At 72.2% G+C, this 113,853-nt stretch carries 95 protein-coding genes, 1 tRNA gene, 2 pseudogenes and 1 riboswitch (1 of these 99 cut by a window edge); of the genes and pseudogenes, 35 read left to right on the forward strand and 63 right to left on the reverse strand.

The window, feature by feature from the left end; genetic code table 11:
- Positions 1 to 14: 14 nt before the first annotated feature.
- From J4G33_RS09885 to J4G33_RS09905, 5 genes are all read right to left on the reverse strand, one after another.
- Positions 15 to 1,658, reverse strand: coding sequence for a CYTH and CHAD domain-containing protein (locus tag J4G33_RS09885; protein WP_208055797.1), 1,644 nt, complete (start codon positions 1,656 to 1,658; stop codon positions 15 to 17).
- 52 nt (positions 1,659 to 1,710) lie between these two features.
- Entirely contained in the window at positions 1,711 to 2,646 is a 936-nt protein-coding gene (locus tag J4G33_RS09890; protein WP_208055798.1) for a carbohydrate ABC transporter permease, read from the reverse strand.
- Entirely contained in the window at positions 2,643 to 3,716 is a 1,074-nt protein-coding gene (locus tag J4G33_RS09895; protein ID WP_243758903.1) for a carbohydrate ABC transporter permease, read from the reverse strand. The genes J4G33_RS09890 and J4G33_RS09895 overlap by 4 nt, the downstream gene beginning before the upstream one ends.
- Before the next feature lie 61 nt (positions 3,717 to 3,777).
- Positions 3,778 to 5,052: an ABC transporter substrate-binding protein gene (locus J4G33_RS09900; RefSeq protein ID WP_208055799.1), complete on the reverse strand. Its 1,275-nt coding sequence runs from the start codon at positions 5,050 to 5,052 to the stop codon at positions 3,778 to 3,780.
- Between the two features lie 137 nt (positions 5,053 to 5,189).
- Complete coding sequence (locus J4G33_RS09905; RefSeq protein ID WP_208055800.1) at positions 5,190 to 6,827, reverse strand: GH39 family glycosyl hydrolase; 1,638 nt, start codon at positions 6,825 to 6,827, stop codon at positions 5,190 to 5,192.
- Positions 6,828 to 7,019: 192 nt separating this feature from the next.
- On the opposite strand from J4G33_RS09905, the gene J4G33_RS09910 reads away from it, so the two are divergent.
- Positions 7,020 to 8,075: a LacI family DNA-binding transcriptional regulator gene (locus tag J4G33_RS09910; protein WP_208055801.1), complete on the forward strand. Its 1,056-nt coding sequence runs from the start codon at positions 7,020 to 7,022 to the stop codon at positions 8,073 to 8,075.
- A gap of 91 nt (positions 8,076 to 8,166) precedes the next feature.
- Here the strand turns inward: J4G33_RS09910 and J4G33_RS09915 are convergent, their stop codons facing one another.
- The 6 genes from J4G33_RS09915 to J4G33_RS09940 all read right to left on the reverse strand — a co-directional run bounded on the left by J4G33_RS09915 (position 8,167) and on the right by J4G33_RS09940 (position 16,444).
- Positions 8,167 to 10,215 carry a glycoside hydrolase family 31 protein gene (locus J4G33_RS09915; RefSeq protein ID WP_208055802.1) on the reverse strand — a complete coding sequence of 683 codons (2,049 nt, stop codon included), beginning with the start codon at positions 10,213 to 10,215 and terminating at the stop codon, positions 8,167 to 8,169.
- Positions 10,212 to 12,209 (reverse strand): glycoside hydrolase family 127 protein, encoded by a 1,998-nt coding sequence (locus J4G33_RS09920; protein ID WP_208055803.1) that lies wholly within the window; start codon positions 12,207 to 12,209, stop codon positions 10,212 to 10,214. Before J4G33_RS09920 ends, J4G33_RS09915 begins: the two co-directional genes overlap by 4 nt.
- Positions 12,210 to 12,212: 3 nt before the next feature.
- A complete protein-coding gene (locus J4G33_RS09925) occupies positions 12,213 to 13,031 on the reverse strand; it encodes a carbohydrate ABC transporter permease (RefSeq protein WP_208055804.1) in 819 nt (272 codons plus the stop codon).
- Positions 13,028 to 14,011 carry a carbohydrate ABC transporter permease gene (locus J4G33_RS09930; protein ID WP_208055805.1) on the reverse strand — a complete coding sequence of 328 codons (984 nt, stop codon included), beginning with the start codon at positions 14,009 to 14,011 and terminating at the stop codon, positions 13,028 to 13,030. Before J4G33_RS09930 ends, J4G33_RS09925 begins: the two co-directional genes overlap by 4 nt.
- Positions 14,012 to 14,052: 41 nt before the next feature.
- Entirely contained in the window at positions 14,053 to 15,330 is a 1,278-nt protein-coding gene (locus J4G33_RS09935) for a sugar ABC transporter substrate-binding protein (RefSeq protein WP_208055806.1), read from the reverse strand.
- A gap of 67 nt (positions 15,331 to 15,397) precedes the next feature.
- Entirely contained in the window at positions 15,398 to 16,444 is a 1,047-nt protein-coding gene (locus J4G33_RS09940) for a LacI family DNA-binding transcriptional regulator (RefSeq protein WP_208055807.1), read from the reverse strand.
- Between the two features lie 539 nt (positions 16,445 to 16,983).
- Here J4G33_RS09940 and J4G33_RS09945 point away from each other — a divergent pair.
- Together J4G33_RS09945 and J4G33_RS09950 are read left to right on the forward strand one after the other, a co-directional pair.
- On the forward strand, positions 16,984 to 18,012 hold the full coding sequence (locus tag J4G33_RS09945) for an arabinan endo-1,5-alpha-L-arabinosidase (RefSeq protein WP_208055808.1): 1,029 nt from the start codon (positions 16,984 to 16,986) through the stop codon (positions 18,010 to 18,012).
- A gap of 34 nt (positions 18,013 to 18,046) precedes the next feature.
- Positions 18,047 to 18,922: a class I SAM-dependent methyltransferase gene (locus tag J4G33_RS09950; protein ID WP_208055809.1), complete on the forward strand. Its 876-nt coding sequence runs from the start codon at positions 18,047 to 18,049 to the stop codon at positions 18,920 to 18,922.
- Positions 18,923 to 18,942: 20 nt separating this feature from the next.
- On the opposite strand, the gene J4G33_RS09955 is transcribed toward J4G33_RS09950, so the two are convergent.
- Entirely contained in the window at positions 18,943 to 19,842 is a 900-nt protein-coding gene (locus J4G33_RS09955) for an AraC family transcriptional regulator (protein WP_208055810.1), read from the reverse strand.
- A gap of 257 nt (positions 19,843 to 20,099) precedes the next feature.
- Here J4G33_RS09955 and J4G33_RS09960 point away from each other — a divergent pair, with 257 nt between their 5' ends.
- Positions 20,100 to 20,480 carry a DsbA family protein gene (locus J4G33_RS09960; protein WP_208055811.1) on the forward strand — a complete coding sequence of 127 codons (381 nt, stop codon included), beginning with the start codon at positions 20,100 to 20,102 and terminating at the stop codon, positions 20,478 to 20,480.
- A 62-nt stretch (positions 20,481 to 20,542) separates the two neighbouring features.
- On the opposite strand, the gene J4G33_RS09965 is transcribed toward J4G33_RS09960, so the two are convergent.
- The 4 genes from J4G33_RS09965 to J4G33_RS09980 form a co-directional block, all read right to left on the reverse strand.
- A complete protein-coding gene (locus tag J4G33_RS09965; RefSeq protein ID WP_208055812.1) occupies positions 20,543 to 21,892 on the reverse strand; it encodes an ABC transporter substrate-binding protein in 1,350 nt (449 codons plus the stop codon).
- Between the two features lie 90 nt (positions 21,893 to 21,982).
- Positions 21,983 to 22,864 (reverse strand): carbohydrate ABC transporter permease, encoded by an 882-nt coding sequence (locus tag J4G33_RS09970; RefSeq protein WP_208055813.1) that lies wholly within the window; start codon positions 22,862 to 22,864, stop codon positions 21,983 to 21,985.
- 4 nt (positions 22,865 to 22,868) lie between these two features.
- Positions 22,869 to 23,828, reverse strand: coding sequence for a carbohydrate ABC transporter permease (locus J4G33_RS09975; RefSeq protein ID WP_208055814.1), 960 nt, complete (start codon positions 23,826 to 23,828; stop codon positions 22,869 to 22,871).
- Positions 23,825 to 25,630, reverse strand: a complete 1,806-nt coding sequence (locus J4G33_RS09980; protein WP_208055815.1) for a DUF4185 domain-containing protein — start codon at positions 25,628 to 25,630, stop codon at positions 23,825 to 23,827. The genes J4G33_RS09975 and J4G33_RS09980 overlap by 4 nt, the downstream gene beginning before the upstream one ends.
- A gap of 129 nt (positions 25,631 to 25,759) precedes the next feature.
- Between J4G33_RS09980 and J4G33_RS09985 the strand changes: the two genes are divergently transcribed.
- Positions 25,760 to 26,875: a glycoside hydrolase family 172 protein gene (locus J4G33_RS09985; RefSeq protein WP_208055816.1), complete on the forward strand. Its 1,116-nt coding sequence runs from the start codon at positions 25,760 to 25,762 to the stop codon at positions 26,873 to 26,875.
- 66 nt (positions 26,876 to 26,941) lie between these two features.
- Here J4G33_RS09985 and J4G33_RS09990 read toward each other — a convergent pair whose 3' ends face one another.
- From J4G33_RS09990 to J4G33_RS10000, 3 genes are all read right to left on the reverse strand, one after another.
- On the reverse strand, positions 26,942 to 28,579 hold the full coding sequence (locus tag J4G33_RS09990; protein ID WP_208055817.1) for a fucose isomerase: 1,638 nt from the start codon (positions 28,577 to 28,579) through the stop codon (positions 26,942 to 26,944).
- A 34-nt stretch (positions 28,580 to 28,613) separates the two neighbouring features.
- Positions 28,614 to 30,089, reverse strand: coding sequence for an FGGY-family carbohydrate kinase (locus J4G33_RS09995; RefSeq protein ID WP_208055818.1), 1,476 nt, complete (start codon positions 30,087 to 30,089; stop codon positions 28,614 to 28,616).
- Positions 30,090 to 30,191: 102 nt separating this feature from the next.
- The gene (locus J4G33_RS10000; RefSeq protein WP_208055819.1) at positions 30,192 to 31,154 is read right to left on the reverse strand and encodes a LacI family DNA-binding transcriptional regulator; all 963 of its coding nucleotides are present in this window, start codon (positions 31,152 to 31,154) and stop codon (positions 30,192 to 30,194) included.
- Positions 31,155 to 31,386: 232 nt separating this feature from the next.
- Here J4G33_RS10000 and J4G33_RS10005 point away from each other — a divergent pair, with 232 nt between their 5' ends.
- Positions 31,387 to 33,471, forward strand: a complete 2,085-nt coding sequence (locus tag J4G33_RS10005) for a glycoside hydrolase family 183 protein (RefSeq protein ID WP_208055820.1) — start codon at positions 31,387 to 31,389, stop codon at positions 33,469 to 33,471.
- A gap of 247 nt (positions 33,472 to 33,718) precedes the next feature.
- On the opposite strand, the gene J4G33_RS10010 is transcribed toward J4G33_RS10005, so the two are convergent.
- From J4G33_RS10010 to J4G33_RS10025, 4 genes are all read right to left on the reverse strand, one after another.
- Positions 33,719 to 36,025, reverse strand: coding sequence for an ABC transporter permease (locus tag J4G33_RS10010; RefSeq protein ID WP_208055821.1), 2,307 nt, complete (start codon positions 36,023 to 36,025; stop codon positions 33,719 to 33,721).
- Entirely contained in the window at positions 36,022 to 36,765 is a 744-nt protein-coding gene (locus J4G33_RS10015; protein WP_208055822.1) for an ABC transporter ATP-binding protein, read from the reverse strand. Before J4G33_RS10015 ends, J4G33_RS10010 begins: the two co-directional genes overlap by 4 nt.
- Before the next feature lie 57 nt (positions 36,766 to 36,822).
- Complete coding sequence (locus tag J4G33_RS10020; protein ID WP_208055823.1) at positions 36,823 to 37,344, reverse strand: PadR family transcriptional regulator; 522 nt, start codon at positions 37,342 to 37,344, stop codon at positions 36,823 to 36,825.
- Positions 37,345 to 37,540: 196 nt separating this feature from the next.
- On the reverse strand, positions 37,541 to 37,963 hold the full coding sequence (locus J4G33_RS10025; RefSeq protein WP_208055824.1) for a winged helix-turn-helix transcriptional regulator: 423 nt from the start codon (positions 37,961 to 37,963) through the stop codon (positions 37,541 to 37,543).
- Positions 37,964 to 38,080: 117 nt separating this feature from the next.
- Here J4G33_RS10025 and J4G33_RS10030 point away from each other — a divergent pair, with 117 nt between their 5' ends.
- The 5 genes from J4G33_RS10030 to J4G33_RS10050 all read left to right on the forward strand — a co-directional run bounded on the left by J4G33_RS10030 (position 38,081) and on the right by J4G33_RS10050 (position 42,595).
- Positions 38,081 to 38,977 (forward strand): aldo/keto reductase family oxidoreductase, encoded by an 897-nt coding sequence (locus J4G33_RS10030; protein WP_208055825.1) that lies wholly within the window; start codon positions 38,081 to 38,083, stop codon positions 38,975 to 38,977.
- 88 nt (positions 38,978 to 39,065) lie between these two features.
- Positions 39,066 to 39,971, forward strand: coding sequence for an ABC transporter ATP-binding protein (locus tag J4G33_RS10035; protein ID WP_208055826.1), 906 nt, complete (start codon positions 39,066 to 39,068; stop codon positions 39,969 to 39,971).
- Complete coding sequence (locus J4G33_RS10040) at positions 39,971 to 40,732, forward strand: ABC transporter permease (protein WP_208055827.1); 762 nt, start codon at positions 39,971 to 39,973, stop codon at positions 40,730 to 40,732. The genes J4G33_RS10035 and J4G33_RS10040 overlap by 1 nt, the downstream gene beginning before the upstream one ends.
- A 19-nt stretch (positions 40,733 to 40,751) precedes the next feature.
- Entirely contained in the window at positions 40,752 to 41,978 is a 1,227-nt protein-coding gene (locus J4G33_RS10045) for a sensor histidine kinase (RefSeq protein ID WP_208055828.1), read from the forward strand.
- The gene (locus J4G33_RS10050) at positions 41,975 to 42,595 is read left to right on the forward strand and encodes a response regulator (protein ID WP_208055829.1); all 621 of its coding nucleotides are present in this window, start codon (positions 41,975 to 41,977) and stop codon (positions 42,593 to 42,595) included. The genes J4G33_RS10045 and J4G33_RS10050 overlap by 4 nt, the downstream gene beginning before the upstream one ends.
- A 72-nt stretch (positions 42,596 to 42,667) precedes the next feature.
- Here the strand turns inward: J4G33_RS10050 and J4G33_RS10055 are convergent, their stop codons facing one another.
- The 7 genes from J4G33_RS10055 to J4G33_RS10085 all read right to left on the reverse strand — a co-directional run bounded on the left by J4G33_RS10055 (position 42,668) and on the right by J4G33_RS10085 (position 51,660).
- A complete protein-coding gene (locus J4G33_RS10055; protein WP_208055830.1) occupies positions 42,668 to 43,699 on the reverse strand; it encodes an aldo/keto reductase in 1,032 nt (343 codons plus the stop codon).
- Between the two features lie 129 nt (positions 43,700 to 43,828).
- Positions 43,829 to 46,120 (reverse strand): exo-beta-d-1,3/1,6-glucosidase, encoded by a 2,292-nt coding sequence (locus tag J4G33_RS10060; protein ID WP_208055831.1) that lies wholly within the window; start codon positions 46,118 to 46,120, stop codon positions 43,829 to 43,831.
- Positions 46,117 to 47,190 carry an ABC transporter permease gene (locus tag J4G33_RS10065; RefSeq protein ID WP_208055832.1) on the reverse strand — a complete coding sequence of 358 codons (1,074 nt, stop codon included), beginning with the start codon at positions 47,188 to 47,190 and terminating at the stop codon, positions 46,117 to 46,119. Before J4G33_RS10065 ends, J4G33_RS10060 begins: the two co-directional genes overlap by 4 nt.
- A gap of 3 nt (positions 47,191 to 47,193) precedes the next feature.
- Positions 47,194 to 48,279, reverse strand: coding sequence for an ABC transporter permease (locus tag J4G33_RS10070; protein WP_208055833.1), 1,086 nt, complete (start codon positions 48,277 to 48,279; stop codon positions 47,194 to 47,196).
- Positions 48,276 to 49,085 carry an ABC transporter ATP-binding protein gene (locus J4G33_RS10075; protein WP_208055834.1) on the reverse strand — a complete coding sequence of 270 codons (810 nt, stop codon included), beginning with the start codon at positions 49,083 to 49,085 and terminating at the stop codon, positions 48,276 to 48,278. Before J4G33_RS10075 ends, J4G33_RS10070 begins: the two co-directional genes overlap by 4 nt.
- Positions 49,082 to 49,906: an ABC transporter ATP-binding protein gene (locus J4G33_RS10080; protein WP_208055835.1), complete on the reverse strand. Its 825-nt coding sequence runs from the start codon at positions 49,904 to 49,906 to the stop codon at positions 49,082 to 49,084. The genes J4G33_RS10075 and J4G33_RS10080 overlap by 4 nt, the downstream gene beginning before the upstream one ends.
- Before the next feature lie 86 nt (positions 49,907 to 49,992).
- Positions 49,993 to 51,660 (reverse strand): ABC transporter substrate-binding protein, encoded by a 1,668-nt coding sequence (locus J4G33_RS10085; RefSeq protein WP_208055836.1) that lies wholly within the window; start codon positions 51,658 to 51,660, stop codon positions 49,993 to 49,995.
- A gap of 247 nt (positions 51,661 to 51,907) precedes the next feature.
- Between J4G33_RS10085 and J4G33_RS10090 the strand changes: the two genes are divergently transcribed.
- Complete coding sequence (locus tag J4G33_RS10090; protein ID WP_208055837.1) at positions 51,908 to 52,573, forward strand: TetR/AcrR family transcriptional regulator; 666 nt, start codon at positions 51,908 to 51,910, stop codon at positions 52,571 to 52,573.
- A gap of 30 nt (positions 52,574 to 52,603) precedes the next feature.
- On the opposite strand, the gene J4G33_RS10095 is transcribed toward J4G33_RS10090, so the two are convergent.
- Both J4G33_RS10095 and J4G33_RS10100 read right to left on the reverse strand, forming a co-directional pair.
- Positions 52,604 to 53,080: a DinB family protein gene (locus J4G33_RS10095; protein ID WP_208055838.1), complete on the reverse strand. Its 477-nt coding sequence runs from the start codon at positions 53,078 to 53,080 to the stop codon at positions 52,604 to 52,606.
- 284 nt (positions 53,081 to 53,364) lie between these two features.
- Positions 53,365 to 53,862: a hypothetical protein gene (locus tag J4G33_RS10100; protein WP_208055839.1), complete on the reverse strand. Its 498-nt coding sequence runs from the start codon at positions 53,860 to 53,862 to the stop codon at positions 53,365 to 53,367.
- 732 nt (positions 53,863 to 54,594) lie between these two features.
- Here J4G33_RS10100 and J4G33_RS10105 point away from each other — a divergent pair.
- Positions 54,595 to 56,109, forward strand: a complete 1,515-nt coding sequence (locus J4G33_RS10105) for a hypothetical protein (RefSeq protein WP_208055840.1) — start codon at positions 54,595 to 54,597, stop codon at positions 56,107 to 56,109.
- Complete coding sequence (locus J4G33_RS10110; RefSeq protein WP_208055841.1) at positions 56,106 to 56,981, forward strand: DNA adenine methylase; 876 nt, start codon at positions 56,106 to 56,108, stop codon at positions 56,979 to 56,981. The genes J4G33_RS10105 and J4G33_RS10110 overlap by 4 nt, the downstream gene beginning before the upstream one ends.
- 155 nt (positions 56,982 to 57,136) lie before the next feature.
- Here J4G33_RS10110 and J4G33_RS10115 read toward each other — a convergent pair whose 3' ends face one another.
- Complete coding sequence (locus J4G33_RS10115; RefSeq protein WP_208055842.1) at positions 57,137 to 58,384, reverse strand: ImmA/IrrE family metallo-endopeptidase; 1,248 nt, start codon at positions 58,382 to 58,384, stop codon at positions 57,137 to 57,139.
- Positions 58,385 to 59,218: 834 nt separating this feature from the next.
- Between J4G33_RS10115 and J4G33_RS10120 the strand changes: the two are divergent.
- The 3 genes and pseudogenes from J4G33_RS10120 (at position 59,219) to J4G33_RS10135 (ending at position 62,401) form a co-directional block, all read left to right on the forward strand.
- Positions 59,219 to 60,411: pseudogene (locus J4G33_RS10120) on the forward strand (IS3 family transposase).
- A gap of 422 nt (positions 60,412 to 60,833) precedes the next feature.
- A complete protein-coding gene (locus J4G33_RS17940) occupies positions 60,834 to 61,847 on the forward strand; it encodes a tyrosine-type recombinase/integrase (RefSeq protein ID WP_504740311.1) in 1,014 nt (337 codons plus the stop codon).
- Positions 61,844 to 62,401, forward strand: a complete 558-nt coding sequence (locus tag J4G33_RS10135; RefSeq protein WP_208055843.1) for a hypothetical protein — start codon at positions 61,844 to 61,846, stop codon at positions 62,399 to 62,401. The genes J4G33_RS17940 and J4G33_RS10135 overlap by 4 nt, the downstream gene beginning before the upstream one ends.
- 183 nt (positions 62,402 to 62,584) lie before the next feature.
- Here J4G33_RS10135 and J4G33_RS10140 read toward each other — a convergent pair whose 3' ends face one another.
- The 7 genes and pseudogenes from J4G33_RS10140 to J4G33_RS10170 form a co-directional block, all read right to left on the reverse strand.
- Complete coding sequence (locus J4G33_RS10140) at positions 62,585 to 63,127, reverse strand: hypothetical protein (RefSeq protein ID WP_208055844.1); 543 nt, start codon at positions 63,125 to 63,127, stop codon at positions 62,585 to 62,587.
- 429 nt (positions 63,128 to 63,556) lie between these two features.
- Positions 63,557 to 64,517, reverse strand: a pseudogene (locus J4G33_RS17150) (integrase core domain-containing protein); the annotation flags it as partial.
- Between the two features lie 87 nt (positions 64,518 to 64,604).
- Positions 64,605 to 64,677 (reverse strand) — tRNA-Arg (locus J4G33_RS10150).
- A gap of 10 nt (positions 64,678 to 64,687) precedes the next feature.
- The gene (locus tag J4G33_RS10155) at positions 64,688 to 65,161 is read right to left on the reverse strand and encodes a twin-arginine translocase TatA/TatE family subunit (RefSeq protein WP_208055846.1); all 474 of its coding nucleotides are present in this window, start codon (positions 65,159 to 65,161) and stop codon (positions 64,688 to 64,690) included.
- Positions 65,149 to 65,949, reverse strand: coding sequence for a twin-arginine translocase subunit TatC (tatC, locus tag J4G33_RS10160; protein WP_307793843.1), 801 nt, complete (start codon positions 65,947 to 65,949; stop codon positions 65,149 to 65,151). Before tatC ends, J4G33_RS10155 begins: the two co-directional genes overlap by 13 nt.
- Positions 65,946 to 66,140, reverse strand: a complete 195-nt coding sequence (gene tatA, locus J4G33_RS10165; RefSeq protein WP_208055847.1) for a twin-arginine translocase TatA/TatE family subunit — start codon at positions 66,138 to 66,140, stop codon at positions 65,946 to 65,948. Before tatA ends, tatC begins: the two co-directional genes overlap by 4 nt.
- A 38-nt stretch (positions 66,141 to 66,178) precedes the next feature.
- Entirely contained in the window at positions 66,179 to 67,228 is a 1,050-nt protein-coding gene (locus J4G33_RS10170; RefSeq protein WP_208055848.1) for an intradiol ring-cleavage dioxygenase, read from the reverse strand.
- 174 nt (positions 67,229 to 67,402) lie between these two features.
- Here J4G33_RS10170 and J4G33_RS10175 point away from each other — a divergent pair, with 174 nt between their 5' ends.
- Positions 67,403 to 70,492, forward strand: a complete 3,090-nt coding sequence (locus tag J4G33_RS10175) for a choice-of-anchor M domain-containing protein (RefSeq protein ID WP_208055849.1) — start codon at positions 67,403 to 67,405, stop codon at positions 70,490 to 70,492.
- A gap of 124 nt (positions 70,493 to 70,616) precedes the next feature.
- Here the strand turns inward: J4G33_RS10175 and J4G33_RS10180 are convergent, their stop codons facing one another.
- Complete coding sequence (locus J4G33_RS10180) at positions 70,617 to 71,078, reverse strand: GatB/YqeY domain-containing protein (RefSeq protein ID WP_208055850.1); 462 nt, start codon at positions 71,076 to 71,078, stop codon at positions 70,617 to 70,619.
- A gap of 43 nt (positions 71,079 to 71,121) precedes the next feature.
- Positions 71,122 to 71,739 (reverse strand): TetR/AcrR family transcriptional regulator, encoded by a 618-nt coding sequence (locus tag J4G33_RS10185; RefSeq protein ID WP_208055851.1) that lies wholly within the window; start codon positions 71,737 to 71,739, stop codon positions 71,122 to 71,124.
- A 75-nt stretch (positions 71,740 to 71,814) separates the two neighbouring features.
- On the opposite strand from J4G33_RS10185, the gene J4G33_RS10190 reads away from it, so the two are divergent.
- Entirely contained in the window at positions 71,815 to 73,644 is a 1,830-nt protein-coding gene (locus J4G33_RS10190) for an ABC transporter ATP-binding protein (RefSeq protein ID WP_208055852.1), read from the forward strand.
- Between the two features lie 58 nt (positions 73,645 to 73,702).
- Here J4G33_RS10190 and J4G33_RS10195 read toward each other — a convergent pair whose 3' ends face one another.
- Positions 73,703 to 74,008: a helix-turn-helix domain-containing protein gene (locus J4G33_RS10195; RefSeq protein ID WP_208055853.1), complete on the reverse strand. Its 306-nt coding sequence runs from the start codon at positions 74,006 to 74,008 to the stop codon at positions 73,703 to 73,705.
- 67 nt (positions 74,009 to 74,075) lie between these two features.
- On the opposite strand from J4G33_RS10195, the gene map reads away from it, so the two are divergent.
- Positions 74,076 to 74,852, forward strand: coding sequence for a type I methionyl aminopeptidase (gene map / locus J4G33_RS10200; protein ID WP_208055854.1), 777 nt, complete (start codon positions 74,076 to 74,078; stop codon positions 74,850 to 74,852).
- Complete coding sequence (locus J4G33_RS10205) at positions 74,849 to 75,097, forward strand: hypothetical protein (protein ID WP_208055855.1); 249 nt, start codon at positions 74,849 to 74,851, stop codon at positions 75,095 to 75,097. The genes map and J4G33_RS10205 overlap by 4 nt, the downstream gene beginning before the upstream one ends.
- A 357-nt stretch (positions 75,098 to 75,454) precedes the next feature.
- Here J4G33_RS10205 and J4G33_RS10210 read toward each other — a convergent pair whose 3' ends face one another.
- Positions 75,455 to 76,231 carry an LLM class F420-dependent oxidoreductase gene (locus J4G33_RS10210; RefSeq protein ID WP_208055856.1) on the reverse strand — a complete coding sequence of 259 codons (777 nt, stop codon included), beginning with the start codon at positions 76,229 to 76,231 and terminating at the stop codon, positions 75,455 to 75,457.
- 44 nt (positions 76,232 to 76,275) lie between these two features.
- Between J4G33_RS10210 and J4G33_RS10215 the strand changes: the two genes are divergently transcribed.
- Positions 76,276 to 77,487 (forward strand): MFS transporter, encoded by a 1,212-nt coding sequence (locus tag J4G33_RS10215; RefSeq protein ID WP_208055857.1) that lies wholly within the window; start codon positions 76,276 to 76,278, stop codon positions 77,485 to 77,487.
- Between the two features lie 76 nt (positions 77,488 to 77,563).
- Entirely contained in the window at positions 77,564 to 78,736 is a 1,173-nt protein-coding gene (locus tag J4G33_RS17615; protein ID WP_305852923.1) for a glycoside hydrolase family 26 protein, read from the forward strand.
- Here the strand turns inward: J4G33_RS17615 and J4G33_RS10225 are convergent.
- Entirely contained in the window at positions 78,701 to 79,438 is a 738-nt protein-coding gene (locus J4G33_RS10225; protein WP_208055858.1) for a hypothetical protein, read from the reverse strand. The genes J4G33_RS17615 and J4G33_RS10225 overlap by 36 nt on opposite strands.
- A 217-nt stretch (positions 79,439 to 79,655) precedes the next feature.
- Between J4G33_RS10225 and J4G33_RS10230 the strand changes: the two genes are divergently transcribed.
- Positions 79,656 to 81,278: a PP2C family protein-serine/threonine phosphatase gene (locus J4G33_RS10230; RefSeq protein WP_208055859.1), complete on the forward strand. Its 1,623-nt coding sequence runs from the start codon at positions 79,656 to 79,658 to the stop codon at positions 81,276 to 81,278.
- Between the two features lie 84 nt (positions 81,279 to 81,362).
- Here J4G33_RS10230 and J4G33_RS10235 read toward each other — a convergent pair whose 3' ends face one another.
- Positions 81,363 to 82,877: an HNH endonuclease signature motif containing protein gene (locus J4G33_RS10235; protein ID WP_208055860.1), complete on the reverse strand. Its 1,515-nt coding sequence runs from the start codon at positions 82,875 to 82,877 to the stop codon at positions 81,363 to 81,365.
- Positions 82,878 to 83,404: 527 nt separating this feature from the next.
- Here J4G33_RS10235 and J4G33_RS10240 point away from each other — a divergent pair.
- Positions 83,405 to 84,307 (forward strand): hypothetical protein, encoded by a 903-nt coding sequence (locus tag J4G33_RS10240; RefSeq protein ID WP_208055861.1) that lies wholly within the window; start codon positions 83,405 to 83,407, stop codon positions 84,305 to 84,307.
- 111 nt (positions 84,308 to 84,418) lie between these two features.
- On the opposite strand, the gene J4G33_RS10245 is transcribed toward J4G33_RS10240, so the two are convergent.
- Positions 84,419 to 85,405 carry an aldo/keto reductase gene (locus tag J4G33_RS10245; protein WP_208055862.1) on the reverse strand — a complete coding sequence of 329 codons (987 nt, stop codon included), beginning with the start codon at positions 85,403 to 85,405 and terminating at the stop codon, positions 84,419 to 84,421.
- Between the two features lie 77 nt (positions 85,406 to 85,482).
- Positions 85,483 to 86,541: an aminotransferase class V-fold PLP-dependent enzyme gene (locus tag J4G33_RS10250; RefSeq protein WP_208055863.1), complete on the reverse strand. Its 1,059-nt coding sequence runs from the start codon at positions 86,539 to 86,541 to the stop codon at positions 85,483 to 85,485.
- 41 nt (positions 86,542 to 86,582) lie between these two features.
- On the opposite strand from J4G33_RS10250, the gene J4G33_RS10255 reads away from it, so the two are divergent.
- The 4 genes from J4G33_RS10255 (at position 86,583) to J4G33_RS10270 (ending at position 90,156) form a co-directional block, all read left to right on the forward strand.
- A complete protein-coding gene (locus J4G33_RS10255) occupies positions 86,583 to 87,191 on the forward strand; it encodes a hypothetical protein (RefSeq protein WP_208055864.1) in 609 nt (202 codons plus the stop codon).
- A gap of 175 nt (positions 87,192 to 87,366) precedes the next feature.
- Positions 87,367 to 88,191: a dimethylargininase gene (ddaH, locus tag J4G33_RS10260; RefSeq protein WP_208055865.1), complete on the forward strand. Its 825-nt coding sequence runs from the start codon at positions 87,367 to 87,369 to the stop codon at positions 88,189 to 88,191.
- An 8-nt stretch (positions 88,192 to 88,199) separates the two neighbouring features.
- A complete protein-coding gene (gene rocD / locus J4G33_RS10265) occupies positions 88,200 to 89,396 on the forward strand; it encodes an ornithine--oxo-acid transaminase (RefSeq protein WP_208055866.1) in 1,197 nt (398 codons plus the stop codon).
- A gap of 163 nt (positions 89,397 to 89,559) precedes the next feature.
- Positions 89,560 to 90,156 carry an Lrp/AsnC family transcriptional regulator gene (locus tag J4G33_RS10270; protein WP_208055867.1) on the forward strand — a complete coding sequence of 199 codons (597 nt, stop codon included), beginning with the start codon at positions 89,560 to 89,562 and terminating at the stop codon, positions 90,154 to 90,156.
- Here the strand turns inward: J4G33_RS10270 and J4G33_RS10275 are convergent.
- The 4 genes from J4G33_RS10275 to J4G33_RS10290 form a co-directional block, all read right to left on the reverse strand.
- Positions 90,107 to 91,048, reverse strand: a complete 942-nt coding sequence (locus J4G33_RS10275; protein ID WP_208055868.1) for a universal stress protein — start codon at positions 91,046 to 91,048, stop codon at positions 90,107 to 90,109. The two genes, J4G33_RS10270 and J4G33_RS10275, sit on opposite strands and share 50 nt — an antisense overlap.
- Positions 91,049 to 91,140: 92 nt before the next feature.
- A complete protein-coding gene (locus J4G33_RS10280; protein ID WP_208055869.1) occupies positions 91,141 to 91,704 on the reverse strand; it encodes an HNH endonuclease in 564 nt (187 codons plus the stop codon).
- Positions 91,705 to 91,948: 244 nt separating this feature from the next.
- A complete protein-coding gene (locus J4G33_RS10285) occupies positions 91,949 to 92,767 on the reverse strand; it encodes a C40 family peptidase (protein ID WP_208055870.1) in 819 nt (272 codons plus the stop codon).
- 2 nt (positions 92,768 to 92,769) lie between these two features.
- Positions 92,770 to 92,963, reverse strand: a riboswitch (cyclic di-AMP (ydaO/yuaA leader).
- 437 nt (positions 92,964 to 93,400) lie between these two features.
- Entirely contained in the window at positions 93,401 to 94,126 is a 726-nt protein-coding gene (locus J4G33_RS10290; RefSeq protein ID WP_208055871.1) for an iron-dependent transcriptional repressor DtxR, read from the reverse strand.
- A gap of 112 nt (positions 94,127 to 94,238) precedes the next feature.
- Between J4G33_RS10290 and serC the strand changes: the two genes are divergently transcribed.
- A complete protein-coding gene (gene serC, locus J4G33_RS10295) occupies positions 94,239 to 95,369 on the forward strand; it encodes a phosphoserine transaminase (protein ID WP_307793844.1) in 1,131 nt (376 codons plus the stop codon).
- Positions 95,366 to 96,676, forward strand: coding sequence for an MFS transporter (locus J4G33_RS10300; RefSeq protein ID WP_208055873.1), 1,311 nt, complete (start codon positions 95,366 to 95,368; stop codon positions 96,674 to 96,676). The genes serC and J4G33_RS10300 overlap by 4 nt, the downstream gene beginning before the upstream one ends.
- A 6-nt stretch (positions 96,677 to 96,682) precedes the next feature.
- On the opposite strand, the gene J4G33_RS10305 is transcribed toward J4G33_RS10300, so the two are convergent.
- From J4G33_RS10305 to J4G33_RS10320, 4 genes are all read right to left on the reverse strand, one after another.
- Positions 96,683 to 97,372: a peptidase gene (locus J4G33_RS10305; RefSeq protein ID WP_208055874.1), complete on the reverse strand. Its 690-nt coding sequence runs from the start codon at positions 97,370 to 97,372 to the stop codon at positions 96,683 to 96,685.
- Between the two features lie 367 nt (positions 97,373 to 97,739).
- Complete coding sequence (locus J4G33_RS10310; RefSeq protein ID WP_208055875.1) at positions 97,740 to 99,563, reverse strand: DUF4012 domain-containing protein; 1,824 nt, start codon at positions 99,561 to 99,563, stop codon at positions 97,740 to 97,742.
- A 117-nt stretch (positions 99,564 to 99,680) separates the two neighbouring features.
- Complete coding sequence (locus tag J4G33_RS10315; protein ID WP_208055876.1) at positions 99,681 to 101,024, reverse strand: MFS transporter; 1,344 nt, start codon at positions 101,022 to 101,024, stop codon at positions 99,681 to 99,683.
- Complete coding sequence (locus J4G33_RS10320) at positions 101,021 to 101,464, reverse strand: MarR family winged helix-turn-helix transcriptional regulator (RefSeq protein ID WP_208055877.1); 444 nt, start codon at positions 101,462 to 101,464, stop codon at positions 101,021 to 101,023. Before J4G33_RS10320 ends, J4G33_RS10315 begins: the two co-directional genes overlap by 4 nt.
- 79 nt (positions 101,465 to 101,543) lie before the next feature.
- On the opposite strand from J4G33_RS10320, the gene J4G33_RS10325 reads away from it, so the two are divergent.
- Positions 101,544 to 101,936: a hypothetical protein gene (locus J4G33_RS10325; protein ID WP_208055878.1), complete on the forward strand. Its 393-nt coding sequence runs from the start codon at positions 101,544 to 101,546 to the stop codon at positions 101,934 to 101,936.
- Between the two features lie 25 nt (positions 101,937 to 101,961).
- Here J4G33_RS10325 and J4G33_RS10330 read toward each other — a convergent pair whose 3' ends face one another.
- Entirely contained in the window at positions 101,962 to 103,275 is a 1,314-nt protein-coding gene (locus J4G33_RS10330) for a UDP-glucose dehydrogenase family protein (RefSeq protein WP_208055879.1), read from the reverse strand.
- A gap of 157 nt (positions 103,276 to 103,432) precedes the next feature.
- Complete coding sequence (locus J4G33_RS10335; RefSeq protein WP_208055880.1) at positions 103,433 to 104,938, reverse strand: NCS2 family permease; 1,506 nt, start codon at positions 104,936 to 104,938, stop codon at positions 103,433 to 103,435.
- Positions 104,939 to 105,028: 90 nt separating this feature from the next.
- On the opposite strand from J4G33_RS10335, the gene J4G33_RS10340 reads away from it, so the two are divergent.
- Positions 105,029 to 105,286: a DUF2530 domain-containing protein gene (locus J4G33_RS10340; protein WP_307793845.1), complete on the forward strand. Its 258-nt coding sequence runs from the start codon at positions 105,029 to 105,031 to the stop codon at positions 105,284 to 105,286.
- Here J4G33_RS10340 and J4G33_RS10345 read toward each other — a convergent pair.
- From J4G33_RS10345 to J4G33_RS10365, 5 genes are all read right to left on the reverse strand, one after another.
- Positions 105,283 to 106,515: an MFS transporter gene (locus J4G33_RS10345; protein ID WP_208055881.1), complete on the reverse strand. Its 1,233-nt coding sequence runs from the start codon at positions 106,513 to 106,515 to the stop codon at positions 105,283 to 105,285. The genes J4G33_RS10340 and J4G33_RS10345 overlap by 4 nt on opposite strands.
- Complete coding sequence (locus J4G33_RS10350) at positions 106,512 to 109,592, reverse strand: sacsin N-terminal ATP-binding-like domain-containing protein (protein ID WP_208055882.1); 3,081 nt, start codon at positions 109,590 to 109,592, stop codon at positions 106,512 to 106,514. The genes J4G33_RS10345 and J4G33_RS10350 overlap by 4 nt, the downstream gene beginning before the upstream one ends.
- Positions 109,589 to 110,539: a DUF3027 domain-containing protein gene (locus J4G33_RS10355; RefSeq protein WP_208055883.1), complete on the reverse strand. Its 951-nt coding sequence runs from the start codon at positions 110,537 to 110,539 to the stop codon at positions 109,589 to 109,591. The genes J4G33_RS10350 and J4G33_RS10355 overlap by 4 nt, the downstream gene beginning before the upstream one ends.
- Entirely contained in the window at positions 110,539 to 110,922 is a 384-nt protein-coding gene (locus J4G33_RS17620; protein WP_208055884.1) for a cold-shock protein, read from the reverse strand. The genes J4G33_RS10355 and J4G33_RS17620 overlap by 1 nt, the downstream gene beginning before the upstream one ends.
- Positions 110,923 to 110,989: 67 nt before the next feature.
- Positions 110,990 to 111,331: a hypothetical protein gene (locus tag J4G33_RS10365; protein ID WP_208055885.1), complete on the reverse strand. Its 342-nt coding sequence runs from the start codon at positions 111,329 to 111,331 to the stop codon at positions 110,990 to 110,992.
- Between the two features lie 116 nt (positions 111,332 to 111,447).
- Between J4G33_RS10365 and J4G33_RS10370 the strand changes: the two genes are divergently transcribed.
- Together J4G33_RS10370 and J4G33_RS10375 are read left to right on the forward strand one after the other, a co-directional pair.
- Positions 111,448 to 112,035 carry a TetR/AcrR family transcriptional regulator gene (locus J4G33_RS10370; RefSeq protein ID WP_208055886.1) on the forward strand — a complete coding sequence of 196 codons (588 nt, stop codon included), beginning with the start codon at positions 111,448 to 111,450 and terminating at the stop codon, positions 112,033 to 112,035.
- Positions 112,036 to 112,059: 24 nt separating this feature from the next.
- Positions 112,060 to 113,853: the 5' portion of a helicase-associated domain-containing protein gene (locus J4G33_RS10375; RefSeq protein ID WP_208055887.1), read on the forward strand. 678 nt of this gene lie beyond the right edge of the window; only the first 1,794 of its 2,472 coding nucleotides appear in the window; its start codon is at positions 112,060 to 112,062; the stop codon falls past the right edge of the window.

Genomic DNA, 113,853 nt, shown 5'->3' on the forward strand with positions numbered 1-113,853 from the left:
GCGGCGGTGCAGGCTCAGCGCAGCCAGGCGCGCAGCTTCTTCTTGCGCGCCGCGGCCCAGGCCTCGCCGACGAGCTCGCCCGAGCGCTGCGCCCTCGCCTCCTCGAGCGCGTGGAGACGCCCGTAGGTGAAGGCCGTGCCGGGCTGCTCGGTACCGGAGGCGAGCTCGCGGAGCCGGGCACGGGTGGCCACCGCATCCAGGTGGTCGCCGAGCGCCTCCTGGACCTCCTCCATGGCTGCCGCGAACCGTCGCGCGTCCTTGCCGAACACCGACGCCACCGACTCGGCCGAGTAGCGCGCCTTCTTGGCCGCCTTGCGGGCGCGGTGGAGCTGCGTCTCGCGCTCGGCCTCGTCACGCGCCGTGTGCGCGGCTCGCATGGCGGCGCCGACCCTCGCGTCGCTCTTCGCGACGAGTCCCGGCAGGACCTTCTGCGCCGAGCGCCCGGCACGGTCCGTGAGCGGCGGGTGCTCGACGAGGGCTCGGAGCGCGTCGAGCAGGGCCCGGTACCGGTCGCTGCTCAGCTGGGCCACCACGTCGTCGTGCGCTGCCCGGTAGGCGCTGTCGAGCTCACCGTCCACGCCCTCGGCGACGGCGGGGTCGAGGCGCGCGTCGGGACGTTCCTCGTCGACGGCCGCGCCGATGCGGGCTCGCATCACCTCGGCGTCGCGGGCCTCCCCGAGGACGCGGGCCAGCCACCTCAGCTCCGTGCCCAGCGGCTTCGTGACCTTCCGGTCGAGGAGGGGCCCTAACGTGGTGAGGGCGCTGCGCAGCCTTCTGGTGGCGACGCGCATCGCGTGCACGGAGCCCTCGGCATCCAGGCGCACGGGCATGTCCTGCGCGCGGATCGTGTCGACCTGGGCACCGATGTAGGCGAGCGCGACCTCCCCCGCCCGGGCCTTCTCGCCCGAGGCTGCCTTCTTGCCCGAGGCTGCCTTCGTGCGCGCTGCCACCTTCGTCGTCGAGGCCTTGCGCGCCGTGGTGCCGCCCGCAGCGCGTAGCGACCCGCGGCCGAGCGCCCGGGCCAGCTTCGAGGTGGTCCTGGCCGGGACCAGGCCGCTCGCCCGGAGCACGGGGTCGAGGGAGTCCAGCAGGCTGGTCGGGCCGTCGACGAGCTCGACCTCGATCTCGCGCCAGGACGTCGCGGGCGGGCTCTCTCCCGAGCCCGACGACGGCACGGGGCGGGTGGTGACCAGGTCGTCAGCGACCTCGACGGCGAGATTCCTGGCCTCGTCGACCAGGTGCCGCACCGTCCGGTCGGTGTCGATCTTCACGACGGGGACCAGCTCTCGCCCGTCGGTCACCGCGTAGAGCATCGCGACGAGGCGAGCCGGGACGGTGGTGGCGCCGCGTCCCAGCGGGAGCCGGATCTCGGAGCGCGAGCCGTCGGCCATCGGGACCTTGAGGTGCCAGCCCGCATCCGAGCCACCGGTGCGCCGCCGCAGGGTCAGCCCGGCCGCGGCGAGGTGGAAGTCCGCGGTGTCGAAGTAGGTGGCGCGGAGGCGCTGCCGTTCCACGCCCTCCTCGGCCCAGGACGACTCCTCCGAGCTCGGCGCCTTCGTGCCGCGGGGCACGGACCCGAACAGCTCGACCAGGTCCGGCAGCTGGAGCTCCGCGACCACCTCGTACTTGGTCTCGACCTCACGATGCACCTCTGCCATCAGCGCATCCTATGGCGTGAGGTGATCATCGGCTCTGTCCCTCTCCTCGCCGTCACCCCTTCACGGCCCCGGCCATCACCCCCGAGACCAGCTGCTTCCCGACGACGACGAAGACGACCAGCAGCGGCAGGGCGATGAGGAGCACGCCGGACATGACGAGCGCGTGGTCGGCGGTGAACGCGCCGCGCAGCTGCGGGATGACGAGCGGCAGGGTCATCTGGGAGCGCAGCACCACCGACGGCCAGAAGAAGTTGTTCCACGACCCGACGAAGGTGAACAGGGCCAGCGTCGCCGCGGCGGGCCGGGCTGCGGGCATCGCGATGGACCAGAACGTGCGGAACATCGAGGCACCGTCCACGCGCGCTGCCTCGATGAGCTCGTAGGGCAGCGCCTCGGAGAGGTACTGGGTCATCCAGAACACACCGAAGGCGACCACGAGGTTCGGCACGACCAGGGCGGTCAGCGAGTCGATCCAGCCGAAGGTGTTCATCATGATGAACATCGGGATGGTGCCCAGCTGCATCGGGATCGCCATGGTCGCGATGATGAAGACGTACAGCGCGGTGCGGCCCCGGAAGTTCAGCTTCGCGAACGAGAACCCGGCCAGGGTCGAGAAGAACACCGTCGACGCGGAGACGAGCACCGCGACGAGCAGCGAGTTCCCGAAGGACATCCAGAACTCGATCTGGTGGTGGCTGACGATGTCGCCCAGGTTGTGCAGGAGCTGCACGCCAGGCACCAGCCGTGGGATGGGCGACTGCGCGATCTCCAGCCGGGTCGAGGAGCCCAGCAGCGCCGTGTAGTAGAGCGGGAACACGGACACCATGACGACGATGCTCAGGAACACGTAGGTCGGCCACGCGGGACGTCGGTTGGCCGGGTTGTGCGACTGGGTGCCGAGCTTGATGGGCCTGCCCTGGGCCGCCCTCTTCTGGGCGTACTTCTTGGCGCCCTTGCCGGAGATGTTCTCGATCAGTGCGGTGCTCATCGCTCGGTGTCTTCCTGTGCGGAGGAGAGGGCGTCCGGGTGACCGCTGCGGCTGGTCGTGCCGACCAGGGTCGGCACCCCGGCGTCCCGTGCGGCGCGCGAGGAGGCCTCGGCCCTGGCCCTGGCCTCGGCGATCAGGCGACGCGTGGTGGCGGGCGGGACCTTCGAGCGCGTCGACCTGCTCGAGGCGATCGATCTGGTGAGGGCGAAGTTGATGAGCGTGAACGCGATGATCACGAGCGCGAAGAGCCAGGCGACAGCCGCGGCCTGCCCCAGGCGGTCGGCCCAGTCACCGAACCCCAGGTTGAACAGGTACAGCACCGTGGTGAGCCACTCGTTGTTCGACCCACCGGTGCCGGTGCCGTCGTACATGCGCGCCTCGTCGAAGATCTGCAGGCCACCGATGGTCATGGTGAGCACCACGAAGATCATGGTCGCGCGGATGTTCGGGATGGTGATCGAGAAGAACTGCCGCAGGCGCCCCCCGCCGTCGATCGTGGCGGCCTCGTAGAGCTCCCGGGGCACGGCTTGCATCGCCGCGAGGAAGATCAGCGCGTTGTAGCCGGTCCAGCGGAAGTTCACCATGGTGGCGATCGCGACGTGGGAGAGCAGCCGATCCTGGTAGAACGGCGAGCTCACGTCGGTGAACAGCCCGAGCTCCTGGATCACCGGCGTCACCAGGCCGAACTGGCCGAAGATCTGCGCGAAGATCAACGCCGTCGCCACAGGCATGACGACGAAGGGCACCAGCACGCTCATCCGCCAGAACGTCTTGGTGCGGAGGTTCTGGTCGAGGAACGCCGCGATCGCGAGGGCGAAGACCAGCTGCGGGCCGATCGACAGCAGGAAGATCGAGAAGGTGTTCTGCAGCGAGGTCCAGAAGGCCGGCTGCTCGAGCACCCACCGGAAGTTGTCCAGGCCCACGTACTCGCCCTGACCGAGCCGGCGGTGCCAGGAGTGCATCGCGACGACGACGTTGAAGGCGATCGGGAAGATGCCGAAGATCGCGAAGCTGATGAAGAAGGGAGAGATGTAGAGGTAGGGCGAGACCTTGACGTCCCACCTCGACATCCTGCTCCTGAACCCGATGCGGCGAGGAGCCGCGGCGGCAGTGGCCACGAGGGTGCCTCTCTCAGTCGGTCGTCAGGCCGAGCCCGTCGAACTCGGCGACGACCGAGTCCCAGGCCTGCTCCGGGGTCTGGCTGCCGTCCTCGACGCGGCGGATCCCGTCCATGACGAGCGTCTGGATGCCGGCGAAGCTGACTCCGCGGTACCCGCCCGCGGCGGCGTCACCGGCCTCCGCGGCGAGCTGGCCGTAGATCCCGCCGACGTCCTGGCCGCCGAAGAACTCGTTCGCCGACTCGGCGACCACCGGGTCCTCGATGGCATCGAGCTGGGAGGGGAACTGGCCGTTCTCGAGGAACATCGCCACGGCCGCCTCGGGGCTGGTGAGGTAGTCGGCGAGGGTGGTCGCCCACTCGACGTTCTCGCCCGAGGCAGGCACCGAGAAGAAGGACCCTCCCCAGTTGCCACCGCCCTCGGGGAAGGCGTCCGGCGCGATCATCCAGCCGTCGATCCCTGCCGCGTTCTCCTCGATGATCCCGGTCATCCACGCGGGGGTGATCACGGTGGCCCACTGCTGCGCCTGGAAGCCGGCGCCCCAGTCCGCGTGCCCGATCGCGATACCCGCCGAGACCCCCTCGTCAGCAGCGGTCGCGAACTCCATGAAGGTGTCGCGGATCGCGTCGTTCTCGGCCAGCGGGAGGGCGTTCCCCGAGTCGGGGTCCTCGAACGCGGCGGGCAGCAGGTTGATGGCGGCCTGCATGGGGGTGGTCATGGAGTCGACCCAGCCGGCGTCGGAGGCCGTGGTGAACTCACGCCCGGCCTCGACGAAGGTCTCCCAGGTGGCGTCGTCACCTCCGATGAACTCGGCGAACTCCTCGGGCTCGGAGGGGAGCCCGGCCTCGGCCAGCAGCTCGGAGTCGTAGGCGATGGCCAGGGGGCCGATGTCGGTGCCGTACCCCTTGATCTCGCCCTCGACCGAGCCCTGCTCGGTCTTCCAGTCGACCCAGCGTCCCTCGACGGCCGGCAGGGTGGCCCAGTCCTCGGGGACGGCCATCATCTCGGTCCACCAGTCGAGCTCGACGAGGTGGACGTCGGACAGGCCCGCCCCGCCGGAGCCGAGGCCGTTGCGCAGCACGGTCTGCGCCGAGGCGCCGTCGGGGAAGGACTCGATCTCGACGGTGATGCCGTGCTCCTCCTCGAAGCCGTCGAGCAGCTCCTGGGGGAAGTCCATCCACGCAGCCACGGTCAGGACGTCCGGGGCGTCGCCGCTGCCCCCTCCGTCGGTGGCGCCCCCGTCGGTGCTGCCGCCGCTGCATGCGGTGGCGACGAGGGCGGTGGTCATCGCCAGCGCTGCGATCGAACCCGTTGTGCGCGTGATCCTCATCGTTGAGGCCCTTCTTCTGTGTGGTGGGGTGGAGAGTCGTGAAGGTGGGTCGTGAAGCTCGGTCGTGATGGAGCGGTCGTTCAGGGGGCGGTCGTTCAGGACGTGGTGGTCGGCTCGGTCTGCTCCACGAGGGACATCACCGCCCACGGGGCCAGCTCGACGTCGATCTCGAGGACCCCGTCCGCGGAGGCGGTGAGGACGGTGCGGTCCAGACGGTCAGCGACCTCGCGGAGCTCGGCGGTCTGCGTGCGGGAGAGGTTGAGCGGGGACCCCATGGCGTGCCAGGCCTCGGCGACGTTCCCGTGCTCCCAGTCGAGGACCTCGACGGCGACCCGGGCCCCCGCAGGGAGCCCTTCGACGGTGTGCTGCACGCGGAGGGCGGGGCCCACCTCGGCCAGGTGACGCGTCTCGGCGTAGCTGCGTTGCGACCCGACGCCCCGGGTGCCCATGCCCTGCGGGTAGTTGAAGAACAGGGCGGTCAGCCGGCCGTCGGACGAGGAGCGGGTGATCGCACCGTGCGGGGCCTGCAGCAGCAGACGGTCACCGAGGCGGGCGAGCATGGCCATGGCGTGGAAGGTCGGCTTGTGGATCCCCTGCTCGTTGACCAGCCCGAACCCGCCGTGGAAGGGGCCGATCCCGCCGCCGCCCTCCTCGAAGACGTCGGTGAACGTCCAGTAGGCCACCGAGTCCGCGAGGGCAGCGGCGTTGAGGAAGGCCCGGGCGATGTAGCTCGCGGCGAAGAGGGTGTCGTGGATCGCGTCGCGGCTCGAGGGCGAGCTCGACCACTCGGTGATGTGGAGCTCGGCCTCGGGGAAGGGGCTCGCGGCGATGATCTTGCGCATCGCGACGAGGTCGTCGTGGGTGGCGTCGACGTGCCGTTGGATCGGCCGCCCCTTGCCCTGGGCGTCGAAGGCGAAGTCCGTGGGGTAGAGGTGGGTGGTCAGGAAGTCGACCGGGACGTCCCGGGAGGCGCACCACTCGATGAACTCGTGGATCCAGACCGGCTTCCAGTCCAGCGCGTCGGGGTCGGGGGCCGCGGCCGTGGGGGCCTCAGCCGCCTTGTCCTGCGTCTCGCCCGCGTACCGGTCGTCGGGGACGAACACGCTCGTGGAGGGGCCACCGACCTTCAGCTCCGGGTCGACAGCCTTGATCGCCCGCGCGGTGGCCTCGTAGAGCTCGAAGTACTCCGTGCGCGTCCCGGTCCAGAAGTGCGGGACGAGGTTGGGCTCGTTCCACACCTCGAAGGGCCACCGGCGGACCTCCTCGAGCCCGTAGCGCTCGATCCAGTGCTCGACGGTGGTCCTCACCAGCTCCGTCCACCGCGCCATGTCCTGCGGGGGGCTGCAGTGGGCCTTCCACCAGAAGAGCGTCTCGGTCTGGGTGGCGAGGGCGCGGGGCATGAAGCCGAGCTCGACGAAGGGCCGGGCCCCGGCGTCCAGGATCGCGTCGAAGACCTTGTCCACGTACGCGAAGGTGTAGACCGGCTCGGGCAGCTGGCTCGGGGGGCCGAAGCCGCCGCCGTCCTCGACGCGGTACACGAACATGTCGTCGTGGAAGACCCCGTGGAAGCGCACGTACCGCGCCCCGAGCACCTCGACCGCCTCACGGAAGTGGGCCTGCCAGTCGGCACGCAGGGCCTCGTTCGCCCGACCGGCCCCGAGGCACCGGTTCCAGACGTGACGGAGCTCTTGGTCGGCAGGGGACCTCCCGTCGATGATCAGGGGGGTCGGCACGACGTGATGAGACACAGAGAGCTCCTTTGGTCCGCTGCTTGCACGTGATAGGCTCGAAATAGTTTCGCAGTGCCGTATCGCTCGCACACGGTACGACAAGCAGGCGCGCCAGGGGAAGAGGCTGGACCGGACGAGTTGTGCCCCGACCGCTTCTCGTTGAGACCGAAATTATTTCGAGGCAGTGAGGGCCCCATGACCAGCCGTTCGCCCCGCCGGAGAACCACGCTCAGCGACGTCGCCGAGGCCGCCGGCGTCTCCAAGGCCACCGTCTCCAAGGCCCTCAACGGGCGCGACGACGTGTCGGGGAGCACCCGCGAGCGCGTCCTCGCCGCGGTCAGCGAGCTGGGCTACCGGTCCAGCACCCACCCCGGCCCCGCCGACCGCACCGGCGCGCTGGCCGTCGTCTTCGACATCCCCGCCTCGCCGTACATCCTCAACGTGCTGCAGGGGGTGCTGGCCGCGACCACCGACGCGCAGCTGAACCTGCTCACACGGCTGGCCCCCGACCGCGCCGCCCGCACGCAGCGCGCCGCAGCCCGGGCCTGGGTCGCCGAGCAGCAGTCCGCCGGGGTGATCGGCATCGTGGGGCTGACCCTCTCCGAGCCCGATGCCCTGCTGGACGCGGCGGCGGAGGCAGACCTTCCGTTCGTCATGGTCGACCCGGTGGACACCCAGCACCACCGGATGGTCAGCGTCGGCTCGAGCAACTGGGCCGGTGCGCGCTCCGCGGTCGAGCACATGATCGGCCTCGGCCACCGGCGCATCGCCTGGATCGGCGGACCGGTGGCCTCGAGCGCGGCCCGCGACCGCTTCCACGGCTACCGCGCAGCCCTCGACTCTGCCGGCATCGAGCTGGACCGTGACCTGGTCCGCGCCGGCCAGTTCGACGTCAAGGCCGGAGCCCAGCACGCGCGTGACCTGCTGACCCTGCCCTCTCCCCCGACAGCCATCATGGCCGCCGACGACGAGCTCGCCGTAGGTGCGCTGGCCACCGCGCACGAGCTCGGCGTCCAGGTCCCCCAGCAGCTGAGCGTCATGGGCTTCGACGACACCCCGCAGGCCGCCTGGACCACGCCTCCGCTCACGAGCGTGCACCAGCACCTCGACGGCATGGGACGGGTGGCCGTCCAGACGGTCGTCGCGATGACGGCCGGCACGCGCCCGGCGTCACGGCACGTCGAGCTGGCCACCTCGCTGACGATCCGGGCGACGACGGGGCCCGGGCCGGCGGAGCTCTCGGGGGACTGAGGGGGCGCCCGACGGCGCTGACGACCAACCAGCGGGCCGTGGTTGAGGCCTCACCGAGGGAACCGAGCAGCTCGACCACGAGGCCGTGCGTTCACGTCAGGAAGGCCGCCACGACGTCGTCTGCGCACCCGTCGCGCAGGAACACGGGGATCCTCTCGAGCGACGTCGGGACGGACACCCGCCGGCCGCCGTCGTGCTGCGCGCCGGTGTGCACGTCGAGCCATCGGCTCCCCCGCGGCAGGTACACCTCACGGCTGGTCGCACCCGGCTCGAGCACCGGCGCGACGAGGACGTCGCCGCCGTACATGTACTGGTCGTCGAGGTCCCACGCGACGGGGTCCCCGGGGAACTCGTGGAACATGCCACGCATCACCGGCTGACCGGCGGTGTGGGCCTCGGCCATGAGCCGGCGGGTGTACGGCCGCAGGCGCTCGCGCAGGTGGACGTGCGCAGCGAGGATCTCGTAGATCTCCTCGCCGAAGCTCCAGAGCTCGTTGGGCCCGCCGGAGCGCAGGCGGCGGGAGCCGTCCGGCCCGGTGATCAGCTGGTAGGGCTTGCGGTCTCCGTGCAGGCGCATGACGGGGCTGAACGTGCCGAACTGGAACCAGCGCACCAGGAGCTCGTGGAAGGCGGGATCCTCGCCGTCGCCGCCGTGGAACCCGCCGATGTCGGTGGTGAACCAGGGGATGCCCGCGACGCCCATGTGGATGCCGGCGGTGATCTGGCGGCGCAGGTCCTCGAAGGTCGAGTGGATGTCACCGGACCAGACCAGGGCCCCGTAGCGCTGGCTGCCTGCCCAGGCGCAGCGGACGAGGTTGACGACGTCGTCCTGGCCGCTGGCCTGCTGCCCGTCGAAGAAGGCGCGGGCGAACATCTGGGGGTAGATGTTGCCGACCTTGCTGCCGGAGCCGAGGTGGTAGCGGTAGTTGTCGTAGTCGTAGACCCCGTACTCGGGCTCGGCCTCGTCCAGCCAGAAGGTCCGGACCCCGAGGTCGTGGTAGTTGCGACGGCAGACGTCCCACAGCCATCGCCGGGCGGCCGGGTCGGTCACGTCGAGGAAGGCGCTCGGCCCCTCGAAGGACATGTGGACGTCCATCCCCCGTTCGGCGCGGACCAGCATGTTCTGCCGGGCGAGGTCGGCGTAGTTCTCCGAGGCGTAGGCGATCTGCGGCCAGACGGACACCATGAGGTCGGTGCCACGGTCGGCCAGCTCGGCGACCATGGCGCGCGGCTCGGGCCAGAAGTCCGGGTCGAAGCGGAAGTCGCCCATCTGCGGCCAGTGGAAGAAGTCCGCGACGATCACGTCGAGCGGCAGGCCGCGCCCGGTGTGCGCGGCGGCGACGTCGAGCAGCTCCTGCTGGGAGGCGTAGCGGAGCTTGCACTGCCAGAACCCCAGCCCGCGCTCGGGCATGACCGGCGCGTGGCCGGTCGCGTCGGCGTAGGCGGCACAGATCGCGGCCGGTGTGCCCCCCGCGGTCACCCAGTAGTCGAGCTGGTCCGACGTGCTGGCGAACCACTCGGTGCGGTTCGCGGCGAAGGTCGCCCGGCCGACGGCGGGGTTGTGCCAGAGGAACCCGTAGCCGGCGCTGGACATGACGAAGGGCACGGTGGCCTGCGAGTTGCGGTGCGCGAGCTCCAGGGTGGAGCCCTTGAGGTCCAGGACGTGCTGCTGGTACATCCCCATGCCGTAGAGCTTCTCGTCGCGGTCGGCCTCGAAGGCGGCGGTCACCTCGAGGTCACCGCCCAGGTGCCCCCGGAGCCGGCGTGCCTGGAGCGCCAGGGAGCCCCCGGGGTCGAGCTCCCGGAACAGGAGCGTGCCGTCGGGCTTGTGGAAGCTGACCGCGCACCGGAAGCGGTGGTGGCCGAGGACCTCCGCCACCTCCTCGGAGTGCCGGAGGACCACGTGGAGGTCGCCGTTGACCAGCGTCGCGACCGTCCCGTCGACCGTGACCTCACCAAGGACCGGCTCCGGGGGCAGCAGCGCCCACTCGGTGTCGAGGATCTCGCCCTTGAGGGTCGCGCGGACCCGCACGCTGCTCGGACCCCAGGCCTCGACGACCAGGGTCTCCCCACCGCCGCGCCACACGACGCGCTGCCCGTCGACCTCGAAGGGGGACGTCGACTGCTCCGGTCCGGTCATGCTCGCTCCTCTGACGTCGGCAGGAAGACCCTCATGGTGCTGGGGGCACGCTGGGCCCACTGGTGGTAGGGCACCAGGGGCAGCTCCAGCGACTCGGTCGCGATCTCCGGTGGCGGCTCGCTCCGGTAGGTGCCCGTGAACCCGGAGGCCGCCGCGGGCGCTGCGCCGGGCACGACGACGGCGTCGATGCGCGCCCCGGGTGCGTCGTCCCGCACTCCCCCGGCTGTCCGCACGCGGACGTCCTCGACGGCCACCCCCTGGGGCAGGTCCACCGACTCCAGGCACAGCACGACCGGCCCTCGCTCGACCGCCACGCAGCTGCGGACCGCGTCGATCCGTGGGTCCGGCCACGTCAGTCGCGGGAGCACGGGCAGGGTCAGGTCGATGCCGTCGCCGGGACGGAAGACGGCTGCCACCACAGCCCACCCCGGTCCGACGGGGCGGGGACCGGGGTCGGAGTCGGACTTAGAGTCGGAGTCGGAGTCGAGCGTCGCCCCCGTCGCCCACTGCGGGACGCGGAGGCGCAGGGTCACGGGGCGTTCCGGCGCCTCGAGCACCTCGACGTGCACCTCGCCGTCGACCGGGTACCCGGTCACCACGCGTAGCGCGAGCGTCCCTCCCCCGCCGAGCTCGACCCGCACCTGGCCTGCCGCGTACTGCAGCAGGTCCACCGTGTCGCCGTCGACCGCGACCGCGTACGTGTTCCAGCTCGCGAGGGTGCGGGCCACGTTGGTGGGGCAGCAGGAGACGTCGAACCACGGGGCCCTCGTGCCGCCCTCCGCGCGCGGGTTCTCCACCCCCGGGAGCACGTCCACGCCGGCCACACGCTGGTGGAGCGGGTTGGCGTAGAAGAAGGCGGTGCCGGCCTCGTCGGGGGAGGTGGCGAGCACGTTGACGAAGGTCCGCTCCATGAGGTCGACGTACCTGGGGTCCCCGGTGGCGAGGTACAGGCGCCAGCTGACCATCGCCGACGCGATCCCGGCGCAGGTCTCGCAGTAGGCGCGGTCCGCCGGCAGCTCCCAGTCCTCGCCGAAGCCCTCGTCCTGGTGACGCGACCCCATGCCGCCGGTGATGTAGGTGCGGCGCTCGACGGAGCGGCCCCACTGCCGTCGGATCGCCTCGAGGAGGTCCTGGTCGTCCAGGTCGACTGCGACGTCCACGGCGGCCGCGCTGAGGTACAGGGCGCGCACGGCGTGCCCACGCCACGCGTCGGCCTCCCGCACGGGCACGTCGTCCTGGAAGTAGGAGGGGCCCAGCAGCGGGATCCGGCCGAGCAGCCCACGCCCGCGACGCTCGACGAACAGCCGTGCCTGCTCGACGTACCGGGGCTCGTCGAGGGCCCGGCCGAGCTCGACCAGTCCGAGCTCGATCTCCGGGTGGCCGCAGATGCCCTCGCGGCCGCCCGCGCCGAAGGTGTCGCAGACCTCGTCCGCTGCTCGCCGCGCCACGTCGACCAGGCGGTCGGGGCCGTGCGTGCGCAGCCGGGCGACGGCGGCCTGCAGCAGGTGGCCGGTGCAGTAGAGCTCGTGCCCCATCTCGAGGTCGCTGTACCTGTCGGCCTGGCCGGGATGACCGAAGCAGGTGTTGAGGTACCCGTCGGAGTCCTGCGCGGCGGCGATGCGCTCGGTCAGCTGCTCGAGCATGGTCGCCGCCCGAGGGTCGCCGGTACGACCGATCTCCCAGGCCAGCCCCTCCATGAGCTTGTAGACCTCGGAGTCGGAGAACTGCCAGCCGGGGCGCTCGTGGCCGGTCGACCCCTCGGCCACGCGGTCGAAGTTCGCCAGCCACCCCAGGCGCTCCATCCAGTCCAGGCAGTGCTGGAACGTGGCGGCGGCGTTGGTGGCCTGGCGACGGCCCCAGAAGCCGGCCGGGTCGAGGTGGACCTCGGCGATGCCGGATCCGCGTCGGGAGGAGCGGGCGGGCACCACCGGGCGGGCGCGGGTGGTGGACTCCGCAGCGCTGGGGGGTGCCTGCGAGAGGAGGTGTTCGGTCACGGGTCAGTCCTTCACGGCGCCGGCGGTCACGCCGGCGGCCACGTAGCGCTGGGCGACGACGAGCAGCACCGCAGCCGGGATGGAGGCGACCACCGCGGTGGCCATGATCGAGTTCCACTGGGTGGTGTTGTTCCCGATGTACGCGTAGATGCTCAGCGTGATGGGGATGAGGTCACCGTTGCGGTTCAAGGTCGACGCGAAGATGAAGTCCGACCACGCCCACAGGAACGCGAACAACGACACGGTGAGGATGGAGTTGCGGCTCAGCGGCAGCACGATCGACCGGAAGGTGCGCCAGGCGCCGGCCCCGTCGATCCGCGCGGCCTGGAGCATCTCCTTGGGGATGCCGGACATGAACGCCGTGAACAGGAGCACCCCGAACGGGACGGCGATCGTCGAGTCCGCGACGATCAGGCCCCAGACGGTGTTGAGCAGGTCCAGCCGGACGTACACGGCGTAGAAGCCCATGGCCATCACGACGGCCGGGATCATCTGCGCGACGAGCAGCACGAAGTTCAGCGTCCCGCCGCCCCGCAGGTGGAGCAGCGCCAGGGCGTAGCCCGCGGGGGCGGAGACCAGCAGCGTGAGGAGCACGCAGCCCCCGCCGATCAGCAGGCTGGTGCCCAGGGCGGGCAGCTGCTGGTCGAAGACCGCGGCGTAGCCCTCGAACGTCGGGTCCCACGGGAACCAGTGCGGTGGGTTGCGGCGCAGGTCGCTGGTCCGCGTCAGCGAGACGTTGATCATCCAGTAGACGGGGAACAGCATCAGTGCGGTGAACACGAGGCCCAGGGCGGTCCGCCACCAGCTGCGGGTCGGGGTCATGACTCCTCCTGACGTCGCTGGAGGTAGAGGTAGACGAAGCCGAAGACCAAGGCGATGAGGATGAGCAGGTTGCCCACCGCGGCTGCTGGCGAGAAGGCCGGCTGACCGGTGCCGAAGGCCTCGCGGTAGGACCACACCGCCAGGGTCGTCGAGACGTTGCCCGGTCCGCCTGTCGTCATGATCCAGATGACGTCGACGACCTTGAGCGTGTAGATGAGCCCGAGCAGGATCGTGATCGCCGAGACCGGCCGCAGCAGGGGGAAGGTGATCCGCCAGAACTGCTGCCAGCCGGTGGCGCCGTCGAGGGACGCCGCCTCGTACAGCTCCCCGGGGATGTTCTGCAGCCCGGAGTACAGGATCACCAGGTTGAACGGGATCCCGAGCCAGATGTTCGCGATGATCACCGAGGTCAGTGCGAAGTCCGGCGAGGTCAGCCAGTTGATCTGGCCGATGCCGAAGGACTGCAGGACCGAGTTGATGATCCCGCTGTCACTGTTGAGCATCCACGACCACGTCGAGGCCGAGACGATCAGCGGCAGCAACCACGGGACGAGGAACATCCCGCGCAGCACCCCGGAGAGCCGGAAGCTCTTCTGGAAGAAGACCGCGAGCGCCAGGCCGATCGTGTACTGGAAGGCGATCGACACGAATGTGAAGAGCGCGGTGTTGACCAGCGCCGTCGGGAACGCCGAGGAGGCGAAGACGTCGGCGTACTTCTCGAAGCCGATGAACTCCGCGTCCCCCTGGACGAAGGCGCGGATGGTGTAGTCGTGGACGCTGAGCTCGATGTTGCGGAACAGCGGGTAGGCGTAGAACACCACCAGGTAGACGATCAGCGGTGCCGCGAACGCCACCGCCGCCCACTGGGTGCTCGGCGTGCTCCGCCGCGGGGGCCGGGGCCCCGCGGGGGCAGCCGACCGTCGGGCGGCCACCCCCGCTGCGCTGCTCGCAGTCCCGACGGCTGCCGGGCTGGATGTCATGACGTGATCCCTTCAGGGCTCGGCGGGCAGGTCCGCTCGGCTCAGCTCGTGGCGGCCTCGGCGTTCTGCTGCGCCTGCTCGAGCGCCTCCTGCGGGGTCATCGCCCCGGACAGCGCGTTCTGGACGGCGGTCCAGAGCTGCTCGGAGATGACCGGGTAGTCGGTCCCGAGGTCGTCGCTGGTACGACCGCGGGCGTCACCGACCGCCTCGACCCACGGCTCGAGCTCCGGGCTCGCCTCGAGCAGCGCCTCCTGGCCCTCCTCGGTGGGCGGGATGTAGTACGCGAAGGTGGTCGCCGTCTCGACGAGGCCATCGGGCGTCGTCATGCACTCGACGATCTGCGAGGTCACGTCGTAGCGGGCCTCGTCGCCCTGGACGGGAGCCACGATGAACTCGCCGCCCGTGGGGGCTGGTGCGCCCCCGCCGTCCTGCGCGGGGATCTGGACGATCCCGACCTCGAAGTCTGCCTCGGCCGCGCTGTTGACCTGCCAGGTGCCGTTCTCGACGAAGGCGAACTCACCGGTGAGGAACTCCTCCCAGGTGGTGTTCTGGGAGTTGTTGATCACCGAGTTGGGTGCGTAGCCCTCGTCGAGCCAGCCCTTCCACAGCTCGACGGCAGCCAGGGCCTCGGGCGAGTCGAGCTCGCGCAGGTCAGCCCCGGCGCCCCAGAACCAGGGCAGGAACTGGAAGGAGCCCTCCTCGGTGCCGATGCCGGCGAAGGTGATGCCCCGGCTGCCTGCCGCGTCGACCTGCTCGAGCGCTCCGGTCAGCGAGGCCCAGTCGGTGATGGACGCCGGGTCCACGCCGGCCTCGTCGAGGATCGCCTGGTTGTAGTAGAGCGCGAGCGTGTTCGCCCCGATCGGGATGCCGTAGGCGGCGCCGTCCATGACCCCTGCGGCGAGGAGGTTCTCGTCGAAGGCCGCGGTGTCGAAGCCGAGCTCGTCCATCGTGGTGAGCATCCCGGTCTCGGCGAGGGTCGAGACGGCCGGGTTGTCGAGCAGGATGATGTCCGGGGAGGTGCCCTCCTGCGCCGACAGGAGCGCCTGGTTGGTCAGCGCGGTCGTGTCGTACGCGGTGCGCTCGATGGTGACGCCGGCCTCCTCGCCGCACACGGCGACGCGGTCGGCCCAGTCGGAGCCGTCGGTGTGCTGGGGGTACGGGTCCCACCAGGTGTAGGTGCCCGAGGCGCCGGCGTCCGAGCCGGTCCCGTCGCCCGAGGGCTCGGTGCTGCCGGACGAGCCGCAGGCGGCCGTTCCGACGAGCACTGCGGCGGTCAGGCCGAGCACTCCGGCACGGCGTGAGGTGAGGTGTCGCGTCATTGCAGGTCCTCTCTGGTGTGACCGACGACTTAGGGGGTGTCGTCGGGCGGGTGCTGCAGCACGGGGGTCAGGGACGACCTCCGTGCCGTGGTGACGTGGGGCGGGGAGAGGCGACGCTCCCCCGGTCCACGAACTCAGGGGACACGAACCGCACCACGTGCGGTTCGGTGGCGGCGCCGGAGTGCTCGATCCGGCGTACGAGCTGGCGGACGGCCATGCGTCCGAGTCGGTCGGGCGCGCTCTCCACCGAGGAGAACGGCAGCGAGAAGGTCCGCGCGAACTCGTCCGAGTACCGCCCGATGACCGACAGGTCCTCCGGGGCGGTCAGTCCGCGGGAGTGCAGCACCGTGGGCAGCGCGGCGGCGGCGGCCTCGTTGTTGATGAGCAGGCCGGTGGCCTCCGGGTGGGCGTCCAGCATCGCGTGCAGCTGCTGACCGACCTCCGGCTGGCCGGAGGAGCCGAAGACGGCGTGCAGCGTGATCCCGCGGTTCTGCGCCTGCTCGACGGCGGCGTTCTGCAGCCGCCAGACGTAGGCGCCGCCGCGCTCGACCACGTGCTCGGGCTGGGAGACCAGGATGAGCTCACGGTGGCCGAGTCGGTGCAGGCGCTCGACCATGAGTCGCCCGGCCTCCTCGAAGTCGAGGTCGAAGACGTCCACACCCGTGCAGTCGGCGGGGAGCCCGACGAGCGCCCCGGGCTGGGAGGCAGCGCGCAGGATCGGCAGCCGGTCGTCGTCCTCGGCGACGTTGAGCAGCACGATCCCGTCGACCATGCGGGAGTCGGTGATGCGGCGCAGCGCGCGGGTCCCGTCCTCCTCGGTCACCAGGAGGATGTCGTAGCCCAGCTCCCGGGCGGTGTTCGAGACGCCGAGGATGTACTGCAGCATCGCCGGGGCGAACTCGTCCTCCATGAACTGCGCGAGGAGCCCGATCACCATCGTCTGCGACGTGGCGAGCGCCCGGGCACCGGCGTTGGGGGTGTACCCCAGCTCGCGGACGGCGGCCGCGACCCGCTCGCGGACCTCCTCGGAGATGGCGCGCTTGCCCGACAGGGCGTAGGACGCCGTGCTGCGTGACACGCCCGCGATGCGGGCGACATCTCCGATGGTGGCCACTCTGCCTCCCGTGTCGTGCGAACCGGTTCGACGCTAGCGCACGGAATCCTGCGAGATCAAGAGGTGTGGGCGGGTGTGCCCCTCCGTCGACCCATCGAACCGATTCGCACGCCGTACGCTCGCATCGCGGCGGCCGGCAGCGCTATTAGGGGGCGCTACCGGCCGTCGCCCTCGTTCGACGGCGTCGCGCCGCGGGCTGTCGATCAGGGCGGGCGCCGCGCCCCCCACGGGCAGCGAGCTCCAGGGCGATCTGACGACGAAGGCCCCCACGACCGCGGTGAGGCCTCGCTGCACCGACGGTCACGAGACCGTTGACCGAAGCCAAGACCCCACGTAGACTCCTCTCTACATCGATGTAGACGCAGGAGACCTCCGATCGACAACGCCGTCGACGTGACCGGGAACGGGCTCGGCCGAGGGCAGACAGACAGCAACGGGGCTGATCCGTCCAGATGATCGCCCCCCGATGCACAGATGGGGACACACTCATGCCGATCACGACCCATGACCACGCCCGCTGGACGCTCAGAGGAGCGTTCATGCTGGTGCTCGCCCTGGCCGTCAGCATGGTCGCCGGGATCTCCGGTGCGCAGGCCTCCGCTCACCAGCAGGGTCCGCCCCCGTCGGGCTGCCTCGCCCTGACCGGAGACACCGGCTCCACCACACCGGTGGACGACCCGGTGCACGACCCCGCGATCTTCAAGGACCCGTCCACGCAGACGTACTACGTCGCCTCGACGGGCATCCTGCAGTCGCCCGAGGACCCGGGCGGCATCTACCTGCGCCGTTCCGTGGGCTCCTTGGTGGGCCCCTGGGAGTCGCTGGGTGCGCTGCCGGTGCCCGAGTGGGCGCTCGAGTACGACTCGAACCACCTCTGGGCGCCGGACATCGTGCGCACCGGCGACACGTTCTGGATGTACTACGCGGTCTCCCAGCTCGGGACGCAGAACTCGGCCATCGGCGTGATGTCGACCACGACGCCCGCCGACCTCGCCAGCTGGCAGGACCACGGCCCGGTGTTCACCTCGGAGCCCGGGGACCCCTACAACGCGATCGACCCGCAGGTGCTCAAGGACCGGGGCACCTGGTACCTGGCCTTCGGGTCGTGGTGGGAGGGCATCCACCTCGTCGAGCTGACGGACATGACGTCGGTCACCGGTGAGCCGGTGCAGCTGGCGGAGGTGACCGGGGCCCCGTCGCTCGAGGCGCCCACGATCGTCGTCCGGCAGGGCAGCTACTACCTGTTCACCTCGCGCGGCTTCATCGTCAGCGACAGCTACCACGTCCAGGTGGGTCGCTCCACGAGCCTCACGGGCCCGTACGTCGACCGTGACGGCGTGCCGCTCCTCGAGGGCGGCGGGACCGTCGTGCTCGAGACCGAGGGTGGGGCCGGCGGCCAGGACGTCATCAAGGACCGGGGCCGCTACTACATGGTCAACCACGTCTACGAGTGGGAGCCGGACCTCCAGATCCGCCTGCAGATCTGCGAGCTGCAGTGGGACGAGGGCTGGCCGCAGATCCCCGAGGACGACGGACCGACGACACCTGGACGGAAGGGACCGCGCTGACCCGGTGAGCACGGGCGCTGCTAGCGTCCGGCAGGTGTCCGCCGACGAGTACCTCGAGCTGAACCGCACCAACTGGGACGCCCGCGCGCAGGTCCATGCGCAGGGCTACGGGATCGACCGGCTCCTGGCCGACCCGGAGGCTCTCTCGTCCGTCGTCGCGTTCGACCTCCCGCGCCTGGGGGACATCGCAGGCCTCGACGTCGTCCACCTGCAGTGCCACCTCGGGACCGACACCCTGAGCCTGGCCCGCCTGGGCGCACAGGTGACGGGCGTCGACCTGTCAGGCACCTCCCTCGACGAGGCGCGGAGCCTGGCGCAGCGCGCCGGTGCGGAGATCGAGTACGTCCAGTCCGACGTCTATGCGGCACCCGAGGCGCTCGGCGGCCGACGCTTCGACCTCGTCTACACCGGCATCGGCGCGCTGTGCTGGCTGCCGAGCATCGGTCGCTGGGCGCAGACGGTCGCCGAGCTGCTGCGCCCGGGCGGCCGGCTGGTCGTCCGGGACGGCCACCCCGTGCTGCTCTCGGCCGTGGCCCTCGAGGTGGGCGCGGAGCACCCTGACCGCGAGCAGCAGCCGTGGATCACCGGGCCGGGCAGGGTGACGCCTGCGCTCGAGCTCCCCTACTTCGAGCAGCCCGTCCCCCTCGTGTGGACCGACGAGTACAGCTACGCAGGTGCGGACGCGGTCGCGCAGCCGCGCTCGATGGAGTGGAACCACGGCCTGGGCGAGATCGTGACCGCGGTGCTCGACGCCGGCCTGGAGCTGACCTCGCTCACCGAGCACGACAGCGCCCCGTGGGAGGCTCTGCCCGGCCTGATGGTGCTCGACGAGCAGATCGACGAGTACCGCCTGCGCGACCGCCCCGAGCGCTTTCCGGCGACCTTCACCCTGACGGCCCGGCGGCGCTGACCGCTCAGGCCCTGACCTGCTCAGCCCTCGCGCGAGACGGCGTCCCGGAGGGCGGCGACGTCCTGGCTGGGCGGTGCCCCGAAGTAGCGGCGGTACTCGCGGCTGAACTGCGACGGGCTCTCGTAGCCGACCGCGTAGGCCACCCCCGCGACGTGCCCCGGCTGGGCGAGCAGCTGCAGGCGGGCCTCCTGCAGGCGGATCTGCTTCTGGTACTGGATGGGGCTCATCGACATCACCGCCTGGAAGGAGCGGTGGAAGGTCGACGGGCTCATGCTCGCCTGCCGGGCCAGGTCCTCGACGCGGACGGGCTCGGCGTACCGCTCGCGCATCCACCGGACCACGTGGCTCACCCGGTTCAGGCTGCTGTCGGCCAGGCCCACCTGGCGCACGGTGGCCCCCTGGTCGCCCGACATGATCAGCCACAGGGTCTCGCGCTCGATCAGCGGCGCCAGCACCGGGATGTCCCGCGGGTGGTCGAGGAGCCGGAGCATCCTCGCCGCGGCGTCGATCAGGCGGTCCGAGGCGCTCCCCACGGCGACGGCCGGGGCCGTGCCCTCTCCGCTCGACGACGGGCGAAGGCTGGCGGCAGCCGGGGTCAGCATCAGCTCCGCCACGGTCTCGGCCCGCAGCTCGAGCCCGAATCCGAGGGCAGGCTCGTCCGCCGTCGCGTCGAGGAACTGCCCCGAGACGGGCAGGTCGACCGACACGACCAGGTACTGCCCTGCCCCGTAGTCGTGCACCGTTCCACCGACCGAGAGCCGCTTGGCGCCCTGGGCCACGAGGGCGAGCACGGTCCCGGTGGTCGACGCCTCGCGGCCGCTGCCGGTCATGCGCGAGACGAGGACGCCGGGGATCGCCGTCCGGGCCGTGCCGGCGCGCACGTGCCGGCCGATCAGGGCCCGCAGCTCCACCAGAGACATGCCTCGAGTGAACCAGCACGACCACGGATCGGCGTCCTCACCGCGACAGGGGTGGCGGCCGTGCTGGGCGCCACGACGTTCGCTGTGCTGGGCGTTCGTGAGAGGAGCCGCGCACCCCGGCGGGGCCCGCTGCTCCGACCGCTCGACGTCTCGCGGGACCCGGTCCTCGGCGATCCCACGGTCGCCGTCGTGAGCGTGGTCGAGTACGGCGGGTCACGAGCCCGTACGCCCCGGCCGCCGCCGAGATGCGCGGCGAGATGGCTCACCGGTTCGGGGACGAGATCGTCTACACGTTCCGGCACCTGCTCCTCGACGGCCCGCTGGACCGCTCGGCCGCGCTCGCCACCGAGGCGGCCGGGGCCCAGGGACGCTTCTGGGAGATGCGTGACGCGCTGCTCCTCGAGGCACCCCTCACGACCGAGCGGCAGGTGATGCGCGCGGCCGTCGCCGCCGGGCTGGGCCTGCACAGCGCCCCGAGCTATGTCATCGCCAACGAGCTCTACGAGGGTCCGATCGACGCGAGGTCCGTCATCGCCGCGGTGACGGCTGCGCGAGACGCGGCACGGGGGGTGGCGGGGACGGCCCCATCGCGCACCCCGTGGCTCGGCTCGCCCCCTCGGCGACCCGCGCCTCGGTGAGGAGCCCGACTGCGGACGGGGGCCGACCCGCAGGTCGCCCCCCGTCCGCACCTCGAGGGTGGTCAGCCGCCGAGGACGGCCTCGATCTGCTGGTCGATGCGCTCCCCGGCCTCTGCGGCGGTGCTCTCGCCCCGCCACACGGCGTCGAGCTCACGGACGGCGATCTCGTCGACGGTCTCGGACCACTGCGGGTGGAACGGCAGCGGCTCGACCCGGTTCGTCAACGAGTCGAGGTAGACCGCCGCGTTGTCCTCCGACTCCCCCTCGAGCAGCCAGGACGGCCCGTCCTCGACGAGGGACTCGAGCACCGGCAGGCCGAGGCCCGTCGGCGAGTTGATCCGCTGGCCTTCCTCGCTCACCACGAACTTCACGAACTCCCAGGCGGCGTCCTTGTTCTGGGAGTTCTCGGGGACGGCGAGCGTGACGAAGAGGCTGGTGGTCTTGCCCTCCTCGAGCGAAGGCATCGGCGCCACGCCCCACTCGTCCTCGAGGTCCCGGATGAAGAAGGCGTTCCAGCGCCCGTTGAGCTGCATGGCCAGCCGACCGCTCAGGAACAGGTCGGTGCCGTTGAGGCCCATCTCGGCGAACGCGTCGGGGCTCGGCGCGACGGCGGGCTCGGTGAGCCACAGGTCGGCGATGGCCTGGACCGCCTCAGCCGTGGCCGGGTCGGCGTACGTCGATGCGGTGCGGTCCTCGTTGAAGAGCGTGCCGCCGTTGGAGTAGACGGTCGGCATGTACGTCGTCCAGCCGGCGCCGTAGTCGATGCCGTACTGACGGACCTGGTTGCCCTCACGGACCGTCAGCTGCTCGGCCGCGGTCCGCATCTCCTCCCACGTCCAGTCGTCGGACGGGTACTCCACCCCGGCCTCGTCGAAGAGGCGCTTGTTGTAGTAGACCATCATCGGCGTGTTGTCCTTGGGGAAGGCGAACATCTCGTTCTCGGGCGTCACCAACGGCTGGACGGTCCCGTCGATGTAGGCCTCGAGGTCGACACCGTCCCGCTCGATGTACGGCATGAGGTCCTCGAGCACCCCGCGCTGACCGAAGCTTGACACCAGTGCCTCCCCGACGTAGAAGACGTCGGGAGCGTTGCCCCCGGCGATCTGCGTCAGCATGTTGGCGCCGAAGGCGCCCGCGTCCGAGACGTGGTCGAGCTCGACGGTGATCTCGGGATGCTCCGCCTCGAACGCTGCCTTGAGCTGCTCCTGGACCTCGACCTCCTCGGGCACCCCCCAGAAGGCGTAGCGGATCGTGGTCTCCCCACCGGCGGCGGCGCCGTCACCCGTGCCACTCGGCTCGTCGTCACCGCCTGAGCAGGCGGCGAGGACGGTGACTGCCAGGACGGCGCCGACGGTGCCTGCGGCGATGCGCCGCGTGAAGGGGGTGCGAGGGCGTGCTCTGTAGATGCTCATGATCTCCTCATCGAGATGTCCGCTCGGGTTGATGGCTGGAGGGCGCGGGGTCGGCGGGCCGCCGGGGAGGCCCGGGTGGGTGGGGGAGGCTCAGGCCTTCATGCCTGAGAGTGCGATGCCCTCGACGAAGTACTTCTGGGCGAAGAGGAACGCGATGAGCATCGGGATCAGCGAGACCACGGCACCGGCCATGAGCAGGCTGTGGTCGGTGGCGTAGAGGCCCTGGAAGGTCGCCAGACCGATCGGCAACGTCTTGAGGTCGTTGTCCTGGATGACCAGCAACGGCCACAGGAAGTCGTTCCAGACCCCCAGGATGTTGAAGACCGCCAGGGTGGCGACAGCCGGCTTGGTGAGCGGCAGGAAGATCTTCCAGAAGATGCGCAGGGGCCCGCAGCCGTCGATCGTCGCGGCGTCCTCGAGCTCCTGCGGCAAGGTCATGAAGAACTGCCGCATGAGGAACGTCCCGTAGGCGCTGCCGAAGAACTGCGGCACGATCAGCGCCCAGTAGGTGTTGATCCAGCCGAGCTCACGGATGATCGCGTACGCCGGGACGAGCGTGACCATGAACGGGACCATCATGGTGCCGAGGTACAGGACGAACAGCTTGTCCCTGCCCGGGAACTTGAGCCGGGCGAACGCGTACCCGGCGGTGCAGCAGAAGGTGACCTGCCCGAGCGTGACCGTCAGGGTCACGAACACCGAGTTGAGCAGCATCCGCGCCATGGGCAGCGCCTCGAAGAGGCGCACGTAGTTCTCCCAGCGCAGCGCTTCGGGCAGCAAGGACGGCTCGAACGAGAAGATCTCCGTCGAGCTCTTGAGCGAGGTCGAGAGCATCCACAGGAACGGGAGCAGGCAGGCCAGGGCGCCCAGGCTGAGCAGCACGTAGGCGATCACCCGGGAGACGGTCGAGCGGCGCGGGCGACGCGGCGGGGCCGCGGGGTCCATGGTGTCAGGGCGTACAGAGATCGTCATCGCGTCATCCCATCTCGTACTGGACGCGTCGGCCGATGAACCGCATCTGGATCAACGTGGCGACGAAGAGGATCACGAACAGGAGCCACGCCATGGCAGACGCGTAGCCCATGCGGAAGAACTCGAAGGCGTTCTGCCAGAGCCAGTAGTAGTAGACGCGGCTCGCGTCACCGGGCCCGCCGCCCGTCATGATGTAGACGACGTCGAACACCTGGAACGAGCCGATGATCGACATGACGGTGACGAAGAACATCGTCGGGGTGAGCAGGGGCAGCGTGACGTTCCGGAACTGCTGCCAGGCGTTCGCGCCGTCCAGCTCGGCCGCCTCGTAGAGGTGCCGGGGGATCGCACGAAGACCCGCCAGGAAGAGCACCATGTTGTAGCCCATGGACTTCCAGACCATGACCAGCACGAGTGACGGGAGCACGAGGTCGGGGTCGGTCAGCCAGTTCTGCCCCGGGATGCCGATGCTCTCGAGGAACTGGTTCAGGAGGCCGAACTCGGAGTTGTAGACCCACCGCCAGACCATCGCCACGGCGACCATGGAGGCGATGACCGGCAGGAAGAACGCCGCCCGGAAGATGTTGATGCCGCGCAGCTTGCGGTTCAGCGCGAGGGCCAGGCCCAGGGAGGCGGCGATGCCGAGGGGGATGCTCATCAGGGCCAGTGCGGCGGTGTTGCGCAGCGAGACCCACAGCTGCGCGTCGCCGGCCATGCGCTGGTAGTTGTCCAGCCCGACGAACTCGGGGTCGCTGACCATGTCCCAGCTCGTGAAGCTGAGCCCCAGCGAGATGACGATCGGCAGCAGCAGGAAGGCCGCGATGCCCAGGAAGTTCGGCGCGATGAACGCGTACCCCCAGAACGCCTGACGGCGCCGTCCGCGGTGCCGCCAGGTGCCGCGGATGGCCTTGGCCGGTGCCGGCGCGCTGGGCGCGACGGACGGCGGCTCGGTGACCTGTGTCATCGGAGATGCACCTCGAGCTCGGCGACGGTGGTGAAGGACTGGGCTCCGCCCGGCTCGCCGACGAGGCGGATCCCGTCCCCGACGACGTCGGGGAAGCTGAACGTGTAGCGGTCGCCCGCCGTGGCCGGGCCGGAGCCGTACCCGGGGCTGACGGAGACTTCGTCGACCGGCTGCCACCGTCCGTCGCGGCGGACCTCGACGGTCGGCTCGGCGACGAACCGGCCCCCGCGCGAGTCCGCCTCGCCGTGCACGAGCGTGACCTCGTTGACCCGGTGGGCGGAGGGCCAGGTGAGGCCCCAGACGTCCGTCGTCTTCGGCGTGCGGTTGTTGCTGTCTGCCACGGTCGTGAGCTCGCCGTCGTGGATGGCCCCGGCGAGCCCGAGGCGCGCGTGGGTCACGAGAGGCACGGCGCCGTCCTCCAGCGCCAGGTTGCGGGTCGCGTCGGGCGCGTTCTGGGCGGGGGCGTCACCACGCGGCTCGATCACCAGCCGGCGCAGAGCCAGGCGGTAGGTGTTCTCCGGCACGCTCGGGGCACCGACGAACCAGTTGCTCTGCGCCCACATGGTCCGTCCGTCAGCGCTGATGAACTTGGAGGGGACGACGACGCCGTACCCGCCGTGCACCCCGCCGTCCTGACCGGTGCCGGTCCAGGGGTAGGGCCCGAAGTCCTCTTGCGCGAGGTGCTCCCACGGCCCCCACGCGTTCGGTGCCTCGTAGATCTCCCAGGTGTACTCGGTCCACGAGGTGTAGAGGTACCGGTCGAGGCCCGGGTTGTACACCACGCTGCCCTGCGAGAGCACGCTCATGTCCGCGGCCCCGCTCACGGCCAGGCCCTCGTAGACCCGTCGGCTGTCGCTCAGCACCGGGGTGCGGTCCTCGATCGATGTGCTCCAGCGCGGGCCGTCGTCCCCCGCCCCGGCGAAGAACTCCCACGTGGCACGGTCCTGGACCGAGGCGGCCGGGACGCGGGCCAGAAAGAGGTCCGTGGGATCCGTGACGGTGTCGCTGAAGGAGTCTCGCCAGTTGTGGTCGAGCCCGTAGGCGTAGACGTATCCCTCGCCGCCCGCCTCCACCAGCGAGGCGTGCGCGTTGCTCTGGCCGAGGTCGAGGAACATGATCGTGGTGAACACGTGCCCGTCGAACATGGGGGCCTCGCGGTCCCAGTGCCACGTCCTGCCGTAGTCGTCGGACCGGACGATCGTCGCGGCCGGCGCCTCGTCGAAGGCCTGGGTGTCGGGCTTCTTCCGCAGGTCCTGCACCGCGAGGTACAGCTCGTCCCGCCCGTCCCCGTCTCCGTCGACCGCGACGATGCCGGTGGGCTTCCGGTTGAACAGCACCGTGTCGGACCAGATCGGCCCGACGACGGCCCCCTCGGCGAGCCTCTCGCCGGTCAGGCCCGTCTCGGGGTCACCGTCGACCCGGTTGACCACGATGTCGGACCAGGGCAGGTCAGAGAACCCGGTTCCGTCACCGTTCGCGGTGTACAGCGCGCCGTCGTCGGCCCACGTCATGGGCCACAGGTCGCCGTCGCTCTCGGTGAGCACGGTCGTCCTGGGCTCGACGCGGACGGTCGCGGCGAAGGTGCTGCCGAAGGCCTCCACGGTCTGGGCTCCTTCCGTCGTGGGGGCGGCGCCGTCCTGGGGGGCCCCCGCGTCGCACGCGGCGAGGAGCGCGACGGTCGTGGCCGCGGCCAGCGAGGCGACGGCGCCTCGCGGTGCGCGTCGGACGCCGGTGGCGGTGGCGGTCTCACGCCGGTCCGGGAAGGCCTGCGATGCGCCGTCCACCACGGTGTGCCCGGGCATGACCACCCTCCTCTCAGCGTCGAGAAATCGATTGCAGTAAGGTAGGTACTGCCGCGCGGGTCTGTCAACAGGTCCGGCGCGGTCGACCTCGTCGGGGGGTCGTACGACGACACGAAGGAGTTTCGTTCCATGGACCACGGACTCAGCTCGACGGCGCTGTCGGCGCTCCGACGCGTGCGGACCCGGTCGATCAGCCCCGAGAACTTCGACGGCTCGGTCGGCGGTGGCGGCAGGGCCACCGAGGGGACCGGCGCGGAGTCAGCACGCGATCTCGGACCGGGGTGGAAGATCTCCCCCAGCGTCGACGTCGCACCGGGCGAGACCTTCGACCTGGCCCGCATCGACGAGCCGGGGAAGATCACGCACATCTGGATCACCACGCACACCGACCACTGGCGCACCCTGGTGCTGCGGGCGTACTGGGACGGGTCCGCCGAGCCGGCGATCGAGGCTCCGTACGGCGACGTCTTCTGCAGCGGGTGGGGCAGGTTCGCGCAGGTGAGCTCTCAGCTCGTCGCAGCGAACCCGCAGGGCGGCTTCAACTCGTACTGGCCCATGCCGTTCCGCCGCAGTGCGCACCTGACGATCGAGAACACCTCGACCGTGACCGTGCGGGTCTACTACCAGATCACCTACGAGGTGGGCGGGGACTACTCCGACGAGGGCTACCTGCACGCCCAGTGGCGTCGCAGCAACCCGCTCGAGGACCGCACGCCGCACACCATCCTCGAGGGCGTCGAAGGCGCCGGGCACTACGTCGGCACGTACATCGCGTGGGGCGTGAACTCCCCCGGCTGGTGGGGCGAGGGCGAGATCAAGTTCTTCATGGACGACGACGAGGAGTTCCCCACGATCTGCGGCACGGGCACCGAGGACTACTTCGGCGGGGCCTGGAACTTCGACGTGCCCGGGGCGGGCTACACCGAGTTCACGACGCCCTACCTGGGGATGCCTCAGGTGATCCAGCCCGACGGGCTCTACGACAGCCAGCAGCGCTTCGGCATGTACCGCTGGCACGTGGCGGACCCGATCGTCTTCGGCGAACGGCTGCGGGTGACCATCCAGGCCCTGGGGTGGCGCAGCGGGTGGCGCTACCTCCCGCTGCGGGACGACATCGCGTCGACCGCGTGGTTCTACCTCGACCGGCCCGCCACGCAGCGCCCGCCCGCGCCCACCTTCGACGCCATGGAGGTGCACATCGGCACGGCACCGGTGCCCGACCTCGGCGCGAGCCCGCCGCGCTGACCCGGCGGCGCCGCCCGCAGAGGATGCGGGCGGCGCCGTGCAGGCCGGCTCAGGCCGGCACGGGCCTCACAGCTGCACGTCACCGCACAGGTGCACCCGGACGCCGAGCCCGTGGAACATCGCCGCCTTCGCCGCGAGCGCACGGTCGGCCGTCTCGGCGTCGGGCGCGTACGCCACCTGGACGTGGTTGGCCTTGTGCCGGGCCATGAACTGGTCCCGGGTGACGCCGTGGAGCACCGTGTGCATGATCGGCCACTCGGGGTTGGTGGCCTGCCAGCGCCGCTCGGTCTCCTCCTCGGGCAGCTCGACCGCGCTCGCACGGCCGAGGTCGAGGTGCAGCGTGCCTGCCTCGACGAACACCCGGCTCCAGACCAGCTCCCCGGGCTTCGACACCCCGCGGATCGTGCTGCCGCCGAGCGGGAAGTACATCGGGTTCTGCCGCCAGCCCTCAGCGCCCGCGTAGCCCCCCACGAGGTGGGACGGCGGCACGGAGCCCGAGATCTCGTAGACCCAGACGAACCGTCCCTCGTACTCCTCGCCCCACCGCACGTCGTGCAGGGTCGTCGCGGGGTCCAGGCCCATGCTCGTCCACACACGGTTGGTCACGAGCGCGTCGACCGCGACCCCCTCGTCGACCTCGTTGAAGTGCGGGAGCGCCTGGCCCTCCCACAGCACCCGGGTCCCGTCGGCGCTGCGCACCGGCGGCCGCTCCACGTTGTTCAGCAGGCCCTCGGCCAGGTCGCTCGCGGGCGAGAGGTCCTTGAGGCCCTGCTGGTACTGGATCCCCACGGCATCGAGGCCGAAGGCGTCGGAGATCCGCAGGGCGGCGACGTACATCTTGTACTGCCACCGCAGCTGGTCCTCGGTGAGCTCGCTGGCCTCGTCCGTGCCGGTGCGGAAGCGCATGCCCCGCGCGCGCAGCCACTCCCCGACCGCGTCGGCCTCGCCGTCCGGCACGCGCTGCATCTCGGCCCAGAGCGCGCTCTGCGAGAGGCGCTCCTTGAAGATGCCGATCGGGTTGAGGAGCTCGTCGTCGATGATGGCGTTGTACATCCCCATGCAGCCCTCGTCGAAGACCCCGATGATCGCCTTGTCCGTGATCATCTGGTGGGCGAGCGCCCGGCCCAGCTCGGTCTCGGCGCCCGCCGGGAGCTCGCCCAGCTCACGCACGTGCGACGCGTCGTGCTCAATGCGCCCGGTGCGCACCCAGGCGGCGAGCCGCTCGCGGAACCAGGCGTCGGTGAAGTCCACGCTCCACAGGGTCGAGTACGGCACCCCCATCTTGGTGAGGCCGGCGTTGAGGTTCAGCAGCCCCACCAGGCCCGGCGCCTCGCCGACGAAGTTCGCCACGGTGAGGATCGGCCCGCGGTGGGTGCGCAGGCCCGCGAGGACGTGATGGCTGTACTGCCAGACCGCCTCCGCCACGACCAGCGGCGCCTCGGGCGGGATCGACCTGAAGGTCTCCAGGCCCATGCGCTGGCTCGAGATGAAGCCGTGCCCCGTGCTGGGGTCCACCGGGTTGGCCCGTTCGACCTGCCAGCCGAGGTCCGCGAAGGCGGCCGAGAGGTCGGCCTCGAGCCGCTCCTGGATCGGCCACCCGACGGCGTTCGCGGACTCGCGCAGGTCGCCGCTCGCGATGAGATACGCGGTGTCCGGCGCTGCCGTCGGGCGCTCCGTGACGTGGGGAAGGGTGTATGTGGTCATGCGGGTGTCCTCGTCCTTCGGTCTCGCGGTCGGATCAGGGGGCCGTCAGCTGGAGCCGCGCCAGGCGGTGGCTGATGTCTCGGGTGGCCGGGTACAGGTCCCGGTACATCTGGTAGAGCTCGTCGTACCGAGCGGCGGCTGAGAGGTCGGGTGCGCGCACCTCGGCCGGGGGGTTCCACGCGGCGATGTCACCGACCCCCTGGCTCCGCGCGGCGAGGTGGGCCATGCCGTAGGCGGCGCCGGTCGTGGTCCGCGGCACCACCTGGGGCAGCCCGGTGACGTCCGAGACGATCTGCGTCCACAGCCCGCCCCGGGTCCCGCCACCGACGGCGACGACCCGCTCGACCTGGCCGCCCGCAGCGCGGATGGTCTCGACGTTGTGGCGCACCCCGAAGGCCGTCGCCTCGAGGGCCGCGCGGTAGAGGTCGCCTCGCGTGTGGTCGAGGGTCAGCCCCGCCAGGAGGCCGCGCGCGTGGGGGTCCATCACCGGTGTCCGCTCCCCGGCGAAGTACGGCAGCATGAGCAGACCGCGCGCCCCGAGCCCAGACTGCGCGGCCTCGGCGACCAGCGTCCCGTGGTCCGCACCACCGGTCAGGTGCCGCAGCCACGCCGCGATCGCCCCGGAGGTGGCCATGCCCCCGGCCAGGCTCTGCGTCCCGGGGAGCGCGCCGGCCGTGGTCCACAGCGACGGGCTCCTGAGGGGCTCGAGGACCGTGTGGACGAGGAACATGGTGGTCCCGTACATGAGCATGAGGTCGCCGGGGTTGTGGGCGTCCACGCTGATCGCCTCGGCCCACGCATCGATCGTCCCGGTCACTACCGGCGTCCCTGCGTGGATGCCGGCCACCGCCTCGTGGGTGGTCCCCGCGACCTCCCCGGCCCACGCGAGCGGCGGGAGCTCGAGGCCAGGGGCGACCCGTTCCGCCCAGGGCCGGTACCACTCCCCGGCCGCGGCGTCGTACATCGGGGTGCACTGGCTCGCGGAGTGCCGGTCCAGGACGTACGCCCCGGTGAGCCTGCGGACGAGCCAGGAGGCCGGCATGAAGAGGCGTCGCGCGCGGCGGTAGCTCTCGGGCTCGGCCTCCCGGACCCACAGGATCTTCGGACCGGCGGCCTGGCTCGACAGCTGCGAGCCGCAGCGCTCGTGGACCTGGTCGCCGCCGAGGGCCTCCTCGAGGCGGGCGATCTGGTCCGTGGCGCGCGTGTCGACCCCGTAGAGGACCGCCGGCCGCACCGGCACGTCGTCCTCGTCGGCGAGGAGCACGCACGGCCCCATGCCGCTCACCCCGACCGCCTCGATGCTCACGTCCCGCGGTGCGGTGAGCTCGGCCGCGATGGCCTGGAACTCGCTCCACCAGACGTCGGGGTCCATCTCGACGTGGCCCGGTCGGGGCCGGTCCACGTCGTGCTCACGCTGGGCGGCCCGCAGCACACGGCCCTCGGCGTCGACGACCACACCCTTGGTGCTGGACGTCCCCACGTCCACGCCCATCCAGGCAGCTTCCGCCATCGATCCTCCTCGATCGCCATGAGACGACGAGAATACAGTAATCGATTTCAGTGACAACCGGCCGAAGCCGTCGGGCTGCGCTCGAGGGTCTGGCCGGGCGCCTCAGGCGCGAATCTTGGTCTCCACGACGACCGTGCGGGACGCACCCTCGGCACCCTTGATGCGGGCCAGGAGGAGCGAGGCCGCGGCCGAGCCGAGCTCGCGCGCCGGCGTCTCGATGATGACGATCCCCGCCGGCACGATAGGCGCGAAGGCGAGGTCGCCGAAGACCGCCATCCCGAAGTCCGGGGGCGTCATGCCCCGGCTGGCCATGGCCTGGAGGGCACCGACGGCCATGAGGCTGTTGCCGACGACGACCGCGTCGGGCGGGTCGGCGCCGTCAAGCTGTGCCCGCATCGCCTCGCGGCCCGAGTCCATCCGGAAGTCCCCGTGCTCGAGCAGCCCGGCGGGGTCGCGCCCCGCAGTCAGGGTTGCTGCGCGCCAGCCGTCGGCGCGCTGGCTCGCGGTCTCGACGTCCTCGGGGCCGGTGATGCAGGCGATGCGCCGGAACCCGCGTTCGACGAGCACCGTGGTCGCGTCGAGCGCGGCCCGGTGGTTGTCCATGATGACGGTGTCGAGGTCCTGGTCGACGTGACGGTCGATCGCGACGACGGCGCGTCCGGCCTTGAGCAGCGGGCTGACGTCGCTCGTCGAGGAGGCCGGCGCGAGCAGGGCGCCGGCCATGTGCTCCGCGACCGCGAGGTCGAAGTACTCGCGCTCGCGCACCGGGTCGTCGTCGGTGTTGCACAGCACCACGGCGTAGCCGTCCTCGCGCGCTCGGTCCTGGACCCCGCGCGCGAGGGAGGTGAAGAACGGGTTCTCGATGTCGGGGATGATCAGGGCGATCACGTCGGCGTGCTGCAGGCGCAGGGAGCGCGCGGTACGGCTCGGCTGGTAGCCGAGCTCCTCAGCCGCGGCGCGGACGAGCTCGCCGTAGGGCTCGCGGACCTTCTTGCCGTTGAGCACGCGCGAGACGGTGGCGGCGGAGACGCCCGCGCGGGACGCCACGTCGTAGATGGTCACCATCGAATCTCTCCCGTACGTTGCGCCGCGAGCTGCTGCGACGCGCTCCGTGCGGGCAGCGTAGCCCCCGCCGTGCCGCCCCCGAGCCGCGGCCCGTGCGTCGACGTCGGCGGCGTGACGGCCCGGCGCCACAGCGCTCAGCAGTGGTCGACCCGAGGCTCTTGACCTGGTTGGTCCGGACAGCCTAGCGTCCCAGCAATCGATTTCACGACGGGAGACAACGATGTCCGCAGTCATGAGAGCAGTGCGAGGATCCACGATCGCCGGCCTGGTGCTCGCGCTCGGCACGACCCTGGGCGGGGCCGCCCCCGGCGCTCCCCAGGGCGCGGGCACACCGGAGGGGCACCCGGCCCCGAGCACCTGGGGCGGAACGGTCGAGATGGACCCGGACGTTCGCCACACCTCGGCGAGCGACGGCGACCTCTGGCCCTCGTGCTGGGCCGACGACGGAAACCTCTACAGCGCCTGGGGCGACGGGAAGGGGTTCGACCTCGCGGGCCCGTTCACCGACATCGGCGTCGCGCGGCTGAGCGGCCCGGCCGACGACATCCAGGGCGTCAACCTCGCGGTGGGCGACGAGGTCGGCCAGGTCTGGAGCGGCCCGGGCCACACCCGCAAGCCCACCGGCATGGTGTGCGTCGAGGACACGATCCACCTCGCCGTGCAGGACCTCGCCTGGAACTTCGACGCCGCACCGGCCGCGACGATCGCGACCTCGACGGATGGCGGGGAGACGTGGACCTGGGACACCTCGGGCCCGATGTTCGACGACGGCGTGTTCACGACGATGTGGTTCGCCGACCACGGCCAGGGCGGTGAGTGGTCCGAGGACGGCTACGTCTACGTCTACGGGATCGACCAGAACTGGCGCGACTCGTTCTCCGGGCGGGTCGAGGACCCGACGAGCGTCTACCTCGCCCGCGTGCCGCAGGACAAGGTCGGCGACCGCTCCAGGTGGCGCTTCTACGCCGGGACCGCGGGCACCAAGGGCAAGCCCAAGTGGTCCAAGAAGGTCGGTGACCGCGAGCCGGTCCTGCACGACGAGCGACGGGTCTACCCCGACGTGTTCGAGCCGTGGATGGCGCACGACATGACCACCCTGTCCCAGGGGCACGTGCTCTACAACGAACCGCTCGACCGATACCTGTACTCGTCCTGGACCGAGTTCACCCTGCACCTGTACGACTCCCCCACCCCCTGGGGGCCGTGGACGCGGCTGTCGGACCACGACTTCGGTGCCTACCCGTGGACGGGCGAGCAGTACGCAGGCTACGGCGCGACCCTGCCGTCGAAGTTCCTCTCCGAGGACGGCCGTACGATGATGCTCCAGGCCAACGTGTGCCCCTGCGCACCCACCGGTGGGGTCTCGGTCTACAACTACGCCGTGCGTCAGCTGACCCTCGCCCCGTCCACCGACACCCCCGCGGCCAACGCCCTCGGGGACGAGAACCTCGCGATGGGCCACGGGGCGGTCGCGATCTCGAAGTCCGTCAACCAGGGCAGCCTCGATGCCCTCAACGACGGCGCGACCGACGTCAGCCTCGACGACTCCGACGAGGAGCTCAAGCGTGACTCGTGGTGGGGGTACACCTGGCCGCAGGACATGAACCTCAACCGGGTCCAGTACACGACCGGTGAGGTCGGCGACCTGGGTGGCTGGTTCCTCAACGAGCCCCGTGTGCAGGTGCGCCGGGACGGCACGTGGACGGAGGTCGCGGGGCAGAAGATCAGCCCGCGCTTCGTCAACGGCAAGGCAGGCGGCTCTTTCCAGACGTACACCGTGAGCTTCCCCCCGGTGGTCGCGGACGGGGTGCGCGTCATCGGCACGCCCGGCGGGGACCGCACCTTCTCGTCGATGGCTGAGATGTCCGCCCACTACGACCTCCAGGTGGTCGACGGCGGCTTCGAGGAGACATGGAGCCTCGAGGTCTCACCGTGGGACTTCGAGGGTGACTCCCCGCGCGGGCTCGACGACGGCGGCGCGTTCGCCCGCACCGGCGAGAAGAACGCCTGGGTCCGCACCTTCGACCCGATCGGGGCCCAGGCGATCACCCAGCGCGTCGCAGTCACTCCCGGGTCGACGGTGACGATCTCCTCGTGGTCCCGCACCTCCCCTGCGGTGAGCACGGTGCGCGTCGGGGCACGGTGGGAGGGCGGCGAGCAGATCGAGACCTTCGCGGGCTCTGCCGACTACGCCGAGCGCGCCGTGACGGTGACCGTGCCGGCAGGGGTCTCCGAGCTCACCCTGCTCGTCGGCTACGAGGCCGAGGGCGGCGACGCCGTCCTCCAGGTCGACGACATCTCACTCACCGCCGAATGAGCCAGCGGTGGCGGGTCGAGCGTGGCGGGCGCTCGTGTCGCGCTCGTGGACCCGCTATGTCTCGAGGCCTCGGCGGTAGGCGTAGACGACGGGCTGCGCCACCCCGGCCCCGGCGAGCGCCCGAGTCGCCTCGATGCCGCCGAGCACGGGCCTCCGGACGTCCTTGTGCGGTCACGCGGCACCGCCCACGGGGATGCGCGCCCGCACGACGAACGCCTCCACGTGAAGGGCCGCTACCGGACCGGGCTCACTCCGACTGCAGCCCCTGCGACCGGGTGAGCCCGGCGAGCAGCGGCAGGCTCGCGGCGGTGACGAGCAGGACGACGAGGGCCGCCCCGCCCGAGATCAGGCCGATGGCCCACCAGTCGATGCCGATCGGCGCCGAGAGGCCCCCTTGCAGCACCACCGAGAGCGCGGTCCCGGTGACGATGGCGAGCGTGATCCCGACGGCCACGGGGATGGCCACCTGCCAGAGCACCGACAGCCCGAGGGTGCGCCGACGCGTCCCGAACGCCAGGAGCACCGCGAACGGCCTGCGCCGTTCGCGCAGCTGCTCGGCGACGTTGACCAGCAGGCTCGCGCCGACGACGACCAGGAGCGCGATCGTGCCCGCGAGCAGTGCCTGCCGCGCGGTACCGAGGACACCGGTGAGGCTCCCCTGCTCGGCGTCGGCCACGTAGGCGAGCATCTCGACGTCCGCCGCGGTCGTGCGGAGGCGGTCGACGGCGTCGGGCACGTCGGGATCGAGCGCGACCAGGACCGACTCGTACCCTTCCGCGACGTCGGCACCTCCGAGGGCTGTCGGGGTCACGTAGATCGTGGACGGCAGGCCCGAGAGGTAGAGGTGGAACTCTCCGAGGGTCGCGCTGCGGGCGTCCCCCGGCAGCTCCCAGGTGCCCCCGCCCGACCCTGGTTCGCCCAGGACGTAGGTCGTCCCGGGGGTGGGCAGCTCCGCACCCTCGGTGGCGACGACGATCACATCACCCTCCGCGCAGTCGGTGATGCCAGTCTCGTGCGTGAGCACCGAGCAGGGGCCCACCTCGACACCGATCAGCTGGTCGGGGTCGGTCTCGACGTGCGCCAACGTGAACGTCGAGGTCACGACGTCGCGCACCCCGGGGGTCCCGGTGAGGCCGTCCACCCATTCCTGGCCGACCGCCCCGCTGCGGGTGTCGATGACCTTCGCCTGGAAGACGCTCCCTTGCAGCTCACCGTCGCCCTCGGCCTCTGCCTGGATCGCGCCGAAGGTGCCCTGGATCGCGATGAGTCCTGCGACGGACACGACGATGGCCGTGATCGCACGAACGGCGGCCCCGCTCTCCAGCTGCAGGCGCCGCACAGCGAGCTCCCACGCCACCCCGCCGCGGCCGAGACGGCCCACGACGGCGTCGACGGCCCACGGCAGCAGCAGGGCGACGCCCACCAGCAGCAGGACGACACCGGCGGTGACCATGGCCTGGTCCCCGGAGCTGTCGTCGTCCATCCCACCGATCAGGGGATGGAGCAACGCCGCCCCGGCGACCGGCAGCAGGATGCGCCACCACAGACGGCGCCGGGTGACCTCCGAGCGGCGCACCACACCGAGCGGTTCGACGACGACGCGGCGCATCGCGGACAGCGTGACGAGCACCGAGGCGACGGGCACGCCGATGACCACCAGGGCTGCGAGCACCGGCGCGGGGCGCAGGTCCTCGGGGTAGAAGGTCAGCGCGGGCGGGACCAGCGGTGGGAGGACGTGCTGGGCGACGAGCAGCAGCAGCCCGCCCACGGCGATCCCGGCGGCCGCTCCGACCAGGGTCTCCCCCGCGGCGATGCGCCGGGTCGTCCCGACGTCGGCCCCCACCAGCCGCAGCGCGGCCAGACGGCGGTCGCGCGCCTCACCGCCGAAGCGGACGGCCGTCGCGATGAAGCTCGCGAGCGGCACGATCATCACGGCGAGGCCGACGAGGCCGAGCAGCAGCAGCTCGGGCCCGAGGCCACCACCCTGCTCGTCCGGGTTGCCGAAGGCGTTGATGCGGGTCGCGGTCTCCTCGTCGAGGTCGTCGGTGCCGAGGTAGAACGTCAGCTCCCCGGGGCCCGCGAGCCCTTCGGGGCCGATGGTCCCCACCACGGTGTCCCCCCACCGTCCGCGGATCGCCTCGCCGTCGGGCGAGTCCATCAACCTCTGCAGGGCGGGCGAGAGGACGATCTCGCCCGGGGCGAGGGCCCGGTCGACGCCGGGGGGCAGCGGGACCCGCACGCCCTCGGCCTGCAGGAGCCTGCCCTCGACCCCCAGGTCACGGAACCCGGACCGGACGATCTGGGTGAGGAGGGTGTTGTCCCCCTGCTCCTCGACCACGCCGCTGCCGATCGAGCGGGCGTCGGTGCGCTCGGTGCGCGCGTCGACCACCGACGGCAGGCTCGCGACGATGAGGAGCATCGCCACGCCCACCCCCACGCCGATCGCGATGAGGGCGAGCCGGGCCCACCCGCTGCGGCCCCCGCCGACGCTCATGCGGGCGCCGAGCGCGAGGTCTGCGGCCCAGCTGCTGCGCGGGGGCGTGCTGGCGCTCACGCGCGCACCTGCTCACGGACGCGCCCGTCACGGACGACGGCCTCGCGGTCGGAGTACGCCGCGACCCGCGCCTCGTGCGTGACCAGGACGACGGCGGCCCCCGTGTCCCGAGCGGCGGCGACGAACATCTGCATCACGCGCTCGCCGTTGAGGCTGTCGAGGGCGCCGGTCGGCTCGTCGGCGAAGACCACCCGCGGGCGGGTCACGAGAGCCCGGGCGACGGCGACGCGCTGCCCCTGCCCGCCGGAGGTCTGGCCCGGGCGCTTGTCCGCGACGTCGGGGACCTCGAGCCGCGTGAGCCACTCGCGCGCGGTGCCGAGGGCGTCGCGTCGACCCACGCCGGCCAGGCGCAGCGGCAGGGCGACGTTCTCGGCGCAGGTGAGCTCGGGCACCAGCTGGCCGAACTGGAACACGAACCCGAACTCGGAGCGGCGCAGCGCGCTGCGCTCGACGTCGGACATCGCGGTGAGGTCCCGCCCGCCGTAGGTGACCCGCCCCGAGTCGGGCCGCAGGATGCCGGCCAGGCAGTGCAGCAGCGTGGACTTGCCCGAGCCGGAGGGCCCCATGAGCGCGAGCACCTCACCGGGGTGGACCTCGAGGGAGGCCGAGGCGAGGGCCGTCGTCGGGCCGAAGGCGAGGTGCAGGTCGTGGGCGGCGAGCAGGGCGCCGCCGGGGGTCGTGCCCGGGTCGGCGGGCGCGGGGTGGGTGGACGCTGAGGCGGCCGGCGGTGAGGTGGTCATGAGGTTCCCCTGGTCTGAGGCGGAATGGTGGCGGGTTGCGTCGGGCGAGCCGGGTGGCTACCCGCGCACCGAGGTGGCGAGGTCGTCGAGCCGGGCGGCGGTGAGCTCGAGCCAGCGCAGGTCGGCCTCGAGGTGGAACAGGGCGTGGTCGCACACGAGCTGGTCGGCGAGGTCGCCCTCGCTCTTGCGCCGGGTGAGCTCGCGCATCAGGCGCAGGTGCTCGGTGCGCTGGGCGTCGAGGACGTCGGCCGCGTCACGGCCGGTGAGGAGCGCGAGGACGACCTTGGTGTACATGGCGCTCTGCAGGTAGGGCTCGGGCTTCTCGGGCGTGGCGAGCCACACGGCGACGTCGCTGACGCCTGCCTCGGTGATCGCGTACCGCTTGCGGTCCGGCCCGTCGCCGGGCTCGTGCTCGACCTCGACCAGGCCGTTCTTCAGCAGGCGGGCGAGGGTCGAGTACACCTGCCCGTAGGCCAGGGGCTTGTCCTGGCCGAAGCGCTCGTCGAAGGCGCGCTTGAGGTCGTACCCGTGGCGAGGGCCGGACTGGAGGAGCCCGAGGAGGGCGGGGGCGACGGTCATACGAGTGACTATACACACGAGGTATACACGCCGTACATACTGCTCTGGCACGGGGCATGCCGGCGTGCGGCACGCTCACCACGACGCTCCTGGCCCTGCCGACCGCCGTCAGCGCGGGCGCAGCGGTGCCCCTCCTCGGGTCGGTCGACACCCCGGTGCGCGACGGGTGGCCAGGGCGCCGAGGACCGCCGCTGCGTCAGCCGACCTCGCCGTTCTCCGCCCGGTGCGCGAGCACGTCGTCCATGTGGACCTCGGCCCAGGCCTTGAGAGGCCGGACAGCCTGCTGCAGCGATACCCCGAGGTCGGTGAGCGCATAGCTCACGGTCACCGGCACGGTCGGGGTGACCGTGCGGGTGACCAGCCCGTCGCGCTCGAGGCTGCGCAAGGTCTGCGTGAGCATCTTCTGACTCACCCCCGCGAGGTGCCGCTGCAGCTCGGAGTAGCGCAACGGACGGGGCCCGCCGTCCTCGGGCGTCCCCGCCCCGCCGAGCGCGCACAGCACGAGGGTCACCCACTTGTCGGTGATGCGGGCGAGCAGCTGTCTGCTCGGGCACACCGCGAGGAACGCGTCGTACTCGACCTTCGCCTGCGACCGGCGCTGCGCCGCGGTCGTCGTCATCGCCTACCTCCCGGTGCCTTACGCACTTCTAGGTGCCTACTTCCCGATGGAGCGTGCCCGTCTCATCCTGGTTCGGCGCCGGTCCCGGCGCAACCAGCCCGACACGAAGGCGGCACCATGACTACGTTCTCCACCACGCTCCCCGGCGGCACCTGGACCCTGGGCGACCTCACCGTCACCCGGGTCGGGTACGGCGCCATGCAGCTCGCCGGCCCCGGCGTCATGGGACCGCCGGCCGATCGCGACGGGGCCCTGGCAGTCCTGCGCGAGGCCGTCGAGCTGGGCATCACCCACGTCGACACCGCCGAGGCCTACGGGCCGCACGTGACCAACCAGCTCATCCGCGAGGCCCTGCACCCCTACCCGAGCTCGCTGCACGTCGTCACCAAGGTCGGCGCCACGCGCGACGCCGCCGGCGGGTGGCCACCGGCCCGGAGCCGCGACGACCTGCGACGTGCGGTCGACGAGAACCTCGACTCCCTCGGCCTGGACGTGCTCGACGTCGTCAACCTGCGGATGGGGGACGCCACCGGACCGCAGCCAGGCTCGCTCGCGACCGAGCTCGAGACGCTCGTCGACCTGCAGCGACAGGGCCTCGTGCGGCACCTGGGCGTCAGCAACGTGACGCGGGAGCAGGTGGCCGAGGCCCGCGCGATCGCTCCGATCGTGTGCGTGCAGAACATGTACAACCTGGCCGTGCGGCACGACGACGAGCTCGTCGACGAGCTCGCAGCGGCTGGCATCGCGTACGTGCCCTTCTTCCCGCTGGGCGGCTTCAGCCCGCTGCAGTCGGCGGCACTGACGGCGGTCGCCGAGCGGCTCGGGTCCACAGCCATGTCGGTCGCGCTGGCCTGGCTGCTGCACCGCTCGCCCAACATCCTGCTGATCCCGGGCACGCGGTCGGTCGCCCACCTGCGGGAGAACGTGGCCGGGGCGGGGCTCGCGCTGTCCGACGCCGACCTCGCCTCGCTCGACGGGATCGGGCGCGCCGACGTCCTCGCCGGGCCCCGCTGACATCGACCGATCGGTCGATGTGCGGATCAACCGACCCCGGTCCCGGCCGGTGGATCACCCCCGATCACGCCGGACCCAGGCTCGAGGCATGAACATCATCGAGGTCACGAACCTGCACAAGCGCTACGGCCCGACGACGGCGGTCGAGGACGTCTCCTTCACCGTCGAGGCCGGCGAGATCTTCGGCATCCTCGGCCCCAACGGGGCCGGCAAGACGACCACCGTCGAGTGCCTCACCGGCCTGCGCGCCCCCGACCGGGGCACGGTCAGCGTCCTCGGCCTCGATCCACGCCGTGACCGGGACGAGCTGCGGCAGCGCGTCGGCGTCCAGCTCCAGGAGAGCAGGCTGCCGGACCGGCAGACGGTGGGCGAGGCCATGGACCTGTACCGCTCGTTCTACCGTCGGCCGGCCGACGGCGGGCGGCTGCTCGAGATGCTGGGGCTCACCGACAAGCGCAAGGCCCAGTACCGCACGCTCTCCGGGGGCCAGAAGCAACGGCTCGCGATCGCCCTGGCCCTCGTGGGCAGCCCCGAGGTCGCGGTGCTCGACGAGCTCACCACGGGGCTGGACCCCCAGGCCCGGCGGGAGACCTGGGATCTCGTCGAGCACGTGCGGGACCAGGGCGTGACGGTCGTGCTGGTCACCCACGTCATGGACGAGGCCGAGCGCCTGTGCGACCGGCTCGCGCTGATCGACGGGGGGCGCGTGACGGCGCTCGACACCCCCGCGGGGCTGGTCGAGCGGGTGGGCGCCCAGCACCGGCTGCGGTTCCGGCCGGCGGAGGCCGTCGACGATCGGCTGCTGACCGACCTCCCGGAGGTGAGCGCGGTCCAGCACCAGGGCGCGCAGCTCGTGGTGACCGGCACGGGGAACCTCGTGCAGGCCGTCACCTCGGTGCTGGCCCAGCACCACGTCGTCGCCCACGACCTCCGGGTCGAGCAGGCCAGCCTCGACGACGCCTTCCTCACCCTCACCGACAGGAGGATCCCCTGATGCACGCTCTGACAAGACTCACGATCGCCGAGGTCAGGCTGTTCCTGCGGGACCCGGTCTCGGTCTTCCTCGGCGTGCTGTTCCCGGCCGCCCTGCTGCTCGGGCTCGGTGCCATCCCGGCGTTGCGCGAGCCGGCCGACGAGTTCGGTGGCGTGCCCTTCGTGGAGGCCTGGGCGCCTGCCGCCCTGGCCCTCGGGCTCGGCATCATCGCCCTCCAGCAGATCCCCGTCGTGGTGGCCACCTACCGGGAGCGGGGCGTCCTGCGCCGCATGTCCACCACCCCCGTCCACCCCTCCGCGATGCTGGCGGCCCAGCTGCTCGTGGCCCTCGGCGCCGCCGTCGTGGCGGGCGCCCTCGTGGTCGCCTCGGCCTGGCTGGTGCTCGACGTGCCCCTGCCGCAGCGGCCCCTCGAGTTCGTGGCCTCCTTCGTCGTCGGCTTCGGCGCGCTGCTCGCCCTGGGCACCCTCATCGCGGCCGTCGCCCCGAGCCTGCGGCTCGCGACGGGCCTCGCCACCTTCACCTACGTGGTGGCGATGTTCGCCGGTGGGGTCTTCCTGCCGCAGTTCCTCATGCCGGACGCGCTGGTCCGGGTCAGCGCCTACGTCCCGCCGGGCGTGCAGGCGCTGCTCGAGTCGTGGTCGGGGGTGGCGGCCGCAGGCGGGACGGCGGCGGGCCCACCGCTGATGCTGCAGGTCGGGATAATGGCGCTGCTGGCGGTGGTCGTCGGCGGCGCGGCGGCCACGCTGTTCCGCTGGGAGTGAGCCGGGAGGGGCGCGCAGCATGAGCGTGGACGTCGGTCGCGACGCGGAGCACTACCTGGCCGTGCTGCTCAGGGTGGTGCCCTGGGTCACGCTGCCGATCGCCACGGTGATCGCTGTGGCCCAGCCTGGCCAGCCAGGGACCGACCGCGCGGTCACCCTCGGCCTGGCCGGGCTCGCGGCCGCCTGGGTCTACGTGGCGTACACGCGAGCCTCGGAAGAGCGTCGGCGACGGACCGTGCCGATGCTGGTCTACGTCCTCGGGCTGCTCGTGCTGTGCGTGGCGCTCATGGTGCGGGACCAGGTGTTCCTGCTCTTCACCATCACGGGCTTCTTCCACGCCTTCCTGCTGCGCCCGTGGCAGCTCGGCGTCGCCGGGGTGCTCGCGACCTCGGTCATCCTCAACACCTTCACCATGGGTGTGCCGCAGCCGACGCTGCCCTCCCTCGGCACGTACCTGGGGGTCATCACCATCCAGACGGCGAGCATCGGCCTCGGGGTCGCGCTGGCGGAGCGCACCACCGAGCAGCACCGCCGGCGCAAGGAGATGATCGCCCGCCTCGAGGCGACCCTCGCGGAGAACGCCGGGCTGCACGCCCAGCTGCTGGCCCAGGCCCGGGAGGCAGGGGTGGTCGACGAGCGGCAGCGCATGGCCGGGGAGATCCACGACACCCTGGCGCAAGGGCTGACCGGCATCATCACGCAGGTGCAGGCCGCCCAGCGGGTGTGGGACTCCTCGGACCGGGCCCGCGAGCACGTGGACCGCGCCCTGGGCCTGGCCCGCGAGAGCCTGGCCGAGGCCCGCCGCTCGGTGCAGGCCCTGCGACCGCACCAGCTCGAGGAGGCGCACCTGCCCGAGGCCCTCGGCGACCTGGTCAGGCGCTGGGCGCGGGACGACGGCGTCGCGGTGCGGTTCGACGTGACGGGCGATCCGGTACCGCTCGGCCCGGCGGTCGAGGTGGCGCTGTTCCGGGTCGCGCAGGAGGCGCTGCACAACGTCTCGCGTCATGCCCAGGCCGGGCGGGTCGGGCTGGCGTTGTCCTACGTGACCGACGAGGTGCTGCTGGACGTGCGGGACGACGGGCGTGGGATGGCGGTCGACGGCGGGCACCAGGGCGAGGGGTTCGGCTTGCGCGGCATGGCGGAGCGGGTGCGGGGCGTCGGTGGAGCGATGCAGATCGAGAGCGCACCCGGGGAGGGCACCGCGATCAGCGTCCGGGTGCCCGCGGTGCCGGTGGCGGCGCCGTGATCCGCGTCCTGATCGTCGACGACCACCCCATAGTCCGCAACGGCCTGCGGGGCGCCTTCGTCGACGTGCCCGACGTCGAGGTGGCCGGCGAGGCCGCCGACGGCAAGGAGGGGGTGAGCGAGGCCGTCCGCCTCGGCGTCGACGTGGTGCTCATGGACCTGCGGATGCCGGAGATGGACGGGGTGCGGGCGATCGTCGAGCTCGGCCGGGCAGCCCCCACCGTCCGGGTCCTCGTGCTCACCACCTTCGACAGCGAGTCCGACGTGCTGCCCGCGATCGAGGCCGGGGCGGCCGGTTACCTGCTCAAGGACACGCCCCCCGAAGACCTCATCCGCGCCGTCCGCGCCGCCCACCGCGGAGAGTCGGTCCTGGCACCCTCGGCCGCGCGGCAGCTCATGGGTCGGGTCCGCAGGCCCGGCGGGCTCGCGTTGAGCGACCGCGAGGTCGAGGTGCTCCGCCTGGTCGCCGACGGCGCGTCCAACCGCGAGGCGGCCCGGCAGCTGTTCATCAGCGAGGCCAGCATCAAGACCCACCTGCAGCACGTGTACGACAAGCTCGGCGTCCGCGACCGGGCGGCCGCGGTGGGCGAGGGGTACCGGCGGGGGTTGCTGCGCTGAGGGGCCGCGGGCGGGAACCCGAGGGACTGGTTCCCGCCCGCGGGCGCCGAGAGTCAGCGCCTTCGTCAGCCCCTACCGGCCACCGGTCAGCGACCGGTGACGTTGCTGGACCCCCGCGGGCCCGTAGGGGTAGTCGTCGGCGCGGGGTGCGCTGACCTCGCTCAGCCGCTCGATCTCCTCGGTGGAGAGGCGAAGGTCGGCCGCGCGGAGGTTGTCGTCGAGCTGCTCGACGGTCCGCGCGCCGAGGATGACCGAGGTCACCGCCGGCTGCTCCCCGAGCCACGCCAGCGCCACCTGCGACATGGACACCCCGTGAGCGTCGGCGATCTCCCGCACGACGTCGAGCACCTTCCACGTCCGCTCGTCGGCGTTGCGCGCCGCCCACGCCTCCATCCCCCGCTCGGGGTTCTCCCCGAGGCGGGTGGCGCCGGTGGGGCTGACGTCGCGGCGGTACTTGCCGCTCAGCCACCCGCCGGCCAGCGGGGACCACGGCAGCAGACCCATCCCGGCGTCGAGGGCCGCGGGGACCACCTCGTGCTCGATGTCGCGAACCAGGAGGTTGTACTGCGGCTGCAGGGTCACCGGCGGGGCCCAGCCGTGCGCCCGGGCGACGTGCACCGCCTTGGTGACCTGCCAGCCGAGGTAGTTGGAGAACCCGTAGGCGGAGATCTTCCCGGCCGAGACGGCGTCGTCCAGGAAGCGCAGGGTCTCCTCGATGGGGGTGAGGGCGTCCCACGCGTGCATCTGGTAGAGGTCGACGTGGTCGACCCCGAGCCGGCGCAGCGACGCGTCCAACGCCTCGCGCAGGTGCCGGCGGGACAGGCCGACGTCGTTGGCGCCCTCGCCCATGGGGAACCGCCCCTTGGTGGCCAGGACCACCCCGCGGGCGTCGGTGGGGTGCTGGGCCAGCCAGCGGCCGATGATCTCCTCGGACACCCCGGCGCTGTACACGTCTGCGGTGTCGACGATGGTGCCGCCCGCCTCGACGAACCGGGTCATGATCTGGCCGGACGTCTCCTCGTCGGCCTCCGCACCGAAGGTCATCGTGCCGAGCGTCTGCGTGGAGACGACGGTGCCGCTCGCACCGAGCATGCGGTACTGCATGGGTCCTCCTGGGTGGTCGAGAGGTCGGGTGATTGAAGGACCCGACTCGATCACCACTATGGGTGCGGGGGCTGGGGTCAGCGACTCGCCGGCGGCTCGTTGCCGTGAACCACCCACCCTCCCCCGGCCTCAGCCGACGACGACGAACCCCGCCCGCACCTGGTCCTCCGCCCGGGAGGACCCTCCGACCCGCAGCTCGAACTCCCCGGGCTCGACCACCCGGGCCCCCGCGGCGTCGACGATGGTGCACGCGCTGACCGGAAGCTCGATCCGCACCCGACGCTCCTCCCCGGGCGCGAGCTCGACCTGCAGGAACGTCTTGAGCTCCTGATCGGCCCAGCTGACCGAGGTGATGCTGTCGCTCACGTAGACCTGCACGGTCTCGCGCGCCGGGCGGGACCCGGTGTTGGTGACCGTCACCTCGGCCTGCAGCACATCAGCCACCCCCAGGGTCGGCTCGAGGACCTGCAGGTCCCGGTACTCCACGGTCGTGTACGAGAGCCCCTGCCCGAACGCGAAGGCCGGACGCTGGGTCAGGTCGGCGTAGCGGTCTCCGTGCTGCCCGCGCACCTGGTTGTAGTAGGTGGGCTGCTGACCGACGTGCCGCGCGAAGGACAGCGGCAGCCGCCCCGAGGGCTCGACGAGCCCGAGCACCACCTCGGCGATCGCCCGCCCACCGGCCATCCCGGGGTTCGCCACCCACAGCAGGGCCGAGGCCTCGAGGGCAGCCGCCGGCAGCACCAGGGGCTTCGACGCGAGCAGCACCACGATCATGGGCGTGCCCGTGGCCGCGAGCGCCTCGAGCAGCGCGACCTGGCCGCCGAGCAGCTCGAGGGTGGCCGTCGAGCGGCCCTCCCCCACGAGCTCGATCCGGTCACCCACGACGGCGACCACGTAGTCGGCCTCGCGAGCAGCGTCGACGGCCCGGGCGATCGCGGCGTCGTCGGCCGGGGCGGAGAGCACCACGGGCGGGCGCGGCTGCCCGTCGGGGAACCGCTCGCCGTCGGGGTGAGGTTCGAGGGTGAGGATCTCGGCGCCCTGCTCGTAGGTGACGGTCCAGTCCGCCGGCACGTGGTCGCGGAGACCGTCGAGCACGGTCGTGATCATCGAGCGCGGGTGGCCGTCGGGGATCCACCCGGCCTGGCCCGAGCTCCCGGCCCAGTCCCCCAGCTGGGTCTGCGCATCGTCGGCGAGCGGCCCGACGACGGCGACCCGGGCGGGCCGGGTTCCAGCCTCCGCCACACCGCGCCCATCGGCCCCCGCCGTGACCCCGCCCGCGAGCGGCAGCACGCCGTCGTTCTCGAGCAGCACCACCGAGCGGCGCGCAACCTCGAGGTTCAGGTCGCCGTGCGTGCCGAGCACCGCGTCGATGCGCTCCGTGGAGGGCCGGCGCGGGTCCTCGAACAGCCCGAGCTCGACCTTGAGGGTCAGGATGCGCCGCACCGCCTCGTCGAACGCGTCCTCCTCGAGCAGACCACCCTCGACGGCCTCGAGGGCCCCCTCGTAGAAGCCCGGCGTCGTCATGATCATGTCGTTGCCGGCGCGGACGGCCGCGGCGGCGGCGTGGGCGTAGTCGGGCTGCACGCGCTGCTCCCAGACCATGCGGCCGACGTTGTCCCAGTCGGTGATGAGGGTGCCGGTGTAGCCCCACTCTCCGCGCAGCACGTCGTTGAGCAGCCAGTCGTTGACGGTGATCGGCACGCCGTCGATCGACTGGTAGCCGAGCATGAAGGTGCGGCACCCCTCACGGGCGACGCGCTCGAAGGGCGGGAGGAACCAGGACCGCAGCTTGCGACGGCTCAGGTCGGCCTCGGAGGCGTCTCGGCCACCCTGGGTCTCGGAGTACCCCGCGAAGTGCTTGGCGCTCGCGAGGATCGCCGTCGGGTCGTCGAGCCCGTCGCCCTGGTAGCCGCGCACCATGGCCGAGGCCAGCTCGCCGATGAGGTGCGGGTCTTCGCCGAAGGTCTCGTTGACGCGGCCCCAGCGCAGGTCCCGGGTGATGCAGAGCACGGGCGAGAAGGTCCAGTGGATGCCGGTCGCGGCGACCTCGACGGCGGTCGCCCGCGCGACCTTCTCGAGCAGCGCGGGGTCCCAGGTCGCGGCCATGCCCAGCTGGGTGGGGAAGATCGTGGCGCCCTCGAAGAAGGAGTGGCCGTGGATGCAGTCCTCCGCGATGAGCAGCGGGATGCCCAGGCGCGTCTGGGCCGTGAGGTCGTGGGCGCGCAGCACCCGCTCGGGAGACGTGTGCAGCACCGAGCCGACGTGCCGCCGCAGCACGTGGTCGTCGAGGTCGTCGCGCGCGTCGAGCTGGAGCATCTGGCCGATCTTCTCGGCCACGGTCATCCGCCCCAGCAGGTCCTCGACCCGCTCGGCGACGCCGAGGGTCGGGTCCAGGTACGGCGCGGTCGTGGTGACGGTCATCGGGGTCCTTCAGTGGTGGAGGCAGCGGGGGAGGTCGTGGTGATGCTCTCCCGGTCGGTGGTCACCGGGCGCACCGCAGTGGGACGGACGGCGGTCACGGGGTCGTTGACGTCCAGGCCGCGCTTGCGCATCGCGCGGGCCCGTTCCCCGGCGGACCGCAGGCGCGGGTTGACGTACTCGTCGATGCCGAAGTTGATCAGCGACAGCGCCACGCCGATGGCGGCGATGCACAGCCCGGGGGGCAGGAACCACCACCACTGGTTCTGCCGGAACGCCCCCTGCGCGCCGGCCCAGTTGAGGATCGTCCCCCAGTTGTAGGTGTTCACCGGGATCACGCCGATGTAGGACAGCGTCGTCAGGCCGAGGATCGCGGCGGTCACCGTCCCGACGAAGCTCGCCGCGATGAGGGCCATGAGGTTGGGCAGCATCTCGTTGCCGATGATGCGGTGCAGCGGCTCGCCGTTGGCGCGGGCGGCCTGGACGAAGTCGCGGTTGCGCAGCGACATGGTCTGCGCGCGCAGCACCCGGGCGCCCCACGCCCACCCGGTGAGACCCAGCACGGCCGCGATCACCACCAGCGGTGGGTTGTTGAACATCGAGGCCACGATGATGATGAGCGGCAGCCCGGGGATCACGAGGAACACGTTGGTCAGCGCGGAGAGGCTCTCGCTGCGCCAGCCGCGCAGGTACCCCGCGATCACCCCGACGACGACGGCGATGACCGTCGCCATGATCGCGGCGAGGAACCCGACGACGATCACCCCACGGGTGCCGTAGATGACCTGGCTGAGCACGTCCTCCCCGAGGTGGGTGGTGCCGAGCCAGTGCGCGCCCGACGGCGGCTGGAGGCGCGCGGTGCTGTCGACCTGGGTGGGCGAGAACGGCGCGATGACGTCGGCCAGGAGCGCGACGAGGACGAAGAACCCGAGGATCACCAGGCCGGTGATGGACTTGCGGTTGCGGAACATCGCGAAGGCCGAGCCCAGGCGGGAGCGGGCCGTCGTCGTGGGACGCGGTGCCGGTGCCGCGTGGAGGTCTGCTGCGGGCTGGGTGCGCAGGTCGGTGGTCATGGGTCAGGCCTCCGTCTGGCGGGTGCGCGGGTCGAGGAAGGCGTAGGCGACGTCGGCCAGGATGTTGGCGACGAGCACCGACAGCGTGATGACCAGGAACACGCCCTGCATGAGGGCGTAGTCCTTGGCGTTGGTGGCGTCCAGCAGCAGCTTCCCGACGCCGGGGTAGCTGAAGACCATCTCCATGACGATCGTGCCGCCGACGATGAACCCGATCGACAGCGCGAAGCTCTGGATCTGCGGCAGCACCGCGTTGCGGGCGGCGTAGCGCCACAGCACCCGACGGTTCGGCATGCCCTTGGCCTGCGCGACCATGACGTAGTCCTCGTCGAGCACCGTGAGCATCATGTTGCGCATGCCCAGCATCCAGCCGCCGAGCGAGGCGATGACGATCGTCGCTGCGGGGAGGGTGCCGTGGCGGATCACCTGGCCGATGAACTCGGCCGACAGCGCCGGCGTCATCCCCACGCCGTAGGCCTTGCCGATGGGGAACCACCCGAGGTTCACCGAGAACACGGCGATGGCCAGCAGCCCGAGCCAGAAGTACGGGATGGTGCTGAGGAAGGTGGTCACCGGGATGAGCCCGTCGAGCCTGCTGCCGCGGCGCCAGCCGACGACCGCCCCGCCGATGGTGCCGATCGCGAAGGAGACGATCGTCGCGAACCCCACCAGGCCGACGGTCCACGGCAGCGCCTGGCTGATCACCTCGGTGACGGGGCGCAGGCCGTGCAGCAGCGAGACGCCCAGGTCCCCCCGCAGCAGCAGGCCCCAGTAGTCCACGTACTGCTGCAGCAGCGACGCGTCGGTGTCCAGACCCAGCAGCGCCCGCAGCGCCTCGGCCGCCTCGGGGCTGACGTTGCGGTTGCGGGACAGGTACTGGTCGACCGCGTCGCCCTTCATCATGCGCGGCAGGAAGAAGTTGATCGTGATCGCGGCCCACAGGGTGAACAGGTAGAACGCGGCGCGCCCGGCGAGGAACCGCCACGGGACGCGCGAGTGGCCCTGGACGGTGGTGGTGGCCGTGGTGCCGACCTCGAGGGCGTCCCGCACGGGGGGCTCAGGCTGGGGCTGGGGCTGGACGGCGGTCACCGGGCACCTCCGTGCGAGCCGGACAGCGAGGCGAAGTGCTTCTCGGGGTCGGGGGACGCGGCCCGCAGCTCGCGGGTGTAGGGGTGCTGGGGGCGCAGGATCACGTCGTCGGCCGTGCCTCTCTCGACGACCTGGCCCTGGTTGAGCACCAGGATCTCGTCGCTGAAGTGCCGGGCGGTCGCCAGGTCGTGGGTGATGTAGAGGACGCCGAGGCCCTCGTCGCGCCCCAGGTCGGCGAGCAGGTTGAGCACGCCCAGGCGCAGGGAGACGTCGAGCATCGACACCGGCTCGTCGGCCACGAGCAGGCGCGGCCGGGAGGCCAGGGCCCGGGCGATCGCGACGCGCTGACGCTGCCCGCCGGAGAGCTCGTGCGGGCGGCGGTCGATCACGGCGTCGGGCTCGAGGCGCACCCGGTGCAGCAGCCGCCGCACCTCGTCCTCGAGCTCGGCCTGGGGCACGACGGCGTCCAGGCGCAGGGGTCGCTCGAGGTGGTACCGGATCGAGTGGTACGGGTTGAGCGAGGCGAAGGGGTCCTGGAACACCATGCGCAGGGTCTGCCGGTAGGCGCGCAGCCCGGCGCCGCGGCGTGGGATCGGCTGCCCGTCGAGGCGCACCTGCCCGCTGGTGGGCGTCTCGAGCTGGGTGAGGATCTTCGCGATGGTCGACTTGCCGCTCCCGGACTGGCCGACCAGCCCGATGGTGCGGCCGGACTCCAGGGTGAAGCTGACGTCGTCGAGGGCCTTGATCTGCCCTGCCCCGCGCACCGAGTACACCTTGGTGACGTGGTCGAACTCCAGGACCGTCATCGCACGACCACTCCTCGTTCTCCGGTGAGGCGGGGGAAGGACGACAGCAACGTCTTGGTGTAGTCGTCCTGGGGGTTGGTCCAGATGCGCTCGGCGGTGTCGAGCTCGACGATCTCGCCCTCGCGCATGATCGCGATGCGGTCGCTGATCTCGAGCAGCAGGGGCAGGTCGTGGGTGATGAAGACGACCGTGAAGCCGAACTCGTGGCGCAGCTGGGAGATCTGCCGCAGGATCTCGCGCTGGACCAGGACGTCCAGGGCGGTGGTCGGCTCGTCCATGACCATGAGCTGGGGGCGCAGGGCGAGGGCCATCGCGATCATCACGCGCTGGCGCATCCCGCCGGAGAGCTCGTGCGGGAAGGAGCGCGCCCGCTGCCGGCCCACCTTGACGATCTCGAGCAGCTCGGCGACGGCCTCGCGTCGCTCGGCGCGGGACATCTGGGGCCGGTGGACCACGAAGACGTCCTCGAGCTGCGCACCGATCGGGGCCACCGGGTTGAGGGCGTTCATCGCACCCTGGAAGACCATCGAGACCTTGTCCCAGCGGAACCGGCGCATCTGCTCGGCGTCGAGGCGGTCGACCTCGACGTCCTCCCCGGAGGCGTCGTGGAACACCACCGAGCCGCTGGTGATGACCGCGGGGGCCTTGAGCAGGCGTTGGACGCCGTAGGCGAGGGTGGTCTTGCCGCAGCCGCTCTCCCCGGCGAGGCCGAGGATCTCGCCCCGGCGCAGCTCGAGGGTGACGTGCTTGACCGCCTCGACGGGCGGGTCGACGTCGTAGGTGACCGAGAAGTCGTGGACGGACAGCAACGCATCACGCATCGGTGCGGGCTCGCTCTCTGGGGGTCGTCGGGGGGGGGGGGGGGGGGGGGGGGCGCCCCCCCCCCCCCCCCCCCCCCCGGGCCGGATCACTCGACGGGCTCGAGGTTCACCAGGACCTGGACGATCCCCGGCTGCGTCGGGTCGGCCGAGGCGTAGGCGTCCTCCTCCGAGGGCCAGCCGACGTAGCTGCGGGTGTTGAACTCGCCGAGCAGCGGGTGCGCCCCGAGCGGGATGGCGGGTACCTGCTCGACGAACGCCTCCTGCAGCACGGCCGAGGCAGCGGCGCGGTCCTCGTCGGTGGAGGCGGTGGCGTAGGTGTTGAGGGCCTCGGTGACCGCGGCGTCCTCGAAGCGGCCGAAGTTGAACTGCGCCCGGTCGTCGACGATCCAGCGCGGGTCCATGGTCGAGGTGTAGAGGCCGTAGGAGTTCCCGGTGTCCTCGAGCCAGTGGATGATCGCCTGGAAGGTGCCCTCCTGGCGGGCGGCGTCCCAGCCGCCCCAGTCAGGCTGGTCGACGGTCACCTCGATGCCCAGGGCCTCGTCGAGCTCCTCGGCGATCAGGGCCTGCTCGGTGTTCCAGTCGCTCCACCCGGCCGGCACGGAGATCGAGAAGGTGACGCGCTCGCCGTCGGGGTCGATCAGGGCGTCGCCCTGCCAGGTGTAGCCGGCGTCGGTGAGGATCTCGCGGGCCTTGTCGACGTCGACCGCGTAGTCCTGGCCCTGGTACTCGGGGATGATCTCGTCCTCCAGCACGCTGCTGAGGCCGGTCACGTTCCAGACGGGCTCGCTCGCACCCTCGCGGGCGATGTCGACGTAGGCGTCGCGGTCGATGGTCCAGGCGAGGGCCTGGCGCAGGGCGACGTCGTCGAAGGGCTTGGTCTGCAGGTTCATGAACAGGGTGCCGGCGCCGGCGGTGGGCGAGACGAGGAAGTGGTTGGCCTCGTCGGCGGCGAGGTAGCTGTCCTCGATCTGCGGGATGAAGGCCTGCGCCCAGTCGGCCTCGCCCGAGACGAGGGCGGTGGTGAGGGCGGCGTTGTCGCCGTAGGAGACGTAGTGCAGCTGGGGCACGGCCAGCTCCCCGCCCCAGTAGTCGGGGTTCGCGGCGAGGGTGACCGACTCGGTGGACCAGGAGTCGAGCACGTACGGGCCGGTGCCGACGGCCAGGCCGTCCTCGGTGAGGGGATCGGTGTTGGGGTCCTCGATGCCCTCCCAGAGGTGCTTCGGGACGATCGGGGTGTGCAGCACGCGGGCCTGGGCGGTGAACTTCGACTCGGCGAAGGTCAGGGTGATCGCGTCGCCGTCGACGGTCGCCCCCTCGTAGCCCAGGCCTGAGGTGTCGGTGAGCCGGCCGTCGAGGTACTGGTCGAAGGTGTAGACGATGTCCTCACCGGTGAACTCGGTGCCGTCGCTCCACGTCACGCCGCTGCGCGGGACGACGGTGAGCTCGGTGTAGTCGTCGTTCCACTCCACGGACTCGGCGAGCCACGGGGTGGTGGCGAGGTCGCCCGTGGGGTTCACCAGGGCGAGGGGCTCGAAGATCACCTTGGCGTAGCCGTACTTCGAGGCCGAGGAGTCGCCCAGGTAGGGGTTGTGGGACTCGGTGGTGATCGCGCCGTCGGGCTTGGCGATGGTCAGGGCGGCGCCTGGTGTGGCGGACGCGTCCGGGTCGGATGCGCTGGTCTCGCCCGACCCGCAGCCGGCGAGGGTGAGCGCCGCGACGGCGCTCAGGGTGACGAGGGAGGTCCGTAGCCTCATTGCTTCTCCTTCGATCTGCGGGGACGCGGTGCACCCGCCAGCCCCTGGCCGCCCTCGGCGATGAGGGAGCGACACGCAACTTACAGACCAGTCAGTAAGTTGTAAATAGTGGTGCGCCGAGAGGGCCGACGGCGTGACCGAGCGCGCCTCGGTGGGGGTGTCAGCGCCCTAGACTCGACCGCGCATGCCGTGCTCGCCGTCTACCTGCCGAGCCGTGGTGCGGACACCCAGGGAGAGCGAGGACGTGATGGCGGAACGACGCGCCCCGCGCGCCCGCGCCGGGACCCTCGTCAAGCGCACCGAGATCCTGCGTGCTGCGATGACCACCTTCGGGGCCAAGGGCTTCAACAACGGGCCGCTCACCGAGATCGCCGACCAGGTCGGCATGACGCACGCCGGTATCCTGCACCACTTCGGTTCGAAGGATCAGCTGCTCGTCGAGGTGCTGAGGTTCCGCGACGCCGAGGACGTCGCCGACCTCGAGGGCGCGCACATCCCCGAGGGCCTCGAGCTGTTCCGCCACCTGGTCCGCACGGCCTTCGCCAACGAGGCCCGCCCCGGCATCGTCCAGGCCTACGCCGTCCTGTCGGCGGAGTCCGTGACCGACGACCACCCCGGCCGCGCCTACTTCGAGGAGCGCTACCAGACGCTCCGCGGGGAGATCGTCGAGGCCTTCACGGCCGTCTGCACCGAGCGGGGGGTCACGACGCCGAGCACGGTGGGGCTGGCTGCCGCGAGCATCCTGGCGGTGATGGACGGGCTCCAGGTGCAGTGGTTGCTGTCGCCGGACGACGTGCGGCTGGCTGAGGCCAGTGCGTTCGCCATCGAAGCGATCGCGGCGCAGGTGCTGGGGGCGGAGGGGCTGGGGCTCGACGTGGGATCGGCCACGGACGCGGACGCACCCGGGGCCTGACCCGGCGCAGCCCCGCACCGGGGTCGGCGGTCACCGCCCGGTCGCGCCGTCGATCTGCTCCCGCAGGATGTCGGCGTGCCCCGCGTGCCGGCCGGTCTCCTCGATCATATGGACCAGCACCCACCGCCGCGACGGCGCGGCTGAGCGTCCGGGCACGCGCGGTGCCTGCGAGGACAGGTCGGTCCACTCCGCGACGACGGCGTTCGCCGCGCGAGTCGCCTCCCGGTACCCGGCGACCAGGCCGTCGACGCTCTCGCGTGCCGTCGGGCGCAGCGTGCGACGCAGGTTGGTGATCGGCTCGCCGAGGAAGTAGAACCGCTCGACCGCTGCGAGGTGCTTCACGAGGCCCAGCAAATTGGTGCCCGAGGTGACTCCCGCCGTCCTGAGTTGGGGTTCCGGTACCCCTTCGACACTCCGAACGACCGCGTCGCGCAGGTAGTCGAGGAACGCGACGAGGGTTTGCCTCTCGTCGTTGGCGCCGCCCGGCGGTAGGACGTCGCGCCTCATGCGACAGCCCGCCAGACGCGCGCGGCGAGGTCGCTCGTCGACGCGGTCCTCCCGTCCGGAACGCTCGTCGGGTGCGAGTACCGCTTCACGCACGACTGCTCCGACTCGGCCACGACGCACCACCTCCCTCCGGGTTCGAGCGTCGGGCACGCTCCCGCAGCACGGCAAGGTGCCTTGCGGGTTCGGCAAGCCGTGCCCGGCTCAGAAGGCAGGGCGGCCCAGCGACGACTTGGGTCACGGGGTGCGGCGAGAACCGACGTGGCACCTCACCTCCACACGGTGGCTCACCCGCAGGCGGTTGCCACCTCGAGGCGGACGAGCATCGACGACCCGTCGACCGGGATGAAATCGGCCGTGAGTCGGCTGCCCTGGGCGTCGCCGCTGTCGCTGTACCAGCCGATCTGACGGGTTACGGGCTCGTCGGTCGGGGTGCTCTCCCACGCCTGGTCGAGGTGGTCGGGGCCCAGGGGGTTCTGCGCGACGGCGCCACGGACCGCCTGGGCGGCGACGTCGAGCTGCGTGTCGGTGGCGACCGTGTCGGTGGCGACCGTGTCGGCCTCGGGGTTGGGGTTGGGCAGGCGCCCGACGGCGAGCCACCGGTAGTGCTCGCCGCCCTCAGCGCAGGGCACGGTCACGGAGGCGTCGTCCACGACGTCGACGTTGATCAGGCTGGCGAGGTCGTCGAGCGAGCCACGCACGTGCGCGGCGAGGGGCACGGCATCCTCGCGCTGGGCGCTGATGTCCGGGGCGCTCGAGCATCCCGCCAGGACGAGGACGGCCACCAGGGCCGTCGAGGCGAGGGCGCCGTGGCGCAGGGCAGGGCGTCGAGTGGCGGTGCGCCCGGGGACACCCTGCCGTAGGTGCCGGGCGCCCTGCCGTCGCGGACGGATCCCCTGACGAAGAGCCCGTCGCCAGAACCCTGCCCCCAGGGCAGATTCGACCTACCGACACGCGCCCTAGTCCTTCCATGTGGCTAGCTTGAGACCCGCTCACCTGCGGAAATACACGCGGGTAGTTCGTGCAACACCAATTTGAGGTGTGCTGACCACGCGCTGACTGCGCTGGCCGTCGCCCACCTTCGCAACCTTCCGTTCAAGGACAGGCGTGCCCCGGGCAATCGAACCTGTCCGGACCCGATGGCGACGAGACCTGCGACGCGCTGACGCGCGGGGACCCTCGCGAGCGTCAGCGCTCCGGGGGTTCTGGGTGCCGGTACGTTGACAACGCCAACGGGAAGATACGATCTTGGACTGTCCTCGTTCGAGGTGAACGCCGGTAGGGGACCTCCGCGAAGTGACGCACACCATGATCGATATAGGAGAGACGCTGCGGGGATGCCGCTCGACTGACACGCCAGCAGCCGGAACTCACATGATGCACTTCAGGAGCTGCCGTCGGGAGCGCATGTGCCTCGCTCAGCGCGTAGTCCAACGACACAGGCCCTGGCCTCGATACGGTACGTATGCCCGCGCATCGCTTCAAACGACTAGACAGTGGCAAGATCGAGGTTCTCCATGCCTGAGCAACAAGCAAAGCAGCCTATGCAGCCGCCGTTCCCACTCGACACGGTGGAAGTTAAAGACTTGGACCTCGACCTACGCAACTCGCGCTTCCCTCGCGACGCACAGTCTCAGGACGACGCGCTCCATCTCATGATGGTCACGGCAGGCGAGCAGTGCCTGCAACTGCTCCGAGACATCATGGAGTCTGGGCAGCTGAACAGTGCGGATCTCCCGATCGTGGTCGAGAGGGGCGGTCGGTTCGTCACGATGGAGGGGAACCGCCGACTCACCTGCCTGCGCATCTGGCACGATCCAGCGACCTTGTCCGCAGACGCCGAGATTGAGCAGACCTACCAGACCAGGGTTCGGCGCCTTGTCGCCGAGAGCGCCTACTCAGCGCCCACTCAGATCCAGGTCGCGATCGCGCCGTCCGAGGCAGCCGCAGATCCATGGATCGATCGCAAGCATGCCGGTGGCTCGGGAGGGGCAGGGACCGTCCAGTGGGGAGCGGCGATGAAAGATCGCCGCAAAGCGCGGAACAACCCCGCCTCAGCGTCGCGCGCAATGGCGTTCATCGAGCTCGTGTCAACCAAACTCGAGGACGAGCACGACATCCAAGCCGACCTGGAAACAGTACGGACCGAGCGCTACACAATGATCCAACGGTTCGTTGACCGCGGGATTGTGCGAGAACGCCTGGGCCTCGAGTTCGACGCGGGACGGATGACGTTCTCGCACGGAGCCGAAGCCACCGCGCCCATCGTGCGAGCCGTCCTGCACGACTTCGCTCAGCCCAAGGCCGAAAGTGGCAAGACATGGGCCCGGGAACTGGACACGGTCGCCGACTTCGCGAACTACCTCGATCTCTACGCACACCTCCTACCGGGCGCGACAGTACGCGCCGCAGAGTTTGGCGCTGAGCCAGCGTCGAGCTTCGCCAGCGCGGCGGGCGGCGTCGGTGCCGGTGACCGCTCAGGTGGCGACACCCGCGCGAAGGGAACCTTTGACTCAGCCACTGCCAGTGCAGGAGGCGAGCTGTTAGGCGGGTCGAACGGGGATTCACGGCCCCTGCGCCCAACCGCGCCTCTCGCCCATATCTTCCGCGGCCTCGTTCTCGACAAGTTCACCAATCGTATACAGGAGATAGTCCGGCAGACCTCGATGCTTAATGTGCAGCGGCAGACAGAAGTCGCCTCCGTTCTCTTACGCGTGATCCTCGACCTCACCACCTATCAGTTCCTCATGTCCCACGGCAAGACGCCCGAACGGCACCTCGACAAGAACTTGCGTACTGCGATCAAGCAGGTCGATCCACAAGCTTCGGATGCCTTGGGGCAGGCCGAGTCCACTTCACAGTTGCGAAAGGCATTCCACGAGACCAGCCCGGACAGCATCCGCTTGATCCAGTACGCGGTTCACGACGTCCACAGCGGACGCACCCCGAACGAAGTCTTGATCCTGGCGGAGCGATACCAACCGGTGTTGGTAGCCATGAACATGCACATGGGGAACAGACCAATAACATGAGATATTTGTCACCACTCCGCTACCCAGGAGGCAAGGCGCGTCTGGCGCCGTACTTGAAGCGCCTGATAGAGGCGCAACAGCACCGACCAAGCCAGTACGCGGAGCCTTTCGCTGGTGGTGCCGGCGCGGCGCTGCATCTTCTGAAGGACGGGACTGTCTCCAGCATCCATCTCAACGATCTGAACCCTGGAATTGCTGCCTTCTGGCGTGGCGCGCTCGACTACCCCAACGAGTTCTGCGACCTGGTCCGGACGGCAGCTCTCAACATTGACGAGTGGTACGTCCAGCGCGATATCTACAGCCATCCGGCTGGTCACAACGACCTCGAGTTGGGCTTCGCGACGTTCTACCTCAACCGGACCAACCGGTCAGGCATCCTCGATGCGCGACCCATCGGGGGATTTGACCAGTCCGGACGATGGAAGATCGACGCGCGCTTCAACCGTGAGTCGTTGTGCGCGCGGATTCAGGCTATTGCCGACATGCGACACGAGATATACGTCACGGAGCAAGAAGGGCTGGATTTCCTTGCTGCCCTGCAAGGTATCGCCGACGATGTCTTCGTGTACGCCGACCCACCTTACCTCGTGCAAGGCGAGGGACTCTACCTGCACGCCTTTGACGCGGACGATCACGTCGCGCTCGCCGAACTGCTCGCTGAAGCGGCCTTTCCTTGGATGTTGACCTACGACAATGATCCTCGAATCACCGAACGGCTATACGCGCGGGGCCGCTGTGCGACCTTCGAAATTGCACACACAGCACATCGCCAACACGTCGGCCAAGAGGCCGTCATCTATTCTCCCCGACTTAATGTTCCTGACCTCCTCATCACAAGAGGTCGCATCGCACGTTGGGTTGATGCTTCGTAGGCGTACCGTACGCGAACCCGCAACACCTGCCGGTGGCCCTCGAGTACGCCTTTGAACGACCTCACGTCCAGCAAGGGCGAGTTCTCATCCAGTGCCTCGCACCTCGCTCGGTGCGCACCAGTGCCCAACTGCGTGCGCGAGCCGGAGATCTAGGCCTAGGCGGCCAGAATCTGGTTGTCGATCTGATGCTGAATCACGACAGGATTTACCTGGAACCTTTTTGCGATACGCTTCACTGCTGCCTCGGAGTAGTCGCCGGCGGCCATTTCGCTGATACCCGCCGCAGGTGCCAGGAACTCAGCGGCGAAGGCCCGCTCGACCTTCTCTAGATACCTGCCCGAATGGGTCATGACCGAGAGCCCATCGGAGCGACTAGTCATCATGCGCCCCAGTGCTCTTGCCGCCGCGAACCTCGTCGCTGTAGGACCAACCTGGGGTAGCACCACGCCCGCTGAGTCATTGCCAACCGCAACGAGTCCGGCGAGCATCGCGGGCGCCTGGCCAGCGACGGCGGTGATGCCGACGAAGTCTTCGATGCTTACCGGCCTACTTGGTTCAGGCGCCAGGGCTCGCCGGAGTGCAGCCGCGTGCTCGTATCCATCAAGCCAGGGACGAGAGTAGGCCAGACGCGACATTTGCGACTCACGACTGTGCGGAACGCGAACGCCCATTCTAATGCGCCTGGAAGCGTCGAAAAGCCATGATTCGGTCGCACGAATATCCGACAGTTCCACCGCCCTGGCAAGCTGTGCAACAAGCGCAGAGTTGCCCAGTGCGTCAACTGCGGCGATTAGCACTTGAGTGTCGTCGGGAGGTGTGTTGTATGGATCAAGGCCCCACGCGGCAGCGACGGTACAGAACTCCACCTCGTCGGGCTCGGCACCTTGGATGGCGGCCCACTCTTGTTGGAGCAAAGTTCCGGTGATGCTTTGGTCTTCGAGCCGTCGCGCCGTCGCGTCGATGAAGCGCGCGATCTCTGACGTCACGTCCTGCGTCTCAAGAACGGCCCGCCCTTCGGACAGGAAGCGAACGAAGTCTGGGTCGCGATCTCGCCGTCGGATGTCGATCCAGACCGTTCCAAGATCCGTGCGCAACGTCATCTCCGGCCATGCGAAGCCATCGCCAGCCCTAGAAAGCTCAACGCCGTTGTCGGCGGGTCGGTGCGCCATGGTATTGAGGTTCCACCAGTTTAACGCAAGCCACTCCGCCAACGGGTACGTCGGCACGTCGAGACTCTTCCGGACACCGTGGGAGGCGCCTCGCTCCTCGACAAGCGTCGCGATCACATCATCTACGGTGATTGTCAGTCTGGACCATGTGGCTGCGAGTTCGGGTGCCCGCACATTTGGCGCAGCCTGCCACTCCCAGTTGATGTGTAGACCGGCCGCGATCTGGCTATCCATGGGACAACCGAGGGGCTTCATCGTCGTGCAGCGGGTAACCCTTGTACGTTCCCTGAATTGAGTTAACTAGTCGAGCTTCGAACCAAGTACCGTCTTGCTGACCCCAAACATATCGCGGAAACCCGGCGTCGGCGGGATCCTCACTAACGTTCCCGGCAAGAACGGCGTCGCGCAACCAACTGTTGATCAGCGCCTGGTCGTGCAAGTGTTTCGGGCAGCGGCTCGCGTCCGAACGCAGCCGAGGCGGACCGGCGAACGAAGGATAGGACTTGTGTTCGGGTGATCCGACGTATGCGACCGCGCTGGCGCAGTCCTCCAACGCGCGCTGGTCGACACCCTCCGCAACGCTGCGGGGGAGAGGGCGGCGTCTGCTTGGCGCTCTCATGGGACGATGGTAGCCGTTCCCTGCTCTGGCCAGTGCCGACGCGTGTGAGCAGACAGCCGTCGCGCCGACGATGGGGAGGACAAGATTGCTCTCGTCACTACCCTCGCAGCCGTTCTAGGACCGGTGCGTGTGCCCCGCCCGGAGTGCCTCCCGTGCGGCCCGGTGTCCTGCCGCCCAGTTGCTCGTGTGTGTCACGAGTTGCGCACAGCGTGTGTTGGTGGCGGTGGGTGGACGAGTGTCGGCGACAACCGCCGTTGCAGCGGCTGCCAGAGGTGGCCTGGACGCTTCGCTCTTGCTTCGACAACGGCCGCTGCCGGTCCGGTCGAGGTGGCGTCGGTCTAGGGTGGCGCGCCCGCGCCGGTTGGCTCGCGAAGAACTGTCGTTGGGGACTGCTGCAGGGCTGGTTGACACTCCACCTGCGGGACGAGGTCCCGCTGAAGGATGTCGCTGTGCCAAAGAAGCTTCCGCCTGAGTTCAAGCGTGACATCGTGCGGGCTGCCCGTCGCGGCGATCTGACCCACGCCAAGGTCGCCTCCGACTTCGACATCTCGGTCGAGTCGGTGCGGCGCTGGGTGCGCCAGGCCGACATCGACGACCGTGTCGTCGATGGCAGGCGACCAGCGTGCAGAACAAGCTGGTCTAGCCGCGCCGTGAGAAGCGCCGGCTGGAGCAGGAGAACAAGATCCTGCGCCGCGCGGCGGCCTACTTCGCTGCCGGCTCATTCCCAGAAATGAGCTACCCGCTGGTCCGTGACCTGGCTGCCGAGGGGATCCCTGCGGCTGACCTGCGGGGTGCTGGACCACTCGAGACAGGCGCAAGACGCCTGGCTCGCCGCCCCGGTCAGCGATCGAGAGCTGGAGGACACCTATCTCACCAACGCCCTGATCCACGCCCATAGTGACGACCCGGAGTTCGGCTACCGGTGCCTGGCCGAAGAGCTCGAGCGCGCTGGCCACGCCGCCGGCGAACGGCGGGTTTGGCGGCTGTGCTCCCAGCAGCGCCTGTGGTCGGCGATGGTCCGCAAGGGGCGCCGCGAGCCCGGGAAGTCGCCGGGTCCGGCGGTCCACGACGACCACGTCCAGCGCGACTTCACCGCCGCCGAGCCGGACCAGGTGTGGGTCACCGACATCACCGAGCACCCCACCGGCGAAGCGCGGTCTCCTGCTGCGCGATCAAGGACCTGTTCAGCAACCGGATCGTCGGCTACGCGATCGACGAGCGGATGACCGCCCAGCTCGCCGTCACTGCGCTGCGCACCGCCGTCGCCCGGCGCGGCCCGACGGGGGTCGTGGTGGTGCATTCGGACAGAGGGTCGCAGTTCCGAGCGCGGAGCTTCCAGGCGGTCCTGACCGCGGCCGGGCTGGAGGGTTCGATGGGACGCATCGCGTCCGCCGGCGACAACGCCGCCATGGAGTCCTGGAACGCCCTGCTCAACCGCCGCCGCTGGGCCACCCGCAACGAGCTCCACGACGCGATCGTCTTCTGGATCGAACGCACCTACAACCGTCGCCGGCGCCAGCGCGCACTCGGCAAACTCACCCCGGTCGAGTTCGAGCTCGCCTTCACCGCCCAGAACGCCGCTCTCGCGGCATGGTCACCACTCACCCGGTCTCAACCGACCCTGCAGCAGTCCCCCGGCTGACCGTAGACATCGCCCGGATGGTCTCCCTACACCGCGGCGGAACCAAGCGCGAACCTCGCTGGCTGCGTGCCGAGCGGCTCGGCCGGCTCGTGGTGGCGATGCCAGAGCTGTGGCCAGCCGGTGGTGCTGTTCCTCGGGCTGACCGGCTGCCGGTGCTCGGAGATGGCCGCGCTGTGCGTCGACGACGTCGTGCGACACCGCACGGACTCGGCGTGCGAGTGCACCGGGCGGCGACGCAGTTCAAGCGGACGAGCGGGGCGGTGTTCGAGCCGACGAAGACGCACAGACGCGGACGGTGCCAATGCCAGCGGCGCTCGACGGATACGTGCAGGAACGGATCGGGGCGACGGCGCCCGGCGGGTACCTGTTCTCTAGCCCGACGGGTGGTGTCTGGACAGACATAACTTCCGTGCGCGGTCGCGGTGGTTGGACGCGACGAAGCCAGCGGGCGTCGAGGGACGACGATCCACGACATGCGGCACACCGCTGCGTCGCTGCTGATCGCGGCCGGGGCGGACGTGAAGGCGGTCCAGGCCATCCTCGGGCACTCGACCGCGACCATGACGATGGGCCTGTACGGGCACCTGTTCTCCGAGGCAACGTGGCGGGCAATGGAGCGGCTGCCTGCGATTCCCCGACTGGAGGCGCGGGAAGCTGGAGGCGCGGGAAGCTGGACGCGCGGTCCGGGAGCGGGCCTACGGCGCCGATTGACTCCTGTCGACGCACTCACTCAGACCGGCACCGGACACGCCGAGGTCCGGCGCGGGGATCACGCCCCTGTCGCGCAGTCTCAAGAGGTACCTATCCGCAGCCCCACTCTCGACCCCACACCCGGACCGGCCGCTAGTCTGAACTTCATGGGTGACCTGCTTCCAGCCGTCATGGAGTGGTTCCGCTCCCAGTACGCGGGCGAGCAGATCAACTCAGTCGCCGCGATCATCGCGCTCGCCGGCGTCGCCATCTCCGGGAAATCGTTGGCGAACAGCCGCAAGGCGCTGAAACTCTCCGAAGAGCAGGAGAAGCGTCGCGCAGCAAAGTTCAATCTAACCGTCGGCCGTTCGTACTACGAGTCGCTCGATGGTGGACGATCCTATTTCCTCACACTACTTGTCGATAACCCCTCAGATTCACCTGGAGCAGTCTCCTCGGCAGAACTTTGGATTGCCTACCAGCGAGAGGGTATTCTAATGCGCCTCGCATTAGAGCCAGGCGGGGTCCCGTTGGGCGACCCGGGCGGCGAAGCGACACGCCCCCCTTTCGACGTGTCAGCGAGGTCCGCAGTCAGCGTCCAACTAGTCTTCGAGGCAAAGCCAGGTCTACTCAATGATCGTGGCCTCAACATCGAGGCGTATGAGCTCGTCGCGAAGGACGCTTTGGGCAACTCTTACAACCACCACTTTCCCGGCCTCATCAACAGAGGATCCAAACAATCGTGAAGCGCTTCGCGGCGTCGCCCCAAGATGTCACGCCAGTTCTTGATGCAGGCCTCGTCGCCGGCGCGGGGGTGCGTGAAGGAATCCTAATTCCCGCGATCCTGGTCGATGTTGCCGCCCGACCAGGCGTGAAGGAGTTAATCCGAGTACACGAACACTTCGACGAAGGCGACGTAGCAATTGCATGGGGACGAGGTGTCACCAGCAAGACCTTCCTTTATCTAAGCGTCCGCTGTGAGCGGCCGTTTCAGACCGCCTTTACACTGCGGTTCGCGATGCCTAAACAGGCTGGCATTGTGGACGCTATGCTACAGGCGCATTGCTTCTACCTTCAGAACGGGCCAACCGGGCACCTGAGCGCTCACCTCGACGAGCGGAAGCTACTGATAGACATTCCCGACACAGGGTTCGGCCACGAGTGGGACGGCATCTACCGCAGCGCTGCGGCGAAGATGGCACGCGCGGCTGGCGCTAGCCATTCCGAGTCGAAGGAGTCGGCTGGAGCGATGATTGCTGAGATGAGACGCTTGCTGAGGTTGCGCTTCCCAGATCCCTGATCACAGGGGACCGCAATCCTCGATTAGTCGCTAAGCGCAAGGCGCGTCGCCAGTACGAATTGGGCTGTGCGCGCTCATTCACCGCCGAGTGGAGCTCCGTCCTACGCTCGCGCCGATGTGCCATCACGAGCGCGGCGACCTGGGCACTGCCCTTGGTGGTGCACAGTTGTCGCTACTACTCCGTCAACTCACTAGGCCGAGGAGGCGCTTGGCCTCGGCTATGAAACGCGCCTCTGCTCCCTCGACGTCGGGGGTGGCGCACCTAGGATCCGGCCGCCAGTACCGCATGTAGTAGTGATCTAGCCAGTCGCGGCCCGCTCCATAAAGTTGGTCGTCGACCAGCAGCCGGAGGTCAGCCAGCGCCTGCTCGGCCTCGACCTCGGTGTCCCACGGGTCCGGTTCCGGCGTGTAATCGTCCCCGCGAAGATACTGGTCTAGCTCGAACCCCTCTGCCCGCAGCACTACGCGGCGCATCTCGGCAGCAAAGCGGACGTAAGCGGACTTCAGGTCGTCGTAGCGCTTCTCCGCCCGGGCATGGTCCTGGTTCGCGCGCGCGACCGCCAACTCGTGCTTTCGTTGTTCAGCGGCGAGCAGCGCCTCGTGTTTACGCCGCCGCCACTCGAGGAGCCCCTGGCCGACGATGCCCGCCATGGCGACCGTAACCGCAACGACACCTGCGATTTGGGCCCCCAGGATCACCGCTTGAGCTTCGTCCACGTCGGCCATCCTGCCGTGAGGGAGCCTGACGCGTCACCCCTCAAACGACCGGTAGCAGCGATACCCGCGTCGATCTCGGCTTTCGTGTGCGCCGGCGCGCTGGGCCTGCGCGCGTCGGGTTCATGGGCGGTCGATGGACTCTCTTTAAGGCGGGAAGGGGCGCACGAAAGCCCGGGACGGAGGGGTAGGAGTGCGGCGCCTCCCGACTTCCCCCGCGGCATGCGTCCGCCAGCGTCCGTTCCTGTTCTTGACAGGCCGTCCACCTACTGGGACGAGCCGCTGACCACACGCTGACCACGAGGTCCGTGACGGACACCGCAGCCCGCGCGATCGAGTCATCGAAGCGGCCCTTGACGTGCACAAACACCTTGTGCGCCTGTTTGGTTTCGCCTGATGCTTGACGGTTCTGTTTCGGGTGATGCTTGACGCTCTATGTCGTCAGTCTGCTCGTCTGGTCTTGGTCAGGGAACCTCCTAGGGGTCGCTTGTTGCGGACGGGTCCGGTGCTGGTGCGGGCGATGGTGCGCAGGAGCTCGTTGCCGATCCAGAACTGCAGGGTGTCGGGCCTGACGAGCACGTCGCAGCGCTCTCCGGCGCGGTGAACCCCGACCGAGACCTGCTGCCAGGACACGCAGACCACCCCGTTGGTCGCGACCTTGCGCGCGACCCAGTCCGGCCCGGACCGTCCGGGACGCTCACCGGCTCGCGGCGCTGCTCGGTGATGGACCGGGACGCGGGGGTGGCCATGTCCAACGAGTAGTGCGGTCGGTCGTGGTTGTAGTGCGCGACCCAGGCGTCGACCTCGCGCTGGGCGGTGGCCAGGTCGGTGAACAGCGTCCCGGTCACCAGCTCGGCGCGCATCGTGCGGTGGAACCGCTCGATCTTCCCCGTGGTCGTGGGCGACCTGGGCGCGGTCAGCAGGTGCTCGATGCCGTTGCGCCGACAGATCGCATCGAAGAGCACCTCGGTCGGCGGATGGTTGAGCCGCCCGGTGAACACCTTGCCGTTGTCGGTCAGGATCTGCTCGGGACACCCATGGCGGTCCAACGCCGCGCTCAGGGCGTCGCAGACCTTCTGGGTGCGCTCCCCGGGGCATCAGGACCGCGCTCACGCAGAACCGGGAATGGTCATCAACCCCGGTCAAACACTTCACGCTGGTCCCGTCCGCCAGCCCGATGCCGCCCACGACGTCCATCTGCCACAGCTCCATCGCCCGGCCCCGCTCCCACCGGCGCCAATGCTCGGCCCGGCGCCGTCGACCAACCGCGTCGATCATCCCCGCCCGGCGCAACGCCCGGTAGGCGGCCGACTCGGTGACCACCAGCCCGCGCCGACCCAGCTCGAACGCGATCCGCCGAGCCCCCCCACCCCGGATGGGCCCCGCGAGCCTCCAGCAACGAGAGAGCATCAAGCATCAGCCGAAGCACCGTCAAGGTTCAACCGAAGGCGATACGTCCAGCATCAGGCGAAGTACTACACACACCCTGTGCGCCTGGGCAGATTCGAACTGCCGACACCCGCTTTAGGAGAGCGGTGCTCTATCCCCTGAGCTACAGGCGCGAGGGACCGGTCAGGTCCCCTGCGTCGCCTGCGGGGGCCGGTCACCCACCGCGGACGCGGTCCCCAGCGTACCGGCTACGGGCTCCACCTCCTCCGTCACGCCGACCACGGGAGCGACCGTCCGTCGCGGATGCCCTGAGGTCCCCGTGACGACGAAGGTCACCCGCGGCTCCGTTCCCGCGCGAGCGGTGGCCCCCTCCCCGTCCCCACGCACCGCCGTCGTCCCGGGAGCCCTCTCGCTCAATGCGTCCCGCACGATGCGCCGTGGGTCGTACTGCCGCGGGTCCAGGGAGTCCCACCCCGCACGGTCGAGCGGCACCTGCAGCTCCTCCTGCGCGCGGGTCAGCAGCACCTCGACGTAGGCCCGCCCCTCGCGCACCAGGCGGGCCAGCCTCTGGGCGTACTCGGGCAGCCTGGTGGGGCCGATGACGAAGGCCGCGATCACGGTGATGACGATGAGCTTGTCGACGGTCAGGCCGAGCATGGGGCCACCTCCTGGTCCGGTGTGCTGTCGAGGAGGGCGCGGGCGCGGCGTGCGGTGATGCCGTCGCGCGTGCGGGCGACCACGGCCGCGACGAGGTAGAGCCCCACCATGGGGATGGCGATGACGAACATCGAGAGCACGTCCGCGGACGGGGTGATGAGCGCGCTGAACACGACGATGGTGATCACCGCGACGCGCCACCCCCGCACGATCGTCCGGCCGGGCAGCACCCCGAGGACGTTCAGCAGCACCAGGCCCACGGGGACCACGAAGGCCAGGCCCGTGGCCAGGACGACCTTGAGGACGAAGTCCACGTACTCCCCCGCCGCCAGGATGGTCGAGTCCTCCTGGGAGGCGAACCCGGCGAGCATGGTCACCATCCGCGGGAAGGCCGTCACCCCCACCCAGCAGCCCGCCGCGAACAGGGTCACGCCCGCCGTGAGGAAGCCCAAGGTGTACTGCTTTTCCCGCCAGGTCAGGCCCGGCAGCACGTAGGCCAGCAGCTCGTACAGCAGTGCCGGGCTCGCCATGACGAGCCCCGCGTACAGGGCGATCTTGAGGGTGAGGTCGAAGGCGCCGGTGACGCTCTCGTAGTTGAGGCTCGCGTCCATGGTGCGCGCGAGCTCCTCGACCGGTGCGCGCAGAAGGTCCAGGATCGCGTCGCTCAGCCAGAAGCCGAGGACCAGCCCAGCGACGAGCACCACCGCCGCGCGGATCAGGCGCGTGCGGGCCTCACGCAGGTGCGAGGCCAGGGGCATCGTCTGGGGCGCGGCGGCGGCGGCGGTCACGGCGTCGAGCGCTCAGGGGCGGGAGCGGCCTCCGTCGCCGCAACGGGTTCCGGCTCACTGATCTCGGTCTTGAGGATGCGCATCGACTGCCCGACGCTCTTGGCGAGGGTCGGCAGCTTCGAGGCGCCGAACATGAGGATGACGATCGCCAAGATGATGAGCGCGTGCCATCCGGTGAGATTCCGCAGCATGGTCAGGTCCTTGTCTCTGGGTCAGGTCGGGGCGGTCGTCAGCTCGCAGGTGCGTCGTCGGGGGCCTCGCCACCCGGGCCGTCACCCCCGCGGTCCCCACCACCAGGCGCGTCCCCACCGGGGCCACCACCACCGGGCGCGCCACCACTCGGGGGCTCACCGCCGCCCTGGCCCCCACCGCCCTCAGGGGCGGCACCCGCCTGGGGCGTCGTCGTGGTGTCGACGCGGACGGTCAGGGAGACGGTGTAGCCGGAGTCGACGTCGCCGGTGACGGTGGCGAGCTGGAGCGCACCGCCGTCCTCCCCGAAGACGTTGTCGCTGTCCAGGCTCACCTGGGCGAGGTTGCTGGTCGAGCCGCTGTACCCCGCCAACGCGTAGACAGCGGCGGAGACGTCCTCGGGGATGGCGACCTGGGAGGTGGCGATCGCGTTGCTCGCGTCGTCGATGTCCTCGACGGTCGGGTAGACCTCGAAGTGGATGTGGGGCCAGCGCCCCGTGTAGCAGGCGGGGAAGATCGACGTGAAGCTCACGAGCCCCGCGGCGTCGGAGACCTGGACGCCACGCAGCCAGGTCTCGTCCTCGACCCCCTCGGAGTACATCGAGTACCGGCCCAGCGCGTCGCAGTGCCACACGTAGACCGCGGCGTCCTGGAACGGGACGTCGCCGTTCGCCATGTCGAGGATCGTCAGGTTCAGGGTCATCGGGACACCCTCGGCAGCAGTACCACCGTCGATGCTGGAGCGGATGTCGCTGCGCACGATGCCGGACTGCTCGAGGACGTCCGGCCCGTTGGACCCGTCGCCGGGGTAGGGGCCAGCGGTCTCGTCCGGGATCTCGCCGGCGGGCAGGCCGCCGGCCGTGGGCGTGGCCGTCGCGGTGGTGCTGCCGGAGGTGCCGGCCGAGCAGGCGGCGAGGGCGAGGGCACCGGCGCCGAAGACCCCGAGGGTCAGCACGCCGCGGCGGGACACGAGGGTGCGGATGTCGAAGGGAGCGCCCTGATCGACGACCTCCTCGTCGGCACGGTCGAGCAGGCGGCCCTCGTACGCGGGGCCGAGCAGGGTCTGCTCGGGTTCGGGGATGCGGGACACAGGAGTCCTCCGGGGAGTGGTGGGGTCGGGTCTCCCTGACTCTGCAGAACGCGCCTCGGTGGACCCTGTGGTTCGTCTGTGAGCTCCCTGTGTGCCGAGCCACGTGGTGGCCCGCAGCACCGCTCCCTCTCTGGCAGAATGATTCCCGTTCTCAACAACTAGAGAGGGTCGTCCATGCACACCCGTACCCGAGTCGGTACAGCGGCGGTGGGAGCGCTCGCACTCCTGGCGGCGTCGTTCACCCCGCTGGCTGCCGTGGCAGCCGAAGGACCACCACCGGAGAGCGCCGAGCTGCGCGTCCTGTCCCGCATCCACACCGACGCCGTCTCCACCTTCCTGCAGGGCGACACCTTCGAGCTGGGCACCAAGGCCGACGTCGCCGAGGGCAACGGCACCCGCTTGGACCCCACCGCCGTCCTGTTCCACGTGGACGACGCCTCGATCAAGACCGTCCCAGCCGGGTATGAGTTCATCGGCGCGGTCGGCTCGCAGTTCTGGGGCGCCCCGGAGTCCAACCCCTCCACCGGCTCGGGCTACTCCCAGCTGTGGCCCGGGTTCTCCACCGAGTCCGTCCCCGCCGGCGCGATCGTCGACGACGCCACCACCTTCACCCTGACCAACCTCGACGGCCCCGGGGACCTGGAGCTGTTCTCGGGCGGCGGCCTGGGCGGCGTGGACCGCATGTGGTCCAGCGACGAGGGCATCAACTCCTTCACCGTCGGCCGCACCCACAAGCACGCCAACTGGGCCTTCACCGCCCCCGGCCGCTACACCCTCGACGTCCGCGCCACCGCGACCACCACCGGCGGCACGCCCCTCGCGGCCGAGAACACCTACACCTTCGTCGTCGGCGAGATGCCCCCCGCGGTCACCACCGAGACCACCCTCACCGCGAGCGCCCAGACCGCCGTCCCGGGCGACGTCGTCTCCCTCGGCGCGACCGTCTCCCCCGCCGACGCGACCGGCTGGGTCGAGTTCCTCGACGGCACCACCACCCTGGGCCACGAGGCCGTCACCGGCGGCCAGGCCTCCCTCGACGTCGACTCCCTGCCCCTGGGCGCACGCAGCATCACCGCGCGCTTCACCCCCACCCTCCTCAACGACTACGAGCCCTCGACCTCGGCCGCGCAGGTCGTCACCGTGACCGAGGAGCCCGACGGCGACGTCTTTGGCATCGCCGGTCTCAAGGACACCTACGCCGCCGGCGAGATCATCTCGCTGCGCGCCGCGGGCGTGACTCTCACCGACGGCCAGTCCCTGCGGTGGTTGGTCCGTGAAGGCCCCGGCGCCACCGAGTACGTCGCGGTCCAAGGGCCTGAGTACGTCCGCGACGCCAGCGCCGCGGTCAACGGTGCCCAGGTCGCGGTGGCCCTGATCGAGCGGGTCGACGGGCGCAACGTCACCCGGCAGGAGTCGCCGTGGTCCACCATCACGGTGACCGGCCCCAACGTCGGGGCGGGCGCCCCCGTGACGCTCACCGGCATCGAGGACTCCTACTACGTGGGCGACCCCATGCGGATCGCCGCCGAGCACACCCCCCTCACCGCGGGGCAGACCTACCGCTGGGTCAGCCGCGGCCTGCCCTACGGCACGGCGTGGGAGGAGATCTACGAGCTGTTCCAGCCGACCGGAAACAACCCGTTCCTCGTCGAGGTCTCCCTCCTCGGCTGGAACGAGGTGGCCCTGCAGGTGCTCGATGCCGACGGCACCGTGCTCGGCCAGTCGCCTGCGATCGTCACGCAGGTCAGCGAGCGCGAGCTGCAGCTCTCGGGCGCGCGCTCGGTGTACCGCGTGGGCGAGACCATCGAGCTGACCTCTGACCTGTTCCCCGCCCGCCCGGGCGTCGACTACGCGTGGACGGCCGACTGGGAGCCGATCGACGGCGCGACGTCGTCCTCGCTGAGCCTCCCGGTGACCTCCGGCATGGACGGCACCACCCTCACCCTCTCAGCGACCGACGCCGAGACCGGGGCCAGCGTCGCCTACGCCAGCGTGACCGTCCGCGTCACCGATGCGGGAGCGGACGAGCAGCTCGTCCTGCTGGACTCCCTCTCCGGCCACTACCACCAGGGCGGCACCGTCACCCTGCGCGCGACGGCCGACCCGGTCGCGAGCGACTCCGACACCTACCGGTGGGAGTGGAAGCGCCCTGACCAGTCCGCCTGGTCCACCATCCCCGGCGCCGAGGCGGCCACCCACCAGGTGATCGCCGAGCAGGCCCTGGACGGCACCGAGGTCCGCGCCACCCTGCTCACCGCCGACGGCGAGGAGCTCGCCACCAGCGAGACCGTCACCATCTACGTCGACGACCACGGCGCCCCGCCGCGTCAGAAGGCCAGCATCACCGGCCTGCAGAACGGGTACACCGCTGGTGACCAGGTCACCCTGAAGGCGACCGTCGCCCCGGCCTCGGTCCTGGACCGCTGGGAGTGGTACGTCCAGCGCCCCGGCACCGACACCCCGGCCCTGGTCGAGGACACCGACGGCACGAGCCTGACCTTCGAGGCCATCGAGGAGCTCGACGGCGCCTCGGTCTTCGCCAGGCTCACCTTCGACGACGGCACGGCATACGTGGAGTCCGCGCCGGTGCTGCTCGCCATCCAGGCGGGCGAGCCAGGTGAGCCGGAGCCCGAGCCGACCGAGCCGGGCGACCCCAGCGAGCCTGGTGAGCCCGGCGACCCCGGCGACCCCGGCGAGCCCGGCGACCCGAGCGAGCCCGGCACGCCGTCGGACCCGTCCGACCCGGCTGACCCGTCCGAGCCCGGCACCACCAAGCCCACCACCGCCCCCGAGTCCCGCACCGCGGCCGACCTCGAGGGCATCCCGGCCGGCGGGGTCGAGCTGTCCACCACGTCCCCCCGTCAGGGGCAGGTCGTGACCATCGCGCTGGGCGCCGAGCACGCCAGCACGTGGAACGCCGCCTGGATGTTCTCCACCCCCGTCCTGCTGGGTGGGGACTGGATCCAGGCCGACGCCCAGGGCAACCTCGCGGTCCGCATCCCGGCCGACGCCCCCACCGGTGAGCACCGGATCGCGGTCTACGCCGCGGACGGCACCCTCATCGGCTGGACCACCATCGAGGTCGTCGCAGCCGCATCTGGCCCGACCCCGACGGACGACCTGGCCCAGACCGGTGCCACGACCAGCCCGATGCTCGGCCTCGCCGCGCTCCTGCTGGCCCTCGGCGGCGTCGCCGCGATGATCGCCCGACGCATGCGCACCCGCACGGGCGCACACCTGGAGGAGGGCCCAGCCACGACCTGACCCGACCCCACCGTCGCCTCACCACGGCACGGCCAGACCGCAGAACGACGGGCGCGGGGGCCCCCGCCCCCCCCCCCCGGGCGGCCCCCGCGCCCGTCGTCGTCCCAGCTGACGCGAGCCCGCGCTACGCCCCCGCGAGCGCTCCCCGCACCCGGCCCGACAGCTCCTTGCCGTCCACGCGCCCGACCGCAGCGGCCCGCGCGTTCGCGGCCTTCATGACCGCGCCCATGTCCTTCATGCCCGTGGCCCCCGTCTCCGCGATGGCCTCGGCGACCACCTGGTCGAGCTGCTCGGAGGTCAGGGCCTGGGGGAGGTAGGTCTCGATGAGGTCGGCCTCGGCGGTCTCGTTCTCGGCGCGGTCGGTGGCCCCGGCGCCGGTGTAGATCTCGGCGCTCTCGCGGCGCTTCTTCACCTCACCGGCCAGCACGGCCTGGACCTGCTCGTCGGTGAGCTCGCGCGCGACCTTGCCGGACTTCTCCGCCGCCCGGACCGCGCCGATCATCTGGCGCAGGGTGTTGGTGCGGAACGCGTCCCGCGCCTTCATCGAGGTGGTCAGGTCCGCCGTCAGCTGCTCGAGGGTGCTCATGGGTCCATGGTGCTGGATGGCGGCGCCCGGCGGGGCCTGCGGCTCACCGTGAGCCGGGGGCAGCCCTCTGCGGCGCGAGCACCCCGGCGGTGAAGGTCGCCATGAGCGCCTCGAGCACCTCGTGCCGGGCCATCTCGTCCTCGCGCACGGCCTCCCAGGCGGTGTAGAGCAGCGACCAGAACGCCCGGCGCACCCACGCGACGGGCAGGTCCGGGCGCAGGGCGGGCGCGGCGCGGTCGAGCAGGCGGTCCAGGGGGTCCTCGCCGCCCTCGAGCACGGCCTGGCACGCGGCGTCCTGGGCGATGAGCGGCTCGGAGTACAGGTACATGAGCACCGGGCCCAGGTCGAGCAGCGCCTCGGCGATGCGCCGCAGGGCCGCGACCGGGTCGCCGTCGTCGGGCCGGGCCTCGCGGTAGCGGCGATCGGTCTCGGCCACGGTGTGCTGGGCGAGGGCCCGCACCAGGTCCACGCGTTCGGGGAAGTAGCGGTGCAGGGTGGTCCGGCCCACCCCGGCGGCGTCGGCCACGGCGGTGAGGGACGCGGAGCCGTCCGCGGCGAGCACCGTCGCGGCCGCCTCGAGGATCGCCCGGCGCGTCCGGGCCTTGGCCCCGCGCTCGACCTCCCCCTCACCCTCCGGGGTCGTCACGCTCGCTGTTGCCACGGTCCAACGGTACAGCGTTCGCCCGCGGCGGAATAGCCGTTGACTTTTGTGGAACATGAGTGTTCCACTCGATCCATGGCCACCGACGCCGCCGAGGCTCCCCCCTCCCCGACCGATCCCGACGCCCCGCCCCCCGTCCCGCTGCGCTGGCAGAACATCGCGGTGCTGTGGGGGTTCGTCCGCCCGCACCTGCGCACCGTCGTCTTCGGCACCGTGCTGGGCCTGGGCACCACCGCGACCGCCCTCGCGATGCCCCTGGCCACCAAGTACGTGCTCGACACCCTGGGCACCGGCGTCTCCCTGGCGGGCCCGGCCATGCTGCTGGTCGGCCTGCTGATCCTCGGGTCCATCACGGGACTCATCCAGTGGATCGTGCTGGGGCGGCTGGCCGAGCACATCGTGCTGGACGCCCGGCAGTCCCTCGTCCAGCGCATGCTGCGCGGGCGCCTGGGCGACGTCCAGCAGCGCACCCCGGGCGAGCTCGTCACCCGCGTCACCTCGGACACCGTGCTGCTCCGCGAGGCAGCCTCCTCGAGCATCGTGCAGCTGGTCAACGGGCTGGTCTCCCTGGTGGGCACCGTGGTCCTCATGGCGGTGCTCGACGTGCCGCTGCTGCTGAGCACGCTGGCGGCGATCGTCGTCGTCGGGGTCCTCATGGGGGCCCTGCTGCCCCAGATCGGCAAGGCCCAGCGTCAGGCCCAGGAGTCCCTCGGCCACGTGGGCTCGACCCTCGAGGGTGCCCTGCGAGCGCTGCGCACCGTCAAGGCCAGCGGGGCCGAGGAGCGTCAGGCCGGGCAGGTCTCGCGCCAGGCCCACGAGTCCGCCCGGCACGCCATCCGCGCCGTCCGGGTCACCGCCGTGGCGTGGACCATCGCGGGCGGCGGCATCCAGCTCGCCATCATCGTCATCCTCGGCGTCGGGGCCTGGCGGGTCGGCGAGGGGACCCTCGAGGTCTCGACCCTGGTGGCGTTCCTGCTCTACGCCTTCAACATCGTCGACCCCATCACCACCCTCACCCAGACCTTCACCCAGCTGCAGTCCGGCGTGGCGGCCGCCGCCCGCATCCGCGAGACCGAGTCCATCCACATCGAGGACCTCCACTCGGGCCGCACCCACCCCGAGACCCTCACCCACCGTGCCGACGACGGCGCCCCGCCCGTCCTCGCCCTCGAGGGCGTGCGGCTCACCTACCCCGGGGCCACCGGACCCGCCGTCGACGGCGTGGACCTGGCTGTGCCCCGCCGCGGGCACACCGCCCTCGTCGGCCCCTCGGGCGCCGGCAAGACCAGCGTGCTCTCCCTGCTGCTGCGCTTCATCGAGCCCGACGACGGCGTGCTGCGGCTGGACGGGGTGCCGTACGACGAGCTGAGCATCGAGACGGTCCGGTCACGGTTCGCCTACGTCGAGCAGGAGACCCCGCTGCTCTCCGGCACGGTGCGGGACAACCTGCTGTTCCGCTACCCCGAGGCCACCGAGGAGGAGGTGTGGGAGGCACTGCGCGCCGTGCGGCTCGAGGCCACCGTCCGCGCCCTGCCCGAGGGCCTCGACACGCACGTCAACGCCACCGACCTCTCCGGGGGCGAGCGTCAGCGGGTGGCCCTGGCCCGCGCCGTCGTCCAGCGCCCCGCGGTGCTGCTCCTCGACGAGGCCACCGCCCAGCTCGACGGGCTCACCGAGGTCGCCGTCCAGGAGGTCATCCACCGCACCGCCCGCGAGGGCGCCGTGCTGACCATCGCCCACCGCCTCTCGACCGTGGTGGACGCCGACCAGATCGTCGTCCTGGAGGGCGGTCAGGTCCGCGCACGGGGCACCCACGCCGAGCTGCTCGCCGGGGACGAGCTGTATGCCGAGCTGGTGGCAGCGCTGCGCATCGCCGAGAGCGAACCGACCGCGACGGCGCCGTAGCTCGACGGCGGTCTGGCCCGGGCTGGCGGGGCCCCACTCCACGCAGGGCTGGCGTGGGCTACGAAGCCAGCCGACGCGAGTCCTCGGCGTCGCGCACCTCGCCCGACCCAGCCACGCCGTCGGGCCGGTGGATCTCGGCCCACACCGCGTCGAGGGACAGCCCCAGCACCCCCGCGATCGCGGCGACGGTCGTGAAGGCCGGGGTCGCGACCCGGCCGGTCTCGATCTTGCGGAGGGTCTCGGGCGAGAGGCCCGCGTCGAGGGCGGTGTCGAGCATCGGCCGCTCACCACGCGCGCGGCGCAGCAGGGCACCGAGGCGTCGTCCGCGTTCGAGCTCGGCGGGGGTGAGCGGCAGCCTGACCATGGGTCGATACTAATACCGGGATAGCATTCCCGGGATAGTTGTTGGACAGCCGAGGAGACGCCACCGCATGATCGAGATCCTGAACCCCGCCCAGCTGCCCCGAGCGCGGGAGGCGGGTGCCCTGGTCGGCACGATCCTGCACACCCTCCGCGACCGCGTCACGGTCGGCACCAACCTGCTGGACGTCGACCGCTGGACCAAGGCCATGATCCTCGAGGCCGGGGGGACGTCCTGCTACGTGGACTACGCACCGTCCTTCGGCAGCGGGCCCTTCGGCCACTACATCTGCACCTCGGTCAACGACGCCGTCCTGCACGGCCTGCCCCACGACTACCGGCTGGCCGACGGCGACCTCCTGACCCTCGACCTCGCCGTGTCCCTGGGCGGGAAGGTCGCGGACTCCGCGATCACCTTCGTCGTCGGCGAGGCCCGGTCCCCCGAGGACCTCGCGATGATCGACGCGACCGAGCGCGCCCTGCAGGCCGGGATCGCCGCCGCGCGGCCCGGGGCGCGCATCGGCGACCTCTCCCACGCCATCGGCACGGTGCTCAGCGAGGCGGGGTACCTGATCAACGTCGAGTTCGGCGGTCACGGCGTCGGGTCGACCATGCACCAGGACCCGCACATCACGAACACCGGCCGTCCCGGCCGCGGCTACAAGCTCCGCCCCGGCCTGCTCCTGGCCCTCGAGCCGTGGGTCATGGCCGACACCGCCGAGCTCGTCACCGACCCCGACGGCTGGACCCTGCGCAGCGCCACCGGCTGCCGCACCGCCCACAGCGAGCACACCATCGCCATCACCGAGGACGGGGCGGAGATCCTCACCGCGCCGACGGTCCCATGAGCGACAACAGCAAGCCACGCGACCGGGCCCTCCGTCTGCTTCTCGCGCTGGCTGGTACCGCGGCGGTCGCGACGCTGGGCACGCTCGTGTGGTCGGGGTACCTGGCCGACGAGGCCGCAGGGGCCCCCGTCGGGGCCGACGTCCCCGGGACGACCGTCGCCGGCGTGCTCCTCTGGTCGCTGGCTGCCCTGACGGTGGCCCTCGCGGTCACAGCCTTCGCCGTGCTCGGCACGAGGCGCCGGTAGGGACGGCTGCTCAGCGCAGCACCCGCCACCTGGGCGCCGGCCGCGACCGCAGCGGTCGGCGTGGCCCACCGGGACCGGAGCATCAGCAGCACCGGCGCCAGCAGACCACCCACCACGTTCAGGGTCCACAGGATCCGCGGGGTCGCGGGGTAGTCCGTGAAGTAGGCGACCCCGGCGTCGTCGTACCCCTGCGCGGCGAAGTAATCGGCGTCGAGGGCTGCGCTGAGCAGGTAGTCCCGTGCGCCCATGACGTAGAGCGCCAGTGCGAGGAGGCCGACCAGCCACAGGTGCCAGGGCCGGCCTGCCTCATCCACCACGGTGTCCCCCCTCCGTCAGCCCTCGTCCGCCGTCAGACCCTCAGCCCTGCGCGTCCCGCCACTGGACCCACTTCTCCACGAGCGACATGTCGAAGTCCGGACCGGAGGTGCTCACCGTGAAGAGGGTGACCCCTGCGGCGACCATCGCGTCGGCGACCTCCTCAGGGGCCTCGGAGACCCCGGCCGAGCGCTCGATCTGCGTGGCGTCGCGCCCGACGGCGGTGCCGTGCTCGTCGAGGATGCCGCTCTTGCGGGTGATGGTCTCGGCGTCGCCGAAGCCGTGCCAGATGTCCGCGTGCTCGGCGACGACGCGCAGGGTCTTCTTCTCGCCCCCGCCGCCGATCATGATCGGGATCTCGCGGGTGGGGGCGGGGTTGCCCGCGGCGAGGCGGGCGCGGATGCGCGGCATGGCCTCGGCGAGGTCGGCGATGCGCTTGCCGGCGGTGCCGAACTCGTAGCCGAACTGGTCGTAGTCCTTCTCGAACCACCCGGCGCCGATGCCGAGGATCAGCCGCCCACCGCTCATGTGGTCCACGGTCCGTGCCATGTCGGCCAGCAGGTCCGGGTTGCGGTACGAGTTGCAGGTGACCAGGGCACCGATCTCGATGCGGCTGGTCTGCTCGGCCCACGCGCCGAGCATCGTCCAGCACTCGAAGTGCTTGCCGTCGGGGTCGCCGTACAGCGGGTAGAAGTGGTCCCAGTTGAAGGCGACGTCGACGCCGATCTCCTCCGCGCGCTTCACCGCGTCGCGGATCTGGGCGTACTCGGCGTGCTGGGGCTGGATCTGCACCGCGATGCGGAGGGGGTGGGAGCTCATGGTCCGAGCCTATGGCCGCCCGACCAGGCTCGTAGGATGACTCGATGCCCTCCGCGTCGCGCCCAGCACGCGACGCGCGCCTCCCGTGGTGGGTGGTCGGCGGCGTCGTGCTCGCGGCGTTGTCCCTGCGTGGCCCGATGGTCGCGCCGGCCCCGGTCATCGGGGAGATCTCCCAGGACACGGGCTTCTCGACGGCGGCCGCGGGGCTGCTGACCACCATCCCGGTGCTGTGCTTCGCCCTGGGCATCCCGCTGGCCACCCGGGTGATCCGCCGCGCCGGGCCCGAGGTCGCCGTCCTGCTCTGCCTGCTCGGGGTGCTCGCGGGGACGCTGCTGCGGTCGGTCGGGCCGTCCTGGGCACTGCTGGGCGGGACGGTCGTGATCGGCATCTCGATCGCCCTGGGCAACGTGGTGCTGCCCGTGGTCATCCGCCGCGACGTGGAGCCGGCCCGGCGCGGGACCGTGACGGGCATCTACACCGCGGCCCTCAACGTCGGCTCGATGTTCACCTCGCTGGGCACCGCCCCGCTCGCGGCGGTGATCGGGTGGCAGTGGGCGCTGACGTCGTGGGGGCTGATCACCGTGGCTGGTGCCGCCCTGTGGGCTGCGCTGCTGCGGCAGCACCGACGTCGGGTCGCGGCCGAGGGCCTGCTGCCCCCCGCCGACCTGCCCGCCCCCTCCCCCGCCCTGCGGCGCATCGCGATCCTGCTGACCGTGGCCTTCGCGGGGCAGGCCTTCGGGTACAGCGTCACCTCGGCGTGGCTGCCCACCCTGCTCAACGAGGAGCGCGGGCTGGACCTCGCGGCCTCGGGGGCGGTGGCCTCCCTGTTCCAGATCGCCGCGGTGATCGGGGCCCTCGGGGTCCCCGTGCTGGCGAACCGCTGCCGGTGGTGGGTGCCGGCGGCCGTCGTCGGGGCCCTGTGGTGCTCGCTGCCCCTCGGCCTGCTCCTCGCCCCCGGCGGCTACACCGCGTGGACCCTGCTGGGCGGGATCGCTCAGGGCGCCGGGTTCGTCGTCATCTTCTCGATCGTGGTGCGCGTGACCCGCAGCGACCGCGAAGCCGCCGGCATGTCAGCGCGCATCCAGGCCGGCGGGTACCTCGTCGCCGCGGGCGGTCCCGTGCTCGCCGGGGCCCTGCACTCGGCCGCCGGCACCTGGACCGTCCCGCTGCTCGCCGTGCTCGGCGCGACCACCCTCTTCACGACGGCGGCGCTGCTGGGCGCACGAACGGCGCGGGACCAGCACGGGCACGGCTAGGAGGGCGGCCTAACGCCCTGTCACACTTTCGGGTCATGAGCGTCAGTCGAGTCGTGATCATGCCGATAGACAGGACATGAGACGCCCCCGGACCTTGCGTGCCCTTGCCCTCGCCCCGGTCGGCGCCCTGTGCCTGGGGCTCACCTGCGCGGTCGCCGCCCCGCACGCCGTCGCAGCACCGCCGGGCGCTGCGAAGAACACCGTCGAGGAGCCTCGCGGCGCGGTCAAGGGTCGCGGCAAGCCGGCCCCTGCGCCGACCGTCGAGCCCGCCCCCTCCCCGGCGCCGACCGTCGCGCCGGACCCCGTGGTCGAGCCGAGCCCCAGCCCCGCGCCGTCGACCCCGCCCCCGGCCCCCGCGCCCGTCACCGAGCCGACCCCCGAGCCCCCCGCCGAGGCCGAGCGTCGCACCGTGCCGATCGGCACGACCATCCCCTGGGGCCCCCTCGACACCTCCGCCCTGGCGAGCCGCACCGCCGGGTGGGGCGCCACGCCGTCGTACCTGCTCTGGTACACGGGCTTCGGCGAGCCCGCGGACCCCGCCAAGCTCGCGGCCGTGCGCGCCGCGGGGGCCGTCCCCGTCATCACCTGGGAGCCGTGGAACTACACCCGCGGCCCCGTGCAGCCCGAGTACGCGATGGACCGTGTGGTCGCCGGGGACCACGACACGTACATCAGGGAGTTCGCGCGCACCCTCGCGGCCGACGGCGGCCCGGTGCAGCTGCGCTTCGCGCACGAGATGAACGGCGACTGGTACCCGTGGGCCGCCCGGGTCAACGGGAACGACGCCGCCGACTACGTCGCAGCCTGGAAGCACGTGCACGGGCTGTTCGCCGAGCAGGGCGCGACGAACGTGACGTGGGTGTGGTCCCCGAACGTCGTGTACCCGGGGGCGACGCCGCTGGCCGACCTGTACCCGGGTGACGCGTTCGTCGACGTCGTCGGGGTGGACGGGTACAACTGGGGCACCTCGCAGTCGTGGAGCTCCTGGTACACCGGGTCCGAGATCTTCGCCCCGACCCTCGACGAGGTGCGGGCCCTGGCCCCGGGCAAGCCGATCCTCGTCGCCGAGACCGCCTCGACCGAGCTCGGTGGGGACAAGGCCGCGTGGATCACCGAGCTGTTCGCCTACCTGGCTGCGCAGCCCGACGTCGTGGGCCTGATCTGGTTCGACGAGAACAAGGAGACGGACTGGCGGGTCGACAGCTCGCCGAGCTCAGCCGCGGCCTTCCGCGAGGCCGCTGCCGGCTGAGCTCGCTTCCTCCTCCGCGGCCGCGCCGTCCCTCTCCCGCGGTCGTTCGAGGAAGTACGCGCCGAGCGCCCCCGCGAGGGTCGCGAACACGGCGACCGAGTACACGCTGAGCACCACCTCGAGCACCCGGGCCGCGCCGTCGGGGGACCTCAGGGGCTGGCCCGTGATGGTTGCGAGGGCCGCGCCGTGCAGGGCCTGGGCGTAGGAGTCGAAGGCCTCCAGGACGTAGAGCAGCTGGCTGCTCGCCAGGACGACGACGCCGGTGACGGTCGCCAACCACCCGACCCGTCCGGTGAGCAGCCGCCCCGCCGAACGCGACCCGCGCACCGCGCTCGACAGCACCCCACCCACGCGCGCCACCCGCGCGATGCGCAAGGACCGGGCGATCTGCAGCGCCCGGAACACCCGCAGGAAGGGCAGGGCGAGGAACAGCACCTGCCACCAGTTCCGTCGCCAGAACCTGCCCTGGTCCTTCGCGACGTAGGCGCGCAGGGCGAACTCCGCGACGAAGGCCCCCCACAGCACCCACCCGAGGACGGCGAGCACGTCGGCGAGCGGTGGTCCCTCGGCCAGGTTCTGCCCGAGCACCACGAAGAGGAAGATCAGCCCGAGGGCACCCATGGGGACGTCGAGCCGCTGGGACAGGGCCTCGGCCTCGGCCAGCCCGCGCCGGCGGAGGCTCGCTGGGGCCAGCTGCTCCACGCGTCCTCCTCGCTCGACTGTCCCTGACGGTAAGGAGCCCACGCAGGACGCGCACCTCGGGGCCGGGGCACGGGACCGGGGCACGGGGCTGCGAGCGGGCTCAGCACGAGTGAGCAGGTGCGGACGGAGGCCCACCGGCCCGCTCGCCGGTGGCCGCCACGCCGAGCACGCGCCACGTATCGGGTGCGCAACCCCGACCGCTGGCTACGCTCTCCCGGTGAGCGACACCTGGCTGACCCGCGCGACGGGCGACACCCCCACCGGTGCCCTGGCCAGGTCGATCGACTGGGCGGCGACCCCCATCGGCCACCCGGACACCTGGCCCACCTCGCTGCGCGTGGCCGTCGAGATCTGCTTCAGCACCCGCTTCCCCGTGCTGGTGACGTGGGGCACTGATCTGATCAAGATCTACAACGACGCGTACCGCGAGATCCTCGGCCGGGACAAGCACCCCCAGGCGATGGGTGCACGCGTGCGTGACATCTGGCCGGAGATCTGGCCCACGCTCGAGCCGTCCTTCCAGCACGTGTTCGACACGGGCCGCCCGACCTGGCACGAGAACCAGCTGCTGCTGATGGAGCGCAACGGCTACGTCGAGGAGGCGTACTTCACCTACTCCTACAGCCCTCTGTGGGACGACGACGGCGCGGTGCGCGGCGTGCTGGACATCGCGACCGAGACCACGGAGTACGTCCTGGAACGCCGACGTATGCGTCTGCTCGCTGACCTCTCCGAGACGTTGCAGCACCACGCCGGGGACCTCGCGGGCATCGGGCGGGCCACTGCCGACGTGCTGCGCGTCGGGCGGGCCGACGTCGCGGCCATGGACCTCTACCTGACCACCGGACCGGGGCAGACGTACCTGCTGGCCTCGACCCGCCCGGCCGACGACGTCGCTGCCGCCAGCATGGCCTTGGTGCGGGACGTCGCGGCGTCGGGCCGGCCCGCGGAGGTGGACCACACCGTCGTGGTGCCTCTCATCACGGTGGGCGAGCAGACCGCGGGGGTGCTGGTGCTCGAGGCGAGCGCCCGACGGGTCTTCGACGCGGGGTACCGGGCGTTCTTCGACCTGCTGGCCTCGACCGTCGGGACCGCCCTGAGCACCACCCTGCGGTACGTCCGTGAGGTGGGCGACCTCCGTGCGGTGAGCGACGCGCTGCAGCAGTCGATCCTGCCCCGAGGGGAGGCCGTCGCCGGGCTCGCCACCCGCTATCAGCCCGCCACGGGCAACCTCGCGGTGGGCGGGGACTGGTACGACGTCGTCGAGGTGTCCGCAGGGTGCCGCGCCCTCGTCGTCGGGGACTGCGTGGGCCATGGGCTCGGGGCGGCGGTGGTCATGGGTCAGCTCCGGACGGCGAGCCGCACCTTGCTCCTGGAGGGCAACAGCCCCGAGGCCGCGGTGACAGGGCTCGACCACTTCGCGCGGCGCCTGCCGGGGGCCGAGTGCGCGACGGTGTTCTGCGGGTTGATCGACCAGCAGGCAGGGACGTTGACCTTCTCCCGGGCCGGGCACGTGCCCCCGCTGCTGCTGCGCGACGGCCAGGCGCGGTGGCTGCGCGAGGCGGGGAGCACCCCGTTGGCGGTGACGGGGGACGAGCGGCGCGAGGCCGTCGTCGAGCTGCAGGACGGTGACCTGGTCGTGCTCTACACCGATGGTCTGGTCGAGCGCCGCCGCGAGATGCTCAGCGAGGGGATCGAGCGTCTCGCGGAGGCGGTGCGTCCCCTCGCCGGTGAGGAGTCGGTCGACGCGATCGCCGACGGCTTGCTGCGCGCGCTGGTCCCGTCCGGGTCCGAGGACGACGTCGCACTCGTCGTCTACCGGCACGAGGGATCGGCGTAGCCGGACGATCGGCGTAGCACGACGATCGTCGTAGCACGACGATCGGCGTAGCACGACGCTCGGCGTAACCGGACGATCGGCGAGCTAGAACGGGGGCGGTGGGAGCGCGGCCGTGAGCTCGGCGTCCTCCCTGCCTGGCTCGACGCGGTACCGCAGCCCGGCTGGCGTGAGCCACTCGAAGACGCCTGGTGTGATCTGGCTGAGCCGGAAGCCGCCGTCGGTCTTGATCGCGTGGTCACGGGGGCACAGCGGTGCCAGGTTGTCGTGCGACGTGGTGCCGCCGTCGCGTCCGAACTCGACGGTGTGGTCGAGGTCGCAGCTGTCCGCCGGGGTGCTGCACCCTGGCCGCACGCAGGCACCGTCGCGCGCACGCACGTGCTCCGCGAGGTCGGCGGGTGGTCGGTATCGGGTGCGTCCGACGTCGAGCACGGCGTCGGTCACGGGATCGGTGACGATGCGTCGCCAGGTCCCTCCCCGGGCGAGCGCCTGGGCGACCTCCGCGGTGATGGGCCCGTAGCCAGCGAGCTCGGCCGGCTCGCCGCCGGTCCCGAGGAGGCTCGAGAACGGGACCGTCACGCGGATCTGGGCCCGGGGCCGAGAGGGGCGTCGCGATCGGCCCCCGGCGACGGGGGTCTTGGCCGACTCGTCTCCCGCTGCCCGGCCTCTTGCAGAGACAACCCGTGCCGCACCGCACCCTTCGCCAAGGTCACCGGCGACGGCGACCGCGACGGTCAGGTCTCGTGCATCTGCCTCGTCGCTCAGCTCTCCCACGGTGAGTTCCACGAGGACGTCGGCTCGGAGCTGGTCGAGGGTGCGCGGGTCGCCAGCGGCGCGGGCCGAGCGGGCCAGGTGATCGATGCCGGCGTCGAGGCGTACGGCGTCCTGCGCGGGCAGGACTGCAGTGACCGAGGCCATCCCGTGCGGGAGGGCCCGTGGCCGGTCGAGGCGCCGACCCCGGGCCGCGGCGAGGTGACGCCGGTGCGCGCCCTCAGGGTCGAGGGAGATGAGCGCACGCTCGACGTCACGCGCGAGCTGGGTGCACGTCCGGCGTCGGGCACGCGGGAGCACCGCGTCCTGGACGTCGAGGGCGAGGGGTACCGGCGCCTCGTCGAGAGCTCGGACGAGCACCCTGGCGCGCGACAGGTCGATCTCACCGCGCTCGAGGGCCGCACCGGTGGGGGCGAGGGCTCCGTCGAAGGCGCGACCGTCCCGCACCAGCGCGCGGGCGGCCAGCCGGGAGCACCCGAGCCGCATCGCGAGCTCCTCCCCCGCGACGTTGAGCTCGCTGACCGTGCCTGCGGAGTCCGGCCACACGGGGTTCATCGACGGCCGGTCCGCGAGCCGGGCGGCCGCACGTGCGGCCCCGGCCGATGCCCAGGCCACCAGCCGTTGCCACGCGGCGACCTCGTCGACGAGCAACGCGTCGTCGTCCTCGGTCTCCGCAGCCGGCGCGTCGGCCGGGTGGCTGGATACCGCGTCAGCACGGTCTCCTGACGCAGGCAGATGACCACGCTGGTCGAGAAGTGCGGCGAGGACTGGGCCAGGAAGGACCGCGGCGAGGGCCTCGGCGGGACGCGCGCCGCCGGACAGGCTCCGCACCTCGTCGTCGATCCCCGGTGCGGGATCAGGGCGCCTGCGCTCCTGCCCAGGGCGAGGAGCGCTCGCTCCAACCGCGGATCCACCCGTGGGTGATCGCCGCTCCCAAGCCCCCGTGTCGAACATGTGTTCGACTCTAGTGGAGGGCACTGACACGCGACGAGGTCCCAGGCGGGTCAGCGCGCGCCCGCCCCACGGTGGCGTGCGACGATCGGCAGATGCCTCTGCGTCGCCGTAGGTCCGGCCCAGCCGACTCGCCCCCGGCCACGTCCGGGCAAGCCACCGCACCCGGCCAGGCCGCTCCCCAGAGGCAGGCCGACCCGACCCACCCGTCCCAGCCCTCGCCGCCTACCCAGGGCTCGACTCCGCCCCACAGCTCTCCTCCGACCCAGGGCTCGACTCCGCCCTACAGCTCTCCTCCGACCCACGCTCCCGGGCCCGCGCCCGCGCCCGCAGAGAGCCCTCGCTCGCGCCGCCGCGGGCTGATCCGCCGCGGCGGGGGATCCACAGCTGCACGCCCCGGCACCACCGTGGCGCACCACCCGGAGCTCGGCCCTCACGGCTCGGGCCGCTCGAGCCGGGGCCGCGCGACCGAGGTCCCGCCGGTCACCGGCTTCCCGTTCCTCGATGCCGCCTTCGACAAGGCCGTCTCGATCCCCTCGGCGGTGATCCATGCGCACGTCGATCGCATCCGGCGGCGGAACCCCCGTGCGACCCCGGCGGAGGTGGTGCGGCTCCTCGAGAAGCAGTACCTGCTCACCGTGACCACCTCAGGTGGGGCCGTCGGCGCAGCGGCCGCGACCCCCGCGGTCGGCACGAGCGTCGGCATCGCCCTCACCAGCAGCGAGATCGCGACCTTCTTCGCCGCCTCGGCCGCGTTCTCCCTCGCGGTCGCCGACGTGCACGGGGTCGCCGTCGAGGACACCGCACGACGACGCGCCCTCCTCCTCGCCACGGTCCTCGGCGACCAGGGCTCCAAGACCATCGGCGCGGAGACCGGGCTCAGCACCAAGGCCTGGGCACGCACCCTCCTGGTCAACATGCCGACCTCGACGATCAAGCGCGTCAACACCGCCCTCACCCGACGGATCCTCCGGCAGCAGGCCGGCAAGCAGGGCGCCCTCGCCTTCGGGAGGCTCGCGCCCTTCGGCATCGGCGCGGTGATCGGCGCGACCGGGGCTCGGGCGCTCGGGCGGACGGTGGTGACCGGGGCTCACCGGGCCTTCGGGCCGCCACCCGTGGCCTTCGCGCGGACCATCGAGGTCAACGCCCGCACCTCGCCCGACGCCGGGACCGGCAGCCCCGAGGGCGACCTCCGGCAGATCGCGGTCGACGCGGTGCACGCGCCGGGAGGCGCGCACGCCCCGGGTGGGCAGCAGATCGGCGCCGGGCCACACCCCGACGACGACCCGCAGTGGATCTCGCCGCGCTGACCCGCGGGTCGACCCGCTAGAGCCCTGCCGCGCTGACCCACGGGTCGATCAGCCGGGACCTTGCCGCGCTGACGTCAGCGCCTCAGCGCTGCCGCCAGCGCGGCGTGGCTCTCACCAGCGACCGTGCACGTGCTCCCGGATGCGCTCGTCGTAGATGCGCTGGAGCGCGGCCTGCTGCTCCTCGGTGAGCGGGGCGAGGTCCGCGGCGGCGGCGTTGGCGCGGGCCTGGTCGGGACGGCTCGCCCCCGGGATCACCGTCGTGACGCCCGGCTGGTCGACGATCCAGCGCAGGGCGAGCTGCGCCGTCGTCGCGCCCTCGGGGGTGAGGGCGGCGACCTCCTGAGCCGCAGCGACACCGACGTCGTAGGGCACACCGGCGAAGGTCTCCCCGACGTCGAAGGCCTCACCCTGCCGGTTGAAGGTGCGGTGGTCGTTCTCGGCGAAGGTGGTCGACGCACCGAACTTGCCCGTGAGCAGCCCGCTGGCCAGCGGCACCCGCGCGATGATGCCTACCCCGGCCTCGGCGGCCGCAGGCAGCACCTCCTCGAGAGGCTTGCGGCGGAAGGCGTTGAGGATGATCTGCACGCTCGCGACGTTGGGCCGGGCGATCGCCGTCAGCGCCTCGTCGACCGTCTCGACCGAGACGCCGTACGCGGCGATCCGGCCCTCGGCGACCATCGCGTCGAGCGCGTCGTACACCGCGTCACTCGAGTACACGGGGGTGGGCGGGCAGTGCAGCTGGACCAGGTCGAGGGTGTCGACCCCCAGGTTCTCGCGCGAGCGGTCGTTCCAGGCGCGGAAGGCGTCGGGGGTGAAGGCCTCGGGCACGTGCGGGTTCGCGCGGCGCCCCATCTTGGTGGCCACCGTGAGCCCCGCGTCGGGCCGACGGCGCAGCAGCTCGCCGACGAGCTTCTCGCTGCGGCCGTCACCGTAGACGTCCGCCGTGTCGAGGAAGGTGACCCCCGCGTCGACCGCGGCGTCGAGGATGGCCGAGGCCTGCTCCTCCGCGACGTCACCCCAGTCCGCGCCCAGCTGCCAGCACCCGAGACCGATGACACTCACGGGGCGCGCGGTCCGCCCCAGCACACGTGTTTCCATGCCTGCGACGCTACCCGCTCCCGCCCGCACGGGCTGGTCGACGCGGACTCGTCATGACGCCGGCACGCGCGCAGCCCTCACCCCAACGCCGTGAGCAGCCGGTCGAGGTCCTCCTCGGTGCTGTACAGGTGGAAACCGACCCGCGCCGCCCCGGCCCGCACGCTCGCCGCGATCCCGGCCTCCTCGAGGCGAGCTGCGGCGTCGGGCGCGGGGATCGCCACGATCGGCGACGGCACCGGCGCGAGCCCGAGGTGCTCCCGCACCCGTGCGGCCAGACCGACCGTGTGCGCCTGCACCGCCGCCCGGTCGAGCCCCGCGATCCACGGCATCGACAACCCGGCCCCGAGCACCGTGAACCACGCGGGCGAGGCGTCGAGCCGGCGCGCGCCCCTCGCGAGCCGCAGCGGCAGCCCGTAGACCGTCTGCCACGGGTCCTGGCCCGCGTACCAGTTCGCCGCGTGCGGGACGAGCCGCTCCTCGAGCTCGGGGCGCACCGCCATCCACGCCGCCCCGCGCGGGGCGAGCAACCACTTGTAGCTGCCCCCGACGACGACGTCGGCCCAGCCGAGGTCGACGTCGGCCCACCCGAGGGCCTGGGTCACGTCGAGCAGGACGACGGTGCGGGCCCGGCCCAGGGCCGCACGATCAGCCGCAGCCCCCTCGACCGCGCGGCGCAGGGCCGGGGCGTCGAGCACCGCGCCGTCGGCCGACTGCACCAGGCTCACCGCGACGACGTCGAACTCCCCCGCCCGCTCGACCAGCGCGGCAGGCGGGAGCTCGGTCAGGGACACCCCGCGGGTCTGCTGCGCCGCGAAGGGGAAGGTCACGCTGGTGAACTCCCCGGGCAGGGTCGCCACGCGCGCGCCGTCGGGCACCGCGGCCGCGACCAGCCCGACGAGGGTCGAGACGCTGCCCGCCATCGCGACCGACCCGACCGGGGCCCCGACCAGGTCCGCGAAGGCCTGACGGGCAGCCGCCACGCTCGCGTCCAGCTCGGCAGGCCGCAGCGTCCCCGCGGCCCACGTGCCCATGACCTCCGCGAGCGCCTCGGTGACGAAGCGCGGCGGCAGGCCGTACGTGGCAGTGTTGAGGTAGCCCTCGGGGTGGTCGAAGGTGGCGCCGAATGCGGTCCTCACCCCGGCACGCTACCGCGCGACCCGTCGAGCCAGGAGCAGGGATGACGAAGCCTTCCGACGCACCCGACGCACCCGACGACGCCGCCCGGGCGGCCGGGCCGCGGACGCCTCGCTCCCCCGACGTCGAGCCTCACGGCGCACCGCTCGGCGGAGCCTGCGGCGAACCCCGCGCCGCCGTGGCCCGGCGGGTGCTGCCGCTGCGTGCCGAGGAGGCGTGGGACCTGGTCACCGACGTCCACCACCACGAGCGGTGGGTGCCGATGACCAGGATCGACGGGCCCGCGGCGCTCGGGGTCGGCGACGTGTTCGTCGGGGTGACCGGGCCGGGCGCGCTGCACGGCGGGCCCGGGCTCGCCGACCGGATGCGCGTGGAGCGCCTCGAGCCGCCCGTGACCGAGCCCGCCGGCCCGGGACGCACGGGCGTGGCGGTGTACCGCAAGCTCGGTCCTGTGCTGCTGGGGACGGCCGAGGTCCATGTGCGTCCCCTCGGGCCCGGGCTCTGCGAGGTCGCATGGGTCGAACGCGTCCACCTGCGCGGCCTGCCCCGCGCCCTGACGACGGCGCCCCTGCGGCCCGTGCTCGGAGGCATGGGCTGGTACGTGCTGCGGCAGGTCGCCCGCGAGGTCGCCGCACGGGACGAGCACCACTGAGCACGCCACGCAACGATCCGTCGCCGTCGGGGGCTCTGACGCAACGATCCGCACCCCGACACGCAGCCTCCTGATGTACCCGCGGCCCACCGCCCGCACCTAGCCTCGGAAGCGAGCCGCCACCCGGCCGCCGTCGCACCGTCGCGCACCCCGTCGACCCGTCCCGGAGGCCACCATGAGCCGTACCGCCACCCCCCGCCGCTACCTGATGTGCCGCCCCGAGCACTTCGAGGTCTCGTACGAGATCAACCCGTGGATGGACGTCACCCGCGAGACCGACCGCGGCCTGGCCCTCGCCCAGTGGGAGACCCTCTACCGCACGTACCTCGACTGGGGCCACACCGTCGAGCTCATCGACCCGATCCCCGGCCTGCCCGACATGGTCTACGCGGCCAACGGCGCGACCGTCGTCGACGGCCTGGTGTACTCGGCGCGGTTCCGGTACCCCGAGCGCGCCGCCGAGGGCCCGGCCTACCAGAAGTGGTTCGCCGACGCGGGCTTCGTCACCCACACCGCCGCCCAGACCAACGAGGGCGAGGGCGACATCCTCATGGTCGGGGACCTGCTGCTCGCCGGCACGGGCTTCCGCACCGACCCCGCCGCGCACGCCGAGCTCGCCGCGCTGACCGGCCGGGAGGTCGTCACCCTCGAGCTCGTCGACCCGCGGTACTACCACCTCGACACGGCGCTGGCCGTCCTCGACAGCGACCCTGCCGCCCCGCTCATCGCCTACCACCCGGGCTCCTTCTCCCCCGCGGCGCAGCAGGTCCTGGCCGAGCGCTTCCCCGACGCCGTCCTCGCCACCGACGCGGACTCCGCGGCCCTCGGCCTCAACGCCGTCTCGGACGGGCGCCGCGTCGTCGTCGCCCCCGGGGCCGTGGACCTGCAGGCCCGGCTGCGTGAGCGGGGCTTCGAGCCGCACCCGGTGGACACCAGCGAGCTGCTCAAGGGCGGCGGCGGGGCCAAGTGCTGCACCCTCGAGATCCGCACGGCTCGGTGAACACACCGATGACCACCTCCCTCGTCCCGAGCCACCTCGCCCGCAACTACCACCCCCTGCCGGTGGTCCTCGCCGGTGGCGAGAACTCGTGGGTGCGGGACACCGCGGGCCGTGAGTACCTCGACCTGCTCGCGGGGTACTCGGCCCTCAACTTCGGCCACCGCCACCCCGCCCTGGTCGACGCCGCCCGCGCGCAGCTCGACCGCATCACCCTGACGTCACGGGCCTTCGAGCACGACCTGCTCGAGCCCTTCGCGACCCGCCTCGCCGCCCTGCTCGAGCTGCGCGACGACGACCTCGTGCTGCCCATGAACACCGGGGCCGAGGCCGTCGAGACCGCCATCAAGGCCGCGCGCAAGTGGGGCCACGAGGTCAAGGGCGTCCCGGCCGACCGCGCCACCATCATCGTCGCCGACGGCAACTTCCACGGCCGCACGACGACGATCATCTCCTTCTCGACCGACGAGGAGGCCCGCGCCGGGTTCGGTCCCTTCACCCCGGGCTTCCGCGTGGTGCCCTACGGGGACGCCGAGGCCCTCGCCGCGGCGATCGACGAGACCACCGTCGCGGTCCTCCTCGAGCCCATCCAGGGCGAGGCCGGGGTGATCATCCCCGAGGCCGGGTACCTGCCCGCCGTCCGGGCCGCCTGCGACGCGGCCGACGTCCTGCTCATCGCCGACGAGGTGCAGTCCGGGCTTGGCCGCACCGGCACCACCCTGGCCTGCGAGCTGGTGGGCGTGACCCCCGACGTCGTCGTGCTCGGCAAGGCCCTGGGCGGTGGCGTGGTGCCCGTCTCGGCCGTCGTCGGGCGCCAGGACGTGCTGGGGGTGCTGACCGCGGGCACCCACGGGTCGACCTTCGGCGGGAACCCGCTGGCCTGCGCGGTCGCCCTCGCGGTGGTCGGGCTCCTCGAGACCGGGGAGCACCAGGCCCGGGCGCGCGAGCTCGGCGCCCACCTCGCCGAGCGCCTCGGGGCCATGGTCACCGACGGGCGGCTCGTCGAGGCCCGCTGCGCGGGGCTCTGGGCCGGCATCGACCTGGACCCGCGGCACGGCACCGGACGCCAGCTCAGCGAGCGGCTCCTCGAGCGCCGCGTGCTCACCAAGGACACCCACGGGCAGACCCTGCGCCTCGCTCCCCCGCTGACCATCGCCCAGGACGACCTCGACTGGGCCCTCGACCAGCTGGGCGACGCCCTGCGCTGAGGCAAGGGCTCGCCCGGACCGGGCGGGCGGGAGTCCGAGGCAGGCGGGAGACAGCGGCAGGCGGGGAGGCAGGCGGCAGCCAGCCCGGACCAGGCCCAGCACCGTCCCCAGGCCGGGGGTCCCCGCAACGAGGCCGACACGCGCATCGGGCATGCTGTCCCCCATGGATCAGGACGGCGCTGGGCTCAGCGACGCGCGGGGCGCTGGGCTCGACGACGCGCGCGCGACAGGGCTCGAGGGACTCGACAGCACAGCACGCCGGGTGCGGACGCTCGACCCGCTCGACGCCGCGATCCTCGAGCACCTCGCGCAGGACGCGCGGGCGAGCTTCGCCGTCGTCGGGGCGCGGGTGAACCTCTCGGCCTCGGCGGTCAAGCGACGCGTGGACCGGCTCCGGGCCGACGGCGTGATCAGCGGATTCACGGCCCGCGTGGACCCCGCGGCCCTGGGCTGGTCGACCGAGGCCTACGTCGAGGTGCACTGCGGAGGCTCCACCAGCCCGCTCACCATGCGCGAGGCCTTCACCCGCTACCCCGAGATCGTCGCCGCCAGCACGGTGACGGGCGAGGCCGACGCCGTCGTGCAGATCCGCGCGCGGGACGTGCGGCACCTCGACGAGGTGGTCGAGCGGATCAACGCCGAGCCCTTCGTGCGGCGCACGCGGTCCACCGTCGTCCTGACCCCGCTCGTGCGACGTGCCGAGGAGTCCCTCAGTCCCCGACCGACGTCGGCGACCACTCGTCCTGCCGCCGGGTCGTGACCACGGTGACCGGGCACACCGCGTGGTGCAGCACGGCCTGACTGGTCGAGCCCAGCAGCAGCCCCGCGAACCCGCCCCGCCCGCGCGAGCCGACCACCACGAGGTCCACCGCGGTCGAGAACTCCGTCAGCAGGGCCGCCCCCGTGCCGTCCAGCACGTGACGCCGCACCTGCACCCCAGGGTGGTCCGCCAGGGCCCGGTCCACGACGACGTCGAGCCCCTCGGCCACGTCCCGCAGGACCGCCTCGTGGTCGACCGCGGCCGGCAGCCACGCCAGGATCCCGGCCCCTGAGCCGACCGGCACCCCCGCGACCGCGGTGAGCTCGGCGTCCCAGATCTCCGCCTCGTGGATCGCGTGGGCCAGGGCGGCCTCCGCGGCCGCCGACCCGTCGACGCCGACGACGATGCGTCGCACCCCGCTGGTGCCGCGCTGGGGACGGCCCGCGTCCAGGTCCGCCTGGCGGAAGGGCACCACGACCGTCGGGCAGTGCGCGTGGGCCGGGAGGGCCGAGGAGACGGTGCCGAGGAGCCGCTCGGCGAACCCCCCACGGCCACGCGTCCCGACGACCACCGCAGCGGCCCCGCGCGAGAGCTCGATCAGCACCGCGGCGGCGTCCCCCGTGGCCACGGCCGAGGTGGTGCGCACCCCGCAGCCCTCGACCCGGGCCACGGCCTCGTCGAGGACCGCGCGGGCCCCCTCCTGGATCGCGGTGTCGTCGATGGCCGCGTATCCGCCGTCGAGGGCCGTCGCGGTGAAGGAGGGCACCGAGTAGGTGCACACCAGGTGCAGGCCGAACCCGTGCACCTTCGCGTGCCGCACGGCCCAGTCCAGGGCGTTCAGGCTCGCCGGGGAACCATCCACTCCGACGAGGACCACGTCCTCCACCGTCATCGTCGTGCTCCCTCCGCGCTGCCGCCGTGGATCACCCCCAGTGTGCCTGAAAGCCAGGCACCACGGGGCGGGCCCCGCACGCGGACCTCACCTCAGGCCGAGGTCGCGACCTGCGGGGCGAGGTAGGCGGCCCAGGACGGGTCGGGGCGCACGCTCGCGGCGAGGAGCACGGGGCCGCCCCGGGGGGCAGCCGGGGTGACCAGCAGGTGCCAGCCGATCTCGGACAGCAGACGGTCGGCCTTGCGGTGGTTGCAGCGCGAGCAGGCGGCCACCACGTTGGTCCACTCGTGCCGACCGCCCCGCGAGCGAGGGTGCACGTGGTCGACCGTGTCGGCCGGGCCGGCGCAGTAGGCGCAGCGGTGGGCGTCGCGCTGCAGCACGCTGCGCCGGGTCGGGGGCACCGTGCGCCGGTAGGGCACGTGCACGTAGCGGGTCAGGCACAGCACCAGCGGGACGGGCAGGGCCGTGCGCTCGGAGTGCAGCAGGCGCCCGTCGGTCTCGAGCACCACGGCCTTGCCGCTCAGGACGAGGGTCACCGCCCGGTGGACGCCGACGAGGCACAACGGCTCGCGGCTGGCGTTGAGCAGGAGGGAGCGCCGCAGGGGCGCTGCTCGGTACGAGGGCACGCCGGTGGCGGTGGCGGCTTCAGACGACATCAGCACGGCAGTCTCCCTGACCAGAGCGGTCAGGCCCGGCTGGCTGCCAGGCCTGGCTGGTGGAGCAGCCCTGTCAGGGTACGCGTAGGTCCACGGGAGGACGACGAGTTACCCGCACCCTGGCGCGACACGCTGGCCGCTGGTGCCAGGCAGCACGTGCGAGGACGACCGGAACCCCGGACCCATGCGGGTCCGGGGTTCCGGTCGGTCGCGCTCCAGCTCAGGCGCGGTGCGTCGGGCTGGGTCAGCCGGTGACGCGGATGAACGTGGGGTTGCTCTGCCAGATGCTGCGGAACTGGATCGTCTTGCCCGGGCGGGGCGCGTCGATCTGCTGGTCGCCACCGGCGTAGATGCCGATGTGCCCCGGGGAGAAGATCAGGTCGCCGGGCTGGGCGTCGGCCCGCGAGACGACGTAGCCGGCGTTGCGCTGCTCACCCGAGGTGCGCGGCAGCGTGATGCCGAGCTGCGCGTACACGTAGGAGGTGAACCCCGAGCAGTCGAAGCCGCTCGGCGTGGTGCCACCGCTGACGTAGGGGACACCCACGTAGCGCGCGGCGACCTCGAGGACCGCGTTGCCGCTCACAGCGGCGGGGACGGCCGCGGCGGCCGGGGCTGCCTCGGCGACGGGCTGCTCGGCCACGGTCTCGACCGGCGCCTCGACCGCAGCGCGGTCGTTCGAGCGCGAGGCCGGGGCCTCGACGACGACCGGCTCGGGCTCGGGCTCCGGCTCCGGGTTCGCGACGACCTCGAACTCGGGGGCGTCGAAGGACCAGTCGGCGTCGACGGGGACCGAGACGACCGGGGAGGTCGCCAGGGCCGCGCGGGCCTGGGCGGTGAGGGCCGTGGTGTCGACGGCCGGCAGGGCGCTGGTCGAGCCGTCCGACGGAGCTGCCGCGGCGGGCAGGGCCATCGTCATGACCAGACCGCCCGAGGCGGCGACCACGGCGGAGCGACGTCCGACGGTGGCGAGGCTGCCCGTGGCGGCGTTCGCGAAGTCGTTGAGGGGGGTGGTGGGGCGACGCGCGGCGCGGTGCTTGGCGCGCTGCTGGGGGGTGACGGTCACTCGGTACCTCTCCGGACGCCTACGAGGTGAGCTGTCGGGTTCGGGTGGGAGATCACCCGGCCCCGGTCACGTTCGCACGTGCCCGGGACTTCACCCCAAGGACATCGGAGACCGATGCCCACGAAAGTGGTTCCCCCGTTCCTGCCAGCGGATCGAACGGACCTCATGCGGCGGCAGGACTCGGCGTTCCGCTTGAGGACTCCAGCGAGGAGGGTTCCCTGGAGCACCGCGAGACTACCCGAGGGTCCGCCCGTATGTCACGCCAAGGTCACGGCCGCCGCAGGAAGGTCTCGGGATGATCACGAGAACGCGCAGACGGGTGACATCGCGCAAGGCCACGACCTGCATGAACACACCTGTGCCCGGGTGGTGCTATCAGGTCTCCCGAGGTCACGGACGGGCATGGGTGTGGCACACGTCACATCGATCGGCCGCTGATCGAGCGTCCCCGGAGCTTCCGGGTGATCGGAGGTCACCCAGCCGGGCGACGAGGCCCCCGTGGGCGGCCCGGGTACGCCCCGGCGGCCCCGGGGTGCGACCGCCGGGCCCCGAGGCCCCAGGGCTCGGGCCTCAGGGCTCAGGCCCCAGGGCTCGGGCCTCAGGCCTCAGGCCCCAGGGCTCGGGCCTCGGGCCTCAGGCCTCGGGGCTCAGGACGAAGATGTGGCGCGCGACCTCGTCGGGCAGGTCGAGCACGATGTCCGCCCCGGGGGCCCCGACGGTCACGATGCCCTGCCCTCGCTCGACCGAGATGGTCGAGCCCGGCAGCACCCCGGCCGAGGAGAGCCGCTCGAGCAGGTCGGTGTCGGTCTGCAGCGGCTCCCCCAGGCGGGCGACCGTGGCCTCGATCGGGCCGTCGGCGACCTCCTCGGAGGCCACGACAGCCCGCGCGAGCACCACGAGGGACACCACGCCGTCGAGGAAGCCCTCGACGGTCCCGAGCTCCCCGAGCTCGGCCAGCCCCGGGATCGGGTTGCCGTAGGGCGAGTGGTGCGGGTGGTCGAGCAGCTCGACCAGCCGCCTCTCGACCCGGTCGCTCATCACGTGCTCCCAGCGGCAGGCCTCGTCGTGCACGTAGGACCACTCCAGGCCGATCACGTCGGTCAGCAGGCGCTCGGCGAGCCGGTGCTTGCGCATCACCCGGGTGGCCTTGAGCTGGCCCGCGTCGGTGAGCTCGAGGTGGCGGTCACCGCTGACGACGACCAGCCCGTCCCGCTCCATGCGTGCGACGGTCTGCGAGACCGTCGGGCCCGAGTGCCCCAGCCGCTCGGCGATCCGGGCACGCAGCGGGACGATCCCCTCCTCGGCGAGCTCGTAGATGGTGCGCAGGTACATCTCGGTGGTGTCGATCAGGTCGCTCACGCGGGGGCCTTTCGTCCGTCTGGGCCGACTGCCACCCAGGTTACGGTGCGCGACCCTCCGGCGGGCGCCCCGGGCCGCCCCTCGGGACCGGCCCGCCCCCTACAGTTGGCGCGTGGAGCCGCCCCAGATCACGATCCCCGCCCACCTGCTGCCCGCGGACGGCCGCTTCGGGTCGGGGCCCTCGAAGGTCCGGCCCGAGCAGGTCGAGGCTCTCGCCGCCGTCGGCCGGACCCTGCTGGGCACCTCCCACCGCCAGGCCCCCGTGCGCGGCCTGGTCCGACGGGTGCGCACCGGGCTCGCCGAGCTCTTCGCCCTGCCCGAGGGGTACGAGGTGGTGCTGGGCAACGGCGGCTCGACCGCCTTCTGGGACCTGGCCACCTTCAGCCTGGTGCAGGACCGCGCGCAGCTGTGCACCTTCGGGGAGTTCGGCTCGAGCTTCGCCCGTGCCGTCACCCGCGCCCCCTTCCTCGCCGAGCCTGAGGTCCGGGCCGCGGAGCCCGGCTCGCGCGCCCTGCCCGAGGCCACCCCCGGCACCGACACCTACGCCTGGCCGCAGAACGAGACCTCGACCGGCGTCGTCTCCCCCGTGCTGCGCCCCGCGGGGGCCGACGACGACGCCTTGGTGCTGGTCGACGCGACGTCGGCCGCGGGGGGCATGGCCGTGGACGTGAGCCAGACCGACGTCTACTACTTCGCCCCGCAGAAGTCCTTCGCCTCCGACGGCGGCCTGTGGCTGGCCCTGTGCTCCCCCGCCGCGGTCGCCCGGGCCGAGCGTCTCGCCGAGGACCGCTGGGCGCCGACCTTCCTGTCCCTGAGCACCGCGATCGCCTCCTCACGGCTGGACCAGACCCTCAACACCCCCGCCCTCGCGACCCTCGTGCTCCTGGCCGAGCAGATCGACTGGATGCTGGACCAGGGCGGGCTGGCGTGGGCCGCGGCCCGCACCCAGGAGTCCTCGAGCCACCTGTACCGCTGGGCCGAGGACCGCCCCTGGGCGCAGCCCTTCGTGGCGGACCCCGCGGCCCGCAGCAGCGTCGTGGGCACCATCGACCTCGACGCCTCCGTCGACGCCGCGACCGTGTGCCAGGTGCTGCGTCGGCACGGCGTGGTCGACGTCGAGGCCTACCGCAAGCTCGGACGCAACCAGATCCGCATCGCGATGTTCCCCGCGATCGAGCCCGCCGACGTCCGGGCCCTGACCGCCTGCGTCGACCACGTGGCCGAGCGGCTCGGGCAGGGATGACCCGACCCCTGGGGCGCAGCCGGCTGGTCCGCGACCGGCTCACCCTCACGCTCTACACCCCGTTCATCACCTGGGGCTGGTTCCTCTACGGCTTCTCCCCCGCCGTCCCGCTGATCGCCGAGGAGCAGGGCATCTCCCGGGCCCTCGCGGGGCTGCACGGCACGGGGATGGCCGTGGGCACCGTCGCCGCGGGCCTCGTCAGCGCCCGCATCGCGATCCGGTACGGGCGACGGGTGCAGACCCTGCTGGGCTGCGCGGTGCTCGTGGTCGGCATCCTCATGCTCCTGGCCGGCACCACGGTCGCGGTCACCCTGCCCGCCTGCGTGGTCGTGGCCGTGGGCGGGAACCTGGTCCTGGCGGCCGCCCAGCCGGCCCTCGCGGTCCACCACGGGGCCGCGGGTCCCGCGGCGATCACCGAGGCCAACGCCGTCGGTGCGACCTTCGGCCTGCTCGCCCCGCTCGCGGTCGGCGCCTCGGTCGGGCTGGGCTGGGGCTGGCGGCCCGCGGTCGGGCTGGTCATCGTGCTCGCGGTCACGGTCGGAGTCCTCGTGGCGTCCTTGCGCAACGTCCCCGCCCTCGGACGGGGGGCGGTGACCCGGGCTCCCGTCGCGGCACCGGTCCCGGCGGCGGCCACGACGACGGCGGCCCCCGGCGCGGACCAGGCCGCGGCAGCCCCCACCGGCGCGGTCGCGCGCGCCGAACGGCGGGCCGGCCGGGCGTTCTCGGGGGCCTTCTGGTTCTTCTGGGTCGCGATGCTGTGCGGGGTGGCGATCGAGTTCTCGACCACCTTCTGGGCCTCGGACCTGCTCACCCAGCGCACCGGCGCCTCCCCCTCCGTGGCCACCGCCTCGGTCTCGGCCCTGGTGGTGGGGATGGCGGTGTCGCGCTTCGTCGTCGGGCCGCTGTCGATGCGGAAGGCCCCGGAGAAGATCCTGCTGCTGGCCTACGCGCTGGCCGGGGTGGGGTGGGCCGCGTTCTGGCTCGCGACCAGCACGCCGGTGGCCATCGCGGGGCTCGTGCTCGCCGGCCTCGGCTACGGCGCCCACTACCCGTTGAGCGCGGCCCTGACCCTGCGTGCCTCGGACGGGCGACCCGACCAGGCCCAGGCCCGCGGCTCGATCGGCACCGGGGCGGCCGTCGGGATCGCGCCCTTCGCCCTGGGCGCCCTGGCCGACGTGGTCGGGGCCCACCAGGCCTTCCTGCTGGTGCCGGTGCTCGTCGTCGTCGGCGGGGGCGCGGTCGCCCTCGGGCTGCGCTCGGTGCACCGCGCCCTGCGCACGACGGCCCCGGCCCCCGGGACCCGCTAGCCCTGCTCAGTCGTCGAGGTGCACCCGGCGGCGGTTGCGCCCGACGGCGGCGAGCACGAGGCCACCGAGGACCAGGCCACCCGCAGCGCCCGCGAGGGAGGCCGCCGAGGTGCCGGTGCGGGCGAGCTCGGCCCGGGCCTCGCCCTGCTCGACGAGCGGGACCGAGACCGGCGTGACGCCGTCGCTGCTGGCCTCGCCCGAGGGCGCGCAGCCGGCCGAGGCCGGCGGGTAGCTGACGGTGACCGAGGCCGTCGGGTTGACCGTCACGAGGACCTCGACGGGCGACCGGGCCCAGTCGAACTCGTCCCCCACGACCCACTCGCCCGACTCGAGCCTCGTCCAGCCCGGCCAGTCCGTCGGGTTGCCGTCGGCGTCGACCATGGCCCCCGGCCACCGGACCACGCCCTCCATCGGGAGGCCGGTGTGGACGACGTCGGCCCCACCGGGGTTGACCCAGGTGACGCTCGCGCCCGTCGCCGACGCGTCCCCGGTGGCGCGGTAGGCGACCATCGGGACGTCGTTCTCGCAGAGCACGTCGACCTCGATCACGAGCTCGCACACCCCGCCCGGGACGTAGCCGGCGCCGTCGTCCTCGCAGCCCGCGTCGAAGACCTGGGCCGAGGCCACGGCCGGGGCGACCGCCAGGGTGCCGGTCGCCAGAGCGGCACCGGCCAGAGCGCGCAGTCCACGGTTCATGTCATCCTCCTCCGGGTCCCGACCGTCCCGCTGGTGCTGGACATACCGGGTCAAAACGGACATCTCGGGCCAGCATGCCACCGCACGCCCGAGATGACGCCGTCATCCCCAGGACTTCACCCATACGGCTGTACGCCCCCGCACGCCCCCACCCCACCCTCGTGTCAGAACCTCAGGGTGCTGGGGGTATGCCAGCGTCTGACACGACCTGAGGTGCGATCTCGTGTCAGACGCTCAGGGTGCTGGGGGTATGCCAGCGTCTGACACCAGCGCAGCGCGATCTCGTGTCAGAGGCTGGGGACGCCAGAGGTACCCCAGCGTCTGACACGAGGCTGGGGCGGGTGGGAGGGGGCCCGGTGGGCGGGGGTCAGGGGCAGGTGGGGGTGGCGGGGAGGCCCGTGAGGGTGAGGCTGGGGGTGGCCCAGACGGGGGCCTCGGTCTCGCCCGGGGCGAGCCGCACCTCGATCTCGAAGGACTCGGCCTCCCCCGGGGCGAGGGTCGAGGTCACCATGAGGAGCTCGCGGCCCGCGGACGTCCCCGGGTCCCCGCCGACGACGGCCCCGCCGCGGGTCACCGACCCGACGCTGCCGCCCACCGGGGCATAGACCGTCACGTTGGTGCGCATCGTCCCCGGCTCGACGCCGGTGAGCCCTGCCCCGACGACGTCCGGGGGCAGGGCCGCGATCACGGCGGGGTCGGTCGGCGCGGTCGACCGCAGCTCGAGGCCCAGGAGCAGGCTGGCCGCCTGGTCACCCGTCCCGCAGGTCGTGCCGAGGACCTCGAGATCGGCCTCGAGGAAGTAGCCGAGCTTGGAGCCCGTCGCGTCGTCGAGGAAGACCCCCGCGGCCGCGTCGGCGGCCCCGCTGAGGAACCCGCCGCCGAGGGTCGTGCCGCCCAGCAGCTCCTGCTCCTGGGCGCGGGTCGACCACAGGCTCAGCCGACGCTCGTCGACCGCCTGCTCGAGGGCCGAGACGAGCGCGGCCGGGTCTGAGTCCGCCGAGGCCAGGGAGCTGAAGACCGCAGCGGCTGCCCCGGCGAAGAAGTCGTCGGCCGCCGCCGGGTCGGTGTGCCGCAGGTAGGCCTGGAAGAGCAGCTGCTCGACCACCGTGTCCGCGGTGAGCACCTCCCCCGTCGGCTCGGTGACCGACCCGGTGGCCCCCAGCAGGTAGGACAACGCCACCGGGTCCACCGCGACCACCGCGTCGACCTGCTCCCCGGTCGCGCTCGCCCAGAGCTCGACGGCGAGCTCGGCGGTCCTCGGGAAGTCCGGGGTCATGGTGAGGTTCTGCAGGGTGAGGCCGAGCCGCCCGCCGTGGACGTCCTCCTCCTCCGCGGTCACCGGCAGGACCGGTTCGGTGAGGTTCGGCAGGTCCCGGCCCGCGATCTGCTCGACCAGGGCGAGGGCGCCGTCCTCGGCCTCGAGCACGATCCCGGCCCCCGCGATGCCCCCCGCGGTCCGCAGCTCGGCGGGGTTGAGGGCCAGGACGAGGTAGCGCCGCGGCCCGTCGGTGCCGAGCATCGGCGGGACCACCTGCGCGAGCTCGTCGGCCACCGCCAGGAGGTCCGCCGCCTCAGCCACGGGCCCCTGCACCTCGCGGACACGGTCGGCGAGGGGGTCGACCAGCTGGTCGGTGTCGATCCCGTCGACCAGGTCCCGGGCCTCGTCGGCAGCGGCGGCCGCCGAGGCCAGGCGCGGGGCGGCGGCGACGATCGGGGCCAGGTCGATCCGCCCGTCGACCACCTCCAGCTCGCCCGGGGAGACGGCCGTGCCGACCTCGACCAGCTCGGGGAGCACGCCCTCGGCCACCCGGTCGAAGGCTGCGACCACGTCGGTCACGGCGTCGAGCTGGGTCCCGACCCACGGGAGGGCGGAGGCCACCACCCAGACCGGGTCCGCGGTCGCAGCACTCGCCACGGCCGAGCGCTCGCGCACCTCAGGCACCCGCGCCGCTGCCGCCTCGACCTCGCCCCGGGCGAGCTCGGCCTGGGCGGCCGTCACCTCGGGCAGGGCCCCCTCGAGGGCCTCGACCACCTGGAGGCCCCGCCACACGAGCCATCCCGCCGCGAGGGCCAGGACCACGAGCACCGACAGCACGACCCACGGCCACCGCCGACGACGGCCGCCTCGACGCGCCTCGGCGCGGGTCGCGGCCACGGTCTCGGGCGGGGTCGGGGCAGGGTCGGCGGACATGGACGTATCGTCGCATCTCGGACATCGGTCGCACCGGGCACGCCGAGAAGATCACCCGTCTGCCAGACGCGGTGCCGCCGACCACCCAGGTAGCCACGGCGTCGGGAGGTGCGCCCCTCAGGCCGACGAGGCGCGGTCCGTGGCCTGCTGCGCCGAGAGGGCGCGGGCGGCGTCGGCCCGGGCGAGCTCCTCGTCGTGCTCGTGGTCGAGGTACCGGACCTGGAGGTGGGGCCGCGACCGGAAGCGGTACCGCACGCTCACGTTCCATCGTCGAGCCGCCCACAGCGCGGCACCCACCGAGACGAGCAGGGCCGAGATCGAGCCGATGCCGATGGCCCACCGCGCCCCGTACGTCTCGGCGATCCACCCGACGATCGGCGACCCGACGGGGGTCGCCCCGAGGAACACGACCATGTACAGGGACATGACCCGCCCGCGCATCGCGGGGTCGGTGGACATCTGGATGGTCGAGTTGGCCGCGGTCATCATGGTCAGGGAGGCGAAACCCACCGGGATGCAGGCCACCACGTAGCTCGGGTAGGTCGGCATGAGGGCCATGACGCCCGTCGTGACGCCGAAGGCGAAGGCGGCCCCGATGACCAGCCGCACCCGGGGGCGCTCCCGCCGCGCCGCGAGCAACGCCCCGGCGAGGGAGCCGATGGCCAGCACCGAGCCGAGGATCCCGTACTCCTGGGGCCCGCGGCCGAACTCGGTGCGGGCCATCACCGCGCTGGTGAGCTGGAAGTTGAGCCCGAAGGTGCTGACCACCCCGATCACGACCATGATCACGACGATGTCGCTCCGGTGCCGCACGTAGGCGATGCCGGCGCGGATCTGCCCCTTGCCGCGGCCGGTCGGCTCCCGGGGCTGCAGCTCGCGCAGCCGCATCTGCGTCAGGGCCAGGATCGTCGCGGCGAAGGTGGCCGCGTTGATGACGAAGACCCACCCCGTCCCGACGACGGCGATGAGCAGGCCCGCGAGACCCGGGCCGATGAGCCGCGCGGCGTTGAAGGAGGCACTGTTGAGGCCCACGGCGTTGGAGAGCTTCTCGGCCGGGACGATGTCCGCGACGAAGGTCTGCCGCGCGGGGCCGTCGATCGCCGAGACGCAGCCCAGCAGCGCGGCGAAGACGTACACGTGCCAGAGCTCGGCACGACCGCTCAGGACCAGGGCGCCGAGCCCTGCCGCGAGCACCCCCTGGGCCGTCTGGGTCGCGATGAGCAGCTTGCGCCGGTCGACGCGGTCCGCGAGCACCCCCGCCCATGCGGACAGGACGAGGAACGGGGCGAACTGCAGGGCCGTGGTGATCCCCACCGCGACCCCCGAGTCGTCGGTGAGGACGGTCAGGACGAGCCAGTCCTGCGCGACGCGCTGCATCCAGGTGCCGATGTTGGCGACCAAAGCCCCCGCGAACCACAGGCGGTAGTTGAAGAAGCGCAGCGAGGCGAAGGTCGGGCTCACGGGGCGACGAGCTTGCGGAGCAGGACGGCGGCCTGGGCCAGGACCTCCCGCTCGGCCGGGTCGAGCTCGGCGAGACGGTCCGCGAGCCAGGCGTTGCGACGACGCCGGGTCTCGCGGACCTCGGCCTCCCCCGCCTCGGTGATCGACATGAGGACCTGACGACGGTCGGTCGGGTGCTCCTCGCGCTGGACCAGACCTGCGGCGACCAGGGCGTTGAGGGTGCGGGTCATCGGCGGGGGCTGGACGTGCTCGTGCTCGGCCAGGGCCGAGGGGGTCATCGCGCCGCGGTTGCTGAGCGCGGCGAGCACCGCGTACTGACCGTCGGTGATCGTCTCGTCGCTGCGCTCCATGCGGAGCCGGCGCACGGTGTGGGTCAGCGCGACGCGCAGGTCCCCCGCGAGGGAGGCGGGGCGGCAGGCGGCACCGGAGACATCAGGCATGTACCTATCTTAGGTCATGACCTTAGGTAATGAAAAAGGGAGCGCCGCTGCCCGCCGTCCCGGAACTACGCTCCGTGCCATGGCACCGATCCTGGCCGTCGCGGCCTGCGTCCTGTGGGCTGCGCTGGCCGTGTTCCAGATCTGCCTGGCAGCCGGAGCACCCTGGGGAGCCTTCGCCTGGGGTGGCCAGCACGACGGGCCGCTCCCCGGGCGGCTCCGGGTCAGCAGCGCCGTGTCGATGCTGCTGTACGCCGCCTTCGCCCTCATCACCCTCGACCGGGCGGGGCTCACCGACGCCCTGCCCCCGGCCGTCGTCGTGCCCGCCGCCTGGGTCCTGGTCGCCTACCTCGCCCTGGGCGTGGTGATGAACGCGATCTCACGCAGCCGGGCCGAGCGGCTGACGATGACGCCGACCATCCTCGTGCTGCTGGTCTGCACCCTGGTCGTGGCGCTCGGCCCAGCTCCCGCCTAGATCCCCAGGTCAGGGACGACTCAGCTCAGGGACGACCCAGGGCCCGGTACACCCAGCCCGCGGCGCGCCACTGGGCGGGGTCGAGCACGTTGCGGCCGTCGACGATCCGACGGTGCCCGACCAGGCGGCCGAAGGCCTCGGGGTCGAGCTCGCGGTACTCCGCCCACTCGGTCGCGAGGATGACGACGTCCGCGCCGGCCGCGGCCTCCTCGGCGGTGGCCGCGAAGTCGAGGTCGGGCCAGGCCTTCTCGGCGTTGGCGACGGCCTGGGGGTCGGTGACGACCACCCGAGCACCCTGCAGCCGCATCTGGGCCGCGACGCTCAGCGCGGGCGAGTCACGGACGTCGTCGCTGTCAGGCTTGAAGGCCGCACCGAGGACGGCGATCCGCCGGCCGACGATCGAGCCCTCGCAGACCTCACGGGCCAGGTCGACCATGCGGACCCGACGCCGCATGTTGATCGCGTCGACCTCGCGCAGGAAGGAGAGCGCCTGGTCCGCGCCGAGCTCTCCCGCGCGGGCCATGAAGGCACGGATGTCCTTGGGCAGGCAGCCGCCGCCGAAGCCGAGCCCCGCGTTGAGGAAGCGACGTCCGATGCGGTCGTCGTGCCCGATCGCATCGGCGAGCTTGGTGACGTCCGCCCCGGTGGCCTCGCACAGCTCGGCCATCGCGTTGATGAAGGAGATCTTCGTGGCGAGGAAGGAGTTCGCCGCGACCTTGACCAGCTGGGCGGTCGCGAAGTCGGTGATGACCTGGGGGGTGCCCTCGGACAGCGGGGCCGCGTACACCTCGTCGAGGATCCCCGCGGCGCGCTCGCCCGCCTCGCCCTCCTGGATGCCGTAGACGATGCGGTCGGGGTGCAGGGTGTCCTTGACCGCGAAGCCCTCACGCAGGAACTCGGGGTTCCACACCACGGTGGCCTCGGGCTCGACCTCGGCCACGCGCTCGGCGATCCGCTCGGCGGTGCCGACGGGGACGGTGGACTTGCCGACGACCAGGTCCCCCGGGGCCAGGTGCGGCAGCAGGCCCTCGATGGCGGCGTCGACGTAGCGCAGGTCCGCGGCGTTCTCGCCACGCTTCTGCGGGGTCCCGACGCACACGAAGTGCACGCGGGCCCCGGCGACGTCGGCGATGTCCGTGGTGAAGCTCAGGCGGCCCGTCTCGCGGGTCGAGGTCAGCAGCTCGGGGAGGCCGGGCTCGTAGAACGGGGCCTTGCCGTCCCGGAGCATCTCGACCTTGCGCTCCTCGACGTCGACCCCGACCACCTCGTGGCCCAGGTGAGCCATCGAGGCCGCGTGCACCGCGCCCAGGTACCCGCAACCGATCACCGAGATACGCACCAGATCCTCCAGACGAGACGACGCACCGGGTCGCCAGCACGACGCCCGGGGCTCGTCACACTAGACCACCTCGAGGGGTCCTTCCTGTCCGTTACGTCCCTCTTCGGGGGGATGTGACGGAACGTCCCCCCGATGGCCCAAGGACCCGTCGCGCTGCTCAGCTGATCAGACCGACGGCCTCGAGCAGCCCCTCGACCGAGTCGATCGCGAAGTAGACGACGAAGAGGGCCGCCGAGACGTACATCAGCGGGTGCACCTGGCGGGCCTTGCCCGCGGCCAGCTTGAGCACCACGTAGGAGACGAACCCGGCGCCGATGCCCACCGCGATCGAGAAGCTGAAGGGCATCAGGATGATCGTCAGGAAGGCCGGGATCCCGATCTCGTAGTCCTTCCACGAGATGCCGGTGACCTGCATGAGCATGAGGAACCCGACGACGACGAGCGCCGGGGTCGCGGCCTCGTACGGGATCATGTTGACCAGCGGGGCGAAGAAGGTCGCCAGCAGGAACAGCCCGCCGGTCACCACCGCGGCCAGACCGGTGCGTGCACCGTCCCCGACCCCCGCGGCGGACTCGATGTAGCTCGTGTTGCTCGAGACCGAGCCCGCACCGCCCGCGATCGCGCCGATCGAGTCGACCACGAGGATCTGACGGGTCGAGGGCGGGTTGCCCTCCTCGTCGAGCAGGTCGGCCTCGGCGCCGATGGCGACCATCGTGCCCATCGTGTCGAAGAAGTCCGCGATCATCAGGGTGAACACGAAGAGGATGACCGCGACGATCCCGATCTTGGGGATCGAGCCGAGCAGCGAGAACTGCCCGAGCAGGCCGAAGTCCGGCTGGGAGACGACGTCCCCCGCGCTGCCCGGCAGGGTCGGCTCGACCAGGCTCCAACCACCCGGGTTCTCGGCCGAGCGCGCCCCGAGGTTGCCGATCGCCTCGATGACCAGGGCCAGCACCGTCGCGACGACGACGCCGATGAGGATCGCGCCCTTGACCTTGCGCACCATGAGCGAGGCGATGAGCAGCAGCCCGACGACGAACACGACGATGGGCCAGCCGACGAGGGCCCCCGAGTCGCCGAGCTCGAGCGGGGTCGCGAGGCTCGCGGGGATCCGCACGAGCCCGGCGTTGAACACCCCGATCAGGGCGATGAACAGCCCGATGCCCACGCTGATGGCGAGCTTGAGCTCGACCGGGACGGCCTTGAAGACCGCCTCCCGGAAGCCCGTCAGCACCAGCACGAGGATGACGATGCCCTCGAGGACCACCAGACCCATCGCGTCCGCCCAGGTCATCCCCGGGATCGCCGCGACCGAGAAGGCCACGAAGGCGTTGAGCCCCAGGCCCGCGGCCATGGCCAGCGGGAACCGCGCGACCACGCCCATGAGGATCGACAGGAGCCCGGCGATGAGGGCCGTGGTCGCCGCGATAAGCGGGAAGTTCGGCTCGCTGCCGCCTCCGAGGAAGGTGCCGGTCCCGTCGGGGACCCCACCGATGATGAAGGGGTTGAGCACGATGATGTAGCTCATCGCGAAGAAGGTGACCAGACCGCCGCGCAGCTCCCGCGCGACCGTCGACCCCCGCTCGGTGATCTTGAAGTAGCGGTCGAGGGCACCGACCGAGGGGGCCGTCCCGGTCGCGGCAGGCGGAGGGGTCTGCGTCATGGCGCACAGAGTGGCAGACGCCAGGCCCGCACGGCAGAGGCTTCTCGCGATGAGATCACCGGGCGGGGAGGCGCCGACTACGCTGGCACGGTGAGCAGCACCCCCTCCCGGACCGCGCGCCTCCTGCGCCCCAGCACGCTCGCGCCGGTCGAGATCGACCTGCGCCTGGTCTTCGGCATCGGGATGGCGATGTGGGCCGTGGCCCTGGTCGTGCTGCTCGTCGTCCACGCCGCGGGCACGACGACGGGGCGCGGCATCCCGGTGTGCGCCACCGGGATCGCCCTCGGTGCGCTGGGGGTGCTCTGGGAGCAGCGTCGCCGACGCCGCCCTCGTCGCCCAGAGCACTAGTCCAGCAGTCCTGCCTCCCGCGCCCGACGACGGGTGGCCCCCGAGGCGTGCACCGACCAGCGCGGCGCCCAACGGGCGAGCACCCCGGCGCTCGCCACCCCCACCCCGCCCACGACCCAGATCCCCGCGGCGAGGGACCCCAGGGCCGCCCCGCCTGCCACGAGCAGGGGCCCCGCAGCGCCGCCCGCGTCCTGGCACAACCGCCAGAGCCCGAGGAACTGCGCCCGGCTGGTGGGTGGGGCGACGTCGGCCCCGAGGGTCATGAGGATGCCCGCGCCCATGCCGTTGCCGAGGCCGATGACCATCGCGACCACCGTGATCGAGCCGAAGCCGGTGGTGAACGGCAGCGCCACGAAGCCCGCTCCCAGCACCAGCATCGACGGGATGGCCGTCCACAGCCGACCCCGGCGGTCCATGAGCCGTCCCGCCGGATAGAAGAGCAGCATGTCCACGGCCCCGGCGATGCCGAAGACGATGCTGGTGGTCGCGGGCGCGAGGCCCAGGTGCTCCGACCACAGCGGCAGGACGATCTGCCGGCTGCCACGCACCGCCCCGACCATGAGCACGCCCAGGCCCAGGGTCCACAGCACCTGCCGGTGGTCGCGCAGCACGTGCCAGGTGGGGACGCGGGGCCCGGCCGGACGGCGGTGGTCGACGTCGGGCACCAGGGCCACGATCACCGCGGTCACCACCGAGGTGCCGACCGCGAGCCAGTACACCCCGCGCAGCCCCGAGAGGTGGATGACGCCGGCCCCCACGAAGGGCCCGATGAAGGTACCCACCCGCTGCAGGCCGCCCAGGGTCGAGAGCATCCGGGCCCGGCGCATCACCGGGGTGGTCTCGGTCAGGTAGGAGTGCCGGGCGAGCATGAAGACCGCGTTGATCGCCCCCAGGGCGAGCAGGCTCAGGCCCAGGACCACCACCGACGGCGCGAGGGCGGCCGCCGTGAGGGCGACCACCGCGGCGATCGAGGCGCCGAGCATGGCCCGACGGTCACCGAACCGCGCCGCGATCGCCCCGGCGGGGACGTCCCCGAGGATCTGCCCCACGGCCAGCAGCGCCACCACCACGCCGGCCGTCGCGACGTCGGCGCCCAGGTCCACCGCGGTGAGGGCGACCACGGGCAGGATCGCGCCGAGCCCGGTCTCGAAGACCACCACGGGCAGGAAGACGCCCAGGGCCAGGGTCCGCCGCCCCGGGGAGGCCGGACGCGCCGCAGGAGAGGTCACGGCGCGAGGTCCCCCGCCAGCTCGAGGAGCACATGCGGCAGGGCCCGGGGGTCGGCGAGCAGCCGCAGCAGCCGGTCGCGGTGCTCCCACCCGACGAGGGTCGCGAGGGCCGCGGCGAGCCCCTGGCTGGTCGCGGCGTGGACGGTGCCCGCGGCGTCGACCCACCCGTCGAGCTGCTCGCCGTCGACCCGCAGGTCCTCGTGCTCGACCCAGGTCCCGGGCAGTGCGACGAGGCCACCGAGCCCCGCGCGCAGGGCAGGGTCGAGGTCGAGCACCGTGCCCCGGGAGGTCACGGTCCCGTCCGCCCGCTCCTCGGCACGGTCGACGTCGAGGACCCTCGCCAGGCCGGTGGCCTCGGCGGGCACCACCAGCGCCGGTCGCGCCGCGGGGTGGGCGGACCACAGCGGGGTCGCGACCGTCACCTGCGGGGTCTCGACGATCCCGGCCGTGCCGTCGGCGAGGAGGGCGGGCAGCCGTGCCGGGTCGAGCTCGGCCTCGGGATGCCGGACCGCGAGCGCGGCCAGCCCCCGCCACACCGCGACCGCCAGGGTCAGCTCGACCGGGGTGCCCAGCGCGGGCAGGGCCTCGAGGACCTCGGTCCACCCGTCGGGCTCGAGCTCGGCGAGGTCCCGGACGGCCCCCAGGGCCCGCAGCAGCTCCTCGTCCAGGTCGGCCCAGGCCGTGGGCACGGGGGCCAGGAGACGGGTCGCCCCGCCCTCGACCCCGGGCAGGGCCATGGGGCGTCGTGGACCGAGCCCACCCCGGTGCCGGAGCCACCACGCCGTGTAGGAGGGGACCGCCCGCCCGTCGGGCCCACGGCCCCACGGCTCGACGACGGCGCGACGGGCCTCGCCCCGGGTCAGGGCGGTCATCACCTCGCCCCAGGCCTCCTCGCGGACCGCGTCGAGGTCGGCGACGACGACCAGGTCCCCACGGTCGGTGAGGTCATCCCCCTCGAGCACATCCTCGAGGTGCTCGAGGTAGGCGCCCCAGCCGTCGAGGGCGTCGGTCACGAGGGCGGCGTCGTCGTCGGGGTCGTCGAGGTCGGTGAGCGCGTCCGCGACCACCCGGGCGTCCAGACGCTCGACGGCGATCCCTGCGCGCACCCCGGCGAGCAGCAGACCCTCGCGGGAGTGCTCCGCGACGTGGTCGTCGAGCAGGGGCAGGACCTCGGGGTCGAACCAGTCGGCCGCCGGGGACCCGGGGAGCACCAGGCCGCGGGCCGGCAGCAGCTCGCCGTCCTGCGCGGGCAGCAGCACCTCGCCCCACCAGGGCTCGGGCCGGGGGGCCGAGGCGGAGAGGTGGTCGAGCAGGGCCAGGAGCACCCCGGCCGGGCTCTGCTCGGGGGCGAGGTCCCCCGGCTCGGGCGGACCGGCCAGCACCTGGTCCCGCAGGACGGCGTGCCGGGCCAGGGCCTCGGCGTCCGCCCGGGTGGCTCCGAGACGCTCGAGCAGCGGGTGGGCCGCGCGCGGGTCGACCACCCGGGCGCCCCACCGGGTCAGCGCGTCGACCAGCCCCGCGAGGTCGGCGAGGCCCTCCTCGGCCAGCAGGGCGCCGCGGGCACCCCGGACCACCCGCCCGTCGGCCAGGCGCACCGGCAGGGTCGCGAGCTCCTCGAGGGCGCTCGCCTCGACCCCGGCCAAGGCCTCGTAGAGGGAGAGCAGCTGGTCGGCGCTGCCCGCGGGGAGGCTGTCCGCGAGGTCCGCGAGGCGGGTCGGGGCCGCCCCGAGGGCGAGGGCCGCACGACGCCGGGGACCCGTGAGCCCCACGAGCTGCGGCACCCAGACCCCGAGGGCGGCGAGAGCGGCCTGGTCCTCCCCCACAGGGCCGTCCAGGACGAGGGCGTCGCGGGCGAGCAGAGCCGGGCCGGCGTCGACGGGGTCGAGCAGGGGCGTGCTGCGGGTGGCCCCGAGCACCGCCTCACGCAGGGCGGTGTCGAGGGGGCCGGCCGCCAGACCCGGGGGCAGCAGGTCGAGGGGGTGCGGGGCCTCCTCGGGGCCGGCCTCGCGGCAGGCCACGAGCAGGTCGGCCCAGACCGCGCCGGCCTCGGCGACCAGGCGGTCGGTCACCGGGCCCGGCGCGACGTGGCGGCGCGACGGGTCGAGGGGGAAGGTCGCGACGAGCAGGGCGGGGACCGTGCAGGGCTCGTCCGTGGGGGTCGGCGCATGCACGACGGCGGGCGTCGGGGCGTCGCCGACGGAGGGGCGGCGGACAGCCCAGGTGACCTCCCAGCCGGTGCGGTCGCGTTCCTCGACGGGACGGTCGGCGAGCAGGCTCGGTGGCAGCTCCCCGCTCCGGGTCGCGACGACCCAGCGCGTGCGGACCTCGTCGAGGCTCAGCACGGTGGTGCCGTCCACCTGGACCTCGACCCGCCCGAGGCCCGGCAGGGCGAGCAGGAGGGCGTCACCGACCTCGTCGAGCTGGGTGCGGACCTGCCGGACCGCGGCTGCGTCGCGCAGCCCGAGCACCACCACGGTGTCCCAGCCGGCGAGCCCGGGACGGTGGGGACCGGGCCCGTCGGCAGGGTGGACGCCCTCGGCGAGCGGCCCGGGGCCCGGGTAGGGCAGGCGCAGGGCCGGCAGCACCCCGGCCCTGGAGCGGGCCTCGGCCGCGAGCCCTCCCCCGCGGGCCTCGAGCTCGGCGGCGACCGTCGCGCGGGAGAAGTGCACCGCGCCGTCGTGGCTGCGGACGGAGACCTCGTCGGCCACCGAGCGCACCGCGGCGAAGCCCACCCCGAAGCGCCCGACGGTGCCCCCGGCCCGCTTGGCCGAGGCACGCAGGGAGGAGAGGGAGGCGACCCCGGCGGCATCGAGCGGGGCCCCGGTGTTCGCGGCCAGCAGGGTGCCGGTGCCCTCGGGCCCGGTGGTCAGGCTGAGCAGGAGGGCGCCGCGGGTGCCCGCACGGACCGCGGCGTCGGCGGCGTTCTGCGCGAGCTCGACGACCACGCGGTCCCGGTAGTAGCCGTGGGCGTGGTCCTCCTCGGCGTTGGCGTCCTCACGGAAGCGCGCGGGGGAGGCCGACCACGCGGCGAGGACCGCGTCCCGCAGGGCCCGGGTGCCGAACGGGTCCTCGGTCACTCCTCGTCGGCGGTGGGCGCGGGGTCGGGCTCCGCGGGCGTCTCGGGCTCGCGGTCCGCGGGCGCCTCGGGCTCCGAGCCCGCCTCGGCAGCCGGCTCCGGGGTGGCCTCGGTGGCGGGTTCCGTGCTCGTGGAGGACTCGGCGCTCGACGCAGGCGCGGCCTGGTCGGCCTCGTCCCCCTGGTCGTCGTCCTCGCCCTGGACCCGGACGATCTCGACGTCGTGCTCGTCGATCACGGGACTCTGGTCGGGCCAGTCGCTCGGGGGCGGGGTGACGTCGGTCTGGGAGTGGGCGCCGCAGCCGTGGTCCATGCTCACCACGCGGCCGTCGTCGGGGGCCCACTCGTTGGCGCACACGCCGAACTCGGTGCGCAGGGACCCGGCCATGAGCACCAGGAAGGCGCAGGTCGAGCAGGGGGCGCTCGCGGCGACCGCCTGGGCGGCGGTGGGCCCGCGGCTTCCGGTGTACCAGCGCTCGGCGGCCTCGGCGCGGCCCTCGCGGGACAGCACCCGCTCGCGGCCCAGGCCGAGCTCGAAGATCGCGAGCTCGTCGGCGTCGGCCTCGCCCGTGGCGGTGTAGCCCGGCTCGAGGCGGTCGTCGTCCTCGAGGTAGGGCAGCACGTCGCCCGGCCCGACGTCCCCGGGGCGCAGGCGCTCGGCCCACGGCACCCAGGTGGGGGCCAGCACGGCGTCCTGCCCGGGGAGCAGGTCGACCTCGCAGATGGTGGGCTTGCGTCCGCGCGGCACGCGCGCGACCGTCACCGACCAGTACCAGCCGCGGTAGCCGGGGGCGGTCGCCGCGAAGCGGTGGGAGACGAGGCGCTCCCCCTCGACCACGGGGCCGAGGTGCTCTCCGACGAGCGCGGCGTCCTCCGCGACCTCCTCGGCCGCGGCGCGCGCGAGGTCCACGGCCGAGGCGAGGACGGCGTCCTTGGTCGCAGCAGCCATCAGAGGTCGAGGTCGTCCGCGACGGCCCGCAGGACGGTCGCGACCTGGGTCGCCTTGCCCTTCTCGGGGTAGCGCCCGCGCCGCAGGCCGTTGCCCACGCCGTCGAGCAGCTTGATGAGGTCCTCGACGATGACGGCCATGTCGTCGGCGGGCTTGCGCTGGGCCTTGGCCACCGAGGGGGCCGGGTCGAGCAGGGTGACCGAGAGCGCCTGGGGCCCGCGACGGCCGTCGGCGACACCGAAGTCCACCTTGGCCCCGGGCTTGGGGGCGGCGGCGCCCGCGGGCAGCGCCGAGGCGTGCAGGAAGACCTCGTCGCCGTCCTCGCTGGCGATGAAGCCGAAGCCGCGCTCGGCGTCGAACCACTTGACCTTGCCGGTGGGCACTGGAACCTCTGTGTGATCGTGGGGAGACGTACGGGTCAAGGCTACCGGGCGCCTCGCCGTCCTGCGCTCACCAGAAGACGGCGATCACCACGTTGAGGATGGTGAGCCCGCCGATCGCGCCCCACACCCCCGTCGAGACGGCGTCCTTCCTGCGGTTCACGACGACCAGGGCGGTCACGGCGAGGAGCACCACGAGCTTGACGCCGATCTTGGTGTGGTTGACGTCCCCGTCCCCCGCCTCGGCGATGCCCACCAGGGCCAGGCCGGTGACGAGCACGGTCAGGGCGCCGTGGAGCATCCCCGTGCCGACCGTCTTGGTGGGGGCCTTGGCCTGGGTGACCCAGTAGCCGACGATCAGGGCCATCCCGAGCAGGTGCAGGACGAGGGCGAGGTTGCGGACGAGCTCCACGAGAAGGCTCCTTCGGAGGACGGGCTGCCGACGAGCGTCTGGTTTGCCGACGCTACTGTCGGGACCATACCAACGCTGGTGTCGTGAACGCACCCGGGGTGCGTCATGATGGCGCCATGCCCCGGATCAGCGCGCCGACCCTCGTCGAGCACCGCGCCAACCAGCGGGCAGCCGTGCTCGGGGCCGCCGAGGAGCTCGCGGTCGAGCAGGGGGCCGCCGCCGTGACCGTCGCGGCCGTCGCGGCCCGCACCGGCATCGCGCGACCCTCGGTCTACGCGTACTTCGCCTCGGCCGACGCGATCCTCGAGGCCCTGGTGCACGAGGGCTTCGAGCGGTGGCGCACCGCCCTGGACGCCGGGATCGCCGCGACCACCTCCCCCGAGGAGCTGGTGCGCGGCTACTTCGCCGCTGCCGCCGCGAGCGCGGCCCGCGGGGACCACCGCCTGGCCGGGACGCTGCGCGACGTCCGCCTCGCCCCCGAGGTGCGCCAGACCCTCCTGGACTCCCACCGGGCGACCGCCGCCCCGCTCGCCGAGGCGGCCCGCGCCCTCGGGGTGCCCGACGTCGACCAGGCCCTCGCCCTGCTGCTCACCGTGCTCAACCACTGCCTCACCCGGGTCGAGGCCGGTCACGAGGCCGCGACCGAGGGCCGGACGGCCGCCGAGTTCGCCCTGGGCGGGCTGGACCGCCTGGCCCGGGGCTGACCGCACCGCCGTATCGTGGTGCGGATGGCCACCTACACGCAGGCACTGCGCGAGCGCGGCGAGATCGGGCTCGCCACGCTGCTCACCCTGCGTCCCGACCTCGCCACGCCGCCCCCCGCCACCCTGCGCTCCCTCGCGGCACGCTCCTCGACACGGGCCAGCCTGGACCGCGCCCTCGGTGAGCTCGACGCCCTGTCCCTGCAGCTCGTCGAGGCGGCCCTGGCCCTGCACCACCCCGGGAGCACCGCGAGCCCGGCCCGGGCCGCCGACCCCGGCACCCTGGCCCGCGCCGTCGGGCTGACCGAGGCCGAGGCGGGGCCCGCCCTGGCCCGCGCCGCCGACCTCGCCCTGCTCTGGCAGGACGGCGAGACCCCCGGCCACCACCCCGCACCGGGGCTGGCCGAGGCCCTGGGTCCCTTCCCCGCAGGACTGGGGCCCTGGCTGTCCACGACCCTCGCGCGCCGCAGCGAGGACGGGCTCGCCCGGCTCGCGAGCGCCCTCGACCTGCCGACCACCTCCCTCGACGGCCTCGTCGAGCACGTCGGCGACGCCGCGACCGTGACCGCCCTGCTGGCCGGGGGCCCGCCCGGGGTGCGGCAGGTGCTCGACGCCCTGACCTGGGGACCGCCCGTCGGCCGCTCCCCCGAGCCCGCGTCGGCCGGGGTCACCTCGGCCGCCCGGGCGGCGGTCGAGTGGCTGCTGCGCCACGGGCTGCTCTCGATCCAGGACCCCCAGCACGTCGTCCTGCCCCGCGAGGTCGCCCTGGTGCTGCGCGAGGGGCGCACCCACCGCTCGCCCGCGACGGCCCCCGAGCCCGCGGGCACCCCGATCGACCCGCGCACCGTGGACGCCGAGTCCGCCCAGCACGCCGAGGAGGCCGTCCGCCTCGTGGCGGGCCTGGTGACGCTGTGGGGCGAGGAGCCGGCGACGGTGCTGCGCTCGGGCGGGCTCGGCACCCGCGAGCTGCGCCGGGTCGCGAGCCGGCTCGACGTCGACGACACGACCGCGGCCCTGGTCGTCGAGGTCGCCGGGTCGACCGGCCTCGTCGTCGAGGACGGCGAGGAGCCTCCGAGCCTGGCCCCGACCGCAGCCGGGGAGGAGTGGCTGCGCGAACCCGTGCCGCAGCGCTGGCAGGAGGTCGCCGAGGGATGGCTGACCGCCGAGCGCGCTGCCTGGCTGGTGGGGACCCGCGACGAGAAGGGCGCGCGCCGCGCCGCCCTGGACCCCGAGAGCCGGCGCCCCTGGGCCCCCCGGCTGCGCACGACCGCCCTCGAGGTGGTGGCCCAGCACCCGGGCGCCGCGCTGTCCGCCGCCCAGGTGCACCAGGTCCTGGCCTGGCGCGCGCCCCGCTCGGCTCCCCCCGAGCACGCCGTCGAGGCCGTCCTCGCGGAGGCCACGACCCTGGGCGTGCTCGGCGCGGGGGCCCTCAGCCCCGCCGGGCGGGCCCTGCTCGGCCTCGGGTCGCAGACCGACGACGCCGCGGCCCGTGGGGCTGCCCCGCAGGTGCCGGCCACCCACGAGCCCACCGCGAGCGCGCCCGCCGAGGCCCTCGCCGCCCAGCTGCCGCCCGCCGTCGAGGAGGTGCTGCTCCAGGGGGACCTGACCGGCATCGTCCCCGGGCGGCCGAGCCCCTCCCTCGGTGCCCTGCTCGACCTCGCGGCCCAGGTCGAGTCACGGGGTGCCGGTCTGACGGTGCGTTTCACCCCGGACAGCGTGCGCCGGGCCCTGGACGCCGGTCGCACCGCCGAGGAGCTGCTCGCCGAGCTCTCGCGGCACGCCCGCGCGGGGGTGCCGCAACCCCTCGAGTACCTCGTGCTG

The organism is Actinotalea soli, from assembly GCF_017565425.1.
Taxonomy (GTDB): domain Bacteria; phylum Actinomycetota; class Actinomycetes; order Actinomycetales; family Cellulomonadaceae; genus Actinotalea; species Actinotalea soli.

What these genes read in the sequence shown, in the direction of transcription:
- J4G33_RS10275 (WP_208055868.1), bottom strand. Translation starts at nt 91,048, where the DNA reads ATGACGGTGGAGGACGTGGTCCTCGTCGGAGTGGATGGTTCCCCGGCG.
- J4G33_RS10155 (WP_208055846.1), bottom strand. Translation starts at nt 65,161, where the DNA reads ATGCTCGGCCTGACCGTCGACAAGCTCATCGTCATCACCGTGATCGCG.
- J4G33_RS09885 (WP_208055797.1), bottom strand. Translation starts at nt 1,658, where the DNA reads ATGGCAGAGGTGCATCGTGAGGTCGAGACCAAGTACGAGGTGGTCGCG.
- J4G33_RS09965 (WP_208055812.1), bottom strand. Translation starts at nt 21,892, where the DNA reads ATGAGCATCTACAGAGCACGCCCTCGCACCCCCTTCACGCGGCGCATC.
- J4G33_RS09930 (WP_208055805.1), bottom strand. Translation starts at nt 14,011, where the DNA reads ATGACATCCAGCCCGGCAGCCGTCGGGACTGCGAGCAGCGCAGCGGGG.
- J4G33_RS09895 (WP_243758903.1), bottom strand. Translation starts at nt 3,716, where the DNA reads ATGTCGAGGTGGGACGTCAAGGTCTCGCCCTACCTCTACATCTCTCCC.
- J4G33_RS10095 (WP_208055838.1), bottom strand. Translation starts at nt 53,080, where the DNA reads ATGAGGCGCGACGTCCTACCGCCGGGCGGCGCCAACGACGAGAGGCAA.
- J4G33_RS10355 (WP_208055883.1), bottom strand. Translation starts at nt 110,539, where the DNA reads ATGGCTGCTGCGACCAAGGACGCCGTCCTCGCCTCGGCCGTGGACCTC.
- J4G33_RS09970 (WP_208055813.1), bottom strand. Translation starts at nt 22,864, where the DNA reads ATGACGATCTCTGTACGCCCTGACACCATGGACCCCGCGGCCCCGCCG.
- J4G33_RS10210 (WP_208055856.1), bottom strand. Translation starts at nt 76,231, where the DNA reads ATGAGCTCCCACCCCCTCCGCATCGCGGTGCAGATCCAGCCCCAGCAC.
- J4G33_RS09960 (WP_208055811.1), top strand. Translation starts at nt 20,100, where the DNA reads ATGGCTCACCGGTTCGGGGACGAGATCGTCTACACGTTCCGGCACCTG.
- J4G33_RS10080 (WP_208055835.1), bottom strand. Translation starts at nt 49,906, where the DNA reads ATGCGTGATGCGTTGCTGTCCGTCCACGACTTCTCGGTCACCTACGAC.
- J4G33_RS09955 (WP_208055810.1), bottom strand. Translation starts at nt 19,842, where the DNA reads ATGTCTCTGGTGGAGCTGCGGGCCCTGATCGGCCGGCACGTGCGCGCC.
- J4G33_RS10180 (WP_208055850.1), bottom strand. Translation starts at nt 71,078, where the DNA reads ATGAGCACCCTCGAGCAGCTGACGGCGGACCTGACCACCTCGATGAAG.
- ddaH (WP_208055865.1), top strand. Translation starts at nt 87,367, where the DNA reads ATGAGCCGTACCGCCACCCCCCGCCGCTACCTGATGTGCCGCCCCGAG.
- J4G33_RS10090 (WP_208055837.1), top strand. Translation starts at nt 51,908, where the DNA reads ATGGCGGAACGACGCGCCCCGCGCGCCCGCGCCGGGACCCTCGTCAAG.
- J4G33_RS10005 (WP_208055820.1), top strand. Translation starts at nt 31,387, where the DNA reads ATGAGAGCAGTGCGAGGATCCACGATCGCCGGCCTGGTGCTCGCGCTC.
- J4G33_RS09980 (WP_208055815.1), bottom strand. Translation starts at nt 25,630, where the DNA reads ATGCCCGGGCACACCGTGGTGGACGGCGCATCGCAGGCCTTCCCGGAC.
- J4G33_RS10305 (WP_208055874.1), bottom strand. Translation starts at nt 97,372, where the DNA reads ATGAACCGTGGACTGCGCGCTCTGGCCGGTGCCGCTCTGGCGACCGGC.
- J4G33_RS10110 (WP_208055841.1), top strand. Translation starts at nt 56,106, where the DNA reads ATGAGATATTTGTCACCACTCCGCTACCCAGGAGGCAAGGCGCGTCTG.
- J4G33_RS10035 (WP_208055826.1), top strand. Translation starts at nt 39,066, where the DNA reads ATGAACATCATCGAGGTCACGAACCTGCACAAGCGCTACGGCCCGACG.
- J4G33_RS10255 (WP_208055864.1), top strand. Translation starts at nt 86,583, where the DNA reads ATGACGAAGCCTTCCGACGCACCCGACGCACCCGACGACGCCGCCCGG.
- J4G33_RS10325 (WP_208055878.1), top strand. Translation starts at nt 101,544, where the DNA reads ATGGCACCGATCCTGGCCGTCGCGGCCTGCGTCCTGTGGGCTGCGCTG.
- J4G33_RS10320 (WP_208055877.1), bottom strand. Translation starts at nt 101,464, where the DNA reads ATGCCTGATGTCTCCGGTGCCGCCTGCCGCCCCGCCTCCCTCGCGGGG.
- J4G33_RS10370 (WP_208055886.1), top strand. Translation starts at nt 111,448, where the DNA reads ATGCCCCGGATCAGCGCGCCGACCCTCGTCGAGCACCGCGCCAACCAG.
- J4G33_RS10065 (WP_208055832.1), bottom strand. Translation starts at nt 47,190, where the DNA reads ATGACCACCGACCTGCGCACCCAGCCCGCAGCAGACCTCCACGCGGCA.
- J4G33_RS10335 (WP_208055880.1), bottom strand. Translation starts at nt 104,938, where the DNA reads ATGACGCAGACCCCTCCGCCTGCCGCGACCGGGACGGCCCCCTCGGTC.
- J4G33_RS09910 (WP_208055801.1), top strand. Translation starts at nt 7,020, where the DNA reads ATGACCAGCCGTTCGCCCCGCCGGAGAACCACGCTCAGCGACGTCGCC.
- J4G33_RS10215 (WP_208055857.1), top strand. Translation starts at nt 76,276, where the DNA reads ATGCCCTCCGCGTCGCGCCCAGCACGCGACGCGCGCCTCCCGTGGTGG.
- J4G33_RS09975 (WP_208055814.1), bottom strand. Translation starts at nt 23,828, where the DNA reads ATGACACAGGTCACCGAGCCGCCGTCCGTCGCGCCCAGCGCGCCGGCA.
- J4G33_RS10045 (WP_208055828.1), top strand. Translation starts at nt 40,752, where the DNA reads ATGAGCGTGGACGTCGGTCGCGACGCGGAGCACTACCTGGCCGTGCTG.
- J4G33_RS10040 (WP_208055827.1), top strand. Translation starts at nt 39,971, where the DNA reads ATGCACGCTCTGACAAGACTCACGATCGCCGAGGTCAGGCTGTTCCTG.
- J4G33_RS17615 (WP_305852923.1), top strand. Translation starts at nt 77,564, where the DNA reads ATGAGACGCCCCCGGACCTTGCGTGCCCTTGCCCTCGCCCCGGTCGGC.
- J4G33_RS10060 (WP_208055831.1), bottom strand. Translation starts at nt 46,120, where the DNA reads ATGACCGTCACCACGACCGCGCCGTACCTGGACCCGACCCTCGGCGTC.
- J4G33_RS09995 (WP_208055818.1), bottom strand. Translation starts at nt 30,089, where the DNA reads ATGGCGGAAGCTGCCTGGATGGGCGTGGACGTGGGGACGTCCAGCACC.
- J4G33_RS10175 (WP_208055849.1), top strand. Translation starts at nt 67,403, where the DNA reads ATGCACACCCGTACCCGAGTCGGTACAGCGGCGGTGGGAGCGCTCGCA.
- J4G33_RS09945 (WP_208055808.1), top strand. Translation starts at nt 16,984, where the DNA reads ATGCTGGTGCTCGCCCTGGCCGTCAGCATGGTCGCCGGGATCTCCGGT.
- J4G33_RS10140 (WP_208055844.1), bottom strand. Translation starts at nt 63,127, where the DNA reads ATGGCCGACGTGGACGAAGCTCAAGCGGTGATCCTGGGGGCCCAAATC.
- J4G33_RS10025 (WP_208055824.1), bottom strand. Translation starts at nt 37,963, where the DNA reads ATGACGACGACCGCGGCGCAGCGCCGGTCGCAGGCGAAGGTCGAGTAC.
- J4G33_RS10280 (WP_208055869.1), bottom strand. Translation starts at nt 91,704, where the DNA reads ATGTCGTCTGAAGCCGCCACCGCCACCGGCGTGCCCTCGTACCGAGCA.
- J4G33_RS10000 (WP_208055819.1), bottom strand. Translation starts at nt 31,154, where the DNA reads ATGGTGACCATCTACGACGTGGCGTCCCGCGCGGGCGTCTCCGCCGCC.
- J4G33_RS09990 (WP_208055817.1), bottom strand. Translation starts at nt 28,579, where the DNA reads ATGACCACATACACCCTTCCCCACGTCACGGAGCGCCCGACGGCAGCG.
- J4G33_RS10015 (WP_208055822.1), bottom strand. Translation starts at nt 36,765, where the DNA reads ATGACCACCTCACCGCCGGCCGCCTCAGCGTCCACCCACCCCGCGCCC.
- J4G33_RS09935 (WP_208055806.1), bottom strand. Translation starts at nt 15,330, where the DNA reads ATGACGCGACACCTCACCTCACGCCGTGCCGGAGTGCTCGGCCTGACC.
- J4G33_RS10245 (WP_208055862.1), bottom strand. Translation starts at nt 85,405, where the DNA reads ATGGAAACACGTGTGCTGGGGCGGACCGCGCGCCCCGTGAGTGTCATC.
- J4G33_RS10190 (WP_208055852.1), top strand. Translation starts at nt 71,815, where the DNA reads ATGGCCACCGACGCCGCCGAGGCTCCCCCCTCCCCGACCGATCCCGAC.
- tatA (WP_208055847.1), bottom strand. Translation starts at nt 66,140, where the DNA reads ATGCTGCGGAATCTCACCGGATGGCACGCGCTCATCATCTTGGCGATC.
- J4G33_RS10115 (WP_208055842.1), bottom strand. Translation starts at nt 58,384, where the DNA reads ATGGATAGCCAGATCGCGGCCGGTCTACACATCAACTGGGAGTGGCAG.
- J4G33_RS10075 (WP_208055834.1), bottom strand. Translation starts at nt 49,085, where the DNA reads ATGACGGTCCTGGAGTTCGACCACGTCACCAAGGTGTACTCGGTGCGC.
- J4G33_RS09890 (WP_208055798.1), bottom strand. Translation starts at nt 2,646, where the DNA reads ATGAGCACCGCACTGATCGAGAACATCTCCGGCAAGGGCGCCAAGAAG.
- J4G33_RS10300 (WP_208055873.1), top strand. Translation starts at nt 95,366, where the DNA reads ATGACCCGACCCCTGGGGCGCAGCCGGCTGGTCCGCGACCGGCTCACC.
- J4G33_RS10195 (WP_208055853.1), bottom strand. Translation starts at nt 74,008, where the DNA reads ATGGTCAGGCTGCCGCTCACCCCCGCCGAGCTCGAACGCGGACGACGC.
- rocD (WP_208055866.1), top strand. Translation starts at nt 88,200, where the DNA reads ATGACCACCTCCCTCGTCCCGAGCCACCTCGCCCGCAACTACCACCCC.
- J4G33_RS10030 (WP_208055825.1), top strand. Translation starts at nt 38,081, where the DNA reads ATGACTACGTTCTCCACCACGCTCCCCGGCGGCACCTGGACCCTGGGC.
- J4G33_RS09915 (WP_208055802.1), bottom strand. Translation starts at nt 10,215, where the DNA reads ATGACCGGACCGGAGCAGTCGACGTCCCCCTTCGAGGTCGACGGGCAG.
- J4G33_RS10270 (WP_208055867.1), top strand. Translation starts at nt 89,560, where the DNA reads ATGGATCAGGACGGCGCTGGGCTCAGCGACGCGCGGGGCGCTGGGCTC.
- J4G33_RS09900 (WP_208055799.1), bottom strand. Translation starts at nt 5,052, where the DNA reads ATGACCACCGCCCTCGTCGCCACCGCATGCAGCGGCGGCAGCACCGAC.
- J4G33_RS10310 (WP_208055875.1), bottom strand. Translation starts at nt 99,563, where the DNA reads ATGTCCGCCGACCCTGCCCCGACCCCGCCCGAGACCGTGGCCGCGACC.
- J4G33_RS10085 (WP_208055836.1), bottom strand. Translation starts at nt 51,660, where the DNA reads ATGAGGCTACGGACCTCCCTCGTCACCCTGAGCGCCGTCGCGGCGCTC.
- J4G33_RS10020 (WP_208055823.1), bottom strand. Translation starts at nt 37,344, where the DNA reads ATGACCGTCGCCCCCGCCCTCCTCGGGCTCCTCCAGTCCGGCCCTCGC.
- J4G33_RS10205 (WP_208055855.1), top strand. Translation starts at nt 74,849, where the DNA reads ATGAGCGACAACAGCAAGCCACGCGACCGGGCCCTCCGTCTGCTTCTC.
- J4G33_RS10105 (WP_208055840.1), top strand. Translation starts at nt 54,595, where the DNA reads ATGCCTGAGCAACAAGCAAAGCAGCCTATGCAGCCGCCGTTCCCACTC.
- map (WP_208055854.1), top strand. Translation starts at nt 74,076, where the DNA reads ATGATCGAGATCCTGAACCCCGCCCAGCTGCCCCGAGCGCGGGAGGCG.
- J4G33_RS10055 (WP_208055830.1), bottom strand. Translation starts at nt 43,699, where the DNA reads ATGCAGTACCGCATGCTCGGTGCGAGCGGCACCGTCGTCTCCACGCAG.
- J4G33_RS09985 (WP_208055816.1), top strand. Translation starts at nt 25,760, where the DNA reads ATGGACCACGGACTCAGCTCGACGGCGCTGTCGGCGCTCCGACGCGTG.
- J4G33_RS09925 (WP_208055804.1), bottom strand. Translation starts at nt 13,031, where the DNA reads ATGACCCCGACCCGCAGCTGGTGGCGGACCGCCCTGGGCCTCGTGTTC.